This is a genomic window from Paraprevotella xylaniphila YIT 11841, assembly GCF_000205165.1.
Classification (GTDB): Bacteria; Bacteroidota; Bacteroidia; order Bacteroidales; family Bacteroidaceae; genus Paraprevotella; species Paraprevotella xylaniphila.
Genome location: NZ_GL883865.1, coordinates 1 through 115343, shown reverse-complemented (window position 1 = coordinate 115343; position 115343 = coordinate 1). Strand labels below are relative to the sequence as shown.

Annotated in this window: 93 protein-coding genes, 2 tRNA genes and 1 pseudogene (1 of these 96 running past the window's edge); 22 read left to right on the top strand and 74 right to left on the bottom strand. The window is 48.6% G+C overall.

The window, feature by feature from the left end:
- From HMPREF9442_RS09435 to HMPREF9442_RS09425, 3 genes are all read left to right on the top strand, one after another.
- A protein-coding gene (locus HMPREF9442_RS09435) for a hypothetical protein (protein ID WP_253271079.1) crosses the window boundary here: on the top strand, positions 1–110 show its 3' portion. It extends 355 nt beyond the left edge of the window; only the last 110 of its 465 coding nucleotides appear in the window; its start codon lies off the left edge, out of view; the stop codon is at positions 108–110.
- 201 nt (positions 111–311) lie between these two features.
- Positions 312–1346 carry an o-succinylbenzoate synthase gene (locus HMPREF9442_RS09430; RefSeq protein ID WP_040602915.1) on the top strand — a complete coding sequence of 345 codons (1035 nt, stop codon included), beginning with the start codon at positions 312–314 and terminating at the stop codon, positions 1344–1346.
- Positions 1327–2430, top strand: a complete 1104-nt coding sequence (locus HMPREF9442_RS09425; protein ID WP_008627947.1) for an AMP-binding protein — start codon at positions 1327–1329, stop codon at positions 2428–2430. Before HMPREF9442_RS09430 ends, HMPREF9442_RS09425 begins: the two co-directional genes overlap by 20 nt.
- Positions 2431–2719: 289 nt before the next feature.
- On the opposite strand, the gene HMPREF9442_RS09420 is transcribed toward HMPREF9442_RS09425, so the two are convergent.
- The 6 genes from HMPREF9442_RS09420 to HMPREF9442_RS09395 all read right to left on the bottom strand — a co-directional run bounded on the left by HMPREF9442_RS09420 (position 2720) and on the right by HMPREF9442_RS09395 (position 10407).
- Positions 2720–3904, bottom strand: a complete 1185-nt coding sequence (locus HMPREF9442_RS09420; protein WP_008627945.1) for an OmpA family protein — start codon at positions 3902–3904, stop codon at positions 2720–2722.
- 162 nt (positions 3905–4066) lie between these two features.
- Entirely contained in the window at positions 4067–5200 is a 1134-nt protein-coding gene (locus HMPREF9442_RS09415) for an OmpA family protein (RefSeq protein ID WP_008627944.1), read from the bottom strand.
- 167 nt (positions 5201–5367) lie between these two features.
- The gene (locus HMPREF9442_RS09410; RefSeq protein ID WP_008627942.1) at positions 5368–6267 is read right to left on the bottom strand and encodes a diaminopimelate dehydrogenase; all 900 of its coding nucleotides are present in this window, start codon (positions 6265–6267) and stop codon (positions 5368–5370) included.
- A gap of 33 nt (positions 6268–6300) precedes the next feature.
- Positions 6301–7698 carry a C1 family peptidase gene (locus tag HMPREF9442_RS09405; protein WP_008627933.1) on the bottom strand — a complete coding sequence of 466 codons (1398 nt, stop codon included), beginning with the start codon at positions 7696–7698 and terminating at the stop codon, positions 6301–6303.
- Positions 7699–7710: 12 nt separating this feature from the next.
- Positions 7711–9222 carry a butyryl-CoA:acetate CoA transferase gene (locus tag HMPREF9442_RS09400; RefSeq protein WP_008627922.1) on the bottom strand — a complete coding sequence of 504 codons (1512 nt, stop codon included), beginning with the start codon at positions 9220–9222 and terminating at the stop codon, positions 7711–7713.
- A gap of 69 nt (positions 9223–9291) precedes the next feature.
- The gene (locus tag HMPREF9442_RS09395) at positions 9292–10407 is read right to left on the bottom strand and encodes a helix-turn-helix domain-containing protein (protein WP_008627921.1); all 1116 of its coding nucleotides are present in this window, start codon (positions 10405–10407) and stop codon (positions 9292–9294) included.
- A gap of 343 nt (positions 10408–10750) precedes the next feature.
- Between HMPREF9442_RS09395 and miaB the strand changes: the two genes are divergently transcribed.
- The 7 genes from miaB (at position 10751) to folK (ending at position 16496) form a co-directional block, all read left to right on the top strand.
- The gene (gene miaB / locus HMPREF9442_RS09385) at positions 10751–12076 is read left to right on the top strand and encodes a tRNA (N6-isopentenyl adenosine(37)-C2)-methylthiotransferase MiaB (RefSeq protein WP_008627918.1); all 1326 of its coding nucleotides are present in this window, start codon (positions 10751–10753) and stop codon (positions 12074–12076) included.
- Between the two features lie 89 nt (positions 12077–12165).
- Positions 12166–13032 (top strand): cell division protein FtsX, encoded by an 867-nt coding sequence (locus HMPREF9442_RS09380; RefSeq protein WP_008627916.1) that lies wholly within the window; start codon positions 12166–12168, stop codon positions 13030–13032.
- A gap of 28 nt (positions 13033–13060) precedes the next feature.
- A complete protein-coding gene (locus tag HMPREF9442_RS09375; RefSeq protein WP_008627914.1) occupies positions 13061–13366 on the top strand; it encodes a DUF3098 domain-containing protein in 306 nt (101 codons plus the stop codon).
- A 2-nt stretch (positions 13367–13368) separates the two neighbouring features.
- Complete coding sequence (locus tag HMPREF9442_RS09370; RefSeq protein WP_008627913.1) at positions 13369–14181, top strand: undecaprenyl-diphosphate phosphatase; 813 nt, start codon at positions 13369–13371, stop codon at positions 14179–14181.
- A gap of 18 nt (positions 14182–14199) precedes the next feature.
- The gene (gene truB, locus HMPREF9442_RS09365; protein ID WP_008627911.1) at positions 14200–14907 is read left to right on the top strand and encodes a tRNA pseudouridine(55) synthase TruB; all 708 of its coding nucleotides are present in this window, start codon (positions 14200–14202) and stop codon (positions 14905–14907) included.
- Between the two features lie 24 nt (positions 14908–14931).
- Positions 14932–15993: a tRNA preQ1(34) S-adenosylmethionine ribosyltransferase-isomerase QueA gene (gene queA / locus HMPREF9442_RS09360; protein WP_008627910.1), complete on the top strand. Its 1062-nt coding sequence runs from the start codon at positions 14932–14934 to the stop codon at positions 15991–15993.
- Complete coding sequence (folK, locus tag HMPREF9442_RS09355; RefSeq protein ID WP_008627908.1) at positions 15993–16496, top strand: 2-amino-4-hydroxy-6-hydroxymethyldihydropteridine diphosphokinase; 504 nt, start codon at positions 15993–15995, stop codon at positions 16494–16496. The genes queA and folK overlap by 1 nt, the downstream gene beginning before the upstream one ends.
- A 313-nt stretch (positions 16497–16809) precedes the next feature.
- On the opposite strand, the gene HMPREF9442_RS09350 is transcribed toward folK, so the two are convergent.
- From HMPREF9442_RS09350 to metK, 17 genes are all read right to left on the bottom strand, one after another.
- On the bottom strand, positions 16810–20163 hold the full coding sequence (locus HMPREF9442_RS09350; protein WP_008627907.1) for an FG-GAP-like repeat-containing protein: 3354 nt from the start codon (positions 20161–20163) through the stop codon (positions 16810–16812).
- A 222-nt stretch (positions 20164–20385) separates the two neighbouring features.
- Positions 20386–21180 (bottom strand): gluconate 5-dehydrogenase, encoded by a 795-nt coding sequence (locus tag HMPREF9442_RS09345; RefSeq protein ID WP_039864973.1) that lies wholly within the window; start codon positions 21178–21180, stop codon positions 20386–20388.
- Positions 21181–21315: 135 nt separating this feature from the next.
- Positions 21316–22491, bottom strand: coding sequence for a TolC family protein (locus HMPREF9442_RS09340; RefSeq protein WP_008627903.1), 1176 nt, complete (start codon positions 22489–22491; stop codon positions 21316–21318).
- A gap of 15 nt (positions 22492–22506) precedes the next feature.
- Positions 22507–25599: an efflux RND transporter permease subunit gene (locus HMPREF9442_RS09335; RefSeq protein WP_008627901.1), complete on the bottom strand. Its 3093-nt coding sequence runs from the start codon at positions 25597–25599 to the stop codon at positions 22507–22509.
- A gap of 21 nt (positions 25600–25620) precedes the next feature.
- Positions 25621–26775, bottom strand: a complete 1155-nt coding sequence (locus HMPREF9442_RS09330; RefSeq protein ID WP_008627899.1) for an efflux RND transporter periplasmic adaptor subunit — start codon at positions 26773–26775, stop codon at positions 25621–25623.
- Positions 26776–26826: 51 nt separating this feature from the next.
- Positions 26827–27204, bottom strand: a complete 378-nt coding sequence (locus HMPREF9442_RS09325) for a DUF6769 family protein (protein ID WP_253271078.1) — start codon at positions 27202–27204, stop codon at positions 26827–26829.
- 86 nt (positions 27205–27290) lie between these two features.
- A complete protein-coding gene (locus HMPREF9442_RS09320; protein ID WP_008627896.1) occupies positions 27291–27815 on the bottom strand; it encodes a GNAT family N-acetyltransferase in 525 nt (174 codons plus the stop codon).
- Positions 27816–28135: 320 nt separating this feature from the next.
- On the bottom strand, positions 28136–28261 hold the full coding sequence (locus tag HMPREF9442_RS16865; RefSeq protein ID WP_008627893.1) for a hypothetical protein: 126 nt from the start codon (positions 28259–28261) through the stop codon (positions 28136–28138).
- An 81-nt stretch (positions 28262–28342) separates the two neighbouring features.
- Positions 28343–28416, bottom strand: a tRNA-Gln gene (locus HMPREF9442_RS09315).
- Between the two features lie 76 nt (positions 28417–28492).
- Positions 28493–29785: a tyrosine--tRNA ligase gene (gene tyrS, locus HMPREF9442_RS09310; protein WP_008627891.1), complete on the bottom strand. Its 1293-nt coding sequence runs from the start codon at positions 29783–29785 to the stop codon at positions 28493–28495.
- Between the two features lie 77 nt (positions 29786–29862).
- Positions 29863–30522, bottom strand: a complete 660-nt coding sequence (locus HMPREF9442_RS09305) for a TatD family hydrolase (protein WP_253271077.1) — start codon at positions 30520–30522, stop codon at positions 29863–29865.
- Between the two features lie 4 nt (positions 30523–30526).
- A complete protein-coding gene (yidD, locus tag HMPREF9442_RS09300) occupies positions 30527–30769 on the bottom strand; it encodes a membrane protein insertion efficiency factor YidD (protein WP_008627887.1) in 243 nt (80 codons plus the stop codon).
- On the bottom strand, positions 30753–31193 hold the full coding sequence (gene rnpA / locus HMPREF9442_RS09295; RefSeq protein WP_008627885.1) for a ribonuclease P protein component: 441 nt from the start codon (positions 31191–31193) through the stop codon (positions 30753–30755). The genes yidD and rnpA overlap by 17 nt, the downstream gene beginning before the upstream one ends.
- Before the next feature lie 67 nt (positions 31194–31260).
- Positions 31261–32004 (bottom strand): uroporphyrinogen-III synthase, encoded by a 744-nt coding sequence (locus HMPREF9442_RS09290; protein WP_008627883.1) that lies wholly within the window; start codon positions 32002–32004, stop codon positions 31261–31263.
- Between the two features lie 15 nt (positions 32005–32019).
- Positions 32020–33024 (bottom strand): DUF4271 domain-containing protein, encoded by a 1005-nt coding sequence (locus tag HMPREF9442_RS09285; protein ID WP_008627882.1) that lies wholly within the window; start codon positions 33022–33024, stop codon positions 32020–32022.
- A gap of 2 nt (positions 33025–33026) precedes the next feature.
- On the bottom strand, positions 33027–33614 hold the full coding sequence (locus HMPREF9442_RS09280; protein ID WP_040602894.1) for an LOG family protein: 588 nt from the start codon (positions 33612–33614) through the stop codon (positions 33027–33029).
- Between the two features lies 1 nt (position 33615).
- The gene (gene metK / locus HMPREF9442_RS09275) at positions 33616–34899 is read right to left on the bottom strand and encodes a methionine adenosyltransferase (protein WP_008627873.1); all 1284 of its coding nucleotides are present in this window, start codon (positions 34897–34899) and stop codon (positions 33616–33618) included.
- Positions 34900–35257: 358 nt separating this feature from the next.
- On the opposite strand from metK, the gene HMPREF9442_RS09265 reads away from it, so the two are divergent.
- Positions 35258–40480: an alpha-L-arabinofuranosidase family protein gene (locus HMPREF9442_RS09265; protein WP_253271076.1), complete on the top strand. Its 5223-nt coding sequence runs from the start codon at positions 35258–35260 to the stop codon at positions 40478–40480.
- A 768-nt stretch (positions 40481–41248) separates the two neighbouring features.
- Here HMPREF9442_RS09265 and queG read toward each other — a convergent pair.
- The 12 genes from queG to HMPREF9442_RS09200 form a co-directional block, all read right to left on the bottom strand.
- Entirely contained in the window at positions 41249–42199 is a 951-nt protein-coding gene (gene queG, locus HMPREF9442_RS09255) for a tRNA epoxyqueuosine(34) reductase QueG (protein WP_008627867.1), read from the bottom strand.
- Positions 42196–42807: a polysaccharide deacetylase family protein gene (locus HMPREF9442_RS09250; RefSeq protein WP_008627866.1), complete on the bottom strand. Its 612-nt coding sequence runs from the start codon at positions 42805–42807 to the stop codon at positions 42196–42198. Before HMPREF9442_RS09250 ends, queG begins: the two co-directional genes overlap by 4 nt.
- 24 nt (positions 42808–42831) lie before the next feature.
- Entirely contained in the window at positions 42832–46143 is a 3312-nt protein-coding gene (locus HMPREF9442_RS09245) for a DUF2723 domain-containing protein (RefSeq protein ID WP_008627865.1), read from the bottom strand.
- Between the two features lie 107 nt (positions 46144–46250).
- On the bottom strand, positions 46251–47012 hold the full coding sequence (locus HMPREF9442_RS09240; protein ID WP_008627863.1) for a metal ABC transporter ATP-binding protein: 762 nt from the start codon (positions 47010–47012) through the stop codon (positions 46251–46253).
- The gene (locus HMPREF9442_RS09235; RefSeq protein ID WP_253271075.1) at positions 47009–47890 is read right to left on the bottom strand and encodes a metal ABC transporter solute-binding protein, Zn/Mn family; all 882 of its coding nucleotides are present in this window, start codon (positions 47888–47890) and stop codon (positions 47009–47011) included. Before HMPREF9442_RS09235 ends, HMPREF9442_RS09240 begins: the two co-directional genes overlap by 4 nt.
- A 5-nt stretch (positions 47891–47895) precedes the next feature.
- Positions 47896–48348 carry a YqaA family protein gene (locus tag HMPREF9442_RS09230; protein ID WP_008627860.1) on the bottom strand — a complete coding sequence of 151 codons (453 nt, stop codon included), beginning with the start codon at positions 48346–48348 and terminating at the stop codon, positions 47896–47898.
- Positions 48324–49271 (bottom strand): hypothetical protein, encoded by a 948-nt coding sequence (locus HMPREF9442_RS09225; RefSeq protein ID WP_008627859.1) that lies wholly within the window; start codon positions 49269–49271, stop codon positions 48324–48326. Before HMPREF9442_RS09225 ends, HMPREF9442_RS09230 begins: the two co-directional genes overlap by 25 nt.
- Positions 49272–49275: 4 nt before the next feature.
- The gene (gene purD / locus HMPREF9442_RS09220; RefSeq protein WP_008627857.1) at positions 49276–50544 is read right to left on the bottom strand and encodes a phosphoribosylamine--glycine ligase; all 1269 of its coding nucleotides are present in this window, start codon (positions 50542–50544) and stop codon (positions 49276–49278) included.
- A 12-nt stretch (positions 50545–50556) separates the two neighbouring features.
- Positions 50557–52797 (bottom strand): S9 family peptidase, encoded by a 2241-nt coding sequence (locus HMPREF9442_RS09215; protein WP_008627855.1) that lies wholly within the window; start codon positions 52795–52797, stop codon positions 50557–50559.
- Entirely contained in the window at positions 52781–54286 is a 1506-nt protein-coding gene (locus tag HMPREF9442_RS09210) for a THUMP domain-containing class I SAM-dependent RNA methyltransferase (protein ID WP_040602891.1), read from the bottom strand. Before HMPREF9442_RS09210 ends, HMPREF9442_RS09215 begins: the two co-directional genes overlap by 17 nt.
- Before the next feature lie 105 nt (positions 54287–54391).
- Complete coding sequence (locus HMPREF9442_RS09205) at positions 54392–55288, bottom strand: serine O-acetyltransferase (protein ID WP_008627850.1); 897 nt, start codon at positions 55286–55288, stop codon at positions 54392–54394.
- 116 nt (positions 55289–55404) lie between these two features.
- The gene (locus tag HMPREF9442_RS09200; RefSeq protein ID WP_040602911.1) at positions 55405–56655 is read right to left on the bottom strand and encodes a peptidase U32 family protein; all 1251 of its coding nucleotides are present in this window, start codon (positions 56653–56655) and stop codon (positions 55405–55407) included.
- Positions 56656–56877: 222 nt separating this feature from the next.
- Between HMPREF9442_RS09200 and dusB the strand changes: the two genes are divergently transcribed.
- Positions 56878–57918 carry a tRNA dihydrouridine synthase DusB gene (dusB, locus tag HMPREF9442_RS09195; protein ID WP_008627846.1) on the top strand — a complete coding sequence of 347 codons (1041 nt, stop codon included), beginning with the start codon at positions 56878–56880 and terminating at the stop codon, positions 57916–57918.
- Here the strand turns inward: dusB and HMPREF9442_RS09190 are convergent.
- From HMPREF9442_RS09190 to bamJ (HMPREF9442_RS09140), 11 genes are all read right to left on the bottom strand, one after another.
- On the bottom strand, positions 57913–58812 hold the full coding sequence (locus HMPREF9442_RS09190) for a hypothetical protein (RefSeq protein ID WP_008627845.1): 900 nt from the start codon (positions 58810–58812) through the stop codon (positions 57913–57915). The genes dusB and HMPREF9442_RS09190 overlap by 6 nt on opposite strands.
- A gap of 33 nt (positions 58813–58845) precedes the next feature.
- Positions 58846–60819, bottom strand: a complete 1974-nt coding sequence (locus tag HMPREF9442_RS09185) for a TlpA family protein disulfide reductase (RefSeq protein ID WP_008627843.1) — start codon at positions 60817–60819, stop codon at positions 58846–58848.
- A gap of 66 nt (positions 60820–60885) precedes the next feature.
- Positions 60886–62787, bottom strand: a complete 1902-nt coding sequence (locus HMPREF9442_RS09180; protein ID WP_008627842.1) for a hypothetical protein — start codon at positions 62785–62787, stop codon at positions 60886–60888.
- A 39-nt stretch (positions 62788–62826) separates the two neighbouring features.
- Positions 62827–63711, bottom strand: coding sequence for an energy transducer TonB (locus tag HMPREF9442_RS09175; protein ID WP_253271074.1), 885 nt, complete (start codon positions 63709–63711; stop codon positions 62827–62829).
- Between the two features lie 291 nt (positions 63712–64002).
- Positions 64003–64434 (bottom strand): SufE family protein, encoded by a 432-nt coding sequence (locus HMPREF9442_RS09170; RefSeq protein ID WP_008627839.1) that lies wholly within the window; start codon positions 64432–64434, stop codon positions 64003–64005.
- Position 64435: 1 nt separating this feature from the next.
- Complete coding sequence (locus HMPREF9442_RS09165) at positions 64436–65446, bottom strand: M28 family peptidase (RefSeq protein WP_415957839.1); 1011 nt, start codon at positions 65444–65446, stop codon at positions 64436–64438.
- 29 nt (positions 65447–65475) lie between these two features.
- On the bottom strand, positions 65476–67245 hold the full coding sequence (locus HMPREF9442_RS09160) for a fused gamma-glutamyl-gamma-aminobutyrate hydrolase/peptidase (protein WP_008627836.1): 1770 nt from the start codon (positions 67243–67245) through the stop codon (positions 65476–65478).
- 5 nt (positions 67246–67250) lie between these two features.
- Positions 67251–67718, bottom strand: coding sequence for an Lrp/AsnC family transcriptional regulator (locus tag HMPREF9442_RS09155; RefSeq protein WP_021979496.1), 468 nt, complete (start codon positions 67716–67718; stop codon positions 67251–67253).
- A 129-nt stretch (positions 67719–67847) separates the two neighbouring features.
- On the bottom strand, positions 67848–68744 hold the full coding sequence (gene bamJ / locus HMPREF9442_RS09150; RefSeq protein ID WP_008627828.1) for a BamJ family beta-barrel-assembly machinery protein: 897 nt from the start codon (positions 68742–68744) through the stop codon (positions 67848–67850).
- Positions 68745–68753: 9 nt separating this feature from the next.
- Positions 68754–69623 carry a BamJ family beta-barrel-assembly machinery protein gene (gene bamJ / locus HMPREF9442_RS09145; RefSeq protein ID WP_040602888.1) on the bottom strand — a complete coding sequence of 290 codons (870 nt, stop codon included), beginning with the start codon at positions 69621–69623 and terminating at the stop codon, positions 68754–68756.
- A 26-nt stretch (positions 69624–69649) separates the two neighbouring features.
- Complete coding sequence (gene bamJ, locus HMPREF9442_RS09140; RefSeq protein WP_008627823.1) at positions 69650–70255, bottom strand: BamJ family beta-barrel-assembly machinery protein; 606 nt, start codon at positions 70253–70255, stop codon at positions 69650–69652.
- 119 nt (positions 70256–70374) lie between these two features.
- On the opposite strand from bamJ (HMPREF9442_RS09140), the gene HMPREF9442_RS09135 reads away from it, so the two are divergent.
- The 5 genes from HMPREF9442_RS09135 to rd all read left to right on the top strand — a co-directional run bounded on the left by HMPREF9442_RS09135 (position 70375) and on the right by rd (position 72985).
- Positions 70375–71079 (top strand): SIR2 family NAD-dependent protein deacylase, encoded by a 705-nt coding sequence (locus HMPREF9442_RS09135; RefSeq protein WP_008627822.1) that lies wholly within the window; start codon positions 70375–70377, stop codon positions 71077–71079.
- A complete protein-coding gene (locus HMPREF9442_RS09130; RefSeq protein WP_008627820.1) occupies positions 71076–71351 on the top strand; it encodes a hypothetical protein in 276 nt (91 codons plus the stop codon). Before HMPREF9442_RS09135 ends, HMPREF9442_RS09130 begins: the two co-directional genes overlap by 4 nt.
- A 469-nt stretch (positions 71352–71820) precedes the next feature.
- A complete protein-coding gene (locus HMPREF9442_RS16765; RefSeq protein WP_008627818.1) occupies positions 71821–71979 on the top strand; it encodes a hypothetical protein in 159 nt (52 codons plus the stop codon).
- Positions 71951–72682, top strand: coding sequence for a hypothetical protein (locus HMPREF9442_RS09125; RefSeq protein ID WP_008627817.1), 732 nt, complete (start codon positions 71951–71953; stop codon positions 72680–72682). The genes HMPREF9442_RS16765 and HMPREF9442_RS09125 overlap by 29 nt, the downstream gene beginning before the upstream one ends.
- A gap of 138 nt (positions 72683–72820) precedes the next feature.
- Positions 72821–72985, top strand: coding sequence for a rubredoxin (gene rd / locus HMPREF9442_RS09120; RefSeq protein WP_008627816.1), 165 nt, complete (start codon positions 72821–72823; stop codon positions 72983–72985).
- A gap of 43 nt (positions 72986–73028) precedes the next feature.
- Here the strand turns inward: rd and glf are convergent, their stop codons facing one another.
- The 8 genes from glf to HMPREF9442_RS09080 are packed head-to-tail and all read right to left on the bottom strand — an operon-like array spanning position 73029 to position 86706.
- Positions 73029–74147 carry a UDP-galactopyranose mutase gene (gene glf / locus HMPREF9442_RS09115; protein WP_008627815.1) on the bottom strand — a complete coding sequence of 373 codons (1119 nt, stop codon included), beginning with the start codon at positions 74145–74147 and terminating at the stop codon, positions 73029–73031.
- 5 nt (positions 74148–74152) lie between these two features.
- Positions 74153–74917 carry a hypothetical protein gene (locus HMPREF9442_RS09110; protein WP_008627814.1) on the bottom strand — a complete coding sequence of 255 codons (765 nt, stop codon included), beginning with the start codon at positions 74915–74917 and terminating at the stop codon, positions 74153–74155.
- Between the two features lies 1 nt (position 74918).
- Complete coding sequence (locus tag HMPREF9442_RS09105) at positions 74919–76760, bottom strand: glycosyltransferase family 2 protein (RefSeq protein ID WP_008627813.1); 1842 nt, start codon at positions 76758–76760, stop codon at positions 74919–74921.
- Positions 76754–77182, bottom strand: a complete 429-nt coding sequence (locus HMPREF9442_RS09100; protein ID WP_008627812.1) for a hypothetical protein — start codon at positions 77180–77182, stop codon at positions 76754–76756. Before HMPREF9442_RS09100 ends, HMPREF9442_RS09105 begins: the two co-directional genes overlap by 7 nt.
- Positions 77179–79362: a peptidase domain-containing ABC transporter gene (locus HMPREF9442_RS09095; protein ID WP_008627806.1), complete on the bottom strand. Its 2184-nt coding sequence runs from the start codon at positions 79360–79362 to the stop codon at positions 77179–77181. The genes HMPREF9442_RS09100 and HMPREF9442_RS09095 overlap by 4 nt, the downstream gene beginning before the upstream one ends.
- A gap of 4 nt (positions 79363–79366) precedes the next feature.
- Positions 79367–80908, bottom strand: a complete 1542-nt coding sequence (locus HMPREF9442_RS09090) for a glycosyl transferase family 14 (RefSeq protein WP_008627804.1) — start codon at positions 80906–80908, stop codon at positions 79367–79369.
- Positions 80909–80913: 5 nt separating this feature from the next.
- Positions 80914–83802 carry a porin family protein gene (locus tag HMPREF9442_RS09085; RefSeq protein WP_008627803.1) on the bottom strand — a complete coding sequence of 963 codons (2889 nt, stop codon included), beginning with the start codon at positions 83800–83802 and terminating at the stop codon, positions 80914–80916.
- A gap of 3 nt (positions 83803–83805) precedes the next feature.
- The gene (locus tag HMPREF9442_RS09080; protein ID WP_008627801.1) at positions 83806–86706 is read right to left on the bottom strand and encodes a porin family protein; all 2901 of its coding nucleotides are present in this window, start codon (positions 86704–86706) and stop codon (positions 83806–83808) included.
- A gap of 79 nt (positions 86707–86785) precedes the next feature.
- Here HMPREF9442_RS09080 and HMPREF9442_RS16240 point away from each other — a divergent pair, with 79 nt between their 5' ends.
- Complete coding sequence (locus HMPREF9442_RS16240; protein WP_147639901.1) at positions 86786–87388, top strand: hypothetical protein; 603 nt, start codon at positions 86786–86788, stop codon at positions 87386–87388.
- Here HMPREF9442_RS16240 and HMPREF9442_RS09075 read toward each other — a convergent pair.
- The 5 genes from HMPREF9442_RS09075 to HMPREF9442_RS09055 all read right to left on the bottom strand — a co-directional run bounded on the left by HMPREF9442_RS09075 (position 87368) and on the right by HMPREF9442_RS09055 (position 94793).
- Positions 87368–88666: a radical SAM/SPASM domain-containing protein gene (locus tag HMPREF9442_RS09075; protein WP_008627798.1), complete on the bottom strand. Its 1299-nt coding sequence runs from the start codon at positions 88664–88666 to the stop codon at positions 87368–87370. The genes HMPREF9442_RS16240 and HMPREF9442_RS09075 overlap by 21 nt on opposite strands.
- Positions 88653–91067: a glycosyltransferase family 2 protein gene (locus HMPREF9442_RS15375; protein WP_050795511.1), complete on the bottom strand. Its 2415-nt coding sequence runs from the start codon at positions 91065–91067 to the stop codon at positions 88653–88655. Before HMPREF9442_RS15375 ends, HMPREF9442_RS09075 begins: the two co-directional genes overlap by 14 nt.
- Positions 91064–92032 (bottom strand): UDP-glucuronic acid decarboxylase family protein, encoded by a 969-nt coding sequence (locus HMPREF9442_RS09065; protein WP_040602909.1) that lies wholly within the window; start codon positions 92030–92032, stop codon positions 91064–91066. The genes HMPREF9442_RS15375 and HMPREF9442_RS09065 overlap by 4 nt, the downstream gene beginning before the upstream one ends.
- Before the next feature lie 190 nt (positions 92033–92222).
- Positions 92223–92978, bottom strand: a complete 756-nt coding sequence (locus HMPREF9442_RS09060; protein ID WP_008627792.1) for a helix-turn-helix domain-containing protein — start codon at positions 92976–92978, stop codon at positions 92223–92225.
- A 126-nt stretch (positions 92979–93104) separates the two neighbouring features.
- Positions 93105–94793: a Na/Pi cotransporter family protein gene (locus HMPREF9442_RS09055; RefSeq protein WP_008627791.1), complete on the bottom strand. Its 1689-nt coding sequence runs from the start codon at positions 94791–94793 to the stop codon at positions 93105–93107.
- Between the two features lie 89 nt (positions 94794–94882).
- On the opposite strand from HMPREF9442_RS09055, the gene HMPREF9442_RS09050 reads away from it, so the two are divergent.
- Positions 94883–96544 (top strand): nucleoside kinase, encoded by a 1662-nt coding sequence (locus tag HMPREF9442_RS09050; RefSeq protein WP_008627790.1) that lies wholly within the window; start codon positions 94883–94885, stop codon positions 96542–96544.
- Between the two features lie 472 nt (positions 96545–97016).
- Here the strand turns inward: HMPREF9442_RS09050 and HMPREF9442_RS09045 are convergent, their stop codons facing one another.
- The 8 genes and pseudogenes from HMPREF9442_RS09045 to HMPREF9442_RS09015 form a co-directional block, all read right to left on the bottom strand.
- Entirely contained in the window at positions 97017–98042 is a 1026-nt protein-coding gene (locus HMPREF9442_RS09045) for an ATP-binding protein (protein WP_008627786.1), read from the bottom strand.
- Between the two features lie 48 nt (positions 98043–98090).
- Positions 98091–99476, bottom strand: coding sequence for a DUF262 domain-containing protein (locus HMPREF9442_RS16925; protein ID WP_008627784.1), 1386 nt, complete (start codon positions 99474–99476; stop codon positions 98091–98093).
- 9 nt (positions 99477–99485) lie between these two features.
- Positions 99486–99614 (bottom strand): annotated as a pseudogene (locus HMPREF9442_RS16920) (GmrSD restriction endonuclease domain-containing protein); the annotation flags it as partial.
- Positions 99615–99784: 170 nt separating this feature from the next.
- Complete coding sequence (locus HMPREF9442_RS16445) at positions 99785–100816, bottom strand: type ISP restriction/modification enzyme (protein ID WP_008627782.1); 1032 nt, start codon at positions 100814–100816, stop codon at positions 99785–99787.
- 22 nt (positions 100817–100838) lie between these two features.
- Positions 100839–101075, bottom strand: coding sequence for a hypothetical protein (locus HMPREF9442_RS09030; RefSeq protein ID WP_040602885.1), 237 nt, complete (start codon positions 101073–101075; stop codon positions 100839–100841).
- Between the two features lie 48 nt (positions 101076–101123).
- Entirely contained in the window at positions 101124–101960 is an 837-nt protein-coding gene (locus HMPREF9442_RS09025; RefSeq protein ID WP_008627777.1) for a hypothetical protein, read from the bottom strand.
- Positions 101961–101978: 18 nt separating this feature from the next.
- Complete coding sequence (locus tag HMPREF9442_RS09020; protein WP_040602884.1) at positions 101979–102836, bottom strand: AbaSI family restriction endonuclease; 858 nt, start codon at positions 102834–102836, stop codon at positions 101979–101981.
- A 435-nt stretch (positions 102837–103271) separates the two neighbouring features.
- A complete protein-coding gene (locus HMPREF9442_RS09015) occupies positions 103272–104204 on the bottom strand; it encodes an IS1595 family transposase (protein ID WP_008627775.1) in 933 nt (310 codons plus the stop codon).
- Between the two features lie 192 nt (positions 104205–104396).
- Between HMPREF9442_RS09015 and HMPREF9442_RS09010 the strand changes: the two genes are divergently transcribed.
- The 3 genes from HMPREF9442_RS09010 (at position 104397) to HMPREF9442_RS09000 (ending at position 105594) form a co-directional block, all read left to right on the top strand.
- Positions 104397–104708, top strand: coding sequence for a hypothetical protein (locus tag HMPREF9442_RS09010; protein WP_008627774.1), 312 nt, complete (start codon positions 104397–104399; stop codon positions 104706–104708).
- 81 nt (positions 104709–104789) lie between these two features.
- Complete coding sequence (locus tag HMPREF9442_RS09005; RefSeq protein WP_040602882.1) at positions 104790–105167, top strand: hypothetical protein; 378 nt, start codon at positions 104790–104792, stop codon at positions 105165–105167.
- Position 105168: 1 nt separating this feature from the next.
- The gene (locus HMPREF9442_RS09000) at positions 105169–105594 is read left to right on the top strand and encodes a hypothetical protein (RefSeq protein ID WP_040602881.1); all 426 of its coding nucleotides are present in this window, start codon (positions 105169–105171) and stop codon (positions 105592–105594) included.
- Here HMPREF9442_RS09000 and HMPREF9442_RS08995 read toward each other — a convergent pair.
- The 7 genes from HMPREF9442_RS08995 to sppA form a co-directional block, all read right to left on the bottom strand.
- Positions 105584–109657: a restriction endonuclease gene (locus HMPREF9442_RS08995; RefSeq protein ID WP_008627771.1), complete on the bottom strand. Its 4074-nt coding sequence runs from the start codon at positions 109655–109657 to the stop codon at positions 105584–105586. The genes HMPREF9442_RS09000 and HMPREF9442_RS08995 overlap by 11 nt on opposite strands.
- Positions 109654–109875 (bottom strand): helix-turn-helix transcriptional regulator, encoded by a 222-nt coding sequence (locus tag HMPREF9442_RS08990; RefSeq protein WP_008627770.1) that lies wholly within the window; start codon positions 109873–109875, stop codon positions 109654–109656. The genes HMPREF9442_RS08995 and HMPREF9442_RS08990 overlap by 4 nt, the downstream gene beginning before the upstream one ends.
- 266 nt (positions 109876–110141) lie before the next feature.
- Positions 110142–110214: transfer RNA gene (locus HMPREF9442_RS08985), tRNA-Phe, on the bottom strand.
- Between the two features lie 212 nt (positions 110215–110426).
- Positions 110427–111515, bottom strand: a complete 1089-nt coding sequence (thiL, locus tag HMPREF9442_RS08980) for a thiamine-phosphate kinase (protein WP_008627768.1) — start codon at positions 111513–111515, stop codon at positions 110427–110429.
- A gap of 13 nt (positions 111516–111528) precedes the next feature.
- Positions 111529–112338 carry a purine-nucleoside phosphorylase gene (locus tag HMPREF9442_RS08975; protein ID WP_040602879.1) on the bottom strand — a complete coding sequence of 270 codons (810 nt, stop codon included), beginning with the start codon at positions 112336–112338 and terminating at the stop codon, positions 111529–111531.
- On the bottom strand, positions 112295–113395 hold the full coding sequence (gene lpxK, locus HMPREF9442_RS08970; protein WP_008627764.1) for a tetraacyldisaccharide 4'-kinase: 1101 nt from the start codon (positions 113393–113395) through the stop codon (positions 112295–112297). Before lpxK ends, HMPREF9442_RS08975 begins: the two co-directional genes overlap by 44 nt.
- A gap of 6 nt (positions 113396–113401) precedes the next feature.
- Complete coding sequence (sppA, locus tag HMPREF9442_RS08965) at positions 113402–115165, bottom strand: signal peptide peptidase SppA (protein WP_008627762.1); 1764 nt, start codon at positions 115163–115165, stop codon at positions 113402–113404.
- Positions 115166–115343: the final 178 nt, after the last annotated feature.

The following is a 115343-nucleotide window of genomic DNA, read 5'->3' as shown; positions in this document are numbered from 1 at the left end:
ATGTGCTTGATGGCAATAAGGTGTATATCACGGATGGTACCATTGGTACATTAGTTAATGGTGAATTACGGGTGGATGGTTTGCTGTTTACTTTCCAGAAATTGGAGTGAGTCATTCCTTTCGTGCCTGGGAGAGTGTGTAAAGTCTGTTACTTTTATTCCCGTCGGTCGCGGAAGATTGTGTTTTTTAAGGTGGAAGCATGATTATCCGAAGATTTTTTCTAAGTTTGCACCCTAAAGTGATATGCTGCAGGTGGGTTTCCGTATGTGGGAATGTACGGTGCATGCAGTGACATTGAGGATAGAATGGGAATGATAGATTATAAGATAGATGTTTTCCCTCGGCTTTTTCATTTTAAAAAGCCGGCGGGTACGTCAAGGGGAGTGTACACGGAGCGGCGGTCGTGGTACGTCAGGGTGTCATCCGCTGCCTGTCCGGGACGTGAGGGATGGGGCGAATGCGCTCCCTTGCCACAGTTGAGTGTGGATGACTTGCCGGATTACGAAAGCGTGTTGCGCGGGATATGTGCGGAGGTGGCCCGTACGGGGCAGGTCGATATGGAGCGGTGGAGGGAATACCCCTCCATGCTGTTCGGGGTGGAGACGGCTTTGCGCCATTTCGGACAAGGGACGTATGCCTTGTGGGATACATCCTTTTCGCGCGGTGAAGAGGGCATCTGCATCAACGGGTTGATATGGATGGGCGACCATGACGCCATGTACAGGCAAATCAGGGAGAAGTTGGAAGCCGGTTTCCGTTGTGTCAAGTTGAAAATCGGTGCCATCGGTTTCGAGGAGGAATTGGACTTGTTGCGTTTCATCCGGCGGCATTTCCCGGCTCGTGAGGTGGAACTCCGGGTGGATGCCAACGGGGCTTTTGCTCCTGCTGAAGCCTTGGACAAGCTGAAACGGTTGGCCGAACTTGATTTGCATTCCATCGAGCAGCCCATACGGGCCGGGCAATGGGACGAAATGGCCGGACTGGTGTCGGTTTCGCCCTTGCCCGTCGCTTTCGACGAGGAGCTGATAGGACATTGCAGCCTTGAAGCGAAGCGGAGGCTGTTGGACGCGCTCCATCCGCAGTATATCGTGCTGAAACCCTCGTTGCATGGCGGGTTCTCCGGTTGCCGGGAGTGGATAGAAGAGGCGGAAAAGAGGAACGTCGGATGGTGGATTACCTCGGCACTGGAGTCGAACGTAGGCTTGAATGCCATTGCGCAATGGTGTGCCACATGGCACACCCGGATGCCGCAGGGATTGGGCACGGGAATGTTGTTCACTGACAACGTACCGATGCCGTTGGAAATCCGGAAAGATTGTTTGTGGTATGTGGCAGACGGAGATTGAACGGCAGCATGTCGGCGTGGAGGGGCGGCGTTTCTCGGCGGCAGACTTGCACGAACTGGCCGCGTTGTCCGTTGAAGAGGAAGATGAGGCTTTGCGGGCCGTTTATGCCTTTCTGGCGGAATGGTTCTCGCCTGCGTCTACGGTGGAAGTGCAGACTTCCGGTTCCACCGGTGTCCCCAAGCGGATGAGAGTGGAAAAAGAGCGGATGATGCGTAGTGCCGTTCGGACGTGTGAGTTCCTCGGCTTGCGCCCGGGCGACACGGCTTTGCTGTGCATGGACTTGAAGTATATCGGGGCTAAGATGATGGTCGTGCGTGCCTTGGTGGCCGGGCTGCATCTATGGGTTCGTCGTCCGTCGGGGCATCCGTTGGCCGACATGGAGGAGCGGGTGGATTTCCTGTCTGTCGTGCCGATGCAACTTTACAACACGTTGGGGCAGGCGGACGAGCGGGAGCGTCTGGCACGTGTTCGTTGTGTCATCGTGGGGGGCGGAGCGGTGGACGAGGCTTTGGAACGGCGTTTGGAGTACTTGCCCTGCCGGGTGTATTCCACTTACGGCATGACGGAGACATTGTCGCATGTCGCTTTGCGTCCGCTTAACGGGCCGGAGGCTTCGGCAGGTTATCGTCCTTTCGAGGGGGTAAGTTTGTCGCTGTCCGCCCGGGGGACGTTGGTGATTCATGCACCGGAATTGTGTGTTTCCGATTTGGAGACGAACGACGTGGCGCGTTTGTATGACGACGGCACGTTCATGATTGTGGGGCGTGCGGATAATGTGGTAAACAGCGGGGGCGTAAAAATCCAGATAGAGGAGGAAGAGCATCGGCTGAAGGAGCTTATCAGCGTGCCTTTTGCTTTGACTTCCGTGCCGGACCGGCAGTTGGGCGAGGCTTTGGTGTTGTTGTTGGTACGTGATTTCCCGATGGATGATGCCGATTTGTTTAGTGCGATGAAGGCTTTTCTGCCTCGTTACCATGTTCCCCGGCATATTTTGCGCGTGGAGACCGTACCGGTGGCGGGAAATGGTAAGGTGAATCGTAAGGCTTGCCGGGAGTTGGCTCTTGGAGCAGGGGCTGTCCGTTGATGCTTTTTATAATCTTGACAAAAGGGGCGGTTTTTGCAGGAGAACAAATGCCTTTGCCGAAGGTGTTCTGCCGATATGAGGCAAACGGGAAATCGTTTGGCGCAGAATGAAAAATCAATCTCATGAGATTGAAAAATCGTTTGGCTGAGAAAAAAATGTTAAAACGAGGAGCCTGATGGAGTAATATGTAGATTGCAGAATCACAGTGTTTTAGGATTCCCAAACGATAAAGGGTATAAAAAAAGACCGCTTGCGAAAAGCGGCCTTTTTTATATCAGTCTAATGATGATTAATCTTCAACAATCGTACAGATGCTGACGCGGTTCCAATCCGGTTCCTCGAACATGTAGCCTACGCCTTGTCCCTTAGCTGTAATACGGCGAACGTCGATTCTGTATTTGTTCACCAACATATTCTTCACGGCTTCCGCACGTTGGTTGGCGATACGTTCGTTCACTTCGGCACTTCCTTCAGGAGAAGCATATCCTAAGATGTTCACCTTAGCTTCTTTATGGTTCTTCAGATAAGTGGCGATACGTTCTACGTTGGGTTGCTGTGACGCGTCGATGACGATCTTGCCTTGACGGAATGTTACGACAGACTCCAATGTTTTCTTGTTGTTCGTAATCACTTTCGGGCCTTGGTTGCGGCATTCTTGCAGTGCACGTTCCAAATCGGCAGATTTCTGTTCCTCGTTGCGGAGTCGGTTAGCCGTATTTCTCATGCTTTCATCCTTGGAGCTTACGTCCTGACGCAAGTTGTTGATGGTAGCGTTCAGTGCGCTGACTTCCGATGCGTCGTAGGCTCTTACCTTTGTCATGTGATGCTTGCCGTTGCTGTTCTTGAAGTGATAAACCACTCCGGCTGTAATTTCCCAGTTGGCATAATTGGCATTGAAATTGGGGTGGGAGTGAGCCCTGTCGGCATCCCACATGCTCATATCCCATAGGATAGCCGGTTTGATGGCTACGGTCCATGCTTTCTTTTCTCCCAAATTGAAATTGAAGTTTACTCCGGCTTTTGATGCCAAGTGGTTGGCACCTTCGCCTGTCTCATAGAAATCGTTCAGGCGTAACCAACCAAATCCGCCTACGGCTTCTACTTCGAACAGGCGTGGCTGACCGTTGTATCCTGCAAACATGTTGTTTAGGTTGAGCCGATTCAACAACATCAGGTTGAAGGCGTCGAATGCCGTACCGCTCTTTTGGGCGGCCATTCGGCTTTGGGTATTAATGCTCCAGTTGCTTTCCAATGTCAAACCGTAAATGGGGCTTAACTGTTTATTAATGTCAAGACCGATGACTGCACGAGAGTTTTTAAAAAATGTACTATGGGTGAGGGGAGTGGCTATACCACCGTTCAGGCCTATTGACCAGTTGTCACCAAATTTGTTTCCACCCAAATTATAATCTTGGGCATTTAAGCCGCTTATACTGAAAGCGCTTAATATAACTACAATTAAAGACTTTTTCATAATTTATTTGTTTAGTAATACATCACAAATATAAGGTAATTTATATCAGTTTCAAAATAATAATGGTAATATTTTTTAGGAAGTAACCTTTTTTAGTAAATAAAGAGAGGGCGGCCCAAAGGTCGCCCTCTTTTTGTGATTTAATTAAAGATTGTTGTATGATTATTCGGTCACGCAGATGCTTGCACGGTTATAAGCCGGTTTACCGAATATGCTGCCCACTCCCTTACCTTGGGTTTCGATTCTGTTGGCGCTGATGCCGTATTCTTTCACCAAAATGTTCTTCACGGCTTCCGCACGTTTTTCAGACAGCTTCTGGTTGAACTTGGCGTTGCCTTCCGGTGAAGCGTATCCTGAGATGGTGACTTTGGCGTTGCTGTTCTTCTTCAAATAGCTTGCCAAACGGTCGATATTCGGCATCTGGAGCGCGTCTACTTTGCTGCTGCTCTGACGGAAGATGACTACGTATTCGTTCTTTTCTACAGTCTGCGTAGCCGTGGTTGGCACCTTCTTGTTCTTGCAGTCATTCAAATCCTTCTGTAAGTCGTTGATGGTTTTTTGTGCGTTCTGCAATGCACGGTCCTTGCCTGCAGCTTCAGCTTCCATCGAACTGATGGTGGCGTTCAGGGCTGCAATCTGGTCTGCATGGCTGCAACCATTGGAATAGTAGTGCTTGCCGTTGCTGTTCTTGAAGTGGTACACTACGCCTGCTGTGATTTCCCAAGCAGCTTGGTCGGAATGGAAGTTGATGTTGTCTTTTCCAAACTGGGTTACATTCCACAATATAGCCGGTTTTACTGCTATGGTCCATGCTTTCTTTTCACCTAAATTGAAGTTGAGGTTCAAGCCTACTTTTGAAGAAAGCCAGTTGCCGTCCTTGTCCCCGTCTTCTCCGTAATATGCGTCGTTTACGTGCAACCAACCGAAACCGGCCAATGCTTCAACTTCAAACAGGCTAGGTTTGCCTTTGTAACGGCAGAACACATTATTTAAATTGATGCGGTGCAACAACATCAGATTGCTTGCATCAAAAGCTGCACTGCTCTCGAACGTGTTGATGCTCCACATGTTTTCAAATGTCAAGCCATAAATCGGAGAGAGTTGCTTGTTGAGATCAATACCCACGGTGGCACGGGCATTCTTGAAGAATGCACTATGGCTGAGCGGAGTCACAATACCACCATTCAAACCAATTGACCAATTGTCACGGAACTTTGTAGTTTGTTCCTCAGTCGTTTGGGCGTTCAGGCTACTTATACCTAATACACCCGCTAATAACAGTAGAGACTTTTTCATAATTGTTTAATTGAAAATTAATAAATATGTTATTTATAACCTATCCCAAAGGTACATATAAAAGTGGAAGTTCATTCTGTTTTTATGTTATTAAAAGTAAAAAGAGGCTTTTTCGGCCTCTTTTTACTTTGTTTTAAGTCTTAAACGACCGGATACGCAGGGAGCGGTTAAACCAAATGGGCTATCAAATCTTCACGCTCGCCCGGCAGCAGGTCGATGACGGGTATTTCTATCATCGTGTAGCAGCCAGGTTGTTGTTTCATCGAGGCGCGAGCCACGCAAACCAATACTTGTCCCGTCAGCGCCGGGTTGTTGATATGCATGTTGAATTCGAACAACTGGTTCTGGGTCTTTCCAGATACGCCTTTGCGTGTCAGGTTGACACCGTGTCCCATGTCCAACAACTCGTCTACACAAGGTACTTCTATGACGTGGGTTTCATCGTTGACGAAGTAGGGGTCAGCTTTAATGGCAGCGGCTACTTTCTGGAACTCGTATCCTTCCTTTACCTCTATGTATACCATGCGGCGGTGAATGCCCGTGCCGGTGGGGATGGTCATGGAGAGGGCAGCTTTCACTCCTTCCACGGCTTTCACGGCTACGGTATGTCCCATGCTCATGCCCGGTCCGAAATTCGTGTAGGTGATGCCTTTGGGGGCAATGGCCTGTAACATGGCGCGTACGACGGAGTCGCTACCCGGATCCCACCCTGCGGAGATGACGGATACGGCTTTTCCCGCTTTTGCGCTTTCATCGAGCGAGCGGCGAAGGGAAGTGATTTGGGTGTGGATGTCGAAACTGTCCACTGTGTTGATGCCGAGCGAGAGGATCTCTTTGGCGTATTTCTCCACGCTACGGGTTGGCGTGGCCAGGATGGCTACGTCTACGTCTTGCAATTCGCGGATGTTCTTCACCACGTTATACTTGGCCAGTTCTTCGGGCTTGTTTTCAGCCCCGTTCCGGCGTACGACACCTGCCACTTCGAAGTCGGGCGCGGCTTCGAGTGCCTGCAAGGCATAGTGTCCTATGTTGCCGTAACCTACTACGGCTGCTCTGATTTTTTTCATTTCCGTTGTCTTGTTATTGAGTTCGTGTGTATGTTATTGTTCATTTTGGAACATGGGATCCCATGCCGGCAAACGGACGGGCTTTTGTTTCAGCATGTCCAGAACGTTTTGCGGGCAGTACTTCTTGTTGACGACCACGCGGAACATGTATTCGTCGAACCACTCGTCCGTCATGATGAGATGGCCCTGATAGCCGGCATCTTTGCCCCAACTGTTTTCCACCATCCATTTCTTGGGCTTGCCGCTATCGTCGAGGTCGACGGCCATCAGCGTCATGGCGTGGGTGCTGCCGCTGTCGAAGCTCTGGATGCGTTGTTTCTTGTTCATGCCGAACGTCGTGCCGAAGAGACTGCCGTAGTCGTAGTTGTTCAAGTCGAGCGTACCTTTCTTTGAATCCAGAAACTTGCCCACGTCGCAACTGAAGTACATCATGGTGCTGTCTTTCAGGCTGGCAATAGCCATTTCTTTGATGTCTTCGATAGGCAGGTTGATGTACAGCCAGTTGTGTCCGTCGTAAGTGTGACGGTCATAATCGATTTCATATACTTGGTTGAACGGACGTGAAGGGTCGTTCATCAGCATGACGTAATTGGCGTTCAAGTCTTCTCCGCCGCATACTTCCTTGTAGAAACTTTGGGGCGTGTAAGTCTTGGGCTTTTCTGTATATTTCCCGTCGATTTTCGGTGCCCAAGTAAAAGAAGTTGGAGGCTCTCCGTAGGCATAGACCAACATACGGTAAACCGTTTTCATCATGTCTACCTTCTGTTGTTCCAATTCCTTTTCGGAGGCGCCCTTCTCGGATGCTTCGCGCAGTAACATGCCGTCTTCGCGCAATTTTCTTTTCAAGAGGGCTGAAAATTCATTGGTGTTGTCGCTGCTGTAAGTTTCGGCCATGACCTCTTTGGGTACAAGCCCATATTTCTCAATCAGATCCGAAACCCCTGTGAATTGCCCTCCGTCGCTCAGCGGGTTACGGAACAACCATTCCACCATTTTGTCGTCGATGGGCTTTTTGCGCGTGTCGATAATGCCTTGAAGAAAAAGGTTGCTCTTTTCCAGTTGGTCGTAGAAGAAGTTGTAGGCCTGCGAAAAAAAGAAATTCTTCATACCCGTGCGGGCCATGACTTGTGCACGAATCACGTTGGTACCCGTAAACAGCCAGCAACGTCCGCTGCTTTTCTGGTCGCTGATGCCGGAGCTTTTCACCTTGTGGCTGAACCACGTGTCGGGCGTAGCCGCCTGTTCACTGTTGGCCGTAAGCTTTTTGATGGAGTTGGCATTTACGGCATTCCGGATGGCTTTGTGGGCATCGTCGTGCGAGTAGCTCTCTTTCAAGGTCTGCAGGACTTCGGGGGTGAGTGCCTGTTGGGCGAAAGAAATGCTGCCGCAGAACGGAAAGGCCAGATATAATAATAATGATGTTTTTTTCATAAAGTCCTGGTGTTATTTTACGTATTCGGCCCAGTCGGTCAGTCGCATGTCTCCCTTGCGCAGGTAAGTGTCGTGCATGGCGAATGCTGCCGACAGGCAGTGGTGGGTGTGTCCTCCGTTTTGGGCTGCGTACTTCATGTAGTCGAGCAAAAGCGGACGATAGTCGGGATGGGCTACCTTGACAAGTTCTGCTGCTTTCTCCATGGCGCATTTTCCACGCAGGTCGGCCACGCCGTATTCCGTGATGACGGCATCTACGAAATGGCTCGTATGGTCGATGTGGGAACAGAAAGGCACGATGCTGCTGATGGCTCCGCCTTTGGTGGTGGAACCGCAAGTGAAAATACTCAAATAAGCATTGTTGGTGAAGTCTGCCGAACCGCCGATACCGTTCATCATCTTCGTGCCGCAGATTTTGGTAGAGTTTACATGTCCGTAGATGTCCACCTCGATGGCCGTATTCAGAGAGCATACGCCGATGCGGGCGATGACTTCGGGGCTGTTTGAAATTTCGGAAGGACGGAGCACGAGCTTGTCTTTGAAGAAGTCCATGTCGTTGTAAATGCCTTGCAGGCATTCGTTCGTCACGGTGAGCGAACAGGCTGATGCCGAGAGTACGCGGCCTTCGCGCATCAGTTGTACGGGGGCATCCTGAAGCACTTCGGTGTAAATGCTGAAATTCGGGACGTCCGGGCATTGGCCTAATGCGCCCAAAACGGCGTTGGCCCCGCTGCCTACCCCACTTTGCAAATTAAGGAAAGTAGGTGGTATTTTCCCGCTTTTCAGGTTGGCTAACAGGAAGTCGGCCACATTGTTTCCGATTTGTGTCGTGATGGGGTCGGGGGCCTTGAAAGAGCGAGCTTCGTCGGGGATGTTGCATTCAATGATGCCTTTGATGCGGTCAGCATCCACTTCCACGTAGGGTTTGCCGATGCGGTCGCTCGCCTTCATGATCATGATGGGCGTGCGGTAGGGATGGTCTTCTATCTCGTACACATCGTGGATACCCATGCACTTTTTGCTGTGGAAGGCATTGACTTCGATGATGATGCCTTTGCGTGCCAGACGGCAGACGGTGGGACTGATGCCTCCTGCGGCCGTCAGGTAAATACGAGCCTTACTGCCTGTTTGTTCGATTTCGCAAGCTTCGATGATGGCCCAGTCTACTTGTCCGAGATAACCTTGGCGGATTTGAGTGGCCATGTTGGAAAGGTTGAGGTCGGAATACGAAATCTCATTATTGTTGACATGCGTGCGGAAGTCTTTGTTCGTGGTGTAAGGGGCACGGAATTTGATGGCCTGGGCATTGGCCAACATGCCGTCGCAACTTTGTCCAGTAGATGCTCCGGTAAGGATGTTGATTTTAAACTCTTTGCCTTCAGCATGTTCTTTCTCTGCTTTTCGGGCTATCTCTGCCGGTACGCTTTTAGGCACACCGGCGGGTGTGAAGCCGCTCAGTCCGATGGTATCTCCGTTTTGGATGAGGGCAGCAGCTTCGGCTGCTGTGATTTTGTTGAATCCCATAGAGTTGATTGCTTAATAGTTATACCTTATTTAATATGGCGCAAAGTTAGCTATTTTTTTTGAAAGGTGTTATCGTGTCAGGCTTATTTCCTTTTCTATTTCTTTTGGTAAGTGATGAAGGCGGTACTGGCTCGGGGCGCAACCAAACCTTTTGAGGAAGGCGCGCCGGAAGGTACTCCGTGAATTAAAGCCGGAACGGTCTGCTATTTCTTCGATAGGCATTTTGGTTTGCCGAAGAAGTCGTTCTGCATGGGACAGGCGGTATTGGTTGACATAATCGAAGAATGTTGTGCCCAACACATTGTTCAGGTAATTAGAAATATAGGTGCGGTTTGTGCCGATGGCTTGGGCCAAGTCCATGATAGTCAGCTTGGGGTTGAGGTAGAGATGCTCTTCCTCGAAAATCCGATGCAAGTGGATGGTGAATTGATGTGGCTCCTCTCCGTTTTCTTGGGGCATCTCAACGTCCTGGTGCGAACGGGTCGTCAATGAGCCGAGCACTTGCTCCTGCCGGTTGATGAAGTAGCTGATGAGCGACCAGATGATACATGTGAGCAGGTAGTACAGCGTGTCGTTGAACTCGGAGTAGTAGGTGGAAGTCAGGCTCCATACCGCAAGGAACACCACGAAAGAGAGAAGGATGATGTACAGCCACCGCAGGTCGATGCGTTCGTGGTAAGAATAACTTTGCTTCAGCCGCTTGTGATAAGCCGGTATTTCGAACAAGACATAAAGCATCACGGCCGTACCGTATGCCACGGCGCAAGCGATGGCGCTTTCGTATAGCATCTCCATGGGATGGAACGCGTAGATGAGTATGAAGAGGATGAACGGTATTTCATGCAGTGCAGCCCGCAGGAGTGTCATGGAACCGGGGCGTGTGAGTTCGAACAGCAGGAAGGCGCAGGTGGGGACGGCTGTCATGTCGATGAGTACGAAAACATGGTGAAGGAACTCGAACCGGACGGTAGGATACCATATCAATGCAATATCCTTGACCGACTGTATGACCCATACGAGCAGGACCCAACCTGTGATTTGGCGGAGTCGGTTACCGCTTCCGTTCCGGAAAAAGTATGCACACAGCCATAGCAGGAACATGAAACTTGTCCCCGCCGTGTACTGCATGAGTTGTATGTAAGTGGTATCATCGCTCATTTTATTGCCGTATAGACCAATCTGCATTACTTAAAAAAAATAAGCGGGGTTTTCACAAATCCCGCTTACTCAACTAAACCTTAACTATGAAAAAATCTAATGTTTTCATTCGGGAGCAAATATCGCAATTATCTCTTTGATAATAATAATTTGTACTCTATTTTAACTTCGTTTTTAGTCTTTTTTAAGAAGATGTGTTTCTTCTTCAAATTCTTTGCAGAAGTAAATGGTACTTATATGTATGATTTTGACTGTCTTTGTTTCACGAGGATAAGATGCGGCTCAGCATAGCCAAGCCAGAAAACTACGTTTTCGCTTGTCTCTGCGCTCGCCTTTCACTATCTTTGCAGCCTGAACTTGAAAGAACAGCATGAAAAAGCTTTTTATAGAAACTTATGGTTGCCAGATGAATGTGGCCGACAGTGAAGTGGTGGCTTCGGTGATGCGTATGGCAGGATACGAGACGTGCGAAACCCTGGATGAGGCGGATGCCGTTTTCCTGAATACTTGTTCCGTACGGGATAATGCCGAACAGAAAATCATCAACCGTCTGGAGGCTTTGCATGCTTTGAGACGGAAGGGCCGGCATTTGGTTATCGGCGTGTTGGGCTGTATGGCCGAACGGGTGAAGGAAGAATTGATAGAGAACCACCATGTGGATTTGGTGGCAGGCCCCGACGCTTATTTGTCCCTGCCCGACCTGATAGCCCAAGTGGAGCTGGGGCATAAGGCCATCAACGTGGAACTGTCCGTGACGGAAACTTACAGGGACGTGATTCCGCAACGTGTGTGCGGCTCGCATATTTCCGGTTTTGTCAGTATCATGCGTGGCTGCAACAATTTTTGCCATTACTGCATTGTGCCTTACACGCGTGGACGGGAACGCAGCCGGGATGTGGAAAGCATCCTGAATGAGGTGAGGGATTTGAAAAAGCGCGGGTATAAGGAAGTCACGCTTTTAGGGCAGAATGTGAATTCTTACCTCCATGTGGGGGGCGACGGAAAGACAGTTTCTTTTCCGCAACTTTTGCGGTTGGTGGCACACGAGGCCGACGGGATGCGCGTGCGTTTCACCACTTCCCATCCGAAGGATATGAGCGATGACACGTTGCGTGTCATTGCGGAAGAACCCAATGTGTGCCGGCATATCCATTTGCCGGTGCAGAGCGGGAGCGACCGTATCCTGAAATTGATGAACCGCAAGTACACCCGTGAATGGTACCTTGACCGTGTGGCGGCCATTCGTCGGATTGTGCCGGATTGCGGTTTGTCCACAGATATTTTTTCGGGTTACTGTTCCGAGACCGAAGAAGACCATCAAATGTCTTTGTCGTTGATGCGTGAATGCGCCTACGACAGTGCTTTTATGTTCAAGTATTCGGAGCGGCCGGGGACGTATGCCTCCAAGCATTTGCCCGACGACGTGCCGGAGGACGTGAAGGTGCGGCGTTTGAACGAATTGATCGCTTTGCAGAATGAACTCTCGGCAGAGAGCAACCGCCATTGCGAAGGCCGGGTTTATGAAGTGTTGGTAGAGGGTGTGAGCAAACGTTCCAAAGAGCAGTTGTTCGGACGTACGGAGCAGAATAAGGTGGTCGTGTTCGACAGGGGAAAGCATCATGTCGGTGATTTTGTAAAGGTGAGAATTAGCGGAAGTTCTTCGGCTACGCTGAAAGGAGAGGTGGTAGAAGACTGACAATCAAGTTAAATGCTGTTAAAGAGAGAACCAATCCCCGTGTTTCGTTGTATTTTTGTAAAATACGTAAATACGGCCGGATAGAAGTCATGGGAAAGAAAAAAGCAAAAGGTTCTTTGGGGATGCAGTGGTTCACGACCGGTGTCAGTACCACGTTGGTGTTGATACTGTTGGGAATCGTCTCCTTTTTTATATTGTTTGCCCAACGTTTGTCTGATTCCGTGAAGGAAAACCTGACGGTAACGGTCTTGCTTGACGGTGAAGCAAGCCGTTCGGACATCCATGAATTCCGGAGGGCATTGACGGACGAACGTTATGTGTATGCTTTGGATTACGTGTCCAAAGAGCAGGCGTTGAAAGAGCAAGTCAAGGCCATGGGCAGCGATCCGTCCGAGTTTCTCGGGGCCAATCCCTTCACGGCCTCGTTTGAATTACGTATGAATGCCCTTTATGCCAACTCCGACAGTTTGGCATGGATTACTGCGAAGTTGAAAAAGAACCCTTTGGTGGAGGATGTGATGTACCAAAAAGAGTTGGTCGACACGGTGAATGACAATTTGCGGCGTATAAGTTACGTGCTTTTGGGCTTGGCCGTGCTTTTGGCCTTGGTCTCTTTTGCGCTTATCAACAATACGGTCCGGTTGAGCATTTATTCCGGCCGTTTCGTTATCCGTACGATGAAATTGGTAGGAGCGAGTTGGGGATTTATCCGTCGGCCATTTATGGCACGGAGTTTCAACCTCGGGTTCTTGTCCGGTTTGTTGGCCGATGCTGTGCTGTTGGGAGGCGTACATACCCTTTTGCGATACGACCCTTCGCTTTCCCAATATATCCATGTCGATATGTTGCTCGCCGTAGGGGCGGCGGTGCTGTTGTTCGGCCTTTTGCTTACGTTGGGCTGTACGTACCTCTCCGTCAACAAGTTTCTGCGGATGAAAGCCGGTGATTTGTATTAAATAGGAAACATATAATAAATAGAGGTTTATGGATAAAAGAAATTTTGCTTTCGACAAGGTGAATTTTATGTTGTTGGCCGTCGGGATGGCGATTGTAATCATCGGGTTCATCCTTATGTCCGGTTCCGGGAGTTCGGAGACGGTATTCAATCCGGACATATTCAGTGTGCGCCGCATCAAAGTGGCTCCAATGGTTTGCCTGTTTGGCTTTTTGTTCATCATTTATGCCATTTTGCGGAAGCCTGCATATACGCCGTTGGAAGAAGAGAATGAGGGTGCCGGGGAAAAGAAAGACGAAATGTCCGGTACGGACGCCACAATCAATAAGGATTAAGCATGGATGTAATAGATGCGTTGTTGATGGGCCTTTTGCAGGGCCTGACGGAATATTTGCCGGTGAGCAGTAGCGGGCATCTGGCCATCGCTTCCCATTTCTTCGGGATAGAAGGAGAAGCCAATCTGACATTTACGGTGGCAGTCCATGTGGCTACGGTGTTCAGCACCTTGGTGATTCTTTGGAAAGATATCGTGTGGATATTCAAGGGGTTGTTTGACTTCAAAGGGCCGGGGATGAACGAATCCCAACGTTATGCCCTGAATATTTTGGTTTCCATGATACCTGTGGGCATTGTGGGGGTTTTCTTTAAGGACTATGTGGAGATGATATTCGGCAGCGGCCTGTTGGTTGTGGGCATTTGTCTGTTGCTGACAGCTTTGCTGCTGACGTTTTCATACTATGCCCGCCCCCGCCAGAAAGAGAACATATCCCTTCGTGACGCCTTTGTCATCGGGCTTTCCCAGGCTTGCGCCGTGTTGCCCGGCTTGTCCCGTTCCGGTACGACCATCGCCACGGGCTTGCTGTTGGGTAACAACAAGGCCAAGTTGGCCCAGTTCTCCTTCCTGATGGTGATGCCTCCCATTTTGGGAGAAGCCATACTCGATATTGCAAAGGGAGTGACCCACGGGGTAGAAGCTGCTTCTGCGGGTATCGGGATGTGGCCGCTTGCCGTGGGATTCGTGGCGGCTTTCGTGTCGGGATGCCTGGCTTGCAAGTGGATGATCAATATTGTCAAGAAAGGCAAGTTGGTATATTTTGCCGTTTATTGTGCCGTGGTGGGTGTCGCGCTCATCGTGCATCATTGCCTCTAACCGTTAAAATTCGCTTAAGTGGATTTCAAGAAAGGAGAAATATTGGCTTTTGACAAGCCATACGAGTGGACGTCGTTCGGGTTGGTGGCCAAGGTACGTTACCTGTTGTGCAAGAGATTGGGAGTGAAGAAACTGAAAGTGGGACATGCCGGTACGCTCGATCCTTTGGCCACCGGTGTACTGCTCGTCTGCACCGGTAAGGCGACGAAGCGGATAGAGGAACTTCAGGCCCATACGAAAGAGTATGTGGCCACGCTCCGTCTGGGGGCTACCACGCCTTCGTTCGACCTGGAGAAGCCCGTGGATGCGGAGTATCCCACGGAACATATCACGCGTGAGATGGTGGAGGAAACGCTGGTTCGTTTCGTAGGCACGATAGAACAGGTGCCGCCTGTCTTCTCGGCTTGCAAGGTGAACGGGAGCCGTGCGTACGATTTGGCCCGCAAAGGGGAAGAGGTGGAACTGAAAGCCAAGACCCTGGTCATCGATGAACTGGAACTGTTGCGTTGCGAACTGCCGGAAATCGTCATCCGGGTGGTATGCAGCAAAGGTACTTACATCCGGGCGTTGGCCCGTGACATCGGCGAGGCCCTGCACAGCGGTGCCCACCTGACGGCCTTGCGCCGTACGCGAATCGGGGATGTCAAAGTGGAAGACTGCCTGAAACTGGACGGTTTTGCCGAGTGGTTGGATCGCCAGACGATAGAGATAACAGAAGATAATTAATCAATATAAGAAGAACTATTCTATATGAAGCTGTCACAATTCAAATTCAAATTGCCTGAAGAACAGATTGCCCAATATCCTGCGCGCCATCGTGACGAATCCCGTTTGATGGTGTTGCACAAGAAAAGCGGGGATATCGAGCATCGCGAGTACTTTAAAGACATCCTTGACTATTTCGACGACAAGGATGTGTTTATCTTCAATGATACTAAGGTGTTCCCAGCCCGCCTTTATGGCAACAAGGAAAAGACGGGTGCACGTATCGAAGTGTTCTTGTTGAGGGAGCTGAATGAGGACTTGCGCCTGTGGGATGTGTTGGTCGACCCGGCCCGTAAGATCCGTATAGGTAACAAGTTGTACTTCGGTGAAGATGATTCCATGGTGGCAGAAGTCATCGACAATACGACGTCGCGCGGGCGTACGCTCCGTTTCTTGTACGACGGGCCGCACGACGAGTTCAAGGCCGCCCTGTATGCGCTTGGCGAGGCTCCGCTGCCCAAACATATAGTGAAGCGTCCGGCCGAACCAGAGGACATGGAGCGTTTCCAATGTATCTTTGCCCGTAACGAAGGGGCTGTCACGGCTCCCTCGGCAGGACTCCATTTCTCAAGGGAACTGATGAAACGTCTTGAAATCAAGGGCGTTAATTTCGCCTTTGTTACGATGCACTGCGGCTTGGGCTGTTTTCGTGACATAGACGTGGAGGACTTGACCAAGCATAAGATGGACAGTGAAGAAATGTTCGTAGGCGCGGATGCCTGCCGCATCGTCAACACGGCAAAAGAGGGCGGGCATCGCGTGTGTGCCGTCGGAACTACGGTGCAGCGCGTGTTGGAAACGGCCGTGGGGACGGACTGCAACCTGAAGGAGTTCACCGGATGGACCAACAAGTTCATTTTCCCGCCTTATGAATTCGGCGTAGCCGACTGTATGGTGGCCAATTTCTATATGCCTTATAGCACGATGCTCATGCTCACGGCAGCTTATGGCGGTTACGACTTGGTGATGCAAGGCTACAAGGAAGCCTTGAAGGAAGGTTACCGTTTCGGGACATACGGTGATGCCATGCTTATACTGAACGATTGATGACGGACTTGTATTTGGGCCTGGGCAGCAACTTGGGCGATCGTGAACGGTTGTTGCACCGGGCCGTAGAGATATTGGTGGAGCGGATAGGCGGATTGAAAAGCCTGTCCGCTTTTTATGAAACGGAGCCTTGGGGGTTTTGCTCCGAACATCCTTTCCTGAACGCCGTGGCTGTATTGCGTACGGGGAAAACACCGGAAGAGGTTCTTCATATCACGCAGGCTGTGGAGCGGGAACTGGGGCGATGCAGCAAGAGTACGGGCCGGGTGTATGCCGACCGTCCGATTGACATCGACTTGTTGCTCTATGGCGACGTGGTGATGGAGGCGGATTTCGATGTGCCTGGGGAAGAGGGGAGGAAAGTACACTTGTCCTTGCCCCATCCGTTGATGCACGAACGCAGTTTCGTCATGGAACCTTTGGCCGAGGTGGCACCAAAAGTTGTTCATCCGGTGTTGAAACGGACTTTCCGGGAGCTTCTGGCTGCGTTGGCAGACCGGTGAGGCTTCATTTTCGGGTAAGAAAATATTTGTCAGGGATACTATTTTTCCCGAATGGAATGAGGCTTATTATTTCCTTGTTGTTCAGAAGTTTACGAATCTCCTGAAATTAACATTTTTTTCTCAGCCAAACGATTTTTCAATCTCCTGAGATTGATTTTCCGTTCTGCGGCAAACGAAATACCGTTTGCCGCAAGGTGTTTTTAAGGCTGAATATTCATGACATCCGTTTGCCGGAAGGATGGAAAAAGGGCTGTCCCGTAGCGATGACGGGGCAGCCCTTTGTGGTTTCTGCCAGTTCTTTAAATGGTGGCTTTTATTTCACGAGCACGTTCTTTCCGTTGATGATATAAATGCCTTTCTTCAAGCCTTTCAGATCCTCACGGGTGGCATTTCTCTTTACTAATATGCCACTGATGGTATATACCTCTGCCGTGTTTGCTTCATTCAGGATGCTTTCTATGCTTTGTCCATCCATGACGGTGAAGATGAATTCCAGTTGCGGAGCATAGTCTACAACAGTTGGATTCTCTTCTCCGGCCGATTGCTGGATCATCTTGGCCGGGATAACCAATGTGTAAGTGCCTTTCGTGTTTACTTCATTAGCCAGAGTGACTTTTATTTCGTTGGGATTGTCACCGGAGGCCAACGTGGCTTCCTCTATGCTTTCCCCGCTGTTGTCTGCAAGGTAGGCCTTGTCTTCATTCTCAGTATTGATTGCAGCGTAGGTGGTGTCTGCCACGAATTGGAGGACGAATTCATGCAGGGAATTCACCGTGCCTTCAGCAGGCGTGATGGATACGGGTTCGTAGTCGTGTCCAATCGTGTAGTCGTACTTTAAGTTCGGGGCATACTCTGTTTTTACCGTAGGCTCGGTTGTGCCGTCGCCTTCATCCATGCTCGTCTGCTGTATCATGCGGGCCGGGATGACCAAGGTATAGTTACCTTCTGCGCTGACCTCTTCGGCCAATGTCGCAATGACTTCGGTCGTGTTCGTACCGATGGCCAGCGTGGCGGCTACTTGGCTGCCGTCTTTGCCGTTGAGCAAGTAGGCCTGGCTTGCGGATTCTTCGTTGAGCTGCGGTACTGTCCCCTCGGCAAACTCTATGGTGAAGTCTTTCAGGGAGAATACTTTTCCTGCGGCAGGCGTGATGCCAGTGGGGGCGAAGTCGAGCCCGATGGTATAGTCGTACTTGATTTCGGGCGAACTGAGCAACACTGTGGCGTTTTCTGCGTTTTCTTCTCCCGTTGTTTCCGTGTAGGCAACGCGTTGGATCAGGCCTTCCGGAATGACGAGAGTGTAGGAACCTTCGGTTTTCTGTTCTTCGTCCAACGTGAGTTTGATCTGGTTGGGCCTGTTGCCTTGCGAGAGCGTGGCCGGAACCTGGTAATCGTTATCGTTGTTTACCATGTAAGCCAATGTGGTTGCTTCGGGATTGACTTGCGCGTTTGTCTGTTCCGGGAAAGTAAGGGTAAAGTCTTTCAAAGAGCCATAGTTGCCTTCGTCTCCCTCGATGCCGGTAGGCATGTATGCCGTTATTCCGGTGGTGGTGAACGTCTTTGTAAAGGCCGTGTTCCAATCTCCGTTAGTGCGGCAGACGGCTTTCTCGGGTACGGTGAGCGTGTATGTGCCGGCTTCAATCGTGGGCGGCAGGATGATTTGTATCTGCTTGGCTTGTCCGCTTGCTTTCTTCACGGTGACGTCCAATGTTTCGGATGCGCTGTTGGTCAAGGTGATGGCCGGTGCGCCTTCCATGGCATTGGGATATGCTTCTTCGTTAAAGTTCAACGTAATGTGGGAGAGCGACTCGATTTCTTTCCGCCCAGACGGGTCGGTAGACACTATGGTGAAAGCGGAAGTCGGGTTTTCGTTCAGGTTGACATCTGTGGTGGAGAACTCGGAAGCCTGCCAAGAATAAGTCACGGCCTGTACGCCGACGGTGTAGTTGCCCTCTTCCACTCCCTCGAATGTATAGGTAGTAGGATTCACGTAACCTGAGAATGCGGTGTATGTGAGTTGCTTGCCGTTTTCTGGGTTGGCCGGGGCAATCATGAAGGTCTTACCCGTGGCCTTGTTCTTTAAATACAGGTTGTAGAAAGCTTTGCTCTCCGTGTCGGGAGTGTAGCATTCAGCCCAGGTCACGGTGAGCTGTTTCGTTTCCGCGTTGTATTCGGCTTTCACGTCTTCGGGTGCTCCGGGGACTTGTATGCCGTAATCAGGTTCGGTAGTATTGATTGTCCACGACAAGCGGTCGCAATTGTCTTGTGTAAACAAATCGAGCAGGCCGTCGTTGTTCAGGTCGCCGTGGGCCATGTAGGCTTCTTTAATACGGATAGGATCGGTGTTGTCTTCCGCGTCGGGAACATCTTCCGTGATGTAGTAACCGTCGTATGAGCCGGTACTGCTTGAGATGGCCGTATGCCAATCTCCGTTCCATCCTCTGGCTACGAAATCTATCCAACCGTCTCCGTTGAAATCGGCCAATGAAGCCAGACGGACATTTGCGCCCGACAAAGGATAAAGTTGGGTTTCAACTTCCTCGAAAGCAAACTTTTCATCAGTTGAGACATTACGCAGCATCAAGGCCACTTTGCCGTTTTGAGCGTATATGGCTTCTCCTTGGAAACCTGTCTGTCCGAAAACAAGGATGTCCTGTTTGCCGTCTTGGTCATAGTCTACGACAGTGATGAAATGTTCCTCACCATAAGGGAAGTTTAGTTTCTCGGAAATGGCGTTGATTTCACCGAAATCGGTGTCGGCGAGTTGGAATGTACCATCTTTCATATTACGGTAAAAATGTACTTGTCCTCCCCCATTGATACCTAATTCCTCATTACCGTCTCCCCATCCGGTGGATACAATGTCCGGCCATCCATCGTTGTTGAAATCGCCGAAGGATATGCTTCCGGCGCATTGCGGGATAAACGGTTTGCCCGCTTCGGGGATGAATGGGTCGGTAACTCTTTCAAAGTGGTCACCTTCCACATTCTTGAACAGCCATACGGCGCGTTCCCACGGGTTTTCGTTTTCAAACTGTATCAACAGGTCAGGGTAACCGTCTTTGTTGTAGTCGGCAATGGAGATGCAGCTGTTCTGTATCTGCTGGTTCCATTTGTTGTTCTGGAGTGCCGGGACAATTTCTGCCAGTGCGGCATCTTCTTTCATGGTGAAAGTGCCGTCACCGTTGTTGATGGCCAAAAGCAAAGCTCTTTTGGCTTCGAATGTCCAACCCACGTTGACGCTCGGATAGATGAAATCCACCAAGCCGTCCTGGTTGAAGTCGAAAGCCTTGTTGCTAATGCCACCGTAGGCGAATGGAAGACCTGTGCCGCTGTCACGGTTTCTGACGTTCCATGTGCCGTCACCGTTGTTGAACGAAAGGGGGAGGTCATCGTACCATTGCCATGTCCAAATCACTTCTCCTTTCTCGTCCACTTCCGAAGTGGGGCGCCATTCATAGGTTTGTCCCGGTGCCCATAGGTCCATGAACCCGTTGTTGTCGAAGTCTGCCACGACGGGCACCCCGTCGCTCGTCTTTACCCCGATGGCATCTGCTTCTTCGTTTTCTGCCGCACGGAACGTGATCTCTTGCGCTTTAATCGTGCCTTGAAATGCCATTCCTGCCAGCGCGGTGCAGAATAGCAAAGGCTTCAATGTAAAGTTTCTCATGATAACATTTTGTATATAACATTAGAATTAGTCGGGATAAAGATAGTTTGTTACAGGCAATCAAGATGGGCTTTTTGATTCAATAATTATCATTTTGGCATAAAAATAGGATTTCTTATAGGTTTTGCAGCAAATGAGATAGAAAAAAGGGAAGGTCATAATAAAAAATCCGGTGTCGTGGATGCAAGACACCGGATTTTAATAGAGTTGGAAATGTTTTTTTTATTTCGGTTGTTTGCCGATATAGGCCAAGATGCCTCCGTCCACATACAGTACCAGGCCGTTGACGAAGTTGGAAGCATCAGAAGCCAAAAATACGGCCGGACCTTGCAAGTCTTCAGGAGTACCCCAACGGGCTGCGGGGGTCTTGGCCACGATGAAACTGTCAAAAGGATGACGGCTGCCGTCCGGCTGACGTTCACGTAACGGAGCGGTTTGAGGAGTAGCGATGTAGCCCGGACCGATACCGTTGCATTGGATGTTGTATTCTCCGTATTCCGAGCAAATGTTGCGCGTCAGCATCTTCAAGCCGCCTTTGGCTGCTGCGTAGGCTGATACGGTTTCACGGCCTAGTTCGGACATCATGGAACAGATGTTGATGATTTTGCCGTGCCCTTTCTTGATCATGCCGGGAATAACGGCTTTCGATACGATGAACGGGGCGTTCAAATCCACATCGATGACTTGGCGGAACTCTGCGGCCGACATTTCCGTCATCGGGATGCGCTTGATGATGCCTGCATTGTTGACGAGGATGTCTATCACGCCGACTTCCTTTTCGATACGGGCAACCAAGGCATTGACGGCTGCTTCATCTGTCACGTCGCACACGTAGCCGTGGGCTTCGATACCTTTTTCCTTATATGCGGCCAGTCCTTTGTCCACCAATTCCTGCTTGATGTCGTTGAAAACGATGGTGGCACCGCACTGTGCGAAAGCCGTCGCAATGCCGAACCCGATTCCGTAAGATGCTCCGGTAACCAAAGCAACCTTGCCTTCCAAAGAGAAATTCTGCAAAAAATTCTTTTCCATGTTCTTGTTGATTTAATAATGCGTTTTCCTTTCCGGCAAAGTTAGAAAAAGTAACTGACATACGCACACAATTTGACGAGAATCTTTTTCCTTTTTCTTTTTCCGGTAGGATGTTGGTTTCTATAACCTGTTCTTAAACAGCGTGGCAGCCACTTTCTGATATTGGCACTCCAGTTCCATGAAAGCTTGCAGGTTGCGATAAATCTGGTCGGCTTCCACAAAGTAGTCCGTCACGGACAGTTCGCCGCCTTTTACGCTTTCTTTCAGCAGTTCGAGAGTCTGCGTCATCAGGGGTTGGTCGTATACCGACATGGCTCGTCCCAGTTGCTGAAGTTCGTTGAAGCCGGAATGCAAGGCAGCTTCCGCTTTCAGGCGCGTTTCGTCCGCTTGTAAGCGTGCACCGATGGATTGTGCCTGCGCCATTTTTACTTGTCTGCGGTTGGAGAACAACGGGATGGAGCCTCCTACAAGGAAACCGTGCTCTTTGCTGCCTTCGCCCGTGTTCCGGCGGTACCCGATTTCCAGTTTGGGCAGCCATTTTTGACGGCTGACCGTGAGGGTGCGTTCGGCAGCCCGTGTATCGGCTTCGGCGGCTTTGAGTTCTGCATCGTTGCCGAGTGCTTCATCGCACAAAGCGTCGAAGTCGAGGGGAGACGGGACGATGGGATATTCCCGTCCTTCAAACGTGAGCGGCATGTTGCCGTTCAGAGCCAGCAACGACTGCAAGGCCGTGCGGTGGTCGGTATGGTTTTGCAGGACTTCTGTCTGTATGCTCATGCGCTCCATCTTGATTTTGTTCACCTCGATGACTGTGGCATCACCGGCTCTCAACCGCTCTTCGTACAGGGCCAACAACTCGTCGGCATTTTGCATGCGTTTGTTTAGCAAGTCTCTTTGCCGGTTCAGCCGTATCATGTCCAGGCAAAGGGTCTTGGCTTCGAGCAGCACGTTGCGGCGCAAGGCTTCGGCACGGTAGTCCACGGCTTCTTTCTTGTCGTGTCCGGCACGGTTACGGCTGTTATATACCGTGGGAAAGTCGAATCCTTGTGATACGACCAGTTCGGAACCTGACTGCCCGTTGACTCCTTTGCTAAAGAAAGAGCTGTATTCCACCGTAGGGTCTTCCAGGCCGTTTTCAGCTTCGATGCCTATCTTCTCGGCTTCTCCGTTTTTTTGTTGTGCCTGGATGGATTTGTTATGTTGTGCCACGCTCTGCAGCACTTCGTCCACGCTCTGGGCCTGCAAAGGGAGCAAGCCACAGGCGCAAACGGTTGTGATAAGAATGATTCTTTTCATGACTGTCGTTTTTGTTCAGGAACGGACACTTTTGCGGTTCATCCATTCATATATAATAGGAATAATAAAGGCATTCAGGAAAGTGGAGGTCAGCAGGCCGCCCAATATCACCTTGGCCATCGGACTCTGGATTTCGTTGCCCGGAAGGTCCCCCCGAAGGGCTAGCGGAATAAGGGCAAGAGCCGACGAAAGTGCGGTCATCAGGATGGGGTTCAACCGGTCTAGCGACCCGTGCAGGATGCTTTCCCGCAACGACAATCCTTCTTCGCGCAACGTGTTGTAGTGGCTGATAAGCAACATGCCGTTGCGGGTCGCAATGCCGAAAAGGGAAATGAATCCGATGATGGCCGGAATGCTGATTTCCCCGGTGGTCAGCAACAGGGCGAACACACCGCCAATCAGGGCCAGGGGCAGATTGAGCAGGATGACCCCGCTCTGCGCTGCATTACGGAATTGGAAGTAAAGCAACAGGAAGATGACCACGATGCTGATGAACGATGTGAGCAACAACACCCGGCTAGCCGACTCTTCGCTTTCGAACTGGCCGCCGTATTCGATATGGTAACCTTCGGGCAGTTTCACTTTTTCGTCTATCCGGCTGCGGATGTCGTTCACCACGCTGCGCATGTCTCGCCCGCTGGCATTGGCCGAGATGACGATTTTGCGTTTCACGTTTTCGCGGTTGATGGTGTTCGGCCCCATGGACGACCGGATGTCGGCCACATACGACAAGGGGACTTTGTTGCCTTGCGCATCGTCGATCATCAGGTTACGGATATGCTCCATCGTGCTGCGGTTTTCTTCTGCCGAACGGACGATGAGGTTGAACGAACGCCCTTTCTCGTACACTTGCGATACGACTTCTCCTCCCATGTTCACCGTGACAAACTCATTGAATTGCGGTAATGAGATGCCGTATCGGGTCAGCATTTCCCGTTTCGGTTCGATTTTCAGTTCCGGACGTTCGATCTGCTGTTCCACATTCAGGTCGGCCACACCCTCCACGTCGCTGACAGCCGATTTGATTTGGTTGCCGATTTGGTACATTTTGTTCAGGTCGTCACCGAACAGTTTGATGGCGATGCCGGCCTGCGTGCCGCTCAACATGGCATCTATACGATGGCTGATGGGTTGTCCTATCTCGATGTTCGCTCCCGATATGACGGACAGTTTATGTCGCACGTCCTCTAAAACCTCGGTGTGGCTGCGGTCTTCCAATTCAAACGGAGCCTCTATTTCCGATACGTTCACGCCGAGGGCATGCTCGTCCAGTTCCGCCCGTCCCGTCTTGCGTGCCACGGTCTTGATTTCGGGGATGGAGAGCAACAGTTCTTCGGCTTGCCGTCCGATTTTATCCGATTCCTCCAAGGAGATACCCGGAAGGGAACTGATATTTATGGTAAACGAACCTTCGTTGAACGGCGGCAAGAAGCTGCGCCCCAACGTGAGGAAGCTTCCCAAGGCTGCGACGAAAAGCGTAAGCGTGGTGCCCAGTACGATTTTCTTGTGCGACAAAGCCCAAGACAGTCCGTTCTGGTAATGCTTCTTTAGATATACGGCCAGGAATGCTTCTTTAGGCAGTCCGCCCGTCTTGGCTTTGTGCCCCAACAGGTAGCTGCAAAGTACGGGCGTCAGCGTCAGGGCTACGATGGTGGAGGCGAACAGCGATACGATGAAAGCCACGCCCAACGGCACGAGCATGCGTCCTTCCATACCGCTCAGGAAAAACAGCGGGACGAAGCTGACGATGATGATGAGTGTGGAGTTCAGGATGGGCATACGCACCTCCCGGGAGGCGTTGAATACGACATCGCGTACACGTAACCGTTCGCTTTCCGGCAACATGCGGTTTTCGCGCAGATGTTTCCATACGTTTTCCACGTCCACGATGGCATCGTCCACCAACGAACCGATGGCGATGGCCATACCGCCCAAGCTCATCGTGTTGATGGTCAGCCCCATGTAGTGAAGCACCAAAATGGTGACCAACAGCGAAAGAGGGAGGGTGACCAAAGAGATGACCGTTGTGCGCACGTTGCCCAAGAAGAGGAACAAGACGATGACCACGAAGATGGCGCCTTCGAGCAGCGAATCCTGGACGTTACCGATGGAGCTTTCGATGAAGCGGGATTGGCGGAACACGTCGGTGGACACATGCACGTCGGCCGGAAGGCTCTTTTGCAGGTCTTGCAAGGCTTCTTCCAACTTTCCGGTCAGTTCTATCGTACCCGTGTTCGGTTGCTTGGTCACGGTAAGCAATACGGCGGGCTTGCCTTTCTCGGAGGCCAAACCCAGCTTGGGCTGTTGGCTGCCGGTTCTTACGTCGGCAATGTCTTCCAGCGTGACAGGCGAGCCTCCTACGGTCTTGATGGCCGCCCGGCCCATTTTCCGCACGTCGTCGGTCGAGACGACTCCGCGTACGATGTATTCGTTGCCGTATTGGTAAATCACTCCGCCGTTGGTGTTGGTATTCATGTTCCGCGTGACTTCCATCACCTCGCCCAGCGTCACTCCGTAGTGTTTCATCCGTTCGGGGTGCAGCAGGATTTGGTATTCCTTGATGTCACCGCCCAATACGGCCACTTGGGCTACGCCTCCGGTGGACATCAGGCGTGGGCGGATGACCCAGTCGGCCAATGTACGTAAGTCGAGCATGGAGGTGCTGTCGGCAGTCAAGCCTACGATAAGCAATTCTCCCAAGATGGAAGACTGTGGTCCTAACGTCGGGTTACCCACGTTGTCGGGCAGGCTTTCTGCCACTGTGGCCAGTTTTTCTGATACGATTTGCCGGGCCAGATAGATATCCGTATCCCAGTCGAATTCCACCCATACGACAGAGAAGCCTGTGGTAGATGAGGAACGTACACGACGTACACTGGTGGCACCGTTGACGGCGGTCTCTATCGGGAAAGTGACCAACTGTTCCACCTCTTCGGCTGCCATGCCTCCGGCTTCTGTCATGACCACAACGGTGGGGGCGTTCAGGTCGGGGAAAACATCCACTTCCGTATGGTAAGCCTGATAGAGGCCTCCTATCATCAACAGGATGGAGGCCATCAATATGAATAAGCGGTTCTGCAGGGAGAACCGTATGATTTTGTTCAGCATAATATATCCTCCAAGACAAGTTTAGTGGGAATGGTTGTGGGCCGGGATGGCATTCGAGGCCGAAGCCAGTTTCACGTGGTAAGCACCTTGTGTGACCACGCGGTCGCCGGGTTTCAGGCCCGAGAGGATTTCTACGCGCAGCCCGTCTTCGGCTCCTGTTTTTACTTCCTGTTTACGGTACACTTCCTTGCCTTCCTGCAAGTAAACGAAGTACAACCCTTGTTCTTCAGTCAGTGCTGAGACGGGCAGGGAAATTACTCCGGTGCGTTCTGCCCCACGGAGGTAGGTTTCCACATAACTTCCTGGCACGATATCGCCCGTGTTGTCGAATTCAAACAGGACAGGGATGTAGAAAGCATTCTCGTCCGAAGCCTTTCCGTAGGACAGGATCCGTCCGTGCAGGTTTTCCAAAGCATAAACCTTGTCATCATACGGGGTCTTGAAGTGGGCCGAAGTGATTTGCTTCAGTGCGCCGTAATAACGTTCCGATACATCGGCACGCAGTTGCAGGCGTCGGTTTTGGGTCAGGGTCATCAATGCTTGTCCGGTGGTCACATAGTCACCTTCTTTCACCGCCACGTTCTTCACATATCCGCCCGTCGGAGCCGTGACGGCTATGCCTTTCCGTGTATGTTGGGGATCCAGGGCCTCGTAACTGATACGTGCGTCTTCGTAGGCCGCTTTCAGGTTTTCAAGGTCTTTGCGCGTCACAATCTGTTTCTCAGCCAGCGGTTTGGCGCGTTCGTATTCTGCCTTGGCGTTTTGGTAAGCGACGTATGCACGTTCCAAAGGATCTCCGCCTTGTATCTTTTCCGAGGACAAATGAAACAATACAGTGCCGCTTCCGATCTGGGCACCGGCGGTCAGCGTCCGTGCGAACCGCACCACGCCGGACGTTCCGGCCACTACCGTGGTTTCTTCTCCTTGGGCAGCGAGTATCTGGCCGCCGGTCGGGATGACTTGCCGGAACGTGTCCCGTTTCACGGTTTCGGTGGCGATGCCTGCCGCTTTGGCTTTCTCGGCTGTCAGGATGATTTCATCCGCATGTTCGTTATGGTTCTCTTTTTCAGCGGTCTTCTCGCTGTCGTGTACATGCTCGTTCTCGTGGTCATGGTTGTGGCAGGCGCTCAGCATGCTTATAGCCAAAGCGCCCATCAAGAAATATATTTTCTTCATAGGAATATTAAAATTTGGGATGAATAAGATGAAAAATGTCTTTGTCTCTGGCTAAGCCAAGGGAGGTGCCCTTAATCCTTTCCCCCCGACGGGCAGGGAAAGGTATAAGTCGGTCCGGTCTGTCTGGTAAGTTCCTTTTGATGTTTGTGGGCCATGAATGACCGGAAAGTCGTATGACGTCCGCAGCAGACATGAAGGACGGGATACGTTTTTCTTATAAGAGACGTGGGAGCCGGACGATGGCATCGTCAGGTGGAAATGCGTGATGCACTCCGAACCGCACGCATGTGTTCCTTTTGCCGGACGGGCGGTTTCCATGTCGTGCCCCAGACAGAGGGCTTCGGCATGATGGTGGTGGGGAAAGACCGAAACGGCCTGCACCAACATGCAGAGCCATAACAAGATGATGGCATGGAGTTGTTTTTTCATCGTTTCGGTGATTCTTGTTTTCGTGGGAGCAAAGATAGGGGAAAAATGCCAAGCACACAACAGTTTGGCATGCAACTTGGTTGCAATTAATATTTCTCTACGGCGAAGAGGTAATGGGGCATGTCGGTACCACGATAGTGTTTCACCATGATTCCCGGTCGGCGGGTCATACCGATACGTTGTGCCACGCGTTGGGAGGCGGTATTGGTGTCGCGTATGATGGCGCACAGCCGGTTGGCCTCCAACTGCCCGAAAGCATACGTTTTGCAAGCCTTGGCGGCTTCCGTGGCGTAGCCCTTGTGCCAATGGTCGCGGCGGAACAGGTATCCCACCTCTATCACTTGTCGTTCCAACCAATATTGCCGTGTCAGTCCGCATTGCCCTATCAGTTCGCCCGAATCTTTCCGGATGGCGGCCCACAATCCGTATCCGTAGGTGTCGTACCGTTGGAGTTGCCTTTCAATCCACGTGCGGATGTCGCAGTCTGCGAACGCTCCGTTATAGGCTTGCATCGTCTGCTCGTCTTGCATGATGAGGCAAATGGCTTTGAAATCTTCGGGCGACATTTCGCGAAGGTACATCCGTTCTGTTTCCAAAATGATTTTGTCCATGGCTTTTTTCGTGTTGGAGTGGTTTTGTCGGGGGCAAAATTATAAGAAAACTGTTGTTCGTGCAAATTTGTTTCTCAGTCGGGGGACGTATGGCGGTTCTGGTGGTGCGTCGCCTTGCGTTGCACATCCATGATGCCGTAGGCGCGGCATATGGTACGCCTTCCACGACCTTGTTTTGTCATTCCTTTTCATTTCACGAAATGTTCTGCGCCAAACCGTAAATCGTTTGGCGCAGAACGGAAAATCAATCTCAGGAGATTGAAAAATCATTTGGCGCAGAATGAAAAGTTAAACAGAGGAGCTTTCTAATCGTTTGGCTATCAGATGATGATGAAGGAACGTGAAAATGGCGTGCCTGTTTCATCTGTAAAAGAATAGGTTTGTACTGCGTGGTAGGCTGTTTGTGAGGGGATGTCGGAAGAGGGGACGTGGATGGAAATAGCCATTCTACTATATTGTATTACATGAGATATGGAAGATACAAAAGGAAGACCTCCGGAATTTTAAAATTCCGGAGGTCTTCCTTTTGGTTGGGATACCTGGGTTCGAACCAAGACTAAGACGACCAAAATGTCTTGTGCTACCATTACACCATATCCCAATCCTTATGTCTTTCTCTCGAAAGCGGTGCAAAGATAGCGAGATTTTCGCTATCCTACAAATTTTTCTCTGTTTTTTTATTTTGCGATGAGCAGGAAATAGTTTTTCTTGCCACGTTGCACGAGCAGGTATTTGCCGTTGAGCAGGTCGTCGGTTGTTACCATGCGGTCGAAAGCTGTCAGTTTTTCCTTGTTCAGCGAAACGCCGCCGCCTTGTACCATCTTGCGCATCTCGCCCTTGCTGGGGAAGCATTGCGTCATCTCGGCTGTCAGGTCTACGGCTTTGACTCCGGCCGACAGGGCTTCGCGGCTGACTTCGAATTGCGGCACGCCCGCGAACACGTCGAGCAGCGTTTGTTCGTCCAACTTCGTCAGGCTTTCCTTGGTCGCCTTTCCGAACAGGATGTTGCTAGCCTCCACAGCCATGTTGTAGTCTTCTTCGCTGTGTACCATGATGGTGATTTCCTTGGCCAGGCGTTTTTGCAGGATGCGCTGTCCCGGGTCTTCATCGTGTTGGGCGATGAGGCCGTCTATTTCTTCCTTGTCCAGTGTGGTGAAGATGCGGATGTAACGTTTGGCATCGTCGTCGGCCACGTTGAGCCAGAACTGATAGAAGGCATACGGGCTAGTGTAGTCGCGGTTAAGCCAGATGTTGCCTTTTTCGGTCTTGCCGAACTTGGTTCCGTCGGCTTTCGTCACTAACGGGCATACCAAAGCGAACACTTCACCACCGTTGGTGCGGCGTATCAGTTCGGCACCGGTCGTGATGTTGCCCCATTGGTCGCTTCCGCCCAACTGGAGGCGGCAGCCTTTATGTTCGTACAAATATAAGAAGTCGTAACCTTGAAGAAGTTGGTAAGTGAACTCGGTGAACGACAGTCCGTCGCGTGCCTCGCCGTTCAGACGCTTTTGCACGCTGTCTTTGGCCATCATGTAGTTCACGGTGATGTGCTTGCCGACTTCGCGGGCGAAGTCGAGGAACTTGAAGTCCTTCATCCAGTCGTAATTGTTCACTAACTCGGCGTGGTTGGGAGCGTCGCTGTCGAAATCCAGGAACCGGGCTAGTTGCTGTTTGATGCAGGCCACGTTGTGGCGCAACGTTTCTTCGTCGAGCAAGTTGCGTTCCTGGCTTTTACCCGAAGGGTCGCCTATCATTCCGGTGGCACCTCCGATAAGGGCCAACGGTTTGTGCCCGCAACGTTGGAAATGCTTGAGCATCATCACACCACAAAGATGGCCTATGTGCAGGGAGTCCGCCGTGGGGTCGATGCCCAGATAGGCGGTGACCTGTTCTTTTTCAAGTAAATCCTCGGTGCCCGGCATCATGGTGTGGATCATGCCTCTCCATTTCAGTTCTTCTACAAAGTTCATCGTATGAATGTATTTTGTTTAATAAAAATTGAGTCGTACAAAAGTACGACCTTTCAATGAGACTTGCAACTATATTCTTATTTTTTAGACGATGGGCCGGTACGGACGAGGTTTTCCCAACATTGTGCGCGCAGTCCTTCCGGTGTACAAGAGCGCAGTTCGGCAGCTATATGGTATAGTGTGTCTATGGGACGCAGGTCTTCGTCGCTTTCAAAGAAGAGACGGTCGGACGGGCAGAGCGTCAGGCTTTGCGGATGGAAACGGAAACCGAAACTGAGGTAAAAGCCTTTGCTTAACAAGCTTTCGGCCAGTTGGGGCTTTCCTCGGAAACCATGGATGATGCAAGGTAATGTTTCTGGGAAGTCTTTTTTTATGGCCAGTAATTCGTCCCATGCCTTGACGCAGTGGATGATGACGGGAAGTTGACGAGAGACGGCCAGTTCCGCCTGCCGTATGAAAAGTTCACGTTGTAGGGGAAGTGGGGTAGATGCATATTTGTCCAGTCCGGCTTCTCCTATGGATTTACAAGAAGGAGAGGCTGCCAGGCGCTCCAGTTCTTTCAGGGTTTCTTCCGGATGTGCGGGGATATACCAAGGATGGATACCGGCGGAAAAGGTTTGCCCGTATTCGGGCTCTTCGTGTCCGGAAGGAGGCAAGGGGAGGATATAGTTGCGGACAACACTCTCCGACGGAGAAGCGGCCGGCCGGTGGGCATGGAGGTTCAGATATGTTTCCATAGGCTTACGGGACGGGGTCATAACCGCTTCCTCCCCAGGGATGGCAGCGCAGGATTCGGCGCACGGCCAAGTACATGCCTTTGAAGGGGCCATGCTTGCGGATGGCTTCGATGGCGTATTGCGAACAAGTCGGCGTGAACCTGCACGACGGGGGAGTCATGGGGGAAATCACGCGGCGGTAGAACTGGATGGGAGCAATCAACGCGGCGGATAACCAATGTCGGAAACGGTCATAAGGCAGATGCATTGCCGGGGTGTTCGGCCGGGGATGCCGGAAGTTGTTCGGAAATACGCACCAACAAGCGTTTTACGCAATCGTCCACTTCGGCCGAAGCATACAATCGGTCGGAAAGCCAGAGGAATGCCACGGCCAAGCCTTGCCCGGAGGGCGTGGGTAAGGCGGATGTCAGTATGTGTTTTTGTTTGCGGTAAGCTTCGCGGATTTGCCGTTTCACCCGGTTGCGTTTTACTGCCCTTTTGAAACGCCGTTTCGAGACGGATACCAGTACGGATACAGGAGGAGCCGGGGCCTCTACGGGAACCGGCATGAAGACTACGCGAAGCGGAAAGGCCGACATGGACTTGCTGCCTCCGGCGAACAGGGCGTCTATGACGCGTTTGCTGCATAAGCGCTCCGATTTATGAAATGAAGAGTCCGGTTTCTGTTCCATAAGGTACGGTGTTGTCAGGTAAAGGAAAAAGGGTGCTTTTCCGGCACCCTTTCTTATTTGATGAGCATCAACAGTTGTGCTTCTTCACGAAATCGTCCAATGCAGCCGTGATAGACGGGTATTGCGAAGTGGGAGCTTCCATGTCCAACCGCAGTCCTGCGTCTTTGACGGCTTGGGCTGTGGCCGGTCCGAACGTACCGATGGCGATGTCTTTCTGCTCGAATTTGGGGAAGTTTTTCAGCAAAGCCTGTATGCCCGACGGGCTGAAGAAAATCAACATGTCGTAATCGAACTTCTCGTCGCTCTTGAAATCGTTGCTCACTGTGCGGTACATCACAACCTCCTTATGGATGAGTTTCTTGGCATCCAACAAATTGGTAATTTCGTCATTATGTACATCCGACAATGGAACCAGATATTTCTCTGTCTTGTGTTTCACCATGGCCGGTATCAAGTCGTCCACTTTGCCCGTGGAACCGAAGAATACTTTGCGTTTGCGGTACTGCACATATTTCTGGATGTACAGTGCAATGGTTTCCGTGATGCAGAAATACTTCATGTCTTCGGGTATCGTCACACGTAATTCTTTGCACAGAAGGAAGAAATGGTCTATGGCATTGCGTGAGGTGAATACCACTGCGGTATAATCCAATATAGAGACTTTCTGTTGGCGGAATTCCTTAGCAGACAAACCTTCAATCTTGATAAATGGTCTGAAAACTACTTCCACACCATACTTGGAGGCAATCTCGAAATAAGGAGATTTCTCGGAGGTTGGTTTGGGTTGTGAAACCAGAATCTTCTTTATCATAAGTGTCCAAATATTTTATAATAGTATGTCGTTCGTATATGTAAGTGCTTGCCATAAGCCGCACAAAGGCAGCATTTCAAGGGCACAAAAGTACATAATTAAATGGAAAAAACCATGAATTTTTGGGAAAAATATACAAAAAGTTTTATAAAAGAGTAGAAGTCTGATGAAACCCAACAACAGGCATAAACATAATATCACATCGTGGGTCGGAAGATTGAAAAAGACTGTGATTAGAGCAAGCGGAAAGAGCAGTACTCCTTCGGCCGAAATGAGGAATGAATATGATTTGAGCCAGGTACTTCTGCGTTCTTTGTCAAAAAAGATCCAATTGACAAACGTGTAAAACAGTTGCTTGAATCCTAAGTAAGTCCAACAAATCAAAACATAGATTCCCAATAGGGTATGGGAGGAAACGGGGGACATGAAGAGGTCCCGGGTAGTTTGTGTGTAATCGAAGAAAAAAAGGCTGACGAGCAATCCGCTTTGCATATAAAGGAAAACGGCGTGGCGCATTTCGCGGCCCGTCTCTATCGAGAAAAGTTTCTCCTTGTCCATGCGGTTGAGGAAAAAGTCCTGTAAGCGTTGTTTGATAAACTTTTTGCTGTTGGCGAAGATGGTCATGACTACCAGGAAACAGCAGAGCAGGATGCCCGTGACCCAGTCATCGTGGCGTAACAGGTAGGGTAACGGGTCGGCATCCATGCCGGTTGGGCGGATGTTTGTTTCAGCATGGTAATAGGGCGAGGTGCTGAAAAAGTTTTCATCGTATCGGATGCCTTGTACGGAGAGGGTACTTTTGGCCGACGGTATCTGCCATCCCGGAAGGTTCAGGGTGTCGGGACGTGTCGAACGCACGGTCGGACGTGGAGGCAGCATCGCCTGGATGGCAGAATCCTGTTGGGCCGGTGTGGCATCAGCGGGCAGGCTTTCAATGATTTGTTTCGGGTTGAATTTCTGCCGGAGGGGATACGAAGCGTTCTCGTGTGCCGGAAGAGCCGTTTGAAGTGAGTCTTTCATGTTCAAATGGCGGCAAACTTGCGGATTTCCTTGTCCCAGACAGGAGTGGAGTACAATAAGTCGATGGCTTCTGTAGGAGTGGAAGCCACTTTCCAGATGTCCAAATGGGCCGGACGCATGAAATGCTCTTCGGCGGCTCGGTCGAGCATTTTCAACAAAGGATCATAGAATCCGTTTGTATTCAGTACTACAATGGGGTTCAGATATAGTCCGAGTTGTTTCCACGTAATGATTTCGAGCAATTCTTCCAACGTGCCACATCCGCCCGGCAAGGCAATGACACCGTCTGAAAGGCGGGCCATTGTTTGCTTGCGGGTGTGCATGTCTTCCGTTTCAATCAGTTCCGTAAGCCCGGGGTGTTGCCAACCTTGTTCCACCATGAAACGGGGAATCACGCCGGTCACTTGCCCTCCGGCTTCCAGGCAGGCATCGGCGCAGGCTCTCATAAGCCCGAGGTTTCCGGCACCGTTCACCAGACGGATGCCATGGTGTCCCAAGAGTTCACCCAATTCCCGTGCAGCCCGGAAATAGCAATCGGCTATTTTCGTACTGGAGGCCGAGTATACACACACTGACTGAATCGCGTTCATCTTATAGTCCGAATGTTTCTTTGATTTGAGCAACATAATCCAATTTCTCCCACGTGAAGAGTTCCACTTCGAGGGTCTTGGTAGGCATATAGCGGCTGTGGAACTCCTTGGTCACGGTCTGCGGTTGGCGTCCCATGTGGCCGTAAGCGGCAGTCTCTTCATAAATGGGATTGCGGAGTTTCAGGCGGTCTTCGATGGCTTTCGGCCGCAGGTCGAACAACGCGTCTATCTTTTGCGCAATCTCTCCGTCGCTCAGGCTGACATGGCTGCGTCCGTAAGTATTGACGTAGATGTTCACAGGGCGTGCCACACCGATGGCATAGCTGATTTGCACTAGCATTTCGTCGGCCACTCCGGCTGCCACCATGTTCTTGGCGATGTGGCGTGCGGCGTATGCGGCCGAACGGTCTACTTTGGAGGGATCCTTCCCGGAGAAGGCGCCTCCGCCGTGGGCACCTTTGCCCCCGTAGGTGTCTACTATGATCTTACGGCCGGTCAGTCCGGTATCGCCGTGAGGACCGCCTATCACGAATTTACCGGTGGGGTTCACGTGGTAAGTGATATGTTCGTCAAACAGTCGGAGTATGGCCGGGTCGTGAATCTCGGCAATGACACGCGGCATCAGGATTGTAATGACATCCTGTCGTATCTTGTCCAACATCTTCCGGTCGGCTTCTTCTTGGTTGCCGTCGGTCGGTTGGATAAACTCGTCATGTTGTGTGGAAACCACAACCGTGTCTACGCGAACCGGTTTCCCGTTATCATCATATTCAATCGTCACTTGGCTTTTGGCATCGGGACGCAAGTACGTCATTTCTTTGCCTTCGCGTCGTATTTCGGCCAATACACGCAGGATTTTGTGGCTGAGGTCGAGGGATAGCGGCATGTAGTTTTCCGTTTCATTGGTGGCATAACCGAACATCATGCCTTGGTCGCCTGCCCCTTGTTCCATCGGGTCTTGGCGTTCCACGCCGCGGTTGATGTCGGCGCTTTGTTCATGGATGGCAGAGAATACGCCGCAACTTTCCGCTTCGAACTTGTATTCCGCTTTGGTATAACCGATACGGCGGATAGTACGGCGGGCTATTTCTTGCAGGTCGACGTAAGCTTCTGATTTTACCTCTCCGGCCACGACAACCTGACCCGTTGTCACCAATGTTTCACATGCGACTTTCGAATTAGGGTCGAAAGCCAATAATTCGTCCAATACAGCGTCGGAAATCTGGTCCGCCACTTTGTCCGGATGTCCTTCGGACACCGATTCGGAAGTAAATAAATAACCCATTTCTACGTAGTTAAATTAAAAAAATAATAATAAGAATGGGGTTTCATTGGGAAGGTATGCGTGCAGTTTCAAAACTGTATTTAGCATTTTTTACCGTGGTTGCAAGCCGCCCAAATCTATCCACATTTGTATTTACGGCTGCAAAGTTAAGGAGAAAAAAGGAGAAAATGGTGTGTCTTCCACATTTATTTAGATTTTTATTAGGTTTGAAACGTGGATTTAATTACTTTTGGACAAAGATGGCAACGTCTTGTAAATTAAAAACATTAACCTCTATATTTTTCATGAAATGAAGGGCAAATCTTTTTTCAAGAGGCTTATTCCCGTTGCATTTTACGCAATGTGTGTGGCCTCTTCCATGGCACAAGTTACATTGAATATCGATGCCGGACAGCGGGGAGCTTCCATCGGTGGTCGCCATTACGGCATCTTTTTCGAGGAAATCAACCATGCCGGCGACGGTGGGCTTTACGCCGAGCTGATTCACAACCGTTCTTTCGAGGACAATGCGTCGAACCCTGACAAATGGTGGCCTGTGGGGAATGCCCGTATGGCCGTGGTTACCGACGGGATGCTGAATGAGGCACAGGGGCACGCGCTCGAATTGGAATTCAAAGGCGCGGGCGACGGTGTGCGTAACGAGGGTTTCTGGGGCATTCATGTGGTGAGCGGGCAGACTTATCGGCTGTCTTTTTGGATAAAAGGAAGTCCTGATTATAAGGGTGTCATTACAGCCGAGTTGCAGACTCAGGGCGGTCGGAGTCTGGGTAGCCGAGAGATGACGGTGGATGTCGGCTCGGGATGGACGAAGCTGACGGCGGAAATCACGGCCACGGGAGAGGCTCGCGACGGTTGGTTCGCCCTGAAGGGTTCCGTGCCCGGCACGGTCGTATTGGACGTGGTAAGTCTTTTCCCGCCTACTTACAAAGGCCGTGACAACGGTTGCCGCATCGACTTGGCGGAAAAACTGGAAGCCATGAAGCCGTCGTTCGTACGTTTTCCCGGCGGTTGTTACGTGGAAGGGCATTATGCCAACGGAAAAACCAACCGTTTTGAGTGGAAAAACACCATCGGCCCTATCGAGGAACGTCCCGGGCACATGAACCAGAATTGGGGATATAGGGTGTCGGACGGTTTCGGATTCCATGAGATGTTGCAGCTCACCGAGGACTTGGGGGCGGAACCTCTGTTCGTGGTCAATATGGGCATGGGGCATGCGTGGGTGGAGGACTATACCCGGATAGACGAATACATCCAAGAGGCTCTCGATGCGATAGAGTATTGCAACGGCGATGCCAAAACTACGAAATGGGGCGCGTTACGGGCCAAGAACGGCCATCCCGAGCCTTTCAATCTCCGTTTATTGGAAATCGGGAACGAGAACTATAATTACAGTTCGGAAAACAATAACGACCAGAGCGACCACTATGCTGAACGTTACGAACAGTTCCGCAAGGCCATTAAGGCCAAGTATCCCGAAGTGACGCTGATTGGTAACGTGGAATCATGGGGCACGGACAATCCCAGTTGGCGTAACCCATATCCGGTGGATGCGGTTGACGAGCACTATTATAGGAATCCCTCATGGTTTGTCAACCAATATAACAAGTATGATTCTTATAGCCGGGCAAGCCACAAGATCTATGTGGGAGAGTATGCTGTGACACAGGACTATGGCGTCAATGGTCATTTGAATGCGGCGTTGGGAGAGGCGGTCTTCATGCAGGGGATGGAAAACAACTCCGATGTTTGCATCATGAACAGCTATGCCCCGATATTCGTCAACGAAAACAATTACAACTGGCGTCCGGACATGATCCGTTTCAACAGTTATACCAGTTACGGTACACCTTCGTACTACGTGCAGCAGCTTTTCCCGAACAATGTAGGAAAACAGAATGTGAAGTGGACGGAGGAAAACAACCAACTGTTGCGCTCCGGGGGCATCGGCCTGAGCACGTGGAGCACGAGTGCCACTTTCGACAACGTGAAAGTCACGGCAGGCGACGGGACGGTGGTCTTCCACGACGATTTCTCGTCCGTAAAACCAGAATGGAAGGCCGACGGAGGCACGTGGACCACTTCGGGCGGCGTGCTGAAACAGACGGATAAGGGCATGCAAGGCAAACTTTATGTCTGCGATGTGCAGCCGGGACAGGACTATACGTATGAGGTGGAAGCCACGAAGACCGGTGGGGCGGAGGGTTTCCTCATCGCCTTTAATTGCGGGGACGGAGACAATTATTGTTGGTGGAACCTCGGCGGATGGGGCAACACCCAACACGGGGTGGAAGTTTGCACCAACGGGTCGAAGACTACGGTGGCTTCCGTGAGTGGGTCTTTGGAAACAGGACATGCCTACCGTATTAAAGTCGAAGTGAACGGCACGCACGTGAAGTGCTATCTGGACGGTGCGCTCCTGCATGATTTCACTTTGCCGGTGAGCCGCAAGATATACGTCTCTTCCAATATCGACGACGAGGCAGGCGTGTTGTACGTGAAGTTGGTCAATCCGTCTTCCACACCGCAAGAGGCTACGGTTAATCTGGCACATGCTTCCACGACCGGCGGTTCGGTGGTGGTGCTGACAAGTGGGAACGGTACGGACGAGAACAGCCTGGAGCACCCGGACAAAGTGGTGCCCCGTGAGCAGGCATTGGAGGTTTCGGGCAGTAGTTTTACTTATACTGTTCCGGCCTATTCGTTGAGTATCCTTCGTTTGGACGTGAAGGACGTGGAACTTGTTCCAGAAGAAAAACCGGAATTGCCGGAGCCGTTGGTGCGGTATTCCTTCGACGGTGGGCAAGCAGCTGACGATGCTGGGAAGTTCGTTGGGAAGTTGTGTGGAGGTGCTTCCATCGTGACGATGGATGACGGCAACCATGCCCTTTATACTGGTGCTGTTGGTGAGCAAGGTTTTTTTGATTTAGGCGTGGACATGGCACGCCGTACCTTGGCCGGGTTAGATGCCGATTATACCATGTCGGTCGACATCGCCTTGCCCGGCGTAGGAACGTTGGAGGATTATTGTTGGGCATACGCTTTTGCCCATGGGACGGAGCAATACATAGGGTTGGTGAACAGCCCGGGCAACACGGGTTGGTATTACACTATCAAGGACGGGGCGAGCACGGATGCCCCTTCGCACGGAGGGTTGGCTTATGGCGTGTGGCATAATATCGCATACGTGCAGTCGGGCGGCATGGGGCGGCTTTACGTGGATGGTCGTCTGGCCAGTGAGCAGCAAGTAACGCAACGTCCGGACAACGTGGCGGAACGTCTGACGGAAGCCTATATCGGGCGTTCGCCCTTTGCCGCAGATGCCTTGATGGCCGAGGTCTTCTTCGATGATTTCCAGATTTATGACGTGGCTTTGGACGAAGGGCAGGCGAGGGAACTCTATGCCCGGGTGAAAGACCGTGCGGCGGAGTCGCGGGAAGTGGCCATGAGTGTTGGGCGCGAAGGACTGGCACGGTTTATGAAGAAGTTCAACTGTTTGCATGCCACGACGGAATTACCCAACATGATTTCCGACAAAGTAGGCGTGGAATGGCTCTTGTCCGTAGGCCAAGGCTATGAGGATGCCGTTGCTTTAGAGGATGGGAAACTGGTGGTACGCGCCCTGCCGCAAGGGGATGAGGCTGTCCGTGCCGGGGTGTTGTCTGCCAAGTTAAGTTGCGAGGCCGACACGGTGGTAGTGGAGTGTCCGGTGATGTTGGCACCCGATGACAACCGCTATGGTTACTTGTACTGCTTCATGAACGCAGGAAAGGAAATCACCAATTTCGCACTCGGTGCGAAGGAAGATAAAGGCCGTGTGTTCCACGTATTGTTGGACGGGGAAGAAATTTTCGACACGGAACAGGTGGCAGGAATAGAACATGGCACGCGTGACGCCTATATAGGGCGCGCTGAAGCGTCGGACGGCTATTTCATCACGACCACCGACATGAAACAGCACGCTTCCGGCGTGTGGAACAACCACGGCATCAACTTGGTACGTTCCCGGGATTTGATACATTGGGAGGGTACGACGTTCGACTTCAACCGGGGGAAATCCATCTTCTCCGACCCCGATGTCACGACGGGCGTATATGACACCGATGAGGAATATGCCCGTATCAACCGTGTATGGGCACCGCAGTTCATCTGGGACAAGGACTATAACGGGGGAGAAGGTGCCTATTTAGTGTATTATTCCATACTTTCCACGAACGAAGGCGACAACCATGACCGTATTTTCTATTCCTATGCCGACCGGGAGTTCAAGACGCTGACCCAACCCCGTGTCTTTTTCGACCCCGGAATCTCGGTAATCGACGCGGACATCGTGTATAATCCCTACGACAGCCTCTACCACATGTATTACAAGCGTGAAGGGGCTTCGGGTACGGAACGGGGTATTTATGAAGCTACAAGCAAGAAGTTGGTGGGTGGTACTTGGACGGAAGTGATGCACGTGACGAACGAAGGTTCGGAACAGGTGGAAGGTTCCAGTACGGTGCGCCGCATCAATGAAGACATGTACAACCTGTATTATATGCGTTACTCCGGAGGCAATGCCTACAAGTATTGCGAGACCGACCATTTAGGATTGAACGTGACGCATTCCTCCAACGTGGAAGGGACCGGAGCGTTCCAGCACGGTTCCGTCATGACGGTGACGGAAGAAGAATACCGCCTGTTGCAGGCATGGAGCGACGTGCGTTTGTACCTGCCACGTGTGCGGGAAGTGAAGGAGGAGAGCGGCAGCCAAGTGTTCGATGCCGCCATCCGGCAAGCCGAAAAAGCGTTGGACCTGACTTCCGTGCCGGAGTTGGCCATGGCTTTGCCTGCGGCCTACGAAGCCCTGAAAGCGGCGATGGAAGCCTATACGAGGGATTTGTGCGCCGGTTGGACGCCCGGAGAGGAAGTAGACCTTACCTGGCTTTTAGTCAATCCCGATTTTTCGGAAGGCAGCAAGGGATGGGAAGGCACGCCTTTTACGGCGGCTTCTTCCGGCGTGGCTGAGTTTTATGACAAGGTTTACGACACTTATCAGGTGTTGGAACGTATGCCGGCCGGTACATACCGTCTTCGCGCCCAAGGCTTTTATCGCTATGGCGACAAGGCGGAAGCCTATAACGCGCATCAGGACGGTTCGGAACAGTTTTTGGCCGGGCTGTATCTCAATAACAGCCGCCAGACGTTCATGTCTTTGTTCGACGGTTCCGCTCCCTACACTTACAATCCCTATACCTATCCCGACGATGTGCGGTCGGCTGACAATGCCTTCAACCGCGACGGGGAATACCGTGCCAATGAAGTGGAATACGAGCTATTGGCGAAAGGGGATTTGCGGGTCGGTCTGGACAAGACTGAGTATAGGTACCACGACTGGAACTGTTTCGACAACTTTAGGTTGCTGTATGTCGGCAAACCGACTGCCATACGTGAAGTGACGGGGTCGGCTGCGGTTCCGGTGGATGTGTACACCGTGAGCGGCGTGAAAGTGCGCAGCGCGGTCATGCCGCATGAAGCCGTGAACGGACTTCCGCACGGGATTTATATCGTGGGTACGAAGAAATTTGCGATTAAGTGAGCGCAGGCCGAGCTTGCTCGAAGCCTGCCGAGCGTGAGCAAATTATGCAAATTTGCGATTAAGTGAGCGCAGACCGAGCTTGCTCGAAGTCTGCCGAGCGTGAGCAGATTATGCAAAGTCGTGGTGGATTGAGGTACTTCATATTTCTCTTCGTCATTTGTATGTGTATTCTGTCTTTGGATATTTGATATAGGATTCCCTCTTTATGTCGACAAAATGTAAGCTATATGCCGATTTTTGGGGTGATGAAATGAGCCTGAAAAGTACATTCCGTGTAATTTTCAGGCTCATTTGAATACATATATTCACATTTCGGCCTCGTTTTTCATGTATCTAAAGCATTTTTAGGAATCAGTCTCAGCCGAATGATTTTCCGTTCGGCTGAGAAAACACTTTTTATCTGCGCAGGACTTTTTGTGTTTGTCCGCATGTCGTTGGAAAAATCGGCTTCGGGCGGTACGTAGGTGTGTCCCGATGGCCTGTTTTTCTTTTAAATGGAAGCCCGTTCCTGTCCAAATCCGTGTGGCAAGATGATGGGCCGGGAAGGCTATGGGCTTACGTGGTGTGTAATGGCTTGCGCACGGGATGATGGCTTTGTATGCAGGAAGTAAGCGTAAGGGAGGGAATGAGTGACACGAAGGATTTTGCAAGGCACGCGAGAATCGTGTTTTTTCGTCCGTGTGCGCCATCATGCAAGAAAATGAAATCCTAAGGGTGTTGGATTGGCAAATTGACAGAATGTAAGGATGGACAGGAGAACGGAATGCACTACTTGTCCCCGTGGCCGCGCAGTGCTTTCAGGTTGCGGATGAGGCCCTCGTATTTTGCCCGTTTCACGGCAGAGCCTTTGAAGAGCATCCGGTAGTGTTCCACGTCCAACCGCACCCAGTCTTCCTCCTCCATTTGCAGCAGTTCGGGACGGGGAGTGAAGGCCGGTTCCGTGGTGGAGATGGCGGAACGCAAATGAGGACAGGCACGCAGGCAACGGTCGCAACCGTAGAAATAAGGATACATCCGGGCAGCAACCTCTTCGGGAATTCCGCCCCGGTTCTCGATGGTCAGGTAGCTCAGGCAGCGGCGGGCATCCAGTCCGCACCCTTCTTCCAAGGCATGCGTGGGGCAGGCTTCGATGCAACGGCGGCAGGTGCCGCAACGGTCGGTGGGGAAAGGCGTATCGTAGGCATCCGCCGGTAGGTTGAGCATCAGTTCGCCGAGGAAGAATGCACTGCCCGCCCGGGGGATGACGAGCTGGGTGTGGCGGCCTATCCACCCCAAGCCGCACCGCCAGGCCCAATAGCGTTCCAGTACCGGTGCCGTGTCGCAGAAGGCACGCCCTTGCAAGGTGCCTTCCGGCGTACTGTGCCGCAGGGCTTCGAGCAGGCCGTTCAGTTTCTGCCGCATGATGTCGTGGTAGTCCTTCCCGTAAGCATACCAGGCGATTTGCAGTTTGTGGTCCGGGATGGGCGTGGACGGGTGGTAGTTCAGGGCCACGCTGACCACCGTCCGGCATCCTTCCACGAGGAGGCGGGGGTCAAGCCGTTTGGCTTCATGCCCTTCCATGTAAGCCATACCGGCCTGCCGTCCTTCGCCGAGCCAGCGTTTGAAGAAAGCGGCGTGCTGAGGGGCGACCGGTCCGGCCGGGGCCAGTCCGCAAGCAGAAAAGCCGAGGCGTGCGGCCTCGGCTTTTATTTGAGTGGCAGAGAGTATGTTTTTTGTCATTCTATCACTTTGAAAACATATCCTTGGTCTTTCAGCCATTGCAGGGATTCGGGCAAAGCCGTTTGCAGCTTGTCGATACTTTTCAGCGAGTCGTGGAACGTGATGATGGAACCGTTGCGTGCGTAGCGTTTCACGTTGTTCACCACGTCCTCCGCCGTCACCCTTTTGCTGTAGTCACGCGTCACCAAGTCCCACATGATGATGCGGTAGTGCTTGCGTAGCAGTTTGAATTGCAGCAACCGCATCCACCCGTGTGGAGGGCGGAAGAGGTTGGTATGCAGCAGGCGGTTGGCTTTGTCTGCATTTTCCAGATATTCTTTGCATGAATGCCGGAAGCCGCCGATGTGGTTGAACGTATGGTTGCCGATGCGGTGCCCGCGTTCGACGACCATGCGGTAGATGTCGGGATGCTTGCGCACGTTGTCTCCCACCATGAAGAAAGTGGCCTTGATACCAAACCTGTCCAATGTGTCTAACACAAACGGGGTGGCTTCAGGTATCGGTCCGTCATCGAATGTCAGATAGACTACTTTCTTCTTGCGGCTCATCCGCCATATCGCGGTCGGATATAGCCACCGGAGGAATACTGCGGGTTGTTCTATGAACATGGATTCCTGGGTTTCAGACTGGGATTACAAGCTTATTCCTCTTTGATGGCAACGTGAAGCATAGTTGTTCACTTCCATGATGCACTCTTCGGCTTTCTTCTTGTCTGCGGCCTCCCAAGTTTTCGCGATGCTGTTCAGGATGTAGAGCTGTGTGAGGCATTCCCGTGACGATTGCAACAGTCGCGGCGTGCTCAGGCTCAGGTACCATTCCAAATATTCTTTCGCGTTTTGTCGTGCAGCTTCGAGCAATTTGCCTCCTTCTGCCTTATGGCCCAGTGACAACCACGCCCTGCCCAGTTCGATGGAATGTCCGTAGATGGCTTCGTGCGGGACGATGCTGCCCGGAATTTCTTCCTCAGCCCGTTGCAGCACTTTCAATGCCTTCTCTTTCTTTCCTTCTTTCAGCAGCTGTTGGGCCAGTTGGTTGAAGAGGCGGCGGTGTGTGTAGCACATGCGTATCACGGTCTCGTCGAGGTAGATGTCCGGATTCTCTTTCAATCCACCGTATTTGAACTTGTTCATCATGTTGTCGTACATCCTCTCGCTGTCGATGGTGCGGCCGCTCTGTTTGGTGTCGAACGGTGTGATGCGGCAGGCAAGGCCTTCCTGTACGAAGTTGTCGCCCAGATGTCCGTAATTGTCGGGACCTACCGTCGTGGACATGTAGAGCGGGCGTTCCCAGTTGGCCTGCGAAATCATTTCCAACATCATCATCTCACTCTTGTAGACGGCGCGTTTGCCTTTGAGCGAGATGTGCATCACGTCGGGAATAGAATCGGCGGCAATCATCATGCCCGAGCGTTTCACGGCTTCCTTGTCCACCGTCACCACGATGCTGTCGGTCGGGAAAATCTGCAAGTCCGGGTTGTCGTTCAATATCCAGTGCCGGATGATGTTCTTCAACTCATACGGGTTGTCGCCCAACATCTGTTTCAGGTCTTCCGGACTGTCTTTGTAATAGTCGATGACTTGCTGTAGGGCATCGGGTTGCACGGGGATGCCTTCGCGTGTGCCGGTGACGTATTGCAGACGGGTCCAACTGATGGGCAACGACGGCGAATCGTAGGCCGGGCGGCGCATCTGGTCGATATACCAGTCTGTCTGCAGGTAACTCAAGTTGCAGACACGGGCATCGGTACGCACGCCTTCCGTTTCCTGGTTGTACCACAACGGGAAGGTGTCGTTGTCGCCGTTGGTGAAGATCACCGGATTGCCCTTGGCATCCATGGAGTTCAGGTAGTTCTGTCCGAAGTCGCGGCAGGTGTAGCGTCCGCTGCGGTCGTGGTCGTCCCACGTCTGTCCGGCCATTTGTATGGGGACGAACAGGGCGAGCAGGCTGACCAAAGAGGCAGCGGTTTCCGGCACCTTGAGACGTTTCAGCCCGTCTACGATAGCGGCTACACCCATACCTACCCAAATGGCGAAGGCATAGAACGAACCGGCGTAAGCATAATCACGTTCACGCGGCTGCAACGGTGTCTGGTTGAGGTAGACCACAATGGCCAGACCGGTCATGAAGAACAGGAAGAAGACCACCCAGAACTGGCGTACGCCTTCTTGGTTCTTGTAAGCCTGCCAGAAGAGTCCGATGAGTCCCAACAACAGGGGCAGGCAGTAGAATACATTATGTCCCTTGTTCTCTTTCAGTTCGGTGGGCAGTTTGCTTTGGTCGCCCAGACGGGCATTGTCGATGAACGGAATTCCGGTCAGCCAGTTACCGTGTTCCAGTTCGCCATTACCCTGTATGTCGTTCTGCCGTCCGGCAAAGTTCCACATGAAATAACGCCAGTACATGAAGTTAATCTGGTAACTGAAGAAGAAACGCAGGTTTTCGCCTTGCGTCGGTACCTTTACCATTACCATTTGTCCGCATTGGTCGTAAGGCACTTGCTTGCCTTCCACGCCGCCCATCCAGTCTTCGTAAGCCCTGACGTGCTCGGGGCGGTCGGAATACATGCGCGGGAACACCATGTTCTGGGCATAGATTGGTTCCCTGTCGTAGTACACGATACGGTAAGCATCTTTCTCATCGGCGGAATGTTTCTCCACACGTTGGTAAATCGGTGCCCCTTCTTTATATTCCGGCATGCAGTAGCCGTCTTTGGTCTCTAACTGCACCTTTGAAGTGTAGGCCTGCCCGTAGAACAACGGACGGCTGCCGTATTGTTCACGGTTCAGGTATTGTCCCAACGTGAAGATGTCCTCAGGTGAATTTTGGTCCATCGGCGGATTTGCCGTGGAACGGATGACAATGACGGCGTATGTGGAATACCCGATCATGATCATCAGCATGCAAAGCAATGAGGTGTTCATGACGCGGGGGCTGATGAGCGGTTTTCCCTGTACCTTGCGGCTGAGGATGAAAGCCAGAATGCCCAAAACGATGACTCCGATGACGAAGCTGCTCCATCCGTATCCGTAGAAAGGAATACCCAACATGCCTACGGCTACCAGATAGGCGATATTCATGCGGCGACGGCTTTTCTGGACAAGCGTTTCACGGATAGCCCAAAGTACGGTGGCTATCAGGCAGAAAATATAGAAAATAAGACCGGTGTTGAACGGAAGTCCCAAAGTGTTGACGAAGAACAGCTCGAACCATCCGCCTACTTTCACGATGCCCGGTACGATGCCGTACAATACGGCGGCTACCAGGATAAAGGAAGCCACCAAAGCCCAAAGTGAACCTTTCAGGTTGGCATCGGGATTTTTCTTGTAATACCAAATGAGCACGATGGCCGGCAAACAAAGCAAGTTCAGCAAATGCACACCGATGGAAAGCCCTGTCAGGTAGGCAATCAGTACGAGCCAACGGTCGCTGTGAGGCTCGTCAGCATGTTCTTCCCATTTCAGGATGAGCCAGAACACCAATGCCGTAAACAAGGATGAATAAGCGTAAACCTCACCTTCTACGGCACTGAACCAGAATGTGTCGCTAAAAGTATAGACCAACGCGCCTACCAAACCGCTACCTTCGATGGTAATCAATTTGGCTGTTGTTATCTGGCTGTAGTCACTGCATACCAACTTGCGTGCCAGGTGCGTGATGCTCCAGAAAAGGAACAGGATACAACCGGCACTCATCAACGCCGACATCGTGTTGACCATCAGGGCTACTTGCGAAGGGTCGTTGGTAAATTGCGAGAACAAGTTGGCCGTAAGCATGAAGAAAGGCGCACCGGGCGGGTGTCCCACTTCCAGTTTGTAGCCGGTAGTGATAAACTCCGGACAGTCCCAGAAACTTGCGGTCGGTTCAATGGTGGAACAGTAAACCCACGCGGCAATAGCAAATGTAATCCATCCCAAAAGAGTGTTTACAAGTTTGAACTGTTTCATTGTTTTGCTGTTATTTGATTTTGTTTTTATCGGTCAAGTTGCAAAATTAGTAACTTTTTCCTTTTTGTACGGCTCTTTCCTGAATTTTAAAAGGTTTGTCGGCCGTTTTAACTATGTTTGTGACATTTTAGTACACGGTGGGGATAGTTGCCGTGTCCTACCAAATCTATGGGGCAGTTGAACTTGTCTTCGAGCCAGCCTTCCGGCAGTTCCGTATCCGGATGGTAGTCGAGGGTCTCGTTTACGCAGGCGATACTCTTCACGTTTTGCAATACGGAGCCTAAGTCGTGACTGACAAGTATGATGGCGCTTTCGCGGTTGATTTCTTCTAATTGTTGGTAGAGTTGTGTTTCGAACCGCTTGTCTATATAGGTATTCGGTTCGTCCAATATGACCACGTCCGGCTGCGCGATGATGGCACGGCCGAGCAGGGCGCGTTGCAACTGGCCGCCGCTGAGACGGCCTATTGGGCGGTCGGCCAATGTGTCCAACCCCATGCGGCAGAGCATGTCCCGCGTGGCTTGGTGCTGTGCCTTGGAATAACGCTTCCAGAAGCTTTTCCGCAGTCCCGACAGCACGACCTCGTAGACCGAGATGGGGAAGTTCTTGTCTATTTTGTTGTATTGGGGCAGATAACCCATGCGGATGGAGGGGACGGGGCGGCCTTCACGGAAGAAGGTGACTGTCCCGGACATCGGTTTTTTCAACCCGAGAATCGTTTTGATTAAAGTGGTCTTTCCACCGCCGTTCGGGCCGATGACACCCAAAAAGTCATGGGCATATACCGTCAGGTCGATGTCCCGCAAGACTTGTTTGCCGTCATATCCTACCTGAATCCGGTTTAATTGTATAAGTGGGGTTATTTTCATTGTGCGTGCAGTGTACGGGCTATTTTCAGCATTTCTTCTTTCCACTCGTAAGAGAGCGGGTTGATGTCTACGAGGTGCGTGCCGGTTTCTTTGGCTATGAGTTCCGCGTTTCTCCGGTCGAATTCCTGTTGGACGAAAATGGTGCGGACTTGTTTTTCTTTGCAAAGCCGGATGAGCCGGACGAGTTGTGCCGGGGACGGTTCCTTACCGTCGGTTTCTATGGCGATTTGCGTGAGTCCGTAGTCCTGTGCAAAATAGGTGAGCGTGGGGTGGTATATAAGGAATGCTTTGGGGTGCAGGCTGTCTACGAGCGTGTGTATGCTGTCTTCCGTGGCTTGCAGGTCGGCCAGTGTCTGTTGCAGGTTCCGGCGGAATTGCCGGGCGTGTGCGGTATCAAGTTTGCAGAGCGCGGCACAGATGTTTTGTGCAATGGCCTTCATGCGAGCCGGCGAAGTCCATACGTGCGGGTCAGTTTCGTTTTCCGGTTTGTCGGGCGTGCCGTGATGATGCCCCTCTATGAGCTTGATGCCTTCCGAAGTCCGGACGAACGGGACTTCGGGTGACGTTTGCCGGAATCGGTCTGTCCAAGTACGTTCAAAGCCTAAATCGCCGATTGTGAAATAGACCAGACTTTGCCTGAGTTTCATCATCTGTTCGGGAGTCGGCTCGTAAGTCTCGGGGCTGCTGCCTTTCGGTACAAATGTTTCCACGTGGAATCCGTCGCCTGCAATGCGTTCTGTAATGTAACGCAACGGTTCGATAGATACGGTAATAACCGGTCGCTGTGTGCCTTTGTTGTCTGTACGGCCGGACGGTTTGCATCCGGTGAAAAAGCAAAGACATGCCACGAGGTAAAACAGGAAGGGACGTAATCTCATTTGCATTAAAATAAAGTGACGGTATAAACTAAAATAGCGTAACGTACCAGTTTTCCAATCGTAATGGAAATCAGGCATATCAGCCAGTTGGCACGCATGAAACCCAATGCCACGGAAATGGCATCGCCGATGACGGGAACCACACACAAGATGCCGCCCACCCATGCGCCTTTCCGTTCCATCCAATGCTGTGCTTTCTCCACGCTTTCCCGTTTCACACGAAGGTATTTTTCTACCCATTCCATACGGCCGAGACGTCCGATGCTGTAATTGAACATGCTGCCGCCTACGTTTCCTATGGTGCCCCATACAAGCAGTAAGAGCGGATCAAGTCCGGCCAGTTGCAGGCCGACCATGACAGCTTCGGAACTGAACGGGAATACGCTGGCTGCCAGAAATGCCGCCAGAAACATGCCCCAATAGCCGTATTGTATCAGAAAGTCAACCATTGCGTCCATATATTCAGGAAAGATAAAGCTGCAAACATGAATAGGAACAAGATGAATACCGCATCGGTAAACCTTTTGCTTGTCAAGGCAAAGTAGTGGGACAGGATGGGAGCGGAGTTCATGACTAATAGCCCCAAAAGAACTTGGAAATGTACCGGTTGCAAGGCCATGAGCAGTACGATAAGAAGTTCTTGTGTGAGGATGAGATATAGAAACATTCTCGTGCGTATCTTGTCGTTAAAGCTAGTGCGTATGCCATGCAGGGCGGCAATGATGGTGAAAGCTATGACCAGTCCTATGGTGCTGATTTGTAAAAAGTCGAAATTCCGATAGTTCTCATAATATATCGGTTGGAAAAGGATAAGTTCCCGGAAATGTCCGGTGAACCGGCCGAAGTCTTCCGTATAAAGGAAGTATCCGGCCATGAACCAGTAAGGGAGAATCAAACCCGTCATGGCCGCCCAAAACGTACGCCACGTCAGCGAACGGAGGTAGACGGCGGTGTACCAAAGATAGAACGGGGCGAAGAAAAGCAGTTGCGGGAAAAACAAGCTGCCTATGCCGAGACAGAGAAATGAATGGAAAATCGGGCTTACGGCTTCCGTTTGCTGATAGGATTTGAACAGCAGGTAATAGGATGCCAACACGAGGCAAGAAACGATTAAGCCGTCTTGCAGGGGATGCAGGCAGAATATACATCCCGTCATCCACAGGTAAATGGACGGTGTCAGCCGGCTGCGGATACGGATGAGTGAATGGGCGTTGTTGGTTTCCACCCAGAAGTAGGCTGTCAGGCCGCAAACGCCCCATCCCAACAGGCGGTCGAGCGTATAGATTCCTTCCGCACACCACAGCAGTGTGGTGAGAAAAGCGGCTACGGGCAGTGTGAAATTGCTCGTAGCCACCTTGTTCTGGAACCTGTTACTCCTCATTTCGTTATAGGTCTTGACCGATGTCGGAGCGGAAATACTTCTTCTCGAACCGGATTTTCTGTGCCTGGCTGAAAGATTGCTTCAAGGCTTCTTCCTTATCCTGTCCGTAAGAGCTGACGGCGATGACCCGCCCACCGGCTGTAACCACCTGTCCGTCCTTCAAAGCCGTGCCGGCATGGAAGACGATGCTGTCCTGTACGTCTTCGATACCCGTGATGGGGAATCCTTTTTCGTAGGCTTCGGGATACCCGCCGGATACCAACATGACACATACGGCACTGCGTTCGTCGATTTCCAGTGTCCGTCGGTCGAGGTCGCCTTGTGCCACACCTTCCAGAAGGTCCACCAGGTCGCTCTTCACACGGAGCATGACACTTTCTGTTTCCGGGTCGCCCATGCGTACGTTGTATTCGATGACCATCGGTTCGCCTTCCACGTTAATCAGTCCGAAGAAGATAAATCCTTTGTAGTCGATTCCTTCTTCGGCCAATCCCTCTACCGTGGGGCGGATGATGCGGTCTTCGACTTTCTGCATCCATTCCGGGGTAGCGAACGGGACGGGAGATACGCTTCCCATGCCTCCGGTGTTCAGGCCGGTGTCATGTTCTCCGATTCGTTTGTAATCCTTGGCTTCCGGCAGGATTTTGTAGTTCCGCCCGTCAGTCAGTACGAATACGGAACATTCGATTCCGCTAAGGAATTCCTCTATGACAACCGATGAAGAGGCTGTGCCGAACATGCCGCCCAACATTTCTTTCAGTTCTTTGCGGGCTTCTTCCAGGGTGGGCAGGATGAGTACGCCTTTCCCTGCACAAAGTCCGTCGGCTTTCAGTACGTAAGGGGCTTTCAGGGTTTCCAAGAATTTCAGGCCTTCTTCCAACGTCTCCCCCGTGAACGTGCGGTAGGCGGCTGTCGGTATGCCGTGGCGTTGCATGAATGCCTTGGCAAAATCTTTGCTGCCCTCCAGTACGGCACCTTGTTTGGACGGCCCGATGACCGGGATGTCTTTCAGTTGGCCGTCGTTCTTGAAGAAATCATATACACCTTTGACCAAGGGATCTTCCGGACCGACTACTACCATGTCCACGCCTTTGCTGAGGACAAATTGCCTGATGCCTTCAAAATCATCGGCTTTGAGCGGTACGTTTTCCCCCACACTGCCCGTACCCGCATTTCCGGGTGCGACGTACAGTTGGTCCACTTTCTTGCTTTGGGCGATTTTCCAGGCCAGAGCGTGTTCGCGCCCTCCGCTGCCTAACAGTAATATCTTCATATCCGATTGTTTTTATTTCAAATAGTCTTCAAAATATTGCGTGATGCGTTCGTGCAGGTGTATGCGGTCCTTTCCCATCATGTTATGTTCGTCGCCCGGATAAGTGAAGAAATCCGGTTGGGTGCCTGCGTCGATACAGGCACGCAGGAACGACAGGGAGTGTTGCGGGACGCATACCGGGTCGTTGTAACCGATGATGACTTGGAGTTTGCCTTTTAGGTTACCGGCCTTGAGTTTCAGGTTACTGCCTTTGTAGCCTTCGGGATTGTCCTGCGGACGGTCCATATAACGCTCGCCGTACATCACTTCGTAGTATTGCCAATCGATGACAGGTCCTCCGGCCACACCTACTTTGAATACGTCGGGATAAGTGAGCATGAGGTTGGTGGTCATGAAACCACCGAACGACCAACCGTGCACACCTATCCGGTCGGCGTCGACGTAAGGCAGTGATTTCAGGAACTTTACGCCTTCCATCTGGTCTTTCATTTCTTCTACGCCCAGATGCCGGAAGGTAGCGTTCTCGAAGGCCAACCCCCGATGTTCCGAGCCTCGGTTGTCGAGGATGAAGAGCAGGTAGCCTTTCTGTGCCATGTAGATTTCCCAACCGCGTGCCATATAATTCCGGCTCGCCTCCACGTTGTGGGCGTGCGGCCCGCCGTACACGTAGATTACGGTAGGATATTTCTTATCCGGGTCGAAATCCACGGGTTTCACCATCCGATAGTAGAGGTCGGTGGTGTCGTCGGCGGCCTTGATGCTCCCGCATGTAATTTCCGGCACGTTATAGTCTTTCCATGGGTTTTCGGCAGTCAGCAAGTTACGCTCTTTCCCGTTCCGGGTGTCTGTCAGGCTGATGCCGCGCGCCACGGTAGGGGAAGAGTAACGGTCTTCTACGTAAGTGCCGTTTGCATTCACGCTACCGTAGTGTACACCCTCACCGTTGTCCAGAAGGGTACGTTTGCCATCCTTTACGCGTACCTTATATATATTGGACTGCAACGGATGGATTTCGTTGCTGCAAAAAAGCAGGCTCTTTTCTTTCTGGTCAAAACCCAAGACTTCTTTCACCACCCATTCGCCGGAGGTCAACGGGGTGACCTTGACATGTTCTTCGCATGAGCCGCCTTGGAATGTCTTATGTCGTTGTGAAGCCTGTGGCTTGGACTGGTCGAACAAATAGAGATGGTTGTAACCGTCCCGTTGACTTTGATAAATAAACTTGGAACTGTCCCACGGCAGGAACTGTAGGCCGTGCATCGGTTCCACGTATTTGGGATGCTCCTCTTCGTATATCACGCCTTCCTTTTTACCCGTAGCTGCATCGTAACAAACCAATTCCGCGTGGTTTTGGTCGCGGTTCAGTTCGATCATGTATATTTTCCGGTTGTCCGGACTCCAAGAAATGTTCGTGAAATAACGGTCGGTGGGGTCTCCGGTTTGCAGCCATACTGTCTGGCCTGTGGCCGGCGTAAAGATGCCCACCGTCACTTTGTGCATCTTTTCTCCTGCCATCGGATATTTGCAGGGATAAGTGGTGGCTATACGTGTCGTGATATCCACTTGCGGATAGTCGGGCACCATGCTTTGGTCCATCCGATAGAAAGCGAGCTGTTTCCCGTCCGGGCTCCAGAATGTTCCTTTGGTGATGCCGAACTCGTTACGATGTACGGCTTCACCATACACCAAGTCGTTGCTGCCGTCGGAAGACACGGCCATCGTTTGTCCCTCTTTCGTCGTGACATATAGGTTGTGTTGCCGTACGAAAGCCAGGCTATTGGAAGACGGGGAGCGGTCCAATGCCGTGGCATCCGCCGGATATTCCTGTTCCCATACCTTCTTTCCCGATTTGAAGTCTACTACAGTGTATATGGAGGTCGGTTTACCCCCGTTTTTTCCTTTTCCGGAAACGACGGTGGCTACCCATGGTTGTCCGCCATCGGGGAACTCCACATTGTAGCAGCTATGCACGACCGATGAGTCTTCCCCGGCTCCTAGCCATTGGTTCAGTTGCGATAAGGTGAACAGCACCTTCTTGCTTCCGTCCTTGGGGTTTATCTCATGGCAGCCGTCCAAGTCCGTATCCACCAACCGGTCGCCCCACCAAGCCGTGTACAGGTTTTGGGGCTGTAATTGATGGTATGTACTTCCTCCCGGAAGCAAATCATCCAACGTGAAACTCTTTTTTCCTTGTGCCATGGCGAGGATTGACAGTAATGAAATCACTATGAAAAGATTAATCTTCTTCATCATAGCGGTCGAATTTACGGTTTTTCCCGAATGGTTTCCGGTCGCGGTCGAACGACTTGTTCTTGCGGTCGAACGAGCGTTCTTTGCGTTCGAAAGTTTTTCCTTCGCGTTTAAACGGACGTTTTTCGTATGACGCTCCTCTGTCCTCGCGTTCTTCTCGCGGACGGCGGTCGAAAGGACGGTTTCCGCGTGACCGACTGTCGCGGTCGTCATAATCCCTTCTTCTGGGGGTGAAGTCTTCTTCGTCGTCATCAATGGCCCTTTTAAATTCGCGGTGCATTTTGAAACGTCGTTTTTCTGCCATTTGCCGACGTTCCTCATCGGTCTTGATTTCCTTGCCTTCGGCGCGTAATTCCTTGTATTTTCCACTGAATATTTGGTATTTGCGGAACTCGCATTCCAACGAACCGTTGTACAAAGGTATTTTGATGGACGGTTTCAGCCCTATTTCGTCAAAGCATTCTTCGCGGTAGCTCAGGACCCAGGCATCGTTGTCCAGGAACTGGTGTTTCAGCCGTTCGCCTATGGTCCGGTACAATCCCAGTAAGTCGGGTGTGGAGATGCGTTCGCCATACGGCGGGTTGGTGATGATGATACTTTTCTCGGCCGGTTGCGTAAACTTGTGGAAATCTTGTTGGGCTATTTCGATCTCTTTGCTCAGTCCGGCAGCTTTGACATTCCGTGTGGCGATGTCTACGGCGTTGCGGTTGATGTCGTAACCGTAAATCTTATGTGTGAATTCACGTTCTTGCGACTCGTCGTTGTAAATCCGGTCGAACATCTCTTTGTCGAAGTCCGGCCATTTCTCGAAAGCATACTCTTTGCGGAACACGCCCGGTGCGATGCCGCGGGCGATGAGTGCCGCTTCGATGGTTATTGTTCCCGAACCGCACATCGGGTCTATCAGGTCGCATTCGCCGTCCCAACCCGTCATCAGGATCATGCCGGCGGCCAATACCTCGTTCAACGGGGCTTCCACGGCTTCCTGCCTGTAGCCGCGCCGGTGCAATGATTCACCGGAACTGTCCAATGACAGCGTGCAGTCGTTTTCTGCGATGTGTATGTTCAGGCGCAAGTCCGGGTTTGTCACGCTGATGTTGGGGCGCGAACCGGTTTTTTCACGGAAGTAGTCCACGATAGCATCCTTTACCTTATAGGCTACGAACTTGCTGTGGCGGAACTCTTGTGAGAAGACCACGGAGTCTACGGCAAAACTGGTTTCATTGTTCAGATACTGGTTCCAGTCGATGGCCTTGACGGCATCATAAACCTGGTCGGCGGATTCCGCCTTGAAATGTTTGATAGGTTTAAGGATGCGGATGGCCGTGCGCAGGGCGAAGTTGGCGCGGTACATGAGTTCCTTGTCACCGGTGAAAGACACCATCCGGCGTCCGGTCTGGATGTTGTTTGCTCCTAAGCCGGTCAGCTCTTTGGCCAAAACATTCTCTAATCCCTGGAAGGTTTTGGCGATGAGTTCAAATTCAGTTTCCATTGTGTAAGTTTTGTTGGATAAATCGCTCATGCTCGGCAGACTCGAGCAAGCTCGGTCTGCGCTCGCTTACTCGCGATTTTCGATGGATGCTTGTTTGCTATTGGTTTATTTATATTTCTTTTGTACGAGTCGGGCGCCGGCGGGCACGTCCTCCGTCACCCAGATATTACCGCCTACTGTCGCGCCCCGGCCCACCGTGATGCGCCCCAGAATGGTGGCGTTGGAGTAGACAATCACGTCATCTTCCAAAATCGGGTGGCGCGGAATACCTTTGATGGGGTGTCCGTCGTCATCGAGCGGGAAGCTTTTGGCTCCGAGCGTGACTCCCTGATAGAGCTTCACGTGGTTGCCGATGATGCAAGTCGCCCCTATCACGACACCCGTGCCGTGGTCGATTGTGAAATGGTGGCCGATTCGGGCGGCGGGATGGATGTCGATGCCTGTCTCGGAATGTGCCATTTCCGTGATGATACGCGGAATCAAGGGCACGCCCAACAAAAGCAGTTCATGGGCGATGCGGTAATTGCTCAACGCCTTGATGATAGGGTAGCAACTGATGATTTCGCCGTAAGATTCGGCTGCCGGGTCGCCGTTGTAGGCCGCTTCCACATCGGTGGCCAACACTTCGCGCAAAGCCGGCAGGCGGCTGATGAACTGTCCGGCCAGGTCGATGGCCTTTTCGCGTTTGGTGTCGCATGCACAGTCGCCTGTTTCCTTGGCATCGAAGCACAGTCCGGCATGTATCTGTTCGGTCAGCAGGTTGTACATCCGCTCGATGTTGACTCCGATATGATAAGTGATGGTATGATGGTTGACCGTGGATTTCCCGTAAAATCCCGGGAAAAGGATGGCACGGCACAATTCGATAATTTCGTGCAGGACTTTTCCCGAAGGGAGGGGGTCTCCGTCTTGATGTTCATGAAACAAACCTTTCAGGGACGAGTCTTCGGATAATTCCGTGACGGTTTGCGCTAAAAGGTGAGTGAAATTCAACAGACTCATTAAATTTTAAAATGTGTGATATTCTCCGTGCAAAGATAAAAAAATCAGGCTTCCTTCCCAAAAAAAAGCCTGATTATTTGTCATGGGCGTATGCTTTGCCCCTATATTGCGGCGCGTCATGCTTCTTTCACGCTTTTCACCAGTTTGTATAGCTTGTCGTTCGGCCTTATTTTCTCCGGCACTTTGAACGACACGCGCATGCCTTTCCCTACGGTTTCCACCGGTTTCAGGTCGTAACGCACTTCTTCCAAATCCATAAACAACACCCCTGTCGTGGGGCCGGTGACGAGCAGGCGGTCGCCCACGCTCATGTCCGCCGCTTCGATCTGGAACTCTCCCACGCCAAGTTTGGAGAAGTATTTGATGGCCTTGCCCACGTAGACCTTTTTTTCCGTGGCGGCCGAGCCGTAGTTCGTCGTCCATTCGCCTAAAGTCTGTCCCTGGTAGTACCCGTCCCAGAAACCACGGTTGAACACGCGGGCCAACCGCTCGTCCCATCCGTCTTTTTTCTCTTCGGTAAACGTTCCGTCCAACACGCTTTGTATGGCTTCCTGATAGCAGCCCACGACGGTGGCCACATATTCCGGTCCCCGGGCACGTCCCTCTATTTTGAACACGCGTACGCCTGCTTCCATCATCCGGTCGATGAAACGTACGGTCTTCAAGTCCTTCGGGCTCATGATGTATTTGTTGTCGATTTCCAGTTCCGTACCCGTTTCGCGGTCTTTCACGATGTAGCCCCGGCGGCAGATTTGCATGCAGGCTCCGCGGTTGGCTGACCGGCCCGTGTTGTCCAGACTGAGGTAACATTTCCCGCTGATGGCCATGCAGAGTGCGCCGTGACAGAACATCTCGATGCGTATCAGCTCTCCGCCCGGACCGCAAATGCGTTGTTCCTCTATTTGCCGGTGTATGTCGGCCACCTGCGTCATATTCAGTTCGCGGGCCAACACCACGACATCGGCAAATTGGGCATAGAATTTTAAGGCTTCGATGTTGCTGATGTTCAACTGGGTGGACAGGTGTACCTCCTGCCCTATCTGCCGGCAGTACATCATGGCGGCTACGTCCGAAGCAATGACAGCGGAGATGCCGGCTTCCTTGGCCGCATCTATGATGGTACGCATCAGCGGAAGATCCTCGCCATAGATGATGGTGTTTACCGTCAGATAGCTCTTGATGCCGTGTGCGGCACAAGTTTGTGCCATTTCCTTCAGGTCGTCGATGGTGAACGTACTGGCCGAATGCGCCCGCATGTTCAGGTTTTCGATGCCGAAGTATATGGAGTCGGCTCCGGCTTTGATGGCTGCGGCCAATGATTCGCGCGAGCCTACCGGTGCCATGATTTCAAAATCTTTTCTCGTCATGGTGTGGGGTTTTGTTTGCAAAGATACGCCCTTTTCCCGATATACCGGAGACGCGGTAGTGTTTTTTGCTTTTTTACGCTCTCTTTGGGCTTTCTTTGCCGTTTCCTTAAAAAGGTTGCCGACCTTTGCTTCCCGCGAAGGTCGGATTCGGTTCGGCAAAGCCAAATAAGAAAACTCCGTTTTCATTTGCCTCTGCTCTCGCCTTTCACTACCTTTGCACCCATGAAAATAGGAAATGTGGAGTTCGGGCCTTATCCCGTGTTTCTGGCCCCGATGGAAGATGTGACGGACATCGGTTTCCGTCTCTTATGCAAGCGTTTTGGTGCGGCGATGGTATATTCCGAGTTTGTGGCGGCAGATGCCTTGGTGCGCATGGTGAACCGTAGTTTGGAGAAACTGGCGGTGTGCGACGACGAGCGTCCCGTGGCCATCCAGATTTACGGCAAGGAACCGGGCCCGGTGGCCGATGCGGCTCGTATCGTGGTGGAACGTGCCCGTCCCGACGTGCTCGACTTGAATTTCGGTTGCCCCGTGAAGCGCGTGGCGGGTAAGGGAGCCGGGGCCGGCATGTTGCAGAACATTCCCAAGATGTTGGAAATCACGCGGGCCGTGGTGGATGCCGTGGACATTCCCGTCACGGTGAAAACCCGTCTGGGATGGGATGAAAGCAGTAAGGTGATTGTGGATTTGGCCGAACGCCTTCAAGATTGCGGCATCCGGGCTTTGACCATACACGGCCGTACCCGGGCGCAGATGTACACCGGCGAGGCGGACTGGACGCTCATCGGGGAGGTGAAAAACAACCCGCGCATGACGATTCCCATCATCGGGAACGGCGACATAACCTCGCCCGAACGCGCCCGTGAGTGTTTCGACCGTTACGGGGTGGATGCCGTCATGGTGGGGCGTGCCACTTTCGGCCGCCCGTGGATTTTCAAGGAAATCACGGATGTCTTGAACCCGGGAAGCGCGTCGGCCGCGCACGAAGCCGTGAAGAGCGGCTATCCGGTGATGAGTGCGGATTGGAAAATAGACGTGCTCAAGGAGCAGGTGCTCACTAGCGTGCGCCGCATCGACGAATACCGGGGCATCCTGCACAGCCGCCGCCATCTGGCCGCTTCGCCCGTGTTCAAGGGAATCCCCAATTTCCGTGAGACGCGTATCGCCATGTTGCGTGCCGAAACGGTGGACGAGCTTTTCGCCATTCTGGAGCGTGCCCGCGAGGCGGTGAGGCGGGTTAGTCCATGTGATGCCGGTCTATAGCTGTGAATCTAACCATGTATTGTATTTGGCTATGATTTCCATCCCTACCGACATGATGTTGTGAGCCATATTTTGACTGGCTTTTAAGGCTGCTTGGGCAGAGGGCTGTTTCTGCATTTCGCACAGTGTACGCAGGTCGTCCTCGCTTACGTGGTCTGTATAAGCGTTCAACATGCAGGTCTTCATATTCTCTTTGACGTAGTCGATCATCTTTTCTATGAGGTCGGCATTCGGTATTTCCGGACTGTCCCCGTTCTGCGGAATCATGTTGTTCAGTTGGGAGAGGACATTGTCTATGGTGGCTTGTGCGTCCGAAATCGTATAATATTCTTCAAACCATTTCCTGTAAGTATCAGTACATGCTTTGGGGGATACGGTTTCTGGTTTTTCTCCGGTTAAGATGACTTCCATCCCTTGGCTTATACTTTCTTCTATAACGGATGAAGATGAAGCTGTCAATACATGTTGCATGGCTATGCGTACCTTTTCGTCTTTCAGCCTTGCGGCATAATCTTTCAACTGTTCCAATGACACTTCTTTTCGGAAATAGGGTGAGAGTAAATCAGCGAGGTCTTTTTTGAATGCGCCTTTAAAGTACTTCTGCGTCATTTCCCGGGCTGCTTGCTCTTTTTCTTCCTCGCTCATTTTTTTGAACTCTGATTTGTCCGATTCTTGTATTTTCTCTTGAGCCATTGGAATGAAAGCCAATTGGTAATCATTAAACTTATCCATACTTCCACTGTATTCCATTATTTGGATGAGTAGTTGTCCATATTCGTCTGTTTTCTCTTCAGGAGTGTCCTGCGATGTCTTTTGATTGCCACATGCTATGTTTGTTCCACATAATAGGATGAGCAGCAACATGAAAACTGTTTGAAAATTCCTCTTTTTCATTTTTCTTATTTTTAGTGGTTAATTGTATTGGGTTTATTCTTTTTGGGAGAGTTGCTCTTTTAATGCTTGTATCAGTTTGTCTTTTTCGTTGGGACGAGGAGCATTCTTGGTGACGAGCCGCCCCGCCTTGTCGAAGATGGCGTAAGAGGGATAACCGCCGTTCAAGAGTATGTTTTCTACGGCTTCCTGTTGTGTGCCGGGCAGGTTGTAGTGTACGGTTTGCGCCCCTACTGAGCCGTATTCCTTGATGATTTGCCGCCATGCGTCGTCCGGTGTACGGTTGGCCAAATAAAGGAATACGACGTCGCGCCCTTTCATGGCTTCTTTGATGGCCGGGACGAAGTCACGCATGTGCCCCTTGCACGGGCCGCACCATCCGCCCCAGATGTCGGCATAAACCACCTTGCCGCGATAGGGGGCGAGGATGCGTTGCAGGATTTCGTTCCCGTCGGTCAGTCCGGCCACGATGTCGTTGCTTTTCAGCGAACCTTGGTAGTCGAAGGGCGTTTGCAGTTGGCGGGTGTAGAAGTCTTGCCGACGGGCGACGGCCTCGCGCAACACGGGAGTTTGGATATGCGCCATGGTTTCGCGCATCAACGGTTCCGGAAAGGGGGTATGGTCACGTTCCAATGCTTCCCATGCCAACAAGGTTCCGCCCAGATCTTTCTGGAAACGGGTCCATGTGGAAGACTCAAGGAGTTCCTGGTTTCTTAACAAATCCGCGTTTCCGATGATTTGGGGCATTCGTTCCCGGAATTCCGGAAACTGGTGTATTTCTCTCGCAATCTTGAAGTGGTTTTCATTATATGCCTGCATGGCCATGCTGTCATCCGGATTGTCGCGGGAGAACTTTCGTCCCATGTCCACCGTCCGGTCTATGAGTTGCAAAAGCGTGTCGGGGAGGTGCAAGTCTTCTTGCCAGGGCAACACTTGCTGTAACTTCTCCAAGTCTATCATGACGGCAAAACGGACGAGAAACTGTTGGTACTGATAGTAAACGGATTGTTGCAGGAAGCCGTGGTAGTCGGGGAAGATGGTGTAGGGTACGGGTGGTATGGTATGGCATAAGGAATCAATGGCTCGTACGATTTCCGGGGAGAGACGCTTTTCGCCGAAATCCGAAAGGTTGTAGCGTTGGTAGGCGAGACGGTGGAGGGCGCTGTAACGGATTTCTTCTTCTTTCAGGGTGCGGTAACGCCGGGACAGGTTGGGGTGTTTGCCGATGAGGCTGTCTAATTGCCGTTCACGGCGTGCCAGTTCGTGCCGTACCTCGTCAAGGCAGGTACGGTTGTCTACCGAGTGGATGTCCCTTTCGGTTGGAGAGAATACGTCTAAATTCATTCCGACAGCCAACAGTTCGTTGCTCGTCCGTGCATCTTCCCCCATCAGTATAGGGGAACGGCCGTCCATGTACAGGTAATAGTCTTGTTCCGGATTGAGCAGTAGCGTGAACGTGTGCCCCGCGATGCGGCAAAGGGCTTGTGCCGGTCCAAAGGCTGGAAAGCGCAACCGGAAACGTCCGAGTGAGTCGGTTTGTGTCTGGAATTTGGGATATTCGGTGAGTTGGGGCATGGAACAGGTAAAAGTGGCATGCTCCATACTGGGCAGATAACCGCACAATGTGACGCTGTCTTCCCGGTAACTGCATGGTTGCGGCGGCGTGTCGTCAGCTGGCAGGTAGGAAAGGATGCCTTTCGCGCTGTCCCACAGCCGGTAGGTCTGTGCCTTTCCGTCGTTGACGGCGATGGTGCAAACGGAGTCGTTTCGGTAACGGATTTCCAGTTGTAAGGTTTCTTTGCCGCTTCGTAAGGTGACGGCGGTTTTCTTTCTGCCTTCCTTGACGGCGGCATATTGCCATTGACGTGCGTCGTGTACGGCAAAGTCCTTGAAGAATCCCCATTCCCACGCGCCGGTCGCGGCGTTAAGCCAACAGGCATCGCGGTCGGTTTGTGCCTGTATGCCTGCGGCGGCGTAGAACAAGAAAAGGGATAAAACAGCTTTTTTCATGGTGTATTTATCGGTTGAGTTGTGTTTCCAATACCACTAATAAAAGGAAGAACAGTGGCGTTACGGTTATTCGGATTTCCGTTTCAGTATCACGCGGCTGTAGTTTCCTGTGGGGCTTTGTCCCGCTATAAACGCTTGGTTTTCGTCCAGTTCACCGATGAGGTCGCCCAATTCGAACTCCAAAGTCTTGTTTTCAGGATTGAAAGTGATTGTAGCTTGGTACTCAGCCATTTCGCTATAGCCGTCTAACACAGTGATGAATGCCTTGTTGCCGATGACTTCGTTGAGAGTTATCTTGTTTTCGGATACTCGCTGTGGTGAAGTAGTGGCAAGGTTCATCCATCCGTCGGCCGTTCCGCCGTCTCCTTTCACGGAGTTGGCGTTGTAGAAATCAAGCTTGAGAGTAACGATGGCGGTTGGTATGTCATCATCATAGTAGTCGTTGTGGATCGTTTCATCTGTCCAACTCCAAGTGCCGCGGAAAGGTTGTGAGTAGTCTTCTTCTGTGACATCCGTCGTCTTTTCAGTAGGAGCGTCAGCTTCGACCATTTCGGCTGTGGGCTCGTTAGCGGTTTCGGGTTTATTACCGGATTCATCTCCGTTTTCAGGTGTTGTCCGGTTCGAGATACGGTCGAGTGTGAATGTCACGGGGAAGATATAACCGTATCCTCCACATTCCAATTCAGGCGTATCTTCGTTACCTACGGTGATGTCTATTTTTGCGCTGTCCGTCCGGAGGAAAAGCGTGGTCGGCACGATGATATCTTTGTTTTCCAATTCGTCCCACCATGTCAGTTCGAGCCTGGCCGTATTGCCCTCCACCTGGACAGAAGCCACGTCGAAACTGATAGAGAAGAACCCCATCTCTTCTTTGCTACCGAAATAGAATGTGCCTTTTGTGGAATCGCCTTTGAGGTCGAGGATGAGTTCGGCGGCTTCGGATTCGTTGTCGAATCGCCATGTACCCGAGAATTTTTCCTTAGCGGAAGAACCACAGAAAGCCATGCAAATTGCTGTAACGAGGATGGCCAAAGCGATACCACCGTAAAGGAGGATCTTGTTCCTTTGCGAAGGGCGGGATTGGGGAACGCTGTTTTCGGTATCCGGAGTGTTCGTATGGGGTGTGTACAGGGAGGTGTCTGTTTGGGCTTCGAGGGTAATGGGAGCGGTTACAGTTGAGTTCTCATCTTGTGCATTGGTTTCCTCTACGAGGCGCCCCGCATGGATGTTGACCCATCCGAGGATACGCAGCACGAACTGCATGACAGACCAATAAAGCATAATGAGGCCGAAGACCAGTACCTCAAGCCCTATGGCAAAAACGGTACCCTTGATTTGACGGGAGATTTCATCGAAGCCCGTGTACATAAGGTTGTTGAAATCTATACCTTTCGTAAAGAGAAGAATGCTGACCACTATGACGGCGGCAGCTACGAACGGCATCCAAATCAAGTTGATGTTGTATACGGCGGATTTGCGTAGCTGCTCGGCACCTTTGAGAGCCGGTTTGCTCCACGTCGCTTCTTCACGGAGTTCTTCAAAAGCCGATTTGAGAAGGATTAGCGAGATTATCGTGCATACGAAAGCGCCGAACCGAAATAACCAACCGAAAATGACAGGTAGGAAAGAGGCCGGGAAGAGCAATAGGGTGGCTGTGATTTCAAAACCGCAAGCAGTGGAGATGCGTCCCACCATGGCAGATGCCTCGTAATTCTTTTGTATCACCTTAAAGCCATTCAGTCCGACGAGGTACAAGATGTAGCCTATGATAGTCAGGGTTTGTGCGCTGAGAGTGAACGGTTTTAAAGGCAATTCTTCCTCGCTAGCCGTTTTCAGCAAATCGTTGGCAGTGTCTATGGCAATGGAAGCCGTTTGTAGGATACCGGCCACCCAACCGGCTATGGCTACGATGATAACTCCCGTCAGGATGAGGCGGGTATGTTTGGTCCAAATTTCGTTGTTGTACATACGGATAAGGTATTAATAAATAAGGTATAAAAAGGAAAGTTATTTCAATCGGAAATGGACGGGGAGGGTGTATTTCACCCTAACTGGTTTGCCTTTCTGCTTGCCGGGTGTCCACTTGGGCATGGAGGATACTACCCTGAGGGCTTCTTTGTCGAGAGAGGAATCCACGCTTTGGGTCACTACGGTGTTGCTGATGCTCCCGTCTTTCTCCACGCAGAATTGCACGAGAACCCGGCCTTGTATTCCGTTTTCCATAGCTATTGTGGGATACTTCACATTACGGGCGAGGTAGGACATGCAAGCAGACAACCCTCCCGGAAACTCCGGCATTTGTTCCACTATGTTATAGATGTTCTCGTCTTTCTCTGTCTCCGAGGGCTGCTGTTCCGTACTGGGGATTTCCGTATCCGCAATGGCGTCCTCCACGATGTTCTGGATTTCTGGTAATGCGGGTGGAGGAGATACCGTTTCGGCTTTTTGGGCGGCTTCGCGCCTTTCGTTTTCCAAAATCCGTGCCAATGCCTCGTCATGGATAAAGAAACCGTTGAACGAGGATGGTGCATAGCCTTTGAAAGCCGACACGATGTCGAACTTGAACGATTTGCCTTCCGTGATGGCCGGGAAGATGTAAGCCCCGGCTATCTGTACCCGGTTGTTGGGAAGCAGGTACATCATATTGATGGTATGGGAAGAAGATGACTGGGCCGCCTTGCCGTAGATGCGGAATTTGTAGCCGCCTGATGACGGACCGAGACAGAGGATTTGCGTGACGTGCCAATAGCGGTCCACTCCGGCATCGGTCTTGTGAGGTACTTTCACGGGATACGCCTTGGCGGGCAGTTTTACGGTAGTTTGTGCATGGCTTCCGAAGGTAACGATAAAAAGCCACACCAATGATACGAAAGCTACAATTGTCTTTTTCATAAGTTTCATCAGTAAATGTGAAAGAATTGATTCCCAAACATGCTGTAAAGGTAGTGATTTTTCTCAAATGGAAGTATGCTGAAGTATATTATTTTTGCAATATGCCTGTTTTTCACCATTTACGTACCCCCTAAAATACTTTTGTTATTCCTTTGTTAGTCGACCCGGTAGGGGCTTTGTGCCATGGGTTTGGCATGATGATGGAAGAAGGTGTTGTGGCCTATTGCGGCTTACTCAGGTGCGGGATTTTTCCTGCACCTGAGTTTAAGTTACTCGTCTAAGAGGGCGTGTTTATACCTTTTCTTCTTTGGCCTTGAAAGCCAAAGCGTACATTTTCATTTGTTTAAGCATGGCTACCAGACCGTTGCTTCGGGTGGGCGAAAGATGCTCTTTCAGTCCGATACGGTCGATGAAGTAAAGGTCGGCATCGAGAATCTCTTGCGGGGTATGTCCGCTCAACACCCGCACCAACAAGTCCACAATACCTTTTACAATCAGCGCGTCGCTTTCGGCGCGGAACACGACCCGTCCTTCCCGGTAGTCGGCTTGCAGCCACACCCGGCTTTGGCAACCGTCTATCAGGTTCTGTTCAGTCTTGTACTCTTCGGGGAGCGGTTCCTGCCCGCTGCCCATGTCGATGAGCAACTGGTATTTGTCCATCCAGTCATCGAAGCCGCTGAACTCTTCGATGATTTCGTCTTGTACTTCGTTAATCGTTTCCATTTTATTGGTTTTCGTTATAAATCACTTGGATTACCGTCTGTCCCACAGCTTTCAGTACCTGTCGGTCTATGTGCTCCATATTGTCGTTTACCGTGTGCCACGTAGGGCCGAACCCGGACGGGGCATCGGTAAAGTAAGGGATAATATCGATGCACGGGATACCGGCTATCTCGTTGACCGGTACGTGGTCGTCGGTGATATACCCCCCGTCACGCATAGGGAAGAATTGCCCGTATCCTAATTGGGCAGCCGTGTTCCAAACCAAATCGACGACTTGTGAGGCGTATCTTTGGGAATATCCTTCTTTGGAGAAAGTACTGCCTTGCCCGCCGACCATGTCCATCAAGATGCCGAAGCGTGCCTGATAACCGTATACATGCGGGTTGGCCGCCCAATATTGCGAGCCGAGGCACCATGACGAAGCGTCTCCGGCTTGGTCGGACCATTGCGGCACGCCGTAATCTTCCGCATCGAAACAGATAAAGTCTATTCCTATTTCAACGGGATGAAGTTGGATGAGCCGCGCCATTTCCAACATGACGGCCACATCGCTGGCTGCATCGTTGGCAGCCAACACCGGTTTGTGCCAGTTGGCAGAGTCCGGGTCGTTGTCGGCCCACGGACGGCTGTCCCAATGCCCGCAAACCAGTATGCGTGCCTTTGTGTCGGGGTTATAAGATGCGATGATGTTACGGGCTTTCAGGACCGTACCGTCGTATGCCTTCACGTCTGCATATTGGTCGGTGACGGTCGCGCCGAAACTTTTGAATTTCTCGGCAATGTACGTGCCGCAAAGACGGTGGGCTTCCGTGTTCGGTACGCGAGGCCCGAACGCGCATTGTGCAGCCGTATAGGCGAAAGCACTGTCTGCATTGAATTCCGGTGCGGCAGCCATAGGAATGCTGTCGGTTGTGCCTGTCCCGTTTCCGGTTTTATGCCCGCAAGCCGTACAGACGGATAGAAAAACACCGAGGACTGTGCTCCATTGCAAGTTTAAAATAGTTCTTTTCATGAATCTGTTTTGCTTATTCTGTTTTCCGGTCAGCAAGTCCTGCTGTCTTGCACGAGTTGCATGACCCTTAGGAAATTTCCTCCCCAGATGCCGGCTATGTCCGTGTCATTGTATCGTTCGGCTAACAGGCGGCGGGTGAAGTTGATGGCTTCCGCTGCCGATGCGCATCCCGGTATTCCTCCGTCACCGTCGAAGTCCGTTCCGATGCCTACATGCTCTACGCCCATGATGTTTACCATGTGGTTCAAGTGTTCTATGGCATCGAGGATGGAAGCTTCACCGTCTTCGCGCAAGAAGCCTTTATAGAGAGTGACCTGGGCCACTCCGTCTTTTCGGGCGAGTGCCTTCATCTGTTCGTCGGTCAAGTTGCGCGGTACGTTGCACAAGGCACGGCAAGACGAATGGGAGCAGACGATGGGAGTGGTACTAAGTTCTAACGCATCGTAAAAGCTGCTTTCCGCTCCGTGGGAGAGATCCACCATCAATCCCAAGCGGTTCATTTCCTGCACAGCCTCACGGCCGAATGCGCTGAGTCCGCCGTGCTCTCCTTTTCCCCGTGCCGAGTCGCAAATATTGTTGTCGCCGTTATGGCATAAAGTCATGTACACGACACCCCGGTCACGGAAGTGGCGCAGGCGGGAGAGGTCTTTCCCGATGGCGTATCCGTTTTCGATGCCCAACATGATGGCTTTCTTGCCGGCATTTTTCAAACGTAGCAAATCGGATGGGGTGTAAGCGATGTCCACAGACGTACAATGAGCCGCCGCCATTTTTTCTATTTGTGTCAGTATGAGGTCGGCTTTTGCTGTGGCGGCCTGCAAAGCCTCGTCCGTCCGTTCGCCTTGTGCCAGGTAGGCCACCATAATCGTGGCATCCAATCGGCCTTCCGTCATTTTGTGGAGGTCGACGAGGATGTTCGGGTCCCGTTGGTCGAAATGGATGCCTTTGTGGAAAAACATAGGGGTATCGCAATGGCTGTCCAACGTCAGCATCTTCCGGTGAAGGGTTTTGGCTTCGCGGAAAGAACCAGCTTCTTCACATAGCCACCGGAACAAGGGCATCATGCTCTCGTCTTGCCGCAGGATGAAGCATTCGGGATGCCATTGTACGCCCAATACCGATTTATATTCCGCCGACTCTACTGCTTCGATAAGACCGTCCGGCGACGTGGCACAAACCCGCAGGAGAGGACCTGTCTCCTTGACGGCCTGATGGTGGAAAGAATTGACTGCGACCGGTGCCTCGCTAAATAAGCGGCGTAAAACCAGGCTGTCGGCTGTCGGCTGTATGGTATGCGACGCATACCTTCGGTCCAGTTGTTGGTCGTGTCCGAGCAGTTGCCGTTCCGGCTGTTGGCTGTAGATGTCCTGATAGACAGAGCCGCCCAATGCCACGGTGAGCATTTGTATGCCCCGGCAGATGCCCAGTATAGGAATCTGCCGGTCGTAAGCCAGACGGATAAGCAGCAGTTCGGCCAAATCACGTTTGTAGTTGACACTGTGCAGTTGCGGAATCGGTTCTTCGCCGGTAAACAGCGGGTTCAGGTCGCCTCCGCCCGAAAGCAAAAGGCCGTCTACATGCTCCAGCACATTGGCCAACGCATCCCGGTCCTCAAAAGGAGGGATGATGACCGGAGTGGCTCCCGCTTTCAGCACGGATTCAAAATAGCCTTCGGCCAGTTCGCACCCCTTTTCTCCGAAATTGCCCGTAATGCCGATTACAGGTTGTTTTTTATATCCCGGGAAGCGGTTGTGGTATTGGCCGTAAGCGGTTTCCCAGTCGAAGTAACCGGAAGTCATGCGGGTTATTTTTTATTTAAGACGATAGGAATTTCTTTATTGATGCTCTGTTCCAGTGAAATTAAGGTCTCGGTGGAGATTACTCCCGGAATTTCTTGCAGCTTGTTGTTCAACAATTCCATCAGATGGGCATTGTCGCAAGCATACAGCTTGATGAGCATCGTGTAAGGTCCGGTGGTGAAATGGCATTCCACGACTTCCGGAATGTGGTTCAGTTCCTCTACTACGCGTTTGTACATCGAACCGCGTTCGAGAATGACACCCACGTAGGTACAGGTGCTGTAACCCAATGTCTTGGGATCTACGTGGTATCCCGAACCTACTATGACACCGAGGTCGATGAGGCGCTGTACCCTTTGGTGGATGGCCGCGCGCGATACGCCGCATTCCGCAGCCACATCTTTAAATGGGATACGTGCGTTTCCCGTAATGATTTCCAGGATTTTCTTATCTAAATTGTCTATTTTCTCCATGGGTCTGTTTTTGTATTGATTGAACATTTTGTAAGCAAATATAGCCGTTTTTCTGCAAACTGCATGCGGTTTTAACAAAAAAAGACGCCAAAACGTGCTTTTGGCGTCTTTTTATAGAGAATAGTTCACTTATTTTTCAATTTCCAACAGCTCAACCGTAAAAATCAATGCGGAGAAGGGTGGAATTTTGCCGGCTTCGCGTGAGCCGTAACCCAGTTCCTGTGGAATGTAGATTTCCCATTTGGAACCTACCGGCATTTGGGTAAGTGCTTCCGTCCAACCTTTGATGACTTGGTTGCAACCAAAAGTGGCCGGTTGTTTACGTTCGTATGAACTGTCAAAAACCGTACCGTCTACCAAACGTCCTTCGTAGTTCACTTTTACTTTGGAGGTGGCGGTAGGAACCTCACCGTTGCCTTGGGTCAATACCTTATATTGCACTCCCGAAGGCAAAGTCCGTACGCTGTCCTTTTTGGCGTTGGCTTTCAGGAAAGCTTCACCGGCACGGCGGTTGTCGCCATACTTGCGTTCCATGTTCGCGTCATGGTAATACTTCATTTGCTTCTGGGCCACTTCCTCTGCTTTTTGCAAACTCATGTCCGTTGGCAGACCTGCTAGCATCTTGCCGAACCCGTCCAAAAAGAGGTCCCGGTTGAGGGTCTTCACGGAGTCGTTCCCTGCTATCTGTCTGTCTATGCCCGGGATGACTTGTTCCTCTACCTGTTGGCGAATCTGCAATCCGGCACTGTATGCCTGCAACTTTTTGCGTTCGGCTTCCGAGAGCGAAGCGTTGAAACCTTCGATGAAGTTTGCCATATAGGCGGTGTCCACGTTCATACGGCTAGTGACGTAGTTTTTCAGCCCCTGCGTGTTAGCCATGCCCATGGCGTAACTGAACGTGTCTACGGAACATGTGTCCACCCGGACTGTTTCCGCTTTCTTGGCTTTCTTGTTTTTTCTCTTTGCGCTGCCGTCGAAGCAGGCGAGGACAGCCAAGGAAAGGACCGCATATTTCAATCCGTTCATTTTCCGGTTTTATTTTTTGATGCTCAGCAATTCGATTTTGAATTTCAAGGCAGAGAACGGCTTGATTTGGCCGGCTTCTCTTTCAGCGTATGCCTGATCCTGCGGGATATATACCATCCATGTCGAACCGACGGGCATGTGGGTCAAGGCTTCAGTCCACCCCGGAATCACTTGGTTGCAACGGAATGTGGCCGGGCTCTTGCGTTCGTATGAGCTGTCGAACACCGTGTCATTGATAAGCTTGCCTTCGTAGTTTACTTCCACGCGGCTGGTGTCTGCCGGAATTTCACCGTTACCTTCTTTGATGACTTCGTAATATACACCGTTGGCCAGTTTCTTGATACCGGCTTTCTTGGCGATGTTCGCCATGAACTCTTCTCCGGCCTTTTTATTGTCGCCGTAAGTCTTTTCAAGGCTCTTGGCTTTCACTTCCTTCATTTTGGTCTGAGCCAGTTCCTGTGCTTGTTCGAGGGTCATTTGGCCGCCTTTTTCCATCACGCCGGCAATGAAGCCTGCCAAGAAATTCTGCAAGCTGATGGTTTGGGTAGAGTCGTTGCCGAACACTTCGTAGTTGATGCCCTTGATCATTTGCTGGCTCACTTGTTGGCCGATTTGGATACCGGCATAGTAAGCTGTTTTTTTCTTGTCGTCGCCAGCGTTGGCACCTTCGTTCAGACCTTTTACGAATTCAGCCAAATAAGTGGTGTCCACTCCGAGACGGTTTACCAAATAAGGTTTCAGACCTTGGGTCTGTGCCATACCGATAGAATAACTCAAAGAGTCCACATCCGTTTTCATGTCTGCCTTCGGAGCCGAAGAAGAACAAGAAGAAATGAGTGCTGCCAAGCCGGCAGCCGCGATAATACCTGTTTTTTTCATTTTTGTTACTATGAATTAAATAATTTTTAAAGTACTTTGATGAGTTCCACATCGAAAATCAATGTGCTGTAAGGCGGGATGGAATTTCCTGCGCCGCCTGCACCGTAGCCTAACAAGTAAGGGATAAAGAAACGGTATTTTGCACCTTCTTTCATCAGTTGGAGCCCTTCGGTCCATCCGGCGATTACCCCGTTGAGCGGGAAGTCGGCCGGTTCGCCGCGTTGCAGGCTGCTGTCGAAGAGCGTCCCGTCGATGAGCATCCCTTCATAATGGCAACGCACCTTGTCTGTCGCTTTCGGGCTTTTGCCGTCGCCTTCTTGCAACACCATGTATTGCAGTCCGGAGGTAGTCGTGACCACGCCCTCTTTCTGCGCGTTTTCTTTAAGGAATTTCTCGCCGTCCGCTTTCGCCTGTTTGCCTTTGGCTTCCTTTTCCTTGTTCATGGCTGCTTCTTTTTCCTGAAAATATTGGGTCACGATGCTTTGTGCCTCGTGGTGAGATACTGCCAGTTCTTTGTTTTCGAGTACGTCCTTGATGGCTTGTGCGAAATCGTCGATGCAAAGGTCTTGTGCTCCCATGCTTTTGAGTTGTTGTCCGATACCCAAGCCTAATGCGTAGCTTACTTTGTTCATTTTGTGGTGTTTTTAATAATAATGTCCTTACTAAGGGCGCAAAGTTAATTGAATTATTTGACCTTTAGGATGATTTGCTTGTATTTTTTCCTATTTTTGTAGGTAAAAAACTAAAATAGATGAAAAAAGTTGTTGTTTTGACGGGGGCAGGCATGTCGGCCGAAAGCGGTTTGAGTACGTTCCGGGATTCAGGCGGGCTGTGGGACCGCTATCCGGTGGAGGATGTGGCCACTCCTGAAGGATATGCCCGCAATCCGGAGTTGGTCACACGTTTTTATAATGAACGCCGCCGTCAGTTGCAAGAGGTGGAACCATGCCGGGGACATGTGTTGTTGGCAGCCATGGAGCAAGATTACGATGTGACGGTCATCACGCAGAATGTGGACAACTTGCACGAACGTGCCGGCAGCACGAAAGTGGTTCATTTGCATGGCGAACTGACGAAAGTCACATCGAGCCTGGAACCGGACAACCCTAAGTACATCCGTGAACTTCGCCCTGAGGAATGGGAAGTGAAAATAGGCGACCGTGCGGCAGACGGCAGCCAGTTGCGGCCTTTCATCGTTTGGTTCGGCGAGCCTGTCCCGATGATAGAGGCTGCCATCAACATCACTTCTACGGCGGATGTTTTTGTCGTTATCGGCACTTCCCTGAATGTTTACCCGGCGGCAGGGCTGCTGAATTACGTCCCGTCCCATGCTCCCATTTATGTGATAGATCCCAAGCCCGTGGCAGGTATCCATGGCGGGGGACGTGTGCATCATTTGATGAAAGGAGCTTCCGAAGGGGTGGAAGAGCTTATGGTTTGTTTGGAAAAATTATGAAAGGGCAAAAGGAGGAAGCGCGTCTTTCCCTCCTCCAGGAATTTTGGGAAAACATGTTTCATCTTTCAGGTTGTTCTGTAAGTCTCTTGTATATAGCAAGTTATGAACTGAAGGATGATTTTACCATCTTTCAGCCCTGTTTCAGTCGTGCCTTGTATAGAACCGGAAATCGTTCGGCATACGAGGCACTTTTTTTCTGCGCCAAACGAAAAATCAATCTCAGCCGAATGATTTTTCGTTTGGCGCAGATTGATTTTCATCTTTCTGCATGACAGTAGGCTGAAAGATGTCCGAATCATCTTTCAGTGTATTAATTTTCTTTGTTCCAGTGCTTTATGATTCATCCTGAAAGATGAAACATGTTTTTGGAAAAACTCTGGGGTAGGGAAGAATGCCTTTTCACGGCTCTTTGTTAAAGAGTTCTAATGTTGTAATTTCTTAATAAGTAGTTTTACACCTTCATACGTATATACATAAAAATAGTTTAAACAAATTAAGGGTATAGTTTTACGTTATTCGAATATGAAACATAAACATAAGAACGATATAGTAGAAGCCTTTTCTTGGATATGGGGGATAAGTGCGTTGGCTTTAGGACTTTATTTTTTGGTTGGAAGGAACTGTTGGGCAGTCGTTTGCTTTTCTGTCGGTGTGCCGATGTTTAGAACCAACTTGCGGTGGGCGAGGACTGGTTGCAGAAGGCAGTTGTTTGATGTATTGTTGGATATAAATTCTAAATAAATGAAGAGTATTTTATGTGGGGTAAGTTGGGTGGTATTCTTGATGTGGAATATGCCGATGGCAGCACAAGTGTCCACAAGCGGACGACCGGGAACGTGGAAAGAACAGTTGGAGTATGCCCTGAAACATCATGGGGGAAGAGGCTGTGAAAAGCCGTGATGGAAACGGAGTCGGCCTTTATCTGAAAGGGTACACTTACCGGGGGAAGATTGATTTGGAAAGAGAATTGGAGGAGGTGAAGTCGCGCCTGTTTTCGGACGTGGCCAACACGGTGTGCTATTATGACAACACCCGTTATGCCTACGATGTGGTGAGCGTGGGGCTGATGAGGTGCTTGTCAGGTGTGGTGGGGCAGACCGTTATGATTGATGCCATTCGCAACGATTGTGAAAAGGAGATGCATACGGGAATGGAAGTCATTGAGTTGGAATGGTGCAAGGAGGGTAACACCTACCGTTCGTGGGCTGTAGCGGAAAAAGAGGGCCGTATTGTGTTTGAGAATATAGGTTGCCTTATTGCAGACATGGAAAGTATGGAGCAATGCGACAGGGACAGCGCGGAATCGGAAAGAGAAAAAGTATTCGAGAAGTCCTGCACGTTGAGGAACTTGTTGGGGATGGAACTTTATTCATATCGCATGTATTGCCGCTCTTCCTTTGGCGAAGACGGGATTTTGAAGTCCGTCCAAATGCATGCCAAGCAGTCTTCCGTTTTCGGGTGGCATTGTTCGGCTGAGATCTATACGGAAGAAGGGGTAATAGACCAAGACGCTTACCATCTTTGTCATTGGAAGAATAAGGTCACTCCTCCTTGGGGCGGTGCCATGGGTGAAAGCGGAACGTTCACGCACAGGAAAGAATAGGGAAAAGTGCAAAGTTACAGCTTAAGTATATGTGTTAAAAAAACAAAAGCAAGAGGGCTTTTCTGCTGTTTTCTACCTAAAAAGTAGTATACTTGCACAAGTTATTGATATAAAAATGAATTTAAACCAATTTGAACGATGAAAAAGTATATTTGTACAGTTTGCCAGTGGGTTTACGATCCCGAGGTAGGAGACCCAGAATCAGGTATTGAGCCGGGAACGGCTTTTGAGAATATTCCCGAAGACTGGGTTTGTCCGGTTTGCGGTGTGGGCAAGGATGATTTCGAGCCTTACGAAGAATAAGATTTAAAAAAGGACAAAAAACGAAATTGCTTCCGGTTTGGATTCAAGCCGGAAGCAATTTCGTTTTTAAGACCTCCCATTGTTCCAAAGCGTTTTTGATGGTTTCGTCCATATTGAAGTAACGGTACAGTCCCAACCGTCCTCCGAATGTAATGTGGGGGCATTCCCGTTGCGCCAATGCGTGGTATTGCCGGTACAGCGTGTTGTTCTTTTCATCATTGACGGGGTAGAAAGGTTCCCGGTCTTTGTCCCATGTTTGTGGAAACTCGTGGGTGACGATGGAGACCGGTTGTGTGCCGAAGGCGAAATGCTTGTGTTCGATGCTTCGGGTATAGGGTATCCGGCTGTCCGTTTCGTTGATGACTGCGATGCCTTGTACGTTGGGTTGTTCGAATAAAACATGCTCGAAAGTCAGGCTTCTGTATTCCAGTGCCCCCAAGCGGTAGTCGAAAAACGCATCAATCGCTCCGGTATATAAGACATGTCCGGCTTTCTTCATCCAATAGTCCTTGTCGGCGAGAAAATCGGTATTCAACCGTACTTCCGTGCCCTCCAACATTTTGTCCACCCAAGGTGAGTAGCCTGCCATGGGAACTCCTTGATAAGGGTCGTTGAAATAATTGTTGTCGAAAGTGAAACGCAGGGGCAGGCGTTCGATGATGAATGGAGGGAGTTCCGTGGCTTTCCGTCCCCATTGTTTCTCGGTATATCCTTTAATCAGGGTTTCATACATCGTGCGGCCTACCATGGAGACGGCTTTTTCCTCCAGGTTCCGGGGATGGGGGTAAAGCCCTTGCTCTTGCCGTAACCGCAATGCGGCTTCTTCCGGAGTCTGGGTCCCGTACAATTGGTAGAAAGTGTGCATGTTGAACGGCAAGTTGTACATTTTGCCGCCATATCGTGCCAGAGGGCAATAACGGAAATGGTTGAACGGGGTAAATCGGCTGGCAAAGTCCCACACTTCCTGATGGCGTGTATGGAAGACGTGAGGCCCGTATGAATGTACATTGATACCCTCCCGTATTTCATCGCGGATATTTCCACCGGTGAAAGCCCGTTTTTCGATGACTAAGCAACGCCATCCGGCCTGATGTGCCAGATAAGCCGTGACGCAGCCGTATAAGCCGCTGCCCACTATGATAAGGTCATATTCTTTTTCCATGGAAATTATATGATTAGTCCTATACTTAATATACCTTGCAAGTTCAAGTCTTCCGTGGCATCGAAATCGGCAATCCTCCGGTCGATATAGTCGGCCAGTTCTTTTTCGCTGAATGTCCAAGCGATGCGTTGTCCGTAAAGCAAAGACCTCCATGCTTGCGCCGTGAGTTCTTCCGGTGAAAGGGCATACAAGGTATCAGGATAACTATCGGCAAAAACTGTTTTTACACCTGCATGGAGAAGGAAACGGTCGATGGATTCTTGGCAGAGGATGGAGAAAACACCACCCTTTTCTGTGTGGCGGTTGATGGAAGCCTTGAGGTTTTGGATCATGTCGCTTTGGGTTGTCCAATAATTCTTGTCTTTCTTATGACGTTCCAGAAGGTAAAAGTGGGGGAGGATGAAGTTTCCTTTCGTTTCGTCACCGAAATCAAAATTCCGGTTGAGTACAGGAACTATTCTCTTGTCCACGTCATGAAGTATCGCATCCATGTCCCCAAATGCCCATCCTTCATTTAAAATCCGGCAGATGGCCCATCCGGCAGCGGTCACTTTTTGAGATATTTTAGGAAGTTGGGATACACATCTCTCAAAACACCGTAATGCAAAATCACGGTAAATGTCTATATCTAATCGTTGGGAAACTTTGAACAGTAAAAGGGAAGCCTCTGCCTGTTCGGCACAAAATTCCGGTGTGTCTATAAACTGGTGGTTCACCATTACGGTGTTGGCTATCTGCCATAACATCTTTTCACGTATTTCCATTATCATATTATATGAGGGATTGAAAGAAGCGGATAAGTTTGGGCGTATGTGCATCCATTGTAAATTCCATCCGATGCTCCTGCATGTTTCTTGTTAGAATATCCATGAAATCCTTGTCGTGCAGTTGTGTTGCCAGTTCGGTGATGGAATCATACAAAATGCCTATTCCATATTGTTCCGACAGTTCTTTTGAAGCTACGATATGTTCTGTATTCCGCCGCAAAATCATGGGAAGACCGGCTGCGGCCAATGTGCCCACCCTTGCGGGGATATTCAGATCATCCCACATGGCACGGAACAAATCTCCCCTGTTCCGGCTGTGGCCGGCATGTAGCCAACCCGCATCATAACGGGAAAATTCTTCCACCCATTTTTCATTGGGGCAATAGGCATGCACATGGAAATATCCTTGTGCAACCCTGCCATACAAGTTATTGCCCGTGTTCTTCTGCCTGTAATAACTGGCCGAGTACAAATGCACATGGATGCGGTGTGCGGCCAATCTCCGCATGTCTTCCACGGAAATCCCGATCATCCGTCCGATAACCACCGTATGGATTTCCCCGTCCGAAGCCGAGATTTTAGGCGAAAACGGTCTCTCAAAATATTCTTTTTGGGGCATTTCCTGATCCAAAATCAGATAAGGTTTGCCTGTCGGCAGAAACAAATCATACCACTCTTTTGTCCGCCGGTTTGTGATAATGTTTCCGGCTGAAAGTTCATACAGTTCCATCAGTTTCGGCCAAGTCCCGAAACGCATGCAAAGTTGCGGCCCTTCTTTCAGATGCCATACGAAAGGCACGTGTACGCCTGCTTTCCGCAACTCCATCATGCTGTCATACACAAACTCCAAGGAAGAACAGCAGAAACACAGGTAAATCAAGTCCGGGCAAATGTCTCTGACCCTTTCCGTCCAATCTGCTCCATGGGGTATGGTTTCAATATGCCCGAAAGGGAACGGGCCTATGCTTTCATGAGCCATTGAAGGCACAGGATACCAATAGCCATACAGTTGGCATCCGGCTTCTTCCCAAGCACAAAAACGTTCCGGGTTGTAATTCAACGCCCCGATGATGAGTATCTTCATCAACGGTTTGCCGGGAATGGAACGTGCCACCGGTTTATACGTTTCCTTTTCGTCCAATAGCCGGTAACGGCTCATACGGATTCTTACCGGTTCTTTCACTTGGTAATAGTCCTTGTACTTATACAGGTTGCCTCCGAAATCTTCCTCGCAAATCTTATGCCTTTGCCAAGGATGGTTCGTCCATTTCGCGGTGATTCTCAGGGTTGGCATGAAGATACCCTGTCCGGCCAGTTTATGCCAGAACATGATAAAAAGATCCGCAGTCACCAGTTCTTGCCGTTCCGTCCACCGGTCGGCAGTCTTACGGTGGGCGGCCTGCGCCAACTGCAAAGAATGGCCAGGCATCATGGTCAGCGAATCTGTATTGTCCCTTGGGGCATAGGCATCCGTGTCATCGAAATTCACCCCTGAATAAGCCAGGACAACCCGTTCGTCGGACTCGAAAGCCTCTTTCAAGTCTTTCAGGTGGTCGGCATAAAAGAAATCATCCGACGGAAGATAAGCAATATGTCCGTACCGTGCTATGTCCAATCCTTTGTTCAGGGCATATCCCATCCCCCGATTATCCGGATAATGCAGGTATTTGATTCTTTCATCCTGTGGCAGGCCGCTGATGATTCTGTCCGTAGCGTCTGTTGAACCATCATTCACGATAATCAGTTCCCACTGCGGGTAGGATTGCCTTATCAGGCTCATGACCGCCCTGCGGATAAAATAAGCCTGGTTGTAAGTAGGCATGATAACCGAAAAACCATTCACCATAACGTATTTTTGTTTAAAGAGATTTTGGAAAATACCAGATGCCACAGTTTCACCTTATGGGTATAGACATAGCCGGACAGTTTGGAATTACCTCCAAAAGCCTTTTCCACGGCAGTCCGGACATCAGGTGTCATGCAGACCACATAATAATCCGGTTCTTCCATGACAGACTGTATGGTAAACGTCAGCTTCTTCCCCTCCATGGCATCTATGGTCAGGGAGCCTCCCTTGTCCAAGGAAAGATAAGTGTTTTTGACCACATAAGCCTTATATTCCCCTTTTTCCTTCAGGAGGTCGGCCGTTACTTTCTGGTTGATGTCCACCGTGTTCAACATCACGACAATGGCCACTAACATACATAACAATACGGTAGAAATGCCGTAGTGCAGTAAAAAAGCATGTATGGTGTTCCTCTCTTTCATGATTCGGCCAGTTCCAGTTGGTTTTTGACTAATTCCCAATAATACCCTTTCTTACTCACGAGTTCCTTGTGTGTGCCGGATTCCACCACGCAACCATGGCGCAGCACGATGATATGGTCGGCATTCTTCACGGTCGACAGGCGGTGTGCGATGACCAACAATGTACGCCCCCGGCATATACGGCCTATGTTTTCCGTAATGCGGTGTTCATTCTCCGCATCCAGCGAACTGGTAGCTTCATCCATCATCAGGTAAAGCGGATTCTTGTAAATAGCCCTCGCTATCATGATACGTTGTTTCTCTCCCCCGCTTACTCCTATGCCTTCGGCTCCTATATGAGTCTGCAAGCCCAAAGGAAGTCCTCCGATGTATTCGTCCAAGCAAGCCGCACGAATAGCCTCGTTCATCCGTTTCCTGTCGAATGCTTCCCCCATCGTGATATTGTTCTGTATCGTATCTGAAAAGATGAAGTTTTCCTGCATGACGATGCCCGAAGCCTTTCTGACAGATTCAGCCTTGTAATCCGCCAAATCATCTGTTCCGAGCCGTATATGCCCTTCCGTAGGTGTATAAAATTTCAAAAGCAGTTTCATGAGCGTGGTCTTTCCGCTCCCACTTTCTCCCACGATGGCCGTCATCTTTCCGGAAGGGATGGTAAAACTGATATTTTCCAAAGCGGCCTTTCCGATGCTGCCGGTATACCGGAACGTGACGTTTTCCAGACGGATGTCCAACGGAGGCCGGTCCGGCGTGAGTTCCTTCATGTCCTCCCGGTCTTCATTCTGGCACAAATAGACCTCTTCGGAACGTTCCAAACTGATTTTGGCATCTTGGTATTGTTGCAGGAACCCGATAAGCTGCGACAGCGGGCCGTTTACCTGTCCTATGATACTGGAAATGCTCATCATCATACCGAGCGTAAGGTTGCCCTGCACCACTTCGGCCGCAATCCAGAACGTGATGAAAATATTCCGTATTTGGCCAATGACCGTATACCCCGTGTTTTGTATTTGTCCCAACCGCAGACTTTTACGGCTCATACGGTATAGTTCCTCCTGCATCCCGTTCCATTCCCCTATCTTGTATTGCTCGTAAGTGTTGACTTTGATGTCCACAATGCCGTTCATCATTTCAAAAAGCTTGTTCTGGTTCCTCACTCCCACGCGGAACTGCTCATAATCAAGCGATTTGCGGAGCCTGAAAAAATAGCTCATCCAAGCCGTGCTCAATCCCGTAATGAGAAGGTAGGCCGTAAGAATGATGATATTGTAGTAGCCGATAATGACCAACAATACGGCACATGACACCAGTGAAAAAAGGGTTTGCATGGTGGCTTGCGTGGTAAATCCCTGTATTCTTCCGTGGTCGCCTATCCGCTGTTGGTAATCTCCCACGCTCTTGGTTTCAAAGAAAGTCATGGGAAGTTGCAGCAACTTGCATAGATAGTCGTGGAGCACGTTGATGTTGATGCGCGTCCCCATGTACAGGGTCACCCAGCTGCTGATCATCCCCATGGAGAAAGAACCGATAAACAGGGCTATCTGGGCAAACAAGAGGTTGCGGATGACATCCATGTCGCGCATGGCGATACCGCTGTCCACCATGGCCTGCGTAAGGAAAGGGGCTACCAATGAAAGCAGGATGCCACTCAGCATGCCGAAAGACAACTGCACCATTTCTTTCCTGAACGGCCATACATACTTCTTGATAAATTGCAGGAAACTGTGCTTCTCCTTGACAGATTTCTTTTCGTAAAATGCCGGGGTCGGTTCTGCCACCACGGCGATTCCCTTGTCTCCGTTCAACCAATATTTGGAAAATTCCTTTTCCGAGAAAGTATATTTCCCATACGCAGGGTTGGCCACGGCATACTTCCATGCGCCGTTCCATTTGCTTTGCCGCACATCGTACAACACCACGAAATGGTTCTGTTCCCAATGCAAGATGGCCGGTAAAGGGCAATCGGCCCGCAGTTGTTCCAACGTCATCTCAAAAGACGCAGACCTCATCCCGATATGTTCCAAGGCATCACGTATACCGGCCACGCTCACCCCTTCCCGGCTCAAATGCGCCAAGGAACGCAGATAGGATATGGGGTACTGGCGCCCGTGGGCGTCAGCCAGCATGCGGACACAAGCCGGGCCGCAATCCATTTGGTCGAACTGCCGGGTGAATTTCATCGTTTCATTGTTTTTGGATGAGGTCAAGCAAAGGCCACCAGTCAGCCTGTTCTTTTCCTGTGATTTTGGCCAATAACGCCAGTCCCAATCCGGCATAGCCGGAAAGCCCCAACGAACTGGTACGGTTCATTCTTTCTGCCACCTCTTCCGGACAAGAGAAAGTCCATGCGGCAGCAGTACAGGCCGTTTTTTCCTTGTTTAAGATATTCCATACCTTGCGGTCGGTTTCCGTGAGCCTCCCGTTCTTTTCCCGGTAATGGAAATAAGCTTGGAAAGAAGCCCTCCATTCCTCGTCTATTTCCTCCGTCCCCATGTTGCACAGGTAATTATAGGCGTAGTCGTTCACTTCGTCCAATGCCACGTCCAACAGGGAACAGTCCATGAATTGGTACAGGTATTCCATGCAGACGGCCATGCCCAGGAATCCCCACTCCTCAGAAGGCGTTTCCGTGTCCAAGTCCTCCTCCCACACCTCGGCAGTCTGTTCCAGATAAGCCGGAAGGTCGAAAGGCGAATGCCTCAGTTTCCCATATAAGTACAAGAATATCCATACGCCGATGGTGCCGTACCGGTATCCCCGTACCTTATATATGTCCCGTTTGGCATACAGGAAGGAATGGATTGTATCCAACAGGCTTTCCCACGTCTCTTTCGTCCCGTCGGCTATGAACGGGGCATGCAGGCAGATTTCGTCTACCAGACGAACAAACGGTTTTGATACCCCTTCCGGGTCCACTTTACGGGCAAAGAAGAAATCCCCCCGCAGAACCCGTGCAAAGTCACTTTCATCCAACACGGCAGGACGGTTGCCGTTCCGATGCTCCCAACAGATGTAACGCAGATGTTTGTTGACCACTGTGGAAGCGAACGGGGAATTCATCAGCAACGTCTGGGTAAACATCTCGTCGGGCAGGAGCGTGTCGGTATAAAGTTGTTCGATATAGTCTTCTTTCTCCAACAGATATGCCACGCATTCCCGGGTCAGGCTCCACCACGCCGGTCCTCCGTAAAGCGGAATGCCGGGTAAGGGGCGGCGTTTGTTGCTTTTCCGTTGCTCTTCCAATTCTGCAGCATAACGTTTATGTTCCTCTTGGTCTCTCAGGTTATATTTCTCCGTGCGGTGGAACAGCGTCATTTTCTGGAAACACTCCTCGTCGAAAGTTCCGCTTTCGGAATTGTACTTGCCGTATTCCATGAAGTTTTCCCCTTTGTGTATTTGGAAAAAATGTTTGAAGCAGGCTGCATTGCGCGTCAGCATGTCCGCATCACTGATAAGGTGGAAATACTCCACATCTCCGTGTTTCATCGCCTCCCGGCAGAGCAATAGCGTTACCCGTACCAATCCGTAGCTTCCCCAGTTCACCGGATAGTCTTTCCCCAAGAATTTCACGCGGGGATGCCCGGCCAGCATGGCTTGGTCGGTCTCCGTAAGTTCCGCCCTCTTGTCCCAATGGATGAAGACCAGAAAGTCGTCATCGAAATTATCTATGCAGCGTTTGATGAAATCCGCCTGATGGTAAGCGATAATCAGAATGGCATGTTTCATATTCGTCAGTTTTTCTTTTTCGGTTCTCGGTTCAGTTTATACATCACGTGGAACATGAAGTAGCGTGGCATGACATTGTAGTAGGTTTCTGTCTGCCCCTGTGCATTGACGTTATAACGCACATTAGACAGTTGTTTGAACAAGTCGAAGCCGTCTATCATGAATACCAGATTGCCACGCAGGACAGATTTGCTCAGGTGCATGTTACACACTAACTCATCTGTATTCAACAAGTTGCTTTCATACCCTCTCCGGCTGTACATCATCAAGTCTGCACTGACTTCAAGATTCCAAGGCAAAGGGGCTTTTCCCGTAATGCCATAGCTGTAATTATAGCTTTCGATGGTACGTATGTTCGCTCCTTTCGCCCTTGACCAGTTGAAGTTTCCTCTCAACCCGGCAAAGTATCCGTTTTTGCGGAACTCACAATTCAGGCTTTCTCCCAACGTGGTATTGTTGACCGTGTTACGGATGCTGTGTTCCGCATCATCCAGATTCAGGAAATCCACACTATGGTTGTAGCCCCAGTTGGTGTAAGTCACTAAGGTGAAGAGCTTTTCCTTGTCTAATGCCGTGGTGGTACTGAACGTACCCCCGATGTTCCAGTTCCCGTTGACGTTTTCTGGCCGGTAAGTCCGGATTCCTGTCATCCGGTCGTAGGTGAGTGATTGCGCAAGGGCATTGAGTCTCAAATTATAGTACAGGGCAGTATAGAAGAACCTTTGCTTTTTCCAGTCCCCCCAATTGTAAGATGTGTAGAGATTGTGGTTATGCGCGTTTTTCAACCCCGGATTAGTCAGGCGGACTACCAAGGGTGTGGCATCATCCCGATAGTTTATGTTGTAAGACAAATCCGGTGCGGAATGGGTAAGCCGGTAGTTCAAGATGAAAAATATGTCCCGGTTTTCTGCTTTCGGATAGTATTTTAACTTCAAATCCGGTTCAAAGAAATTCAGATGCCTCCGTAGCAGGGTGTCCGTCCGTTCCCGTTGGTAATCTAACTTCTCGGTAGCCATGCGCATGGGAAATCTCACATACAGCCATAGTTTTTCATTGTTGTTTTCTAAAATGGAGTATTGCAGGTTCACGAATGCATTGTGTGCCCAAGTCCTACGGGTGGAGTAAAAGCTGTTTTGCAGGTCAATGTATTGGGTCAAGCCGTCTTTCATGGACGAAAGTTGGTCTACATCGTATTCCCACATTCCGTTTGCGTCCAAGGTATAAAAAGGACGTGATGTATTTTGATAAGCGTAGTCTATCATATATCCCGGTGTAATCCGCCACACCATGTTCTTGTTGGCCAGCTCCAGTGAATATTCGCCCAACAAGTCGTAATAGGCATTCTTGTAATGGTTTTCCCCGTATTGGGCGGTACGTTGGTTGCCTGTATGGCTACCGTGGTTCCAATAAGAGGCATCATACCGTTGGAGATCCCTGTTCCGGTTTTTATTGTAATTGTAATTCCCTCTTATGGTGAACCTGTCATTCCCGGTCACTCCTTTGGTGGAAAGTTCTATGCTGCTCCCTGTGCTGAATTGGTATGCCTTTGATTCCTGGCTGTTCATCAGGCGGTTTACCAAAATGCGGGTGTAAACCTCCGAAGCATTGGGGGCAAAGAGGCTGTCCAAGGCTTCTCCCTTGTAATGTTCGTATATGTTTTCCGTGAAGTCTGCACTTCGGGTCAATGCGTTTCCTTGGTTGTTTTGGTATCTTGCGTAAGGGTTGATCCTGAAGAACAAACCTTTCTTAGGAGTGAGTTGTAAGTCGATATAGGGATTTATATACCATTGCCTGTTCCTAAAGGAATTCGATGTACGGTTATAAATATCCCCATTGGAAAAGAATGTAGTGGAGAGGCGTTGCATGTCTTTTTCTTCCTTCTGATGGTAGGCGGTGAGCGTGCCGGTCAGCTTATACTGTCCTTCTTTGTCTTTTACTAACAAGTCCATGCCACCGGACTGGCGGTCGGTAGTGCCTTCAGGGACGCTTCCTCCATTCCAATTCCCGTATGTATCAGAAGTACGCATGTCGTTGATGTTATTAAAGTTTCCATATAGGGACAAACGGGTTTGGGGAGAAAAACGCAAACCGAAGAAACGTGCCCCATACCGGTCGTCCGTGCCATATCCCGCGTCAGCGTTGGCTATCCAACCGATGCTGTATTGTTTTTTCAGGTTCACGTCCATTACCAAAGGCTCCTCACCCATTTTTTTTATACCTAAAGCCCTGTCACGGTCGTTTTGCCGTTCATACACCTTTACCTTGTCCACCATATAGGCCGGCAGGTTGTCCAAGGCTATTTTAGGATTACCCTTGAAAAAGTCCTCCCCGTTGAGCATCAGGCTGCTCACGAAACGTCCGTTTACGGTGATTTGCCCGTTTTCCAATCGCACACCGGGCAGTTGACGTACCAATTCGTCCAACATGGAGCCTTGTGCCAATTGGAAAGCCGCTGCATTGTATACCATGGTATCGCCTTTCATGACCATTTTCACTAAAGTGGCTTTCACTTCCACTTCTTTTAGTTTGCGAGTCATTTCTTTGGTCATTAGTATGTCTTTGTCTAAGAATACGCGGGTCTGCCGTAAACGGCTATATTTTAATTTGACCGGGGTGTCTATGGTGGTGTAGCCTTCTTTTTCACAGCGTAAAATATACGTTCCGCTTCCGGGTATGTCGGTTACAGTGAAATTGGGACTTCCCGGAGTGCTTCCAACAGATACATCTTTTACGATTTCCACGCTGTCTGGGGTCATTAAGGTTAAGTGGACATCGCGAATGGATTCTCTTGTAAAGGCATCACGTACAGCCCCCCATAGCTGGTATGGGGTTTGCTGTGCGGAAACCGTGGAGCTGCATAAGGCAAATAGAAAAGCAATCCTATATTTTTTCATAAATTATTTCTTTTTCGGTTCGCGGTTGAATTTATATACCACCCTTAACATGGCATATCTTTGGACCACATTATAATACGTCTCGGTTTGTCCTTGGGCGTTGATGTTGTAACGTATGTTGGACAATTGGTTGAAGATGTCGAAACCGTCCAGCATGAACACCAGCTTGCCTTTAAGTACGGATTTGCTTAAATGGAGGTTGCACAAGAACTCATCCGTGTTCAGTTGGTTGGTTTCAAGTCCACGCCTGCTGTACATCATCAGGTCTCCGCTAAGTCCGAAACCGGCAGGAAGTTCCCAGTTCCCGTTCAACCCGTAGCTGTAATCAAACGTGTTGATGGTGGAAATATTCTTCCCCTTGGCATTCGTCCAATAGAAGTTCCCCCTCAACCCGAGAAACAGCTTGTCTTTCCGGAAGTCCAAACGCAAGGATTCCTTTACGGTCGCCTTGTATACAATATTGCGTATGCTGCTTTGATTGTTCAGGCTGAGGTAATCCACATTGTGGCTATATGTCCAGTCTGTAAAATTGGAAAAATAGAACCATCTTTTTTTGTCAATCGGTGCCACAGTGTTGAATCCACCATAGTAATACCAGTTCCCGTTCACGGTTTCCGGCCTATAAGTGCGTATACCGGTCGCAGCATCGTAGGTCATAGACTGGCATAGGGAATTCATCCGGTAGGTATAATTTGAATAGAAAAAGACCCGGAGTTGTTTTTCCGGTATGCCCCAATTGTAGTCAAACCCCACGAAATGGCTGTGGCTGTCGGGCAGGTTGGGATTCGTCATCCATACTTCCAACGGATTGGAAGTATCCATGTAATTTATTTTATAGGTCAGATTCTGCGCCCATGAATTATACCTGTAATCAAATTTTAGTTGATTGTATTGCCGGTTGTTTTCGTCCGGGTAATAAATCATGAACAACCTTGGATTGAAAAAAGCGGTTCTGCGGTTCATTGCCGTGTCCACGACATTCCGCCGGTAATCCAGGTTTTCTTGCACGATATTGACCGGTAGCTCTGCCTGCACCCATAATTTATCTTCATTTTTGTGGTCTTTCCATGCATAATAAACCACGAGCTTCGGGATATGAGTGTAAGTCTCGTTTTTAGAAAAGAAACTGTTGGTCCAATCCATGTATTGCGTCAGGCTCCCCCTTAAAGAAGACAACTGGTCCACCTCATGCGCCCATAATGTCGAGTCCGTAATATCATAAAACGGACGTTCGGAATTCCTGTGATTATATATAAAACTATATTCAAAAGGAATATTCAGGTAATGGCGTTCAAAACTGGAAAGCAAACTGTAAGTCGCCCTGTAATTGAAACTGGAATTCCGGTAATTATCCATGTAATATTTGGTTTTCCGTTCATTGCCGGTATTGTTTCCCTTATTCCAGTACGACATCTCATATCGGTATTTGTTGGCATAGTCATAATCCATATATTGGTATCCGCCAGAAACTTCAAGGAAATCCCTATTGAACTTTTTAGGCCTGAAAGCCAAATAGAAATTTGCTCCACCTGATAGAAAGGATTTTTTTTCGTCTTCCCAACTCCGAAGCTTATTGATTAGGTTTTTCGTATATTCGCGTGAAGCCGTTGGAGAGAAAAGGCTGTCCAAGGCTTCTCCTTTATATCTTTCGCTGATGTTTGCTTCCATGTCCGCACTTCTTGTCCAACTGTCATATTCTTCTTTACTATAGTTTACGTAAGGACTGACTGTAAAGTAGAAACCATACCGGGGAATATACTGGAAAGAGTTGTTGAATTTAACATACCATTTTTCCTGTTGCGTATTCCATTCTTTACGCTGATACACGTTTCCGGATTGAAAGAACGTAGTGGAGTTTTGGTTCATGTCAATATCCTCTTTGTTGTGTACAACGCTTAAACTATGTGTCGTCTTGATTTTTTTCTCTTTGTCCTGCAATAAAAGGTCTATTCCTCCGCTATGCCGGTCGATGGTACCCACCGGATTCACATTGGAGTTCCAATTGCCGTTACCGTCCGGACTGCTCAAATCCGTAATGTTGTTGAGATTCCCGTATACGGTCAGTCTTGTACGGGGCGAAAAGCGAAGTCCGAACAGTTTGGCGCTATATCGGTCTTCTATGCCTCCTCCGGCATCCACATTGGCCATCCATCCCACACTATATTGTTTTTTCAAGTTGACATCCATGACCAACGGTTGTTCCCCTCTTTTTTCCAACCCCATGGCTTTGTCCCTGTCGCTTTGTTTCTCATAGACTTTAATCTGGTTTACCGTATAAGCCGGCAGGTTTTGCAAAGCAATGGAAGGATCTCCCTTAAAAAAATCCTCCCCATTCAAAAGCAAACTGCTGACAAATCTGCCGTTCACATAAATCTGTCCGTTGCCACGAAGCTCCACTCCGGGCAACCGGGCCACCAATTGATCCAACATGGAACCTTCAGCCAGTTGGAAAGCATCCGCATTAAATACCACCGTGTCTTTTTTCATCACCATTTTGACCAATGTGGCGGTCACTTTAACTTCTTTCAGTTTGCGTACCATTTCCCTGTGCATCGGGATGGCATCTAAAATAACAGTAGGTCTTCGTGATTTATGATATTTTAAGGTCACGTTCTTATATATGGAGGTATATCCTTTTTTTTCAAGGTGTAGTATATAATTTCCCGAACCCGGTACATTTCCTATTTGGTAATTGTTGTTGGTGATGCCATTGTCGAAAGAAGTTACCGTTCCGATACAAACGCTGTCTTGGCTTAACAGAGAAACTTTCACTCCCGACAAGATACCATGCGTATTTGCATCCAAAACTTGTCCCCATACATCAAACCGTGTCGGTTTGTTTTGAGCCACGGCAGCGGATAAAACGGCATAGAATATAAATAGGAAGGTAATCCAACGTTTCATTTTTCTTAGATTTTAGAATAGGAATGGAACTATGTCCACTCCTATTAAGTTTTTAACATACTGTTAGAAGAATCCCATCATGCCAAAAGCATTTGGTTGTGAAGGTGCTGATGTGGTTGTTCCGCTATTGGGGCAACTGGAATTTGACGGACAAGTAGAATTATTCGTACACGAGCAATTGGGACAGTTACTGTTGTTGTCACAGCTACTGTTTGTGGTACAAGTGCTGTTGGTGGGACAGGAGCCGTTAGTCTCACAAGTGCAATTTCCACAATTGCCATTGGCATCCAACACCCCAAATCCTCCACGCAGTTTACCTTCTTTACTCTCTCCAAGCGGCCTGAAATCACCCTCTAAGAGCGTTTTCAGAGATTTCTTTCTCTCTTTCATGACGTTGATTTTAATTAGACATAATGTTCCATTAGGAACTTTCATTTTTACGATTCATTTTACAAAAGGGCATTCTTCGCAATTCCCATTGACGGGGCATATGCCGTTTACCGGTGGACAATTACAATCGCCACAATTCCCATTTGGATTTACTTCTCCGAATCCACCTTGTAGTTTTCCCTCTTTGCTGATTTCAAGGGGGCTAAATCCACTTTTTAAAAGTGTTTTTAGCAGTTTCTTCTTTTCTTCCATAACGCACTGCTTTAAATGGTTACACAAAACGTTCCAATAGGAACTCTACTCTATCCCTAACTATTTTTACTTTGTTAAGTTCTGTATAATGCTTGATGCATCCATTGACACCCTGCTGTTCTAATTTCCCTTGACTGCATCCTCCGTGACACAGGGGATAAATCCGGCAAGCTATACAAGCAGCATTACCATATTTGATTCTTTCTCGTACCGCCCTTTTTTCATTCCATTCCAAATCACCGTCAGATGTCAAGACCCCTTCCCTGTTTTCTTTTGTAAAGTCGCGCGCTGAGCACTTGTATAAATCTCCATTATAGTTAACAATAAAATGGTTTGCATGGTCTCCATAGCAACGAGATGGACTCACTGCTCTTACCTCATTGACATAAAACCCTTCTTTCATAAAAAGTTCCCGGATTTTCTTGAATTCAACCTGCATGTCAACATCGGTTCGCGGTGTGTCTTGCCAGACTTGTTGCAAATCAATCCGTATTTTCGATTTCTCTTCAGTTGACCAGTTTTTTAGGTCAGCTAAAACATCAACAAATGTTCGCACGTTATTTCCTGTACAATTGAAACGCAACGTAATTTGCACATCTTTGTTTACTGCCATGCGCATATTGGAAAGGATTCTTGCGTACGTTCCCTCCCCTGATGCTAAATGCCGGGTCTTATTATGTATTTCTTCATTTCCATCCAAAGTGATTTGTACAGTCATAGGCTGAGCCAAATGCAAAGAGTGAACCTTATTTACAATCTCCTCTGAAAGCAGATAAGAGTTACTAACAAAAGAAACTGCGAACTGTTTATTTTCAGCGTGACACATTTTATCTATTTGAATGAGTAGCGGAAAAACCGTCTTTTCAAAGTTCAATAAAGGTTCACCTCCAAAAAATGATATATGTACACTTTTTAGTTTGGGGGTTGTGATTCTCTTATGAATTAATTTGAGTATGGATGACACCGTTTCCGATGTCAAATCTGTATTTGCACGATGCTTTTCGTAGCAATACCAACAACGCACATTACAATCCAAAGTGGAATTGACCATAAGGCTTAAACAGTCTTCCCTTCCCTCTTCTTCCTTCCACTTCTTGATGACTTCTTCGGCTTCGTTCACTTCATTGTCCACAATGAACTGTTCCCGAAGCAGGTAGTCGTAAAATTCAGGATGGATGTCTTGGATGTGGTCTACATCACCGGATTCCAACCATTCTCTCAACCGGTCTTCCAACACGGCCATCTTTTCCGTCCAACAATTGTACAAAACGTAATCAGAACCTCTCTTGATGACAAAAGAATACTTACTCAACTTCATGGCATATATTTTTAAAGTGAATTAAATTCAACGCATAACCGGCTACGCCCGACAGGCCGTCTGTCCAAAATGCTTCGTCCTTGGGAAGGAAATCGGGCACATCCGTAATATCACTGACGAGCAACGGGAGGGTAGCCCAATCGTCTTGCTCTAACAAGGCGGCCAACATCAGCACGGACACCCAACGGGCGTCCGGCTTTTCCGGACGGACTGCCAAGGCCGCTTTCGCGGCTTCCACCGTTTCGTGGATATAGGTCTCCGGAAATGTGACGGGAACGTGCATCCTCTTTTGATGGCCTATCCGGGCGGTGAGATAAAGCAACAGGCCGCCCAAACCGGTTTCGAGGGACAAATCCGTAAGGCGCAGGGGAGACAGCGACAAGGCACGGCGGTCAGCCTCTGCCAATTCCTCTTCTACTTCCTCATACGTCACATACCCTTGTTCCCACAGGTAGATGAAAGCCCAACCGATACCGAATATCCCGTTTCGGAAAGTCAACGGCAGTTCTCCCTTGGGGATTTCTTCGCATACTCGGTTGAAACACTCCGTGGCTTCGTCTTCATAACGTGTTTCGCCGGAATAGCGGAAGTAAGTCCAAAACAGCAGGACGTATCCCGTCAGTCCGTCCATCAGCCCATAGGTGGATACTTGCCTGCAACGGGTTAGGCACGCTGATACGATATGCGCCAAGGAGGTGGACTTCCGGTCGATTTCTTTCTCCATCTCCCGGCTGACCTGCCGGTTGATGCCCATTACGAAAGGCCAGTCATGTCCTTGGAAGGTACGGAAAAAGGATTTCAGTCCTTCGTTGCGTGCCTTGTACCATTCCATCCATTTCAGGGCTTTTCCGTAGGCATCCCCGTTCCGCAACCAGGCCAACGCGAATGTCTTGCACTTCAATGAGGTGGGGAAGAGCACCTCGGCCACAAACAAATAATTGTACAGGATTTGCGATGGATAGACGGTGTAGGAGAACCGGTCTTTATAGATATGGCCGATTTCCACTTCCGGCACAAGGCGGCAGCCTCCGCCCTCCAACCACGCCTTCAGGCTTACATAGAGTTCCTCGCAGCCGTAATGTACCAATCCTTGGAAACCTTTCAGCTTGTCCCAATAGGTTTTGCTCCCGGCATATCCTGCACCGAGAATACAAGGAATCCGGTTGTCCGTAAGATGAAGGGCCTTCTCGCGGCAAAGCCATGAAACGGAAGGGATGGTCTCGCCTCCGTGGAAAGACAGGTATGCCCCAAAAGTGCGGATGTCCGTCGTGTCTTTTATCCGGCCCTCTCCCTTTTGCAGGACGCGGGTCTGGCAGCAAAGCAAACGATGGTCGTTTTCCTGCAAAAGGCGTAACAGAATCCGGTGCCAGCCGGAGATGTAGAAACGCATGTGGGCATCCAACAGGAGGAAGTAAGGGCTACGTGCGCTGCGGATGCCTTTTTCCTTGGCTGCGGCCGCCCCGATGCGGATGGAGTTACGGATGTAATGCGCCCCGTATTGCCGGGCGCAGGCGACATAGTCCCATCCATCATCGGAACAGTCGTCCACGAGAATGACCTCCACTTCGTCCCCGACGGTCTGCCGGATGCTCTCCAAAGTGTTCCCCACCTCTTCCCTTTCATTATAAAAAGGTATGACCACGGTAAGCGGGAGATTGCTGAGGGGAATTTCCACCTCTTCGAGTGCTACGGCTTGTTCCTTTTCGGCCCATAACCGGCCGTATTTGTCCTTCAAGGCCATGGCGTGGGCTGCTTGGATTTCCTTATACTTACAACTGATTTGTTCAGGATTGAAACGGTAGTGTACCACAATCTTGTCCAGATTGCGGATACGCAATCCGCCCAACAGGGCATCCAACCACAGGTTGTAGTCTTCGGCGTAAATGCCTTCGCTACGGTAGGACAGGTGGTGCGACACCCAACTTGACCTGCGGATGAAAGACGTGGGATTGGCTACATAGCATTGTTCTAGCATTTGAGGCATGGTGATGTCCGTGCCCGCAGGCAGGATGCAATCGTACTCCCCGGCATTGAAACAGTGCATGTGCCCGCCCAAGATGTCGGTTTCGGGGTGCGCTTCCATATATTCGTATTGAGCCTGTAAACGGTCGCTGACCATTATGTCGTCCGCATCCATACGGGCAATGTATTTGCCGAGTGCATTGTTGTACAGAAGGTTCAGGGAGGCAATATAGTCGTGCCGGTGACGAATGAGCCGGATTCTTCTGTCCGGATAAGAACGGATAATATCCACAGTATCATCTGTGGAGCCATCGTCCACAATCAGCAGTTCATAATCGGAGAATGTCTGGGACAGGATGCTGTCCAAGCATTCACGCAAGAACGGTGACGCATTGTAAGTCACCATGCAGACGGATATGGAAGGGACGTGCTTGTTCATGGTCGGGAGATATTTTGTGATGGGCTTTCGGCCAAAAGGTTACGATAGTAGGCGATGGTCTGTTGCAATCCCTCACGGAGGGATATCCGGGGGTGCCAGTCCAATGCCTGCCGTGCCAATGTGATGTCCGGATTGCGCCGTTTCGGGTCGTCGGCAGGAAGAGGACGGAATACCATTCGTGACCGGCTTCCTGTCAGTTCAAGAATTCGTTCGGCAAATTCCAGGATAGTATGTTCTTCCGGATTGCCGAGATTGACCGGTCCGGTAAAGCTGTCCGGGGTGGACATTATACGTTCCATGCCCTGAATCAGGTCGTCCACGTATTGAAAACTCCGGGTTTGCATGCCGTTGCCGTAGATGGTGAGGTCTTTGCCTTGCAAGGCTTGCAGGATGAAGTTGGAAACCACACGTCCGTCGTCACAGGCCATGCGCGGCCCGTAGGTGTTGAAGATGCGGATGATTTTCACCGCTACGCCATATCTCCGGTGATAGTCCATGCAAAGGCTTTCGGCACAGCGTTTGCCCACGTCATAGCAGGAACGGATGCCGTTCGGGTTGACATGTCCCCAATAACTTTCGGGCTGTGGGTGGACTTCCGGGTCGCCGTAGACTTCACTGGTAGAGGCTTGGAGGAACCGGCAATGGTTTTCGCGTGCCAGTTCCAACAGGTTGAGCGTGCCGATGACCGAAGTCTTGGTGGTTTCAATGGGGGAGTCCTGATAGTGTATGGGAGAAGCCGGGCAAGCCAGATTATAGATTTCATCGATACCTTTTATCATATAGGGCATGGTGATGTCGTGTTCCACTAATTTGAAGTATGGGTGGTTCGTTAAGGCTGACACGTTTTTGGGATGTCCCGTCCGGAAGTTGTCCAGACAGATGACCCTATCACCTTTATGTAGCAGGTATTCGCAAAGATGGGAACCTATGAATCCGGCTCCTCCGGCTATGATGACGTGTTTCATGATACCTCCGTTTTGGTTAGTCCAAATGTAGGAATAAAAACAAGGATGGAAGGAATGTTTCGGAAAAAAATGACTGTATGAAGTCTTATTTTTATCCAAAAGGGTAATTTTTTGACCGGGAAAAGAATGAAAAGGCCTGTGCTTTCATCGGAAGGCACAGGCCGGAAGGGGAAGAACGTTGTCGTCGGCACTATATCAAATGGTGTTGGAGGCAGAGTTGGCAGAAACTTCTGAAATTTTTTGTTCCGCTTTTTTTTAACAGGTTACGCCGGACTTTCTTGACAGCGTCAACTCCCCGGCATATTTCTTCAGCTGTTTCTTGGAGGGACATGCCTTTTAAGCCGCAGAAGATGACTTGTTTTTCTATTTCGCTCAAGGTGATGAAAGTAAATTCCGACCATGCTTTTTCTTTCAGGGAATAGAAAAATGCAGAGGGGATACCTTGGTGTTTGCGAAGGAACACTCTTCCTGTTTCATTACATGCTGCAGGGGTCATTACACAAAGGGCCAACCATAATTTACCATGGCAGAGCTTTAATGGAGCGATTCTTTGGTTGACCAGGATTTTGAAGCTTTCTTTCTTCAAATGGAAGTTGTAATAGAGGGAATACTCCATTTTGTCTTGTTCCGGCAGTTGGTTGAAACGCTCAAATCCCGCACGTGTGATTTCAAATAACATGGGGGCTTCGTTTTTGGGGATACACTTGAGGTAAAAGTCAAATCCCATACGCCGGACTTCTTGTGGTGTGTATCCGCATAAAAAGCAATGGTTTTCGAACACATGGTAAAATTCCATTTTATAGAAATCAATAATGTAGTAACTTCCCGGTGAAATATATGTATTGGCTCTGACGCCAGTTGTCAAATCTTCCAATTGGGTGTATTGGTCTTCACTGATTTCCTCGGTGATGGCAAAACTATTAAGAAGGGTTTTATAATTATCCATGATGATAAATGATTAGGTTAATAAATTTACTTCGCAAAAGTAATGTGTTTAATGTGGAAAAACAAATTTTGTTGCTTTTATTTGCCTGTCATAAAACGATAAACGGAGGGGGAAGAGTTCTTCTGTTCAGGACGGTGTGTTGGTCTCCAACCGTGCTTCCGTTACATTGAGGATACAGTCGGAGAGTTGTTCGCATTCGTTGATGACATCCATATACATTGCCCCGGTCTGATAATTATACACACCGTTGTTTACGTCTGTAAAATTCAGGTTACGCAGTTGATTGCGGAATTTATTGATTTCCCTTTCTATATAGTAGGCTGTGGAAGCCTCTCTCGGGGCTTTCCGGATGGATAAGATGGTCCGCATTTGTTCCAGTGCTTGTTCTGCCAGTTGGAACATTTGGTGAATGTGTTCCAACTGTTTCTCCGTGAGTTGTTGGGTGCTTCGGTAGTTCCTCCGGGCAGTATGGGCGATGTGATGGCAACTGTCTCCGATGCTTTCTATTTCGGCCACTTCGCGTAGCATGCCGCAGATGGCACGTTTAAGGTCGGCCGATGGCTCTTCGGTACTGATTTTGTTCAAGTAGTTGGCTATGTCTACTTCCATTTCATCGCAAATGTCTTCATAGTGTTCCACCAATGTGAAAATATTTTTAAATTCCGTTTCGTTGGATACGGAGAACAGGAAACGGGTTTGTGTGAACATTTTTGTGACGGTGTCGGCATAGTTGATGATTTCCTTACGGGCTTCCATGATGGACTGTTCCGGAGTGTCGAGTATCCCTTTGGTAATGAAACGCAACTGGCTTTCCTCTTCGTCGTTGTGTCGTGGTTTGGCCACCCAGCGGGTAGCCAGTTGTTCGAGAGGGTTGACCAAACCGATAAACAGGGCGGCGTTGCAAAGATTGAAACCGGTATGAAAGGCTGCCAAAACGTAAGCCAGATTTTTGTCGGCCGTCATGAGTTTTTGCGTCGGGTCGAAATGGATAAAGTCACATAGCAAATTGACGAAGTAAGGAAAGGCCAAAAACATCCAGGTTACGCCACTCAGATTGAAAACCAGTTGTCCGAGAGCCGTACGGCGGGCAGGCGTTCCGGCAGAAGATGCCGCACGGCAAGTGACGATGGCGCGGCCGATATTCTCACCCAGCACAAAAGCCACGCCGGAATAGATGGACCATACGCCGGTGGAACACAGGGCCATTGAAGTGGCCATGAGAACGGCCGAGGACTGTACGCCGAAAGTGACGGCGGCACCAATGAATAACAATATGGCGTATGAACCGTAATTCTCATGGGAGACGGCCAAGTAGCGGGCTATACCGTCAGGACCGGTCAGCGTCATGTCGTCTGCCATGTGGCAGAGCAGGCCAAGGCTCAGCAGGATGAAGCATAGGCCGAAGATAGAGTTTCCCAACGCATTCCATTTGCGGTAGTAGGTCATTATAAACGCCACTAATATCAAGGGATAAATGTAGTTACTGATGCTGAAATTGAATTCGGCGGCCATAATCCAGGCGATGAATGTATTGCCTACTGATGCTCCCATGAGGATAGGCAGGGCTTGGACGAGTGTGAGCATACCGGCATGTACGAAACTAACGGTCATCAGAGAAGCTGCGGTGGAAGACTGTATCATGGCTGTGACCAATGCCCCGGTGAGTAATGACGTGAAGCGGTTGGTGGTCAGTGAATCGAGAATATGTCTGAGCCGGTCTCCGGCCAGTTGCTGCAGACTCTCTCCCATGAGTCTTGTACCGTACATCAGCAGGCCAAGGCAACCTAAAAGTTTTAAAAATGCTAAAACCACCATAAACAGTCGAAATATAAGTGAATGATAGTATGTTTTCTCCGTCCCATTGCCTATTTTTAAGGTGTTTATTCAAATCCCCGAAAAGCTTTATGGTACAAGAAATCAAAATACGTTGCAAAAATAATAAAAAAACTCTTCAACTCCCTATCGGAAGTACACTTTGGGATGCTTATCATGCGTTAAATCTGCAAATGCCTTACGGACCGGTCAGTGCGAAGGTCAATAATAAGGTGGAAGGACTTCATTATCGTTTTTATAATGATAAAGATGTGGAGTTCCTTGATGTCACTTCATCTTCAGGGATGCGTACTTATACCCGCTCGCTTTTTTTCGTGTTGGTAAAAGCAGTGAAAGATTTATTTCCCGGGTGTGTGTTGCGCATCGAGACGCCGGTATCGAGAGGGTACTATTGCGACTTGCGTATAGGGCGGCCGATAGAAGAGGATGACGTGACGGCCATTTGGCGCCGGATGCGTGAAATTGTAGATGCCGATATACCTTTCCATCGTATACAAAGTCCTACGGAGGACGCGATAGAAATGTTCCGTCGTCAGGGAATGACGAGTAAGGTGAGGTTGTTGGAGAGTTACGGTGCTATCTACACGCATTATTACCAGTTGGACCAGACGGTGGATTATTTTTACGGTTCGCTGCTGACATCGACGGGAGGGTTGAAAGTGTTTGACGTAATGAAATATTACGATGGCCTGTTGTTGCGTATTCCCTCCAGGAAGAATCCCGAAGAACTGGAGGAGATGGTACATCAGGAGAAAATGCTTGAAATCTTTCGGGAACATCATCGTTGGCAGGAAATTGTCGGACTGGGTACTGTAGGTGACTTTAACAAAGCTTGTCAAGAGGGTCGGACTACGGAGTTGATCAACGTAGCCGAGGCATTACAGGAAAAGAAGATCGTACGTATTGCCGATGAAATACAGTCGAGGCGGAATCTGAAACTGGTATTGATAGCCGGCCCGTCGTCGAGTGGGAAGACGACATTCAGCAAACGCTTGTCCATTCAGTTGATGGCTAACGGGATAAAACCTTATCCCATATCGTTGGATGATTACTTCTTGGATCGGGAACATACGCCACGGGACGAGCATGGAGAATATGATTTCGAGTCGCTCTATGCTTTGGATCTTCCGTTTTTCAACAGTCAACTGCAGGCTTTGTTGGCAGGTGAGGAGGTGGAACTGCCTCATTTTAATTTTCAGACAGGTCTGCGTGAGAAGAGTGGGAAGAAACTTCGGTTGGAAGACCACATGATTCTGATTCTGGAGGGTATTCACGGTTTGAATCCTGAGCTGACAGCCCAGATTGAGGAACAATACAAATATCGTATTTATGTCTCGGCCATGACGACCATCTTGTTGGATGCGCATAATTATATTCCGACTACGGACAACCGTTTGTTGCGGCGTATCATCCGCGATTACAAATATCGGGGCTATTCGGCCTTGGATACCATCCGCCGTTGGCCCAGTGTACGCGAGGGAGAAGACAAATGGATTTTCCCTTATCAGGAGGAGGCCGATGCCATGTTCAACAGTGCTTTGTTGTTCGAATTGGCGGTCATTCGCAACCAGGCTCTGCCGATATTGGAAAGGGTGCCTGAAAATGTACCGGAGTATTCCGAGGCTTATCGTTTGCGTAAGTTCCTGCGCTATTTCGTGCCTATGGCAGACGATGAAATTCCACCGACTTCCCTGCTGCGTGAGTTTGTGGGGGGAAGCTCTTTCCATTATTAAGGATAGTTCATGCGGCTTCCCTCCCCCCAAGAGTTTTACGAAATTGCCTTTCATCCTTCAGGGATTGATATAATAGGTTTATAATAAGATGGTTATAGGCTGAACTTTCATCCGGACATCTTTCAGCCATGTTTCAGCCCTACTTCGTAGAGAGGCGGACATTGCCTTGGGCATGACGCTATTTTTTTCTGCGCCAAACGAAAAATCATTCTCAGCCGAACGATTTTTCGTTTGGCGCAGAATGATTTGGCCTCTTCTGCATGACAGCAGGCTGAAAGATGCACACCTAATCCTTCAGCCCGTCAATAGGCTTTCAGACAATGGGTTACGGGTCGAACTGAAAGATGAAGGGGCTTTTTAGAAATTTATAGGGGGATCCATTAATCCTTTCAAGCTCATCTTGAAAGCGTTCCCATGCCATCAAGTCCTCGTGCCAGTTTTCAGATTCTTCCCAATCGTCCATAATCCTTTTTTATTCTATAATTTGCCAATATCCTTGCTTCCTGCCTCCTATACGTTTCAGTAAGCCAAGCTCTTGAAGGCGGGAAAGATTGTGTATAACACCTCCCATTGTCACACCTGGAATCTTCTCACATAATTCTTTTCGTGTGGCATTGGGGTGTTCATTCAGATAGACCAATATGGCTTGTTGTTGCTCCGTTAGCTTTTGTATGGTCTTTTGTATGGTCTTTTGTATGGTCTTTTGGGTAGTTTTCTGGTCGCTTTGGATCGTAGCCCTTTCCGGGTACTCAAACTTAAAGGTTGTCCATATACCCGAAGCATCATAACGAAATTCCGGTGTGGAGAATCCATCTTTCTTACAAGCAGTGATAATGCGCTCGATGCCGCGTCCCCATGCCTCAATCTCACCAGCACGAAAAAACGTATTGGCTATATCAGGGTTATAAGGCATACTCCGATGTGAGGACAATAAGGTTTCCACCGTCCATCCTTCGGGCAGTACCCCACCGTTGATTATCTCCAACTTGTTTTCATACACGCGGATTTGAATAGGAGAAGGTTCTGCGTAGTCTTTGTTGATGCAGGCATTCAATAATGCTTCACGGAGTGCCTCATGGGGCATAGGCAATGTTTCTATCCGTTGGATGCCTTCGTAGGTAATGATGGCTTTCATGTACTTGGTACACAGCAAGTCCATCAGTTTCATGATTTGCTGGAACAGATTGCCGTGCACTTCGTCCTGATATACCAAATCCATACCTTCGCGGAAGAAGCCAACCTTTACAAACGCTCCGGTCACATACTTTTCCGGGTCGGGATGGAATAGTAAGGCAGCAGCACGTTTCAAGTAACTGCCTTCATAAAGTCGGAGCTTCTCCAACAGTCCATGATTATCGTCCATTAAGTCCGCTTCCTCCATGCGTCCGCTCCGTTTGGCATACTTGCGGAACAAATCAAACGTAGCGTTATCCAAGTCCTCCGCTTTCAGATAAGGCACAGGTACACCATCCCAAGTCTTGCCCTGCTTGCGAAGCATGAAGCGGTCGAGTGCCTTTGAATTCTATGTTTTGGGATTCGGTTGACATCATATTTTATCTAAATGTAAAATGTCTTTATATATTATATTTGCTAAAAAATCAGTTCTTTTTTGAGGCAAAAATTCTTTGTCTCCGTAACGATTTGCCAATTCTCTAGCCATTTTATAATTAGAATCCCTATAGAAGTTCAGTTTCTCTCGGAAAGGCTTGTCTTTACAATTTTGATTAATTCTATTTTCTAACAAGATAATATTACCGATTAAGGCGTTTTCATTATCTTGTGAATCAGGAAGAATATGCTCAAGAGAAGATTCCTCAAAATTAATTCTACCTGACAAATGTTCTTCTATCAACTCTAATACGATTCTGACCCTATCTTTATTCTTTTGAGATTTATAAAAGTCATTGTGATTCGACCAGCCTAATGTCTTTAATCTTTCAGTAAATGTTTTTAATGACGGGATTTTCTTTTTTATACCGTTTATAAAGTTTTCTAATTCTTGTTCGCTAAAATTATTCTCTAAAATTGGAGCATACTTATATACCACATCTTCCAGTTTGTTTGATTTTTCTTCACCTATAATATTGTAACACACAAAAAATGAGTACAAGAAATGCAATGCATCTTCATATTTCTCAGATGATAATTGGTTGTTTTCTTTCTTATCCATTAGACTTAATAAAATAGGTCTAAATTGTTCTGCACGTTTTTCTTTAAAGAAAGAAAATACTTTGTATTCAACTTCAGAACAATTTTTATTTTCACCTGATTTCTGGGGTGAAATAATAGTATGATAATAACGGGACTTTAACATGATATCTTTCATTAGAGCACCCACTTTATCTTTAGGATAAGTTCTCTGGAGAATTCGAAAAATTTGTTCTTTATTTGTTACTTGTATCTTATGCGCTGTATAATGTTTAAAGAAGCGATTAATAGATCCACCTAATAACCCCTCTAATATCTCCCATTTTTTTTTGACTTCATCAACCGCATTTTGTGGTAAAATATATCTCATGATATAATTTTTCAAAAGTTCATGATCAGCCAAAGCTTGTCCCCGGGCATTAAGGATTTCAAATATAGTATAAGAGTCCTCTTCTGTATCTGCAATAATTTCCACACAATTTGTATCTATGAGAGCATCTCGCATTGCTATTAAGTAAGCACTTGGTTCTATTTCTTTATTACTCATTTCTTTTAGCTCATCGTAAAAGAAAAGAATGGCTTTAGCTATATTATCTTCCTTTTTTCTGTCTATGCTTGACAATTTTATGAGTTCATTTATATTTCTATTCTCATCATAATTAGTAACTTTGAATACAAAATCCTTGATAAACAAATGTTCCTCTGAGTGTAATATGCAATATGCCTCATTTTTTCTATCTTTAGAAATTAAATATGGTATTGTTCCTTTAAAATCCTTCTCCATTTCTTTATCTTAGAACAATTTCATTATTGCAGATAGAAATAACATAATGGTGATGGTTCGTTGTTGCCCATCAATTATAGTATACCTATCCAATCCGTTTATAGATTCCTCTCTTTTTAACACAATACTACCAATAAAGTGTCTTTTATCATCCTTATTTTTTTACAATAAAGTTAATATCAGAAAGTAAATCTTGCCAATTATCTTTCTTCCAAACATAATGTCTTTGATTCCGAGGAATCTCTAGTATGCAATCATTTAATAGCTTACTAATGGGTCTTTGTTCTGCTGAAAAAGCCATATATTTTTTATTTAAACTTCAACTTCGGTAATCTTTTCACGATCTTCACCGTCTGTACCGATACATTTATGACCCGGAGCAGAAGGTTGAAGATGTATTTCTCATCGTTATGCTCGCGTGCCCAGTCGTTAGGGTCGTTGGTGATGCCGCTTTTCTTGTCGGTAGTTATGGAATAGCGTTCCATTATCCACTCGATAGCAGACTTTCCGTTTACCACATATTCGTAGGCTTCGGCGGGAATGCCGGTAATGGTAATGGCATGGTTATAATGGATGACGCTCTTGTCGGATGTCTTACTATCAATTTTGCCGAAACGTATTTTCTCTACGTGATAGTTCATTTTGTCTCCTTTGTTTGTCAGCGGTGCGAATTGGACAATACATTTTCGATAAGGTTCTATCGTTTCATAATTCAGATGCAGGTTGGCAAGCTCACGTCCGGCTTTGCAGAATGTCCAGAAGTCATCCGCTTTCTCCACCAAAGGCAGGCGTGGCAAGGACTTTTTCAAGTCTGTGGCAAAAGAGGTACGATAGTCGGGGGAATGGAGCAGTCCATAGACGTAATAGAAGATGTCCTCTTTCGTTACTTTGTAGCCATATTGCTTACGGGTTGTATTTAATATCCAATCGGTTACTCCGTCTTTACGCACATATCTGTCCATCGGCCTTTCCGTTTCTTGATTAAACAAGTTGGCAATATCAGTGTCGTTGCTGTCATACCAATAAAGAGGGAAACATTGAGTATCACCTATATAATGTAAGTCTGGAATGCAATCTGTTAGAGATACAGATAATCCATTATTGGCACTGACACATGACACACAAATCACAAGGTTCTTGTGGTTGGGAGTGGGGAATAGTTTAGATGAAAGACCTATACGTTCAATAAAGGGTTTATCAAAATATAACGCAATTATATACTTTATTGTACCAACGGTTTTGTATAATAGAAGTTTTACCTTTAATAATATATGGAATAGCAGATAGCCATTACATAAAAACAAAAAAAAAATGCGGAGAAGTTTTTCCCTTTTCCGCATTTTACAGTTTTTTATTGACAAACTATTTCTTTCTAGTTCCGAAAATAGTATTAATAACAAATCGTCCAACTTTCCTTTCCAAGCCTTGTTTAGTCATTGGTACACCTGTTTTTCTGCTTATCTTTTGTTTGGCAGCAGTAACGCCAAGTGCTCTTTTAAGTGAAAAACTTAATCCGGGTATCTTCATAATATCTGTAAAATTAAATAACATACAACAGCTACCAATCCCCAAAACAGAACATAAATAATGTTTCTGCATAAATAAAGAATAAGGGCTATTAACCCCCACTTTCCATCTCCCATAATTCTATTCTTTTAAAAATTCCAAAAATCCAAGTTCATAAAGAATGTAAAATAGAAGCGATAAAGCTAAAATACCTATAACAATATAAATCCGTAATTTAATATGAAACTTCCTTTTATCTTCCCATTTCTGTTGTAGTTCTTCAAAATAAGGAATGGTTTTGTTAGTTGGTTCTATAGATTTCAACAGTAATACGCCATTCGCAAATTTTTCTCTGGCTTCTGAAAATCTATGTTCATTGCCAATAAAATCAAAAGCACTTATTTCACCATTAATTACATTACTAAAATTAAGTAATGTTTGAGTAAGTTCATCAGGGTCTTTACTGAATGTAACTCTATTTATTATTTTGAATTCTTTTTGTGATTGCTCTGAACCTTTATTGCTTTCTTCAATATTTTTGATAGTTCCTGTTATTCTATTCCAAAAAGATAAATTATCCAACGCATCCTTATCATCTACACCAGTTAATAGTATGTTACGAATTTGTGGTTCTAATTTTTTCAATCGCTCCCGCCAATTCTTTATCTTATCTTCATAATATGAAGATATAGTTGATGCTTTCGATGAATCTAAAGTAGCAAGCGTCATCATGTCATTTTCAAGTTCAGCTATATTCTTTAACACTTTACTTTTATATACTTCTATACTAATTCTATCAAATCCAACTTTCTTGTTTCTTTTGTTTTCACTGAGTAAAGTTTCTATAATAGAGAAATTTTCTTCAACTTGATTGGCGTCATAAGACAAAGCGTTAATTTTACTTCTTATAGCAGCGTCTTGTTCTCTTAATCTTTTTTCTCTTTCTTGTTGGGCTCTTTTACCTGTTATTTCAGTCATTTTATTTAAAGTTTGGCATTACACATTAAGTTGATAAGTATTTGAGACACGTTCCCAGACACATTTATTCTCTTTAATTGATTTCTCTTTATTGAGATTGAACACACCCACGAAGCGATAAAAACAAAATCCCAAATCATCCTTGTAACGCAAGAATGTAATTCTTGTTTCTTCGGGTGCTGAAAGCCATTGCTTTAGGTGTGCCGTTCGTTTATTCTCTGCTTTCGGATATTCATATATGAACATTCCATCCTCCGAAAGTTCGTTGCACCAAAGACGGTGTTCCGTATTCGGCCACCAAATTATTTCGTTTTTCTTGTTTGGAACAGCTGCGCCCGAAGCACGTAAGAAACCACGATGCTTAGGTTTAGTTCCAAATGTTTCCGCAACATCATCTGTAGTACGCAAGCATTCGTTATCATCAACTTTCAGATAACCTTTGTTCCGATGATATTCCACCGATAATGTACTTACATCATCCCACGGTTGGAAGTTATCACCCATTTCCTGAATGCATTGTTTTATCAACGAAACAACATCTGTAATCTGGTGGTGAATTTCTTGAATGTTGTTATCACAATCAATGATGATGGGTTTGGAATTGGTAATGTTTAGAATTTCCTCATTACGGATTTTGTCTATTTCCGTGTTATTCTTATGGAAAGGCTCGTTGATTTCAATAAAGATATTGAGTTGTGGCAGATACAAGTCTGCGAGTGCGTACTTGTCTTGTGTTCTTCTGATGTATTGTTGGACGACAAATTTCACACGGTCATCATCCAACTGATGCCATATTCTACTTATGACATAGGATTCTGTCTTTTTCTTGCTTATCTTGGCAAAAAGACGTTCCATGTAGTCTAATTTATAATCCATATCCTTGAACTTTGAGTTTGTACCATATTTCACTTTTTAGCAAAAAGAAAAGGACACAGCCTAAACTTTTCACTCATTTTCTTAGCTGGGTTCTGGTAAAACCTCGAAGTTCAAATAAGGAAAAGCAGTCTGCGCCCTTTGCAGGGTACAAACTGACCTTTCGACTTATTACTTGGAACTTCACGAAATTTACCAGATTTAGCTAAGCCAAATAACTTGTCTACAAGTTGCTTGTAATATGCCTTTAAATTCTTATGTCTGTTTCTTTAAAATCTCCTTTTACTTTTGTTCGATTACAAAGTAACGGATATTTTTTGAGATAAACAAAAGATTTTCAAGACATATCGCAGACCGCCATCCAAATTTATAGATAATTCTATGTTATAAGCATAAAAAGTCCAACCACGTTACTGTGATTGGATTTTCATTTTTAGTTTAATAGTTATATACCCATTCCGGTTTCTCCAAAAGTTCTCCGTAGTACAACCGTTCCGTGAAACTCCTCAAGAAATCATTGAATCTGTCAGAATCCGTTTGCTTGCGTGTGTTATATCGAAAAACAAACTCCTTGCAATATTTCTGTAAATGTTTCTTGCTCGCAAGGTGGTAGATACCTTTTACACCACGTTTGATATGACTCCAAAATCCCTCTATCGAATTGGTATGATAACCGTCCACAACGTAAATATGTTTCTTATGAGGAATAGTCTTGTGTTCATATTCCTTGTATAACGGATTATAGACGTTCAATTCATCTGTAATCACAGTTGAGCCTTTACGGACAAGTTTATCAATAATCGGGAATAACGTTTCTTGTTTAACATTCGGTACTACTTTCGCATATACAAGTCCGTCCGAAATCATACCGAATATTGGTGTTTTCTCTTTTAATGAACGACCTTGCAATCCTTTTCCGTGATGACGAGTTTTACCGCCCATATAAGTTTCGTCCATTTGCGTCATATCATCAAAGTTTGCGTCATCGTCTTTCACATTATGGCGAATACGATGCAGCATAAACCATGCGGTTTTCTGTGTAACTTGAATATCACGAGCCAACTGACAACTGCTTATTCCTTTCTTGTGCGACAAGAACAGATAGATTGCATAAAACCATTTCTTCAACGGAAGATTTGAGCCTTCAAACATGGTTCCTTGTCTCACAGTAAACCGACAACGACAATCCTTGCACTTATAAAGACCTTCAAATTTTCCATCTTTGGTCAGTTTATAGTGATGTTCGGATATTGAGCCACAATGCGGACAAATAGGCTTTCCATTCCAACGCATATTCTCCAGATATACCCTGCAATCCTCTTCGGTATGCAGCGTATCCATCATTTGGAGTAGTGAGTGGAATGTTGCCATATAATTCGTTGTTTGATTTTTGGAATTAAAGCCAACTTGTTGGCTTATATATTCACTACCGATTGTTAATCGGTATAGTGAATTATACCCACAACATCACGGAAATTTCATTTAAAATGTTAAAAAATCATCTTTGGATGAAATTTTCTCTTGATATGTTTCAATACATATTTTATCAAACAATTAGGCGATATGAAATCATTTGTATTACAGCAGATTGGTACAACTACTTCCAACAAGATAGGAAACTCCGAACTTCGTGATGTACTCCATGAGTATTATGGCAACAACGAAATTTCCTATACTGCGGATGTTGACAGTGAGATATGGAGTGAAGTTTTGGCATATCTCAACAAGGATTGCAAACTGATTAAGGATATAGAATTACAATCGGGGCTTGTAACTATCTACGAAACGGATGTAGTGAATGAGTTTCTTGTAAGATTTGAGTTTGACAATGGTAGAAAGAACTTCTTGTTTTGGAGAAACCGCTCATTATGCTAAATATTCACAAAACCATCCCAATTAAACATTACAATCATTCATAAAACACAATAAATTATGTATTTTTGCAGCAAAAAAGTCATGTTAAATACATTTAAGAATTATCTATTAATAAATAATATAACCATTCAAAATGAAGATGAAACTACTATATCTTTCAAAAAAGATGATTTATATTATTTGTTTGTAATTTATAAAGATGATCCGTTTTATTTCCGCATTATGCTACCAAATCTTTTACAAGTTACAGATAATAAAGATAAAATAATACAATTAGTAAACGATATAAACTTAAAGTTTAAAGTAGCCAAAGTTTTTATTGTTGATGACAAGAATGTTTGGATTTCGGTAGAACAATTTGCATATACAATGGACAAAATTGATGATTTATTTAATAGAATTTTTATATTATATGCAAGTATTTTGGAAGAAATTAAAGTAAAAATCAAAGATTTGTAATATGGGAACAAAATCTCCTCATTTTTGGTGGATTATCTCAATAATGGGAATCGTTATAATCGCATTGTTATCATTTATACTAGCAGAAAGAATTTGTAATGCAACTAAAATCATGGAGTTTATATCATATTCGTCTGCAATATTATCAATAACTCTTTCGATATTTGCTATACAATACACATATACTTCTAATATTCAAATACAACAACAATTTGAAAAAATAAATAATGTTGCAGAAAATATTAAAGACACTGCTGATAAATTAAATATTACAAGTAAGCAATTAGATGACAATCTAGAAACAATATTAGAAAGGCTTAAAAATATAGACCAATCACAAAAAGAAATGTATTCTCAATTAAGTAATATGAATACAGCTATACCTGAACATAATAATACACCTCAAAATTATTTACCTAGAAACTAAACCTCATTTTTTGTACAATAAAGTATATAGTTGCGAAATATAATCTTTGTTTGAAAAATGGGCGATATGCGCTATCTCTTAAGTCTGAAACATAATTATGTTCTATGTTTCTTTCAATATCTTTTTTGAGATTGACAGTCCAACTTATCTTAGAATCATCTGTATTGATAAAACTTTCCACGAACAATTTCTTATCAACCTTTATCGCATCGTTATATGCTTCCCTCTGTCGATTATAAAAGTCAATCATAGACCGCATATTCTGTTCAAGTCTTTGCCGAGAAGAATTATAAACCCACGCATCTCTATTGGTAGCTACACCAATAGCATACGTGTCAAAGAAACTTTTCTGCCCCTTCGCAAACTTCTTTTCAGGCTCAATAGGGATAAACAGCTTGAACATCTCGTTGCGGGGGGAAATCCAATCTCCATGCTTATTCGGTTCAACCAATTTCCACATCATCGTAGGGTTGCTGATGTCACCCATTTGCCTGATGATTTTCAGTTTGTCTTCCCTGCTTAAATAATCCCCAATATCGTGATAAAAGATTTGTGCTTTCTCTAAATTATTTGCTTTACGCTTTTTCACCAAAATAGTGATAGCAATTGGAGTGCGAGAGCCTGAACCAAATATTTTTCCACCCTCTTTGCGAGACAGTTCTCCACTGGTCCGTTGATTCCCCCTTAAATTGAACACATAAATCGAAGAGAATTCCTGTTCAAAGCATTTGCGCATACCGTCCAATCCATTGGCATCCAACCAAGCACCATTAGTCACAAAACCGATAACTCCACCTTCTTTCTCATTCAAACGGTCAGAAGCCCAACGGAAAGCCTTCACATAACTATCGTATGCAGATTTGTTTAGATTAGCTTCCGATTGCGCTACATAAGTCGTTTCAATGTGTTTCTCCAATCTTGGATAAGATTGGTTCTGTGCATTGTCATTGGCAGACTTTTGTCCAATGGAATAAGGAGGATTACCCACAACAACTGTAATCGGGCATTTCTTCTGCGCCATGACACGTTTGGAGTTAGTAGGAAATTGTTCGGAATAAAGATTCTCGTCAGAATCTTTTTCTCCTAATTGGAACGTATCGGTCAAGCAAATGCCGTCAAAAGTCCGGTATTCTTCTTCGGGAACGAGCGAATGAAATACGCTCTCGATGTTAATAGAGGCTATGTAATAAGCCATTAATACGATTTCATTGGCATGGATTTCTTTGCAGTACTTCCGGGCCAATGCCTCGCGGTTTATCAGTTCACTTTGAAGCAAGCGAGTGATGAATGTGCCGGTTCCTGTGAACGGGTCAAGGATATGTACATTCTCATCAGAAAGCGAACGTCCAAATTCTTTTTGAATGATATAACCTACGGAACGGATGATGAAATCTACTACTTCCACAGGTGTATAAACAATGCCCAATTTTTCCACCGTTTTAGGCGAAGCCACCTTAAAGAACTTGTCATAAAGCTCTACAATCAGGCGTTGGCGACCTTCTGCATCGGTAATGTCACCGACCGTAGTTCGCACATAATCATAGAATTTTTGCAGGCGTTCATTTTCTTCTTCCGTCTTGGCTTCATCATCCAGCAAGGCAAGCATTTTTTGCATGGCTTTCGATACCGGATTGCTGACAGCAAACTCGTAATTACCGAAAAGAGCTTCGAATACAGGCATGGCTATCAGATGCTGCGAAAGCATTTCAATGACTTCCTGTTCAGTAAGGTTGGGATTGATATTCTTGCGCAGTCCGCGCATCAGTTGCTCAAATGCTTTCTTGTGCTTGCCTTCGTCTGCAATCAATGTTTTGATGCGCTTGATGTGTTCTTCTGCTATTTTAGCGATGTCTTTTGCCCAAAGCTCCCAATAGCGTTTGCTCCCTACCTTGGTCACCATCTTGGCATAGAACACGTTCTGTAAATCTTCGAATTGCAGTGAAAGCTGTTGTGCCATTTGCATGGCTGCGTTGGTGGCGTCTTGCCTCGTAGCATCTGCAAGGCTGCTGTCCACACTGTCGTCATCATGTGAACTACCCACACCTCCGAAAAGGATGTGTTTAGGTTTCTGTTTGGAAAGTTCTATCTTGTTGACTTCAGCATTGAAACGGTCGTCATGAGCACGCAAAGCATTGAGCACCGTCCATACCACTTTGAAATTAGGGTGTTTGCTCAAAACCTCATCACCTTCTACATTCTCTGGTATGACTACCGGAATAATGATGTAACCATATTTCTTTCCGGGACTGCGACGCATGACACGTCCCACTGACTGCACCACGTCCACTTGTGAGTTTTTAGGCGAAACGAAAACAACTGCATCGAGCGAAGGTACGTCTACACCCTCGCTCAAGCAACGGGCATTTGTCAGCATACGACATTCCTTATCGTTATCAGACTGCTCTTTTAGCCACATTAGCCGTTGGTCGCGTTCGGTAGCCGACATCGTACCGTCCACGTGACGTGCCACGACATCTACCATCATAGCCTTGTCTTCTGTACTCACGTCTTCCATATAAGCCGATTTGCAATCGGTAAAAATAGTAGCCGTTGCTTTTGAAGCCTTAATGGTGGAACAAAAAGCTACGGCACGGTGCATAGGTAGTGGGTCGGTTGTCTTGATAAGTCCTTCGTCGCCCAATACCCGTTTTGACAAAGCATTGATGCAACCCACAAATTTAGAAGCGTTATCTACGGTTATCGTGCCGTCTTCATTGGTTATCACATCACGGAGTGCAGGCGTAATATCCTTGTCGCCTACGGCAAGAATCAATACCTTATAATCAGTCAGTAATTGTTTTTCTACGGATTCACCGAAACCGATACGAAAAATCTCATCACCGTACATTGACACATCGTCCATAGAGCACAATATCGCATCATTTTCTTCTGCTTTCTTGCGTGCTTCATCTGTATAAAGACGAGGCGTGGCAGTCATATATAGTCGATGTTTTGCCTGAATGAAATCGTTGTTATGTACTTTGATAAAGGCACTTTCATTCGTCCCTTTCAATGAGACTCCGGTAGTGCGGTGGGCTTCATCGCAGATAATCAAATCGAAAATGCCATATTTGCCTTGTGTACGACTTAGTAATTCTTTCTGCGCACGTGATATGACTTCGATAGACTGGTAGGTAGAAAATACGACTGTCATACCTTCTCGTTCTTTGCGCCGGATAATTTCGAGCTGATGAATAATATAGTCTGTATTGGTTGAGGCAGGCAAAGCCAAATCGACAATACTCACTCCGTCTTCTTCATTCTTTACTTTCTGCTGAGAAACTTGCCCGTCTGAACAGATACATACGGCATGGATAGGAACACAGGCTTGTGCTGACCAAGCTCGTAAAGTCTGTCCCAACAATGCAATGGAGGGAACAAGGAAAAGCACCAAACCGTTGTTGTTTGTTTCGTTTTCTGCTATTTTAAGAGAAGTAAAAGTCTTTCCTGTTCCACAAGCCATTATCAGCTTGCCCCGTTCGTGAGTTTGGAAATATTCATGTACCCGATTGACTGCCTTTCGTTGATGCTCCATTATAGAGAAAGGTTGGGGGCGAGAAGCCTTGCCATAAAGTCCATGCTCCAGTTTTTCCCAATCCACATCATCAGCTTCAAGGTCAATCAAATTAAGGCGTGTTACAGGCGGTGTTTGATTCTTGATTGTCAGTTCGGCGGCACTGTTCCATTTGTTGGTAGTAGAAATCCACAGGCGTTGGGCAAAAGCGTGCTCTATGCCTTCCGCTTCAAAGGTCTTACTTGAAGTGGAGAGGAATGTGTCTACATCTGCTTTTGTAATATAGTTGTCATCCGCATAACATTTGCATTGTATAGCCCAAAAATCTCCGGTAAAGGTCTTCGCGACTAAATCAATACCTAAGTCTTTTCCTCCAAATTGGTCCTGACAAGGGAATTCAGTCCATAGCCAAACTTCTTCAAAAAGTCCTTCGTATAAGGCTGTAGTTTTCAGATAAGCCTGCATCAGGCGTTCAAAGCGAAAACCTTTATCTCGTTCAGACCATGCTTCTTGTCGGAACTTGTCAATTATCTTTGTAAATGTTGTCATTTCGTTTCGTTGTTAATACCGTTGTTTATCAAATCTTTTGAACTTATTCCCAATATGGCAGCTATCTTCATTAACATTTCCAATGAGGGTTGGCTCGTATTGGAACACCATCGTGAAATAGTTGCCTCGTTCTTTCCTAACTGTCCGGCAAGCCATTTTCCAGTTTTACCTTGTTCTACCAATACTATTTTTAATCTGTTTATCTTCTCTGTTCCCATATTTGGCTTATATTGCAAATGTGCGATGATTGATAGATGATATTTGCAAAGTTAGTGATTAACAATGAGAACTTAACAAGAACCTTCCATTTTTGTATTGTAATTGCGCCTATGGAGTTCGTATTAAGCGTTTTATACGTATCATTTGTTTCACTTTTTATTGTTGTTCATTTGTCTTTTTTTGCTTCAGATAGAAATCACCGAAAAAGATGCAAAAAGAAATAAAAAAAGCAGCTACTTTAACCAGTAACTGCTTGATTTGAAAGTGGTGCCACCAGGAATCGAACCGGGGACACAAGGATTTTCAGTCCTTTGCTCTACCAACTGAGCTATGGCACCGACTTGCTTTTGTTTTGCGAGTGCAAAGGTAGTGATTTAATTTGAAATGCCAAATATATTCGATATATTTTTGTGTAATGTAGGAGAAAAAAGTAAACTCTCACCTGTTTTCTGGGTCGGAGAAGATAGGTGAGAGTGTAGTTAAATGCAGACGGATTGTTTTTGATAGCAAGGAGGATTGTTGTCCAACCAGGCTGAAACAATGCGGCACATCAGCCTTTAAGTGGGTTCCAGCCTTGAGCTTTCAGTCCAAATTCCTGGCCATCCCTACTGATGAGTGCATAGCCTAAGTCGGCCTTGGTGATATGGCCTATTATTTTAATGTCTTTGATCTGGCTGACTTTTTCGTGGTCGGCAATGGGGACTGTAAATAATAATTCATAGTCTTCTCCGCCATTCAGGGCGCAGGTCGTGACATTCATGTTCAGCTCTTCTGCCATGACAGCCGTCTGGTAATCTAAGGGAATATGTTCTTCATATATCCTGCAACCGACACCGCTTTGCGTACAAATATGCAGTAATTCGGAACTGAGTCCGTCCGATATGTCAATCATGGAAGTCGGTCGGATATTAGCGGCTGACAATGCTTGCACAATGTCGCGCCGTGCCTCTGGCTTTAGCTGTCGTTCCAGTAAATACTCTTTTCCGCTAAAGTCCGGTTGGGCTTCGTATAATCCCTCTGCTGTCTTTGAGTTTTCGTTCCTGTGTGCTTCCTGCAACTGTTGGTTGAAAACGGCTTTTTCGCGTTCGAGCAACTGTAATCCCATGTAGGCTGCTCCTAAATCTCCGCTGACACAGATCAAGTCGGTTTCCTTGGCTCCGTTGCGATAAACCACTTTGTCTTTGTCTGCTTCCCCGATGCAAGTAATGCTGATGGCCAACCCCGTAAGCGAAGATGTCGTATCGCCTCCTACAATATCGACCTCATGAGCTTCGCATGCCATTTTGAGACCATCGTAGAAAGCCTCCATGTCCTCTACACAGAAACGTTTGCCTAAAGCAATGGAGACCACCATTTGACGGGGGGTACCATTCATGGCATAAATGTCCGAGAGGTTGACCATGGCAGCCTTGTATCCGAGATGTTTCATCGGGACGTATGTCAGGTCGAAATGTATGCCTTCCATCAGCAAATCGTTGGTGACGAGGACTTGTTTGCCGGCCGGATATTCCATGACGGCACAGTCGTCACCCACTCCATAGCGGGTGGAAGAGTTTTTCAGCCGGATATTTTCTGTCAGGTGTTTGATAAGCCCGAACTCTCCAAGCGTAGAGATTTCTGTCCTGTTTGTTTCTTGCATAAATTTATGGGCTTTAAGCGCGGTTTATCATCTCACGCATAATCTCGGCCATAAGGGGTTGTACAGCATCGGCAGCTTTCTGTACTTCCTCGTGGCTGACTTCCACAATCTTCCCTTCTACTCCGAGGTCGGTGATGACGCTGATACCGAAGCATTTGATTCCGCAATGATTAGCTACGACGACCTCGGGTACGGTAGACATGCCCACCGCATCGGCACCCCAAATGCGGAACATTTTATATTCAGACGGAGTTTCGAAAGTCGGGCCTTGTGTAGCGAGGTACACGCCTTGCTGTACCTTGATTCCTTTTTCTTCGGCAATGGCGAGTGCTTGTTGGATGAGTCCCTTGTTGTAGGCTTCCGACATATCCGGGAAACGGGGACCGGTCGGAAAGTTCTTGCCGCGTAGCGGGTTCTCCGGAAGTGCGTTGATTTGGTCGGTGATAATCATCAGGTCGCCAATTTCAAACTTGGGGTTGGTACCTCCTGCAGCATTGCTGACGAATAAGGTCTTGATGCCCAACTCATACATGACACGAATGGGAAAAGTGACTTCTTGCATGGTGTAGCCTTCATAGTAATGAAAGCGGCCTTCCATGGCCAAAATGTCTTTGTCACCCAGTTTTCCGAAGATAAGATTACCCGAATGCCCTTCTACCGTAGAGACTGGGAAGTTGGGGATTTCTTTGTATGAAATGCGGGTTGCATCTGTAATCTCGTTGGCCAGTTTACCTAATCCGGTACCTAAAACGATAGCCGTTGTGGGGCTTGTTGTCATCCTACTTTTTAGCCAGGATGCTGTTTCTTGAATTTTTGAATACATAACCAGTAATGTTTTCGTTAAACGATTCTTGTTGATTTTGCAGTATCTCTATTTCGACCGGCAGGGCATAGAGAGATTTTCTAACCTCTTCGCTCAGGCCGTTGAGGCCCTTCAGGCGGGTCGCATCTTTTTCTGTGGTTACAATTAGCTTCGGCGGGGACATTCGGGCGTAAGTTGCGTTGATTAGGGCTACGTCTTTGGGCGAGAAATAATGGTGGTCGCCGAAAGAAAGCGGCGTGATATCCGTTTCATAATGTTCGAGGTCCATTTTCATTTGTTCCGGCGAAGCGATGCCGGTGAGCAGCAAGACATGTTTGTGGGGCAGCAACTCGTCCAAAGGATATTCTTCCTCTCCGAACAACGGTATGAGACGGCTGTATTTCAGTGTTGAGAAGAACAGCTTCTGGTAGGGATACAACTTTAGCGCCTTACTGATGACCCGGAACCCCATGGGCTTGATGTCTTCCGGACATTTGGTCACGATTACGATATTGGCTCGGTCTTTTCCTTCTTTCGGTTCGCGCAAACGTCCTGCGGGGAGCAACTTGTCGTCGCAAATCAAGCGATGGTAATCTACTAACAGGATGTTGATACCTGGTTTTACATAACGATGTTGGAATGCGTCGTCTAACAGGATGACTTCTGTTCCCGGTGCGATTTGCTCGTCGCATAACCTTTCAATTCCCCGGCGACGGTTTTTATCCACAGCGACATAGACATCTGGAAACTTTTGTTTCATCTGATAAGGTTCGTCGCCTATGGCGGGCATAGACGTTTCGGATGTGGCTAAAATGAATCCTTTTGATTTACGTTTGTATCCCCGACTCAACACGGCCACTTTATGCTTCTTTCGTAACAGGCGGATGAGATATTCCGTATGTGGTGTTTTCCCGGTACCGCCTACGGTGATATTGCCGACCGAAATAACGGGTATGTCGTAACTTTTGGATTTCAGGATTCCCATTTCGAAAAGCTCGTTACGAATCCTTACGCCTATTCCGTAAAGCCAAGCTACCGGTAACAACCATTCGTTGATTTTGATTAAGTCTCCTTCCATGATGGTTTAGTTGATAAAGTTGGGCTCATACGGTATCCGGGCTTGCAGGACGCTCATTTGCCGGATCTGTCTCAGGTTCATTAGCGGGGCGTAATATGTTCCGAGGGTCTCTTGTAAGGCCGTGTTCAGATAGTCCTTTTTCTGTTGGTCAAACAACCCCTCGTACCAAGGGGCCGGAGTCGGTGCGTATTCCGTATGGTAATCTTTTATTTTGGCCAATGACGCCGCTTTTTTGATAGCGGTCTGGAGGTTGCCATTGGCATCGGCCAGTCCGTTCTCTACGGCCTGCTGTCCGGTCCAAACCCGTCCTTCGGCCAGTTTTTCCACTTGGCTGGTTTCCATATTCCGTCCCTCTGCTACACGTTCGGTAAACAACTTGTAACCTCGTTGTATATATCCTTGCATCATTTGAGCTTCCGAAGGATTGAACGGGCGTGCAGGCGTGCCGAAATCGGCGTGTGCATTGGTTTTTACTACATCGAAATGCAGGCCTAATTTGTCGCTGAGCAGTTGGCTTGCGTCGGGAATGAGGCCAAAAATGCCGATACTTCCGGTCAACGTAGTCGGTTCGGCCACGATATAGTTGGCGGCGCAGGAGATGTAGTAACCGCCCGAGGCTGCCATTCCACCCATGGATACGACCACGGGTTTGGCTTTACGGAGTAATTTCACTTCATGCCATATCTGTTCGGAGGCGTAAGCGCTTCCGCCTCCGGAATTTATGCGAAGTACTACCGCTTTGACCGATTCGTCTTCACGCAGGGTTCTCAGGTCGTGGCATACTGTTTCTGCGTCTATCACATTTTCGCTCCATTCTGTCTTTCGGTCTACGATGTCTCCGTATGCATAGTAGACTGCAATCTTATCACCTTTTTTCGGGGTTGTTTCGGTGGCAGCCGCCAGTTCTTTCACACTGACGAGGGGTAGGGCGCCTTTGTCCTTTCCGGTTTTTGCGCGTAACATCCGGCTTATCCCGTCGATATAGCAAAGGCTGTCTACCATGCCGTTCCGTACCAGTTCTTCTGCGGGGCGGAATGTGAGCATGCTGTCTGCGTATTCGTCCAACAAGTCCTTCTTGATGGAGCGTGAGCGGGATACGTCCGTCAGCATGGTTTGCCAGATGTCGTTCAGGTAGGACGTGACTTGTTCGCGGTTGGCGTCACTCATTTGGGTGGCTGTAAACGGTTCCACGGCCGATTTGTAGCTGCCTACTTTGAACACTTGCATCTTAATGCCTATCTTTTCCAACAGGTCTTTGTAAAAAATAGGCTGCGAAGCCATACCGCACCAGTTTACCTGCCCCTGTGGATTAAGGATGATGCTGTCGGCTATGCTGCAAATATAGTAAGCCCCTTGGGTATAGTTGTCTCCGTATGCGATGATATATTTGCCGCTTTTCTTAAAATCGGCGAGGGATTCCCTGATGTCTCGTATCATGGCGGGAGTCGCCCCCAAGAGGGTTTGTGCTTCTATATATATACCGTCTATGTTCGGATTTTCTTTAGCACCTTGGATGGCTGTCTGTATTTCTCTCAGACTGAGGGTGGGGTAAGTACTGCCGAACAGGTCTCCGAGAGGGTCGTTCGGTGCATCTTCCTGTAATTCACCGTTTAGCGTCAGGCGAAGCACGGATTGGGGTTTGATGGATGGGGCGGTACTTTCCATGGTCATCATTCCCGCAATGGACAGGATGCCTAATGTGAAGAGGGCTATGCTAGCCAGAAACAAGCCACAGAGCGTGGCCAAAGTATATTTGACGAAATCTTTCATACGTTGTATAAGTAGGTAAAACCACACAATTACGCAAATATACAATAATGTCTACGATTTACAAACGCTATACCTTATAATAATACTTAAATTGGTTCTGTTGGCGGAATGCAGCTTCGTTTGGGAGAACGCTTATGGATTTTATGGGGCTATCTACCTCCTTCCATTCTGAAAAAAA

Coding starts and splice junctions, on each gene's coding strand:
- HMPREF9442_RS09055 (WP_008627791.1), bottom strand. CDS start 94,793: ATGGTGGTTTTAGCATTTTTAAAACTTTTAGGTTGCCTTGGCCTGCTG.
- HMPREF9442_RS09100 (WP_008627812.1), bottom strand. CDS start 77,182: ATGAAAGAGAGGAACACCATACATGCTTTTTTACTGCACTACGGCATT.
- HMPREF9442_RS16865 (WP_008627893.1), bottom strand. CDS start 28,261: ATGGCTATTTCCATCCACGTCCCCTCTTCCGACATCCCCTCACAAACA.
- rnpA (WP_008627885.1), bottom strand. CDS start 31,193: ATGGAACAGAAACCGGACTCTTCATTTCATAAATCGGAGCGCTTATGC.
- HMPREF9442_RS09335 (WP_008627901.1), bottom strand. CDS start 25,599: ATGCTGAACAAAATCATACGGTTCTCCCTGCAGAACCGCTTATTCATA.
- HMPREF9442_RS09095 (WP_008627806.1), bottom strand. CDS start 79,362: ATGAAATTCACCCGGCAGTTCGACCAAATGGATTGCGGCCCGGCTTGT.
- HMPREF9442_RS09165 (WP_415957839.1), bottom strand. CDS start 65,446: ATGAAAAGAACTATTTTAAACTTGCAATGGAGCACAGTCCTCGGTGTT.
- HMPREF9442_RS09085 (WP_008627803.1), bottom strand. CDS start 83,802: ATGAAAAAATATAGGATTGCTTTTCTATTTGCCTTATGCAGCTCCACG.
- folK (WP_008627908.1), top strand. CDS start 15,993: ATGACGGACTTGTATTTGGGCCTGGGCAGCAACTTGGGCGATCGTGAA.
- HMPREF9442_RS16240 (WP_147639901.1), top strand. CDS start 86,786: ATGCCAAAAGCATTTGGTTGTGAAGGTGCTGATGTGGTTGTTCCGCTA.
- rd (WP_008627816.1), top strand. CDS start 72,821: ATGAAAAAGTATATTTGTACAGTTTGCCAGTGGGTTTACGATCCCGAG.
- HMPREF9442_RS09020 (WP_040602884.1), bottom strand. CDS start 102,836: ATGGATTATAAATTAGACTACATGGAACGTCTTTTTGCCAAGATAAGC.
- HMPREF9442_RS09030 (WP_040602885.1), bottom strand. CDS start 101,075: ATGCAGAAACATTATTTATGTTCTGTTTTGGGGATTGGTAGCTGTTGT.
- HMPREF9442_RS09405 (WP_008627933.1), bottom strand. CDS start 7,698: ATGAAAAAAACATCATTATTATTATATCTGGCCTTTCCGTTCTGCGGC.
- HMPREF9442_RS09130 (WP_008627820.1), top strand. CDS start 71,076: ATGAAAGGGCAAAAGGAGGAAGCGCGTCTTTCCCTCCTCCAGGAATTT.
- HMPREF9442_RS09280 (WP_040602894.1), bottom strand. CDS start 33,614: ATGAACGCGATTCAGTCAGTGTGTGTATACTCGGCCTCCAGTACGAAA.
- HMPREF9442_RS09430 (WP_040602915.1), top strand. CDS start 312: ATGATAGATTATAAGATAGATGTTTTCCCTCGGCTTTTTCATTTTAAA.
- HMPREF9442_RS09110 (WP_008627814.1), bottom strand. CDS start 74,917: ATGATAATGGAAATACGTGAAAAGATGTTATGGCAGATAGCCAACACC.
- HMPREF9442_RS09375 (WP_008627914.1), top strand. CDS start 13,061: ATGGATAAAAGAAATTTTGCTTTCGACAAGGTGAATTTTATGTTGTTG.
- HMPREF9442_RS09350 (WP_008627907.1), bottom strand. CDS start 20,163: ATGAGAAACTTTACATTGAAGCCTTTGCTATTCTGCACCGCGCTGGCA.
- HMPREF9442_RS09245 (WP_008627865.1), bottom strand. CDS start 46,143: ATGAAACAGTTCAAACTTGTAAACACTCTTTTGGGATGGATTACATTT.
- HMPREF9442_RS09155 (WP_021979496.1), bottom strand. CDS start 67,718: ATGGAGAAAATAGACAATTTAGATAAGAAAATCCTGGAAATCATTACG.
- HMPREF9442_RS09250 (WP_008627866.1), bottom strand. CDS start 42,807: ATGTTCATAGAACAACCCGCAGTATTCCTCCGGTGGCTATATCCGACC.
- HMPREF9442_RS09025 (WP_008627777.1), bottom strand. CDS start 101,960: ATGACTGAAATAACAGGTAAAAGAGCCCAACAAGAAAGAGAAAAAAGA.
- sppA (WP_008627762.1), bottom strand. CDS start 115,165: ATGAAAGATTTCGTCAAATATACTTTGGCCACGCTCTGTGGCTTGTTT.
- HMPREF9442_RS08975 (WP_040602879.1), bottom strand. CDS start 112,338: ATGTATTCAAAAATTCAAGAAACAGCATCCTGGCTAAAAAGTAGGATG.
- lpxK (WP_008627764.1), bottom strand. CDS start 113,395: ATGGAAGGAGACTTAATCAAAATCAACGAATGGTTGTTACCGGTAGCT.
- HMPREF9442_RS16925 (WP_008627784.1), bottom strand. CDS start 99,476: ATGGAGAAGGATTTTAAAGGAACAATACCATATTTAATTTCTAAAGAT.
- HMPREF9442_RS09415 (WP_008627944.1), bottom strand. CDS start 5,200: ATGAAAAAGTCTCTACTGTTATTAGCGGGTGTATTAGGTATAAGTAGC.
- HMPREF9442_RS15375 (WP_050795511.1), bottom strand. CDS start 91,067: ATGAACAAGCACGTCCCTTCCATATCCGTCTGCATGGTGACTTACAAT.
- HMPREF9442_RS09090 (WP_008627804.1), bottom strand. CDS start 80,908: ATGAAACATGCCATTCTGATTATCGCTTACCATCAGGCGGATTTCATC.
- HMPREF9442_RS09400 (WP_008627922.1), bottom strand. CDS start 9,222: ATGGGATTCAACAAAATCACAGCAGCCGAAGCTGCTGCCCTCATCCAA.
- HMPREF9442_RS09065 (WP_040602909.1), bottom strand. CDS start 92,032: ATGAAACACGTCATCATAGCCGGAGGAGCCGGATTCATAGGTTCCCAT.
- HMPREF9442_RS09010 (WP_008627774.1), top strand. CDS start 104,397: ATGAAATCATTTGTATTACAGCAGATTGGTACAACTACTTCCAACAAG.
- tyrS (WP_008627891.1), bottom strand. CDS start 29,785: ATGAACTTTGTAGAAGAACTGAAATGGAGAGGCATGATCCACACCATG.
- HMPREF9442_RS09210 (WP_040602891.1), bottom strand. CDS start 54,286: ATGGAAACTGAATTTGAACTCATCGCCAAAACCTTCCAGGGATTAGAG.
- bamJ (WP_040602888.1), bottom strand. CDS start 69,623: ATGAAAAAAACAGGTATTATCGCGGCTGCCGGCTTGGCAGCACTCATT.
- bamJ (WP_008627823.1), bottom strand. CDS start 70,255: ATGAACAAAGTAAGCTACGCATTAGGCTTGGGTATCGGACAACAACTC.
- HMPREF9442_RS09420 (WP_008627945.1), bottom strand. CDS start 3,904: ATGAAAAAGTCTTTAATTGTAGTTATATTAAGCGCTTTCAGTATAAGC.
- dusB (WP_008627846.1), top strand. CDS start 56,878: ATGAAAATAGGAAATGTGGAGTTCGGGCCTTATCCCGTGTTTCTGGCC.
- HMPREF9442_RS09380 (WP_008627916.1), top strand. CDS start 12,166: ATGGGAAAGAAAAAAGCAAAAGGTTCTTTGGGGATGCAGTGGTTCACG.
- HMPREF9442_RS09060 (WP_008627792.1), bottom strand. CDS start 92,978: ATGGATAATTATAAAACCCTTCTTAATAGTTTTGCCATCACCGAGGAA.
- HMPREF9442_RS09340 (WP_008627903.1), bottom strand. CDS start 22,491: ATGAAAAGAATCATTCTTATCACAACCGTTTGCGCCTGTGGCTTGCTC.
- HMPREF9442_RS09320 (WP_008627896.1), bottom strand. CDS start 27,815: ATGGACAAAATCATTTTGGAAACAGAACGGATGTACCTTCGCGAAATG.
- HMPREF9442_RS09005 (WP_040602882.1), top strand. CDS start 104,790: ATGTTAAATACATTTAAGAATTATCTATTAATAAATAATATAACCATT.
- thiL (WP_008627768.1), bottom strand. CDS start 111,515: ATGCAAGAAACAAACAGGACAGAAATCTCTACGCTTGGAGAGTTCGGG.
- HMPREF9442_RS09205 (WP_008627850.1), bottom strand. CDS start 55,288: ATGAGTCTGTTGAATTTCACTCACCTTTTAGCGCAAACCGTCACGGAA.
- HMPREF9442_RS09045 (WP_008627786.1), bottom strand. CDS start 98,042: ATGCTTCGCAAGCAGGGCAAGACTTGGGATGGTGTACCTGTGCCTTAT.
- HMPREF9442_RS09330 (WP_008627899.1), bottom strand. CDS start 26,775: ATGAAGAAAATATATTTCTTGATGGGCGCTTTGGCTATAAGCATGCTG.
- HMPREF9442_RS16445 (WP_008627782.1), bottom strand. CDS start 100,816: ATGCGGAAAAGGGAAAAACTTCTCCGCATTTTTTTTTTGTTTTTATGT.
- HMPREF9442_RS09075 (WP_008627798.1), bottom strand. CDS start 88,666: ATGAAGTTGAGTAAGTATTCTTTTGTCATCAAGAGAGGTTCTGATTAC.
- HMPREF9442_RS09425 (WP_008627947.1), top strand. CDS start 1,327: ATGTGGCAGACGGAGATTGAACGGCAGCATGTCGGCGTGGAGGGGCGG.
- HMPREF9442_RS09000 (WP_040602881.1), top strand. CDS start 105,169: ATGGGAACAAAATCTCCTCATTTTTGGTGGATTATCTCAATAATGGGA.
- HMPREF9442_RS09290 (WP_008627883.1), bottom strand. CDS start 32,004: ATGATAAAGAAGATTCTGGTTTCACAACCCAAACCAACCTCCGAGAAA.
- glf (WP_008627815.1), bottom strand. CDS start 74,147: ATGGAAAAAGAATATGACCTTATCATAGTGGGCAGCGGCTTATACGGC.
- HMPREF9442_RS09215 (WP_008627855.1), bottom strand. CDS start 52,797: ATGATGAAGAAGATTAATCTTTTCATAGTGATTTCATTACTGTCAATC.
- purD (WP_008627857.1), bottom strand. CDS start 50,544: ATGAAGATATTACTGTTAGGCAGCGGAGGGCGCGAACACGCTCTGGCC.
- HMPREF9442_RS09230 (WP_008627860.1), bottom strand. CDS start 48,348: ATGGACGCAATGGTTGACTTTCTGATACAATACGGCTATTGGGGCATG.
- HMPREF9442_RS16765 (WP_008627818.1), top strand. CDS start 71,821: ATGAAGAGTATTTTATGTGGGGTAAGTTGGGTGGTATTCTTGATGTGG.
- HMPREF9442_RS09225 (WP_008627859.1), bottom strand. CDS start 49,271: ATGAGGAGTAACAGGTTCCAGAACAAGGTGGCTACGAGCAATTTCACA.
- HMPREF9442_RS09185 (WP_008627843.1), bottom strand. CDS start 60,819: ATGAAAAAAGCTGTTTTATCCCTTTTCTTGTTCTACGCCGCCGCAGGC.
- HMPREF9442_RS09410 (WP_008627942.1), bottom strand. CDS start 6,267: ATGAAAAAAATCAGAGCAGCCGTAGTAGGTTACGGCAACATAGGACAC.
- HMPREF9442_RS09240 (WP_008627863.1), bottom strand. CDS start 47,012: ATGAAAATAACCCCACTTATACAATTAAACCGGATTCAGGTAGGATAT.
- HMPREF9442_RS09370 (WP_008627913.1), top strand. CDS start 13,369: ATGGATGTAATAGATGCGTTGTTGATGGGCCTTTTGCAGGGCCTGACG.
- queG (WP_008627867.1), bottom strand. CDS start 42,199: ATGACAAAAAACATACTCTCTGCCACTCAAATAAAAGCCGAGGCCGCA.
- HMPREF9442_RS09235 (WP_253271075.1), bottom strand. CDS start 47,890: ATGAGATTACGTCCCTTCCTGTTTTACCTCGTGGCATGTCTTTGCTTT.
- HMPREF9442_RS09170 (WP_008627839.1), bottom strand. CDS start 64,434: ATGGAAACGATTAACGAAGTACAAGACGAAATCATCGAAGAGTTCAGC.
- HMPREF9442_RS08990 (WP_008627770.1), bottom strand. CDS start 109,875: ATGGGAACAGAGAAGATAAACAGATTAAAAATAGTATTGGTAGAACAA.
- HMPREF9442_RS09175 (WP_253271074.1), bottom strand. CDS start 63,711: ATGAAAAAGACAATTGTAGCTTTCGTATCATTGGTGTGGCTTTTTATC.
- metK (WP_008627873.1), bottom strand. CDS start 34,899: ATGGGTTATTTATTTACTTCCGAATCGGTGTCCGAAGGACATCCGGAC.
- HMPREF9442_RS09180 (WP_008627842.1), bottom strand. CDS start 62,787: ATGTACAACAACGAAATTTGGACCAAACATACCCGCCTCATCCTGACG.
- HMPREF9442_RS09285 (WP_008627882.1), bottom strand. CDS start 33,024: ATGAAAGACTCACTTCAAACGGCTCTTCCGGCACACGAGAACGCTTCG.
- HMPREF9442_RS09305 (WP_253271077.1), bottom strand. CDS start 30,522: ATGGAAACATATCTGAACCTCCATGCCCACCGGCCGGCCGCTTCTCCG.
- bamJ (WP_008627828.1), bottom strand. CDS start 68,744: ATGAACGGATTGAAATATGCGGTCCTTTCCTTGGCTGTCCTCGCCTGC.
- HMPREF9442_RS09050 (WP_008627790.1), top strand. CDS start 94,883: ATGGTACAAGAAATCAAAATACGTTGCAAAAATAATAAAAAAACTCTT.
- HMPREF9442_RS09080 (WP_008627801.1), bottom strand. CDS start 86,706: ATGAAACGTTGGATTACCTTCCTATTTATATTCTATGCCGTTTTATCC.
- HMPREF9442_RS09325 (WP_253271078.1), bottom strand. CDS start 27,204: ATGAAAAAACAACTCCATGCCATCATCTTGTTATGGCTCTGCATGTTG.
- queA (WP_008627910.1), top strand. CDS start 14,932: ATGAAGCTGTCACAATTCAAATTCAAATTGCCTGAAGAACAGATTGCC.
- HMPREF9442_RS09125 (WP_008627817.1), top strand. CDS start 71,951: ATGGGGGAAGAGGCTGTGAAAAGCCGTGATGGAAACGGAGTCGGCCTT.
- HMPREF9442_RS09265 (WP_253271076.1), top strand. CDS start 35,258: ATGGCACAAGTTACATTGAATATCGATGCCGGACAGCGGGGAGCTTCC.
- HMPREF9442_RS09135 (WP_008627822.1), top strand. CDS start 70,375: ATGAAAAAAGTTGTTGTTTTGACGGGGGCAGGCATGTCGGCCGAAAGC.
- yidD (WP_008627887.1), bottom strand. CDS start 30,769: ATGCATCTGCCTTATGACCGTTTCCGACATTGGTTATCCGCCGCGTTG.
- HMPREF9442_RS09190 (WP_008627845.1), bottom strand. CDS start 58,812: ATGAAAAAGAGGAATTTTCAAACAGTTTTCATGTTGCTGCTCATCCTA.
- HMPREF9442_RS09160 (WP_008627836.1), bottom strand. CDS start 67,245: ATGACTTCCGGTTACTTCGACTGGGAAACCGCTTACGGCCAATACCAC.
- HMPREF9442_RS09395 (WP_008627921.1), bottom strand. CDS start 10,407: ATGCAGATTGGTCTATACGGCAATAAAATGAGCGATGATACCACTTAC.
- HMPREF9442_RS08995 (WP_008627771.1), bottom strand. CDS start 109,657: ATGACAACATTTACAAAGATAATTGACAAGTTCCGACAAGAAGCATGG.
- HMPREF9442_RS09200 (WP_040602911.1), bottom strand. CDS start 56,655: ATGACGAGAAAAGATTTTGAAATCATGGCACCGGTAGGCTCGCGCGAA.
- miaB (WP_008627918.1), top strand. CDS start 10,751: ATGAAAAAGCTTTTTATAGAAACTTATGGTTGCCAGATGAATGTGGCC.
- HMPREF9442_RS09015 (WP_008627775.1), bottom strand. CDS start 104,204: ATGGCAACATTCCACTCACTACTCCAAATGATGGATACGCTGCATACC.
- HMPREF9442_RS09105 (WP_008627813.1), bottom strand. CDS start 76,760: ATGGTGAATGGTTTTTCGGTTATCATGCCTACTTACAACCAGGCTTAT.